Origin of the sequence: Weissella confusa (assembly GCA_041871065.1) — a bacterium.
In the GTDB taxonomy this organism is placed as follows: domain Bacteria; phylum Bacillota; class Bacilli; order Lactobacillales; family Lactobacillaceae; genus Weissella; species Weissella confusa_A.
In genome coordinates this window covers 1445514-1556050 of record CP168942.1, presented here as the reverse complement: position 1 = coordinate 1556050, position 110537 = coordinate 1445514, and the positions used below count along the sequence as shown (strand labels likewise).

Annotated in this window: 151 protein-coding genes, 1 tRNA gene and 1 pseudogene (2 of these 153 cut by a window edge); 136 read left to right on the top strand and 17 right to left on the bottom strand. The window is 43.4% G+C overall.

Features of this window, described 5'->3' with window-relative positions:
- From ACAW68_07600 to rpsP, 14 genes are all read left to right on the top strand, one after another.
- Nucleotides 1-358: the final stretch of a family 43 glycosylhydrolase gene (locus tag ACAW68_07600; GenBank protein ID XGA15341.1), read on the top strand. Its footprint begins 1301 nt before the window's first position; the window shows 358 of its 1659 coding nt (coding positions 1302-1659); the start codon falls outside the window, past its left edge; its stop codon occupies nucleotides 356-358.
- Nucleotides 359-400: 42 nt separating this feature from the next.
- Entirely contained in the window at nucleotides 401-1645 is a 1245-nt protein-coding gene (locus ACAW68_07595; GenBank protein ID XGA15340.1) for an MFS transporter, read from the top strand.
- Nucleotides 1646-1773: 128 nt separating this feature from the next.
- The gene (recG, locus tag ACAW68_07590) at nucleotides 1774-3810 is read left to right on the top strand and encodes an ATP-dependent DNA helicase RecG (GenBank protein XGA15339.1); all 2037 of its coding nucleotides are present in this window, start codon (nucleotides 1774-1776) and stop codon (nucleotides 3808-3810) included.
- A gap of 104 nt (nucleotides 3811-3914) precedes the next feature.
- Nucleotides 3915-4973: a phosphate acyltransferase PlsX gene (plsX, locus tag ACAW68_07585; protein ID XGA17014.1), complete on the top strand. Its 1059-nt coding sequence runs from the start codon at nucleotides 3915-3917 to the stop codon at nucleotides 4971-4973.
- A gap of 44 nt (nucleotides 4974-5017) precedes the next feature.
- A complete protein-coding gene (acpP, locus tag ACAW68_07580) occupies nucleotides 5018-5257 on the top strand; it encodes an acyl carrier protein (protein ID XGA15338.1) in 240 nt (79 codons plus the stop codon).
- Nucleotides 5258-5389: 132 nt separating this feature from the next.
- Nucleotides 5390-6088 carry a ribonuclease III gene (rnc, locus tag ACAW68_07575; GenBank protein XGA15337.1) on the top strand — a complete coding sequence of 233 codons (699 nt, stop codon included), beginning with the start codon at nucleotides 5390-5392 and terminating at the stop codon, nucleotides 6086-6088.
- Between the two features lie 9 nt (nucleotides 6089-6097).
- Nucleotides 6098-9655, top strand: coding sequence for a chromosome segregation protein SMC (gene smc / locus ACAW68_07570; protein ID XGA15336.1), 3558 nt, complete (start codon nucleotides 6098-6100; stop codon nucleotides 9653-9655).
- A gap of 14 nt (nucleotides 9656-9669) precedes the next feature.
- A complete protein-coding gene (ftsY, locus tag ACAW68_07565; GenBank protein XGA15335.1) occupies nucleotides 9670-10899 on the top strand; it encodes a signal recognition particle-docking protein FtsY in 1230 nt (409 codons plus the stop codon).
- Nucleotides 10899-11240, top strand: coding sequence for a putative DNA-binding protein (locus ACAW68_07560; GenBank protein ID XGA15334.1), 342 nt, complete (start codon nucleotides 10899-10901; stop codon nucleotides 11238-11240). Before ftsY ends, ACAW68_07560 begins: the two co-directional genes overlap by 1 nt.
- A 3-nt stretch (nucleotides 11241-11243) precedes the next feature.
- Nucleotides 11244-12707 (top strand): signal recognition particle protein, encoded by a 1464-nt coding sequence (ffh, locus tag ACAW68_07555; GenBank protein XGA15333.1) that lies wholly within the window; start codon nucleotides 11244-11246, stop codon nucleotides 12705-12707.
- 2 nt (nucleotides 12708-12709) lie between these two features.
- A complete protein-coding gene (locus ACAW68_07550) occupies nucleotides 12710-12847 on the top strand; it encodes a hypothetical protein (protein XGA15332.1) in 138 nt (45 codons plus the stop codon).
- 416 nt (nucleotides 12848-13263) lie between these two features.
- Nucleotides 13264-13473 carry a hypothetical protein gene (locus ACAW68_07545; protein ID XGA15331.1) on the top strand — a complete coding sequence of 70 codons (210 nt, stop codon included), beginning with the start codon at nucleotides 13264-13266 and terminating at the stop codon, nucleotides 13471-13473.
- A gap of 53 nt (nucleotides 13474-13526) precedes the next feature.
- A complete protein-coding gene (locus tag ACAW68_07540) occupies nucleotides 13527-14042 on the top strand; it encodes a hypothetical protein (protein ID XGA15330.1) in 516 nt (171 codons plus the stop codon).
- A 198-nt stretch (nucleotides 14043-14240) separates the two neighbouring features.
- On the top strand, nucleotides 14241-14513 hold the full coding sequence (gene rpsP / locus ACAW68_07535) for a 30S ribosomal protein S16 (GenBank protein ID XGA15329.1): 273 nt from the start codon (nucleotides 14241-14243) through the stop codon (nucleotides 14511-14513).
- A gap of 60 nt (nucleotides 14514-14573) precedes the next feature.
- Here rpsP and ACAW68_07530 read toward each other — a convergent pair whose 3' ends face one another.
- Nucleotides 14574-15641 carry a tyrosine-type recombinase/integrase gene (locus tag ACAW68_07530; protein XGA15328.1) on the bottom strand — a complete coding sequence of 356 codons (1068 nt, stop codon included), beginning with the start codon at nucleotides 15639-15641 and terminating at the stop codon, nucleotides 14574-14576.
- A 269-nt stretch (nucleotides 15642-15910) separates the two neighbouring features.
- Between ACAW68_07530 and ACAW68_07525 the strand changes: the two genes are divergently transcribed.
- Nucleotides 15911-16531: a hypothetical protein gene (locus ACAW68_07525; GenBank protein XGA15327.1), complete on the top strand. Its 621-nt coding sequence runs from the start codon at nucleotides 15911-15913 to the stop codon at nucleotides 16529-16531.
- Here the strand turns inward: ACAW68_07525 and ACAW68_07520 are convergent.
- The 4 genes from ACAW68_07520 to ACAW68_07505 form a co-directional block, all read right to left on the bottom strand.
- Nucleotides 16528-16677 (bottom strand): hypothetical protein, encoded by a 150-nt coding sequence (locus tag ACAW68_07520; GenBank protein XGA15326.1) that lies wholly within the window; start codon nucleotides 16675-16677, stop codon nucleotides 16528-16530. The two genes, ACAW68_07525 and ACAW68_07520, sit on opposite strands and share 4 nt — an antisense overlap.
- Before the next feature lie 71 nt (nucleotides 16678-16748).
- Entirely contained in the window at nucleotides 16749-17135 is a 387-nt protein-coding gene (locus ACAW68_07515) for a DUF4429 domain-containing protein (protein XGA15325.1), read from the bottom strand.
- A gap of 199 nt (nucleotides 17136-17334) precedes the next feature.
- Nucleotides 17335-18576, bottom strand: coding sequence for an ImmA/IrrE family metallo-endopeptidase (locus ACAW68_07510; GenBank protein XGA15324.1), 1242 nt, complete (start codon nucleotides 18574-18576; stop codon nucleotides 17335-17337).
- Nucleotides 18577-18581: 5 nt separating this feature from the next.
- Nucleotides 18582-18920 carry a helix-turn-helix domain-containing protein gene (locus ACAW68_07505; GenBank protein ID XGA15323.1) on the bottom strand — a complete coding sequence of 113 codons (339 nt, stop codon included), beginning with the start codon at nucleotides 18918-18920 and terminating at the stop codon, nucleotides 18582-18584.
- 247 nt (nucleotides 18921-19167) lie between these two features.
- Between ACAW68_07505 and ACAW68_07500 the strand changes: the two genes are divergently transcribed.
- The 46 genes from ACAW68_07500 (at nucleotide 19168) to ACAW68_07275 (ending at nucleotide 49515) form a co-directional block, all read left to right on the top strand.
- Nucleotides 19168-19377, top strand: coding sequence for a helix-turn-helix domain-containing protein (locus ACAW68_07500; protein XGA15322.1), 210 nt, complete (start codon nucleotides 19168-19170; stop codon nucleotides 19375-19377).
- A gap of 2 nt (nucleotides 19378-19379) precedes the next feature.
- The gene (locus tag ACAW68_07495) at nucleotides 19380-19934 is read left to right on the top strand and encodes a Rha family transcriptional regulator (GenBank protein ID XGA15321.1); all 555 of its coding nucleotides are present in this window, start codon (nucleotides 19380-19382) and stop codon (nucleotides 19932-19934) included.
- 103 nt (nucleotides 19935-20037) lie between these two features.
- A complete protein-coding gene (locus ACAW68_07490) occupies nucleotides 20038-20784 on the top strand; it encodes a phage antirepressor KilAC domain-containing protein (GenBank protein ID XGA15320.1) in 747 nt (248 codons plus the stop codon).
- 2 nt (nucleotides 20785-20786) lie between these two features.
- Nucleotides 20787-21080, top strand: a complete 294-nt coding sequence (locus tag ACAW68_07485; GenBank protein XGA15319.1) for a hypothetical protein — start codon at nucleotides 20787-20789, stop codon at nucleotides 21078-21080.
- Nucleotides 21073-21246, top strand: a complete 174-nt coding sequence (locus ACAW68_07480; protein ID XGA15318.1) for a hypothetical protein — start codon at nucleotides 21073-21075, stop codon at nucleotides 21244-21246. The genes ACAW68_07485 and ACAW68_07480 overlap by 8 nt, the downstream gene beginning before the upstream one ends.
- A gap of 2 nt (nucleotides 21247-21248) precedes the next feature.
- Nucleotides 21249-21407: a hypothetical protein gene (locus ACAW68_07475; GenBank protein XGA15317.1), complete on the top strand. Its 159-nt coding sequence runs from the start codon at nucleotides 21249-21251 to the stop codon at nucleotides 21405-21407.
- A gap of 131 nt (nucleotides 21408-21538) precedes the next feature.
- Nucleotides 21539-21805 carry a hypothetical protein gene (locus ACAW68_07470; protein ID XGA15316.1) on the top strand — a complete coding sequence of 89 codons (267 nt, stop codon included), beginning with the start codon at nucleotides 21539-21541 and terminating at the stop codon, nucleotides 21803-21805.
- Nucleotides 21792-22106: a hypothetical protein gene (locus ACAW68_07465; GenBank protein ID XGA15315.1), complete on the top strand. Its 315-nt coding sequence runs from the start codon at nucleotides 21792-21794 to the stop codon at nucleotides 22104-22106. The genes ACAW68_07470 and ACAW68_07465 overlap by 14 nt, the downstream gene beginning before the upstream one ends.
- Nucleotides 22107-22183: 77 nt before the next feature.
- Nucleotides 22184-22375: a hypothetical protein gene (locus ACAW68_07460; GenBank protein ID XGA15314.1), complete on the top strand. Its 192-nt coding sequence runs from the start codon at nucleotides 22184-22186 to the stop codon at nucleotides 22373-22375.
- On the top strand, nucleotides 22375-22542 hold the full coding sequence (locus ACAW68_07455) for a hypothetical protein (protein ID XGA15313.1): 168 nt from the start codon (nucleotides 22375-22377) through the stop codon (nucleotides 22540-22542). The genes ACAW68_07460 and ACAW68_07455 overlap by 1 nt, the downstream gene beginning before the upstream one ends.
- A complete protein-coding gene (locus ACAW68_07450; protein XGA15312.1) occupies nucleotides 22539-23237 on the top strand; it encodes an AAA family ATPase in 699 nt (232 codons plus the stop codon). Before ACAW68_07455 ends, ACAW68_07450 begins: the two co-directional genes overlap by 4 nt.
- Before the next feature lie 2 nt (nucleotides 23238-23239).
- Nucleotides 23240-23812 carry a DUF669 domain-containing protein gene (locus ACAW68_07445; protein XGA15311.1) on the top strand — a complete coding sequence of 191 codons (573 nt, stop codon included), beginning with the start codon at nucleotides 23240-23242 and terminating at the stop codon, nucleotides 23810-23812.
- On the top strand, nucleotides 23812-24693 hold the full coding sequence (locus ACAW68_07440; protein XGA15310.1) for a hypothetical protein: 882 nt from the start codon (nucleotides 23812-23814) through the stop codon (nucleotides 24691-24693). The genes ACAW68_07445 and ACAW68_07440 overlap by 1 nt, the downstream gene beginning before the upstream one ends.
- A 3-nt stretch (nucleotides 24694-24696) precedes the next feature.
- Complete coding sequence (locus tag ACAW68_07435; GenBank protein ID XGA15309.1) at nucleotides 24697-26106, top strand: DUF5906 domain-containing protein; 1410 nt, start codon at nucleotides 24697-24699, stop codon at nucleotides 26104-26106.
- Between the two features lie 246 nt (nucleotides 26107-26352).
- A complete protein-coding gene (locus ACAW68_07430) occupies nucleotides 26353-26856 on the top strand; it encodes a RusA family crossover junction endodeoxyribonuclease (GenBank protein XGA15308.1) in 504 nt (167 codons plus the stop codon).
- Nucleotides 26857-26905: 49 nt separating this feature from the next.
- Nucleotides 26906-27073, top strand: coding sequence for a hypothetical protein (locus ACAW68_07425; GenBank protein ID XGA15307.1), 168 nt, complete (start codon nucleotides 26906-26908; stop codon nucleotides 27071-27073).
- Nucleotides 27073-27207, top strand: a complete 135-nt coding sequence (locus ACAW68_07420) for a hypothetical protein (protein ID XGA15306.1) — start codon at nucleotides 27073-27075, stop codon at nucleotides 27205-27207. The genes ACAW68_07425 and ACAW68_07420 overlap by 1 nt, the downstream gene beginning before the upstream one ends.
- A complete protein-coding gene (locus ACAW68_07415) occupies nucleotides 27207-27785 on the top strand; it encodes a hypothetical protein (GenBank protein ID XGA15305.1) in 579 nt (192 codons plus the stop codon). Before ACAW68_07420 ends, ACAW68_07415 begins: the two co-directional genes overlap by 1 nt.
- A complete protein-coding gene (locus ACAW68_07410; GenBank protein ID XGA15304.1) occupies nucleotides 27785-27979 on the top strand; it encodes a hypothetical protein in 195 nt (64 codons plus the stop codon). Before ACAW68_07415 ends, ACAW68_07410 begins: the two co-directional genes overlap by 1 nt.
- A complete protein-coding gene (locus tag ACAW68_07405; protein XGA15303.1) occupies nucleotides 27972-28160 on the top strand; it encodes a hypothetical protein in 189 nt (62 codons plus the stop codon). Before ACAW68_07410 ends, ACAW68_07405 begins: the two co-directional genes overlap by 8 nt.
- A 74-nt stretch (nucleotides 28161-28234) precedes the next feature.
- Entirely contained in the window at nucleotides 28235-28627 is a 393-nt protein-coding gene (locus ACAW68_07400) for a DUF722 domain-containing protein (protein ID XGA15302.1), read from the top strand.
- A 421-nt stretch (nucleotides 28628-29048) separates the two neighbouring features.
- Entirely contained in the window at nucleotides 29049-29792 is a 744-nt protein-coding gene (locus tag ACAW68_07395) for a hypothetical protein (GenBank protein ID XGA15301.1), read from the top strand.
- A 36-nt stretch (nucleotides 29793-29828) separates the two neighbouring features.
- Complete coding sequence (locus ACAW68_07390) at nucleotides 29829-29960, top strand: hypothetical protein (protein ID XGA15300.1); 132 nt, start codon at nucleotides 29829-29831, stop codon at nucleotides 29958-29960.
- 19 nt (nucleotides 29961-29979) lie between these two features.
- Nucleotides 29980-30303, top strand: coding sequence for a hypothetical protein (locus tag ACAW68_07385; GenBank protein XGA15299.1), 324 nt, complete (start codon nucleotides 29980-29982; stop codon nucleotides 30301-30303).
- Between the two features lie 118 nt (nucleotides 30304-30421).
- Nucleotides 30422-30976, top strand: a complete 555-nt coding sequence (locus ACAW68_07380; protein XGA15298.1) for an HNH endonuclease — start codon at nucleotides 30422-30424, stop codon at nucleotides 30974-30976.
- A gap of 97 nt (nucleotides 30977-31073) precedes the next feature.
- A complete protein-coding gene (locus ACAW68_07375; GenBank protein ID XGA15297.1) occupies nucleotides 31074-31445 on the top strand; it encodes a hypothetical protein in 372 nt (123 codons plus the stop codon).
- On the top strand, nucleotides 31445-33208 hold the full coding sequence (locus ACAW68_07370; GenBank protein ID XGA15296.1) for a terminase large subunit: 1764 nt from the start codon (nucleotides 31445-31447) through the stop codon (nucleotides 33206-33208). Before ACAW68_07375 ends, ACAW68_07370 begins: the two co-directional genes overlap by 1 nt.
- A 154-nt stretch (nucleotides 33209-33362) precedes the next feature.
- Entirely contained in the window at nucleotides 33363-34538 is a 1176-nt protein-coding gene (locus ACAW68_07365) for a phage portal protein (GenBank protein ID XGA15295.1), read from the top strand.
- Entirely contained in the window at nucleotides 34510-35097 is a 588-nt protein-coding gene (locus ACAW68_07360) for an HK97 family phage prohead protease (GenBank protein ID XGA15294.1), read from the top strand. Before ACAW68_07365 ends, ACAW68_07360 begins: the two co-directional genes overlap by 29 nt.
- Nucleotides 35097-36380 carry a phage major capsid protein gene (locus ACAW68_07355; protein XGA15293.1) on the top strand — a complete coding sequence of 428 codons (1284 nt, stop codon included), beginning with the start codon at nucleotides 35097-35099 and terminating at the stop codon, nucleotides 36378-36380. The genes ACAW68_07360 and ACAW68_07355 overlap by 1 nt, the downstream gene beginning before the upstream one ends.
- 17 nt (nucleotides 36381-36397) lie before the next feature.
- The gene (locus tag ACAW68_07350; GenBank protein XGA15292.1) at nucleotides 36398-36721 is read left to right on the top strand and encodes a hypothetical protein; all 324 of its coding nucleotides are present in this window, start codon (nucleotides 36398-36400) and stop codon (nucleotides 36719-36721) included.
- Nucleotides 36722-36732: 11 nt separating this feature from the next.
- Nucleotides 36733-37041, top strand: a complete 309-nt coding sequence (locus ACAW68_07345) for a hypothetical protein (GenBank protein XGA15291.1) — start codon at nucleotides 36733-36735, stop codon at nucleotides 37039-37041.
- Nucleotides 37031-37339, top strand: coding sequence for a phage head closure protein (locus ACAW68_07340; GenBank protein XGA15290.1), 309 nt, complete (start codon nucleotides 37031-37033; stop codon nucleotides 37337-37339). The genes ACAW68_07345 and ACAW68_07340 overlap by 11 nt, the downstream gene beginning before the upstream one ends.
- Nucleotides 37326-37688, top strand: a complete 363-nt coding sequence (locus tag ACAW68_07335) for an HK97 gp10 family phage protein (protein ID XGA15289.1) — start codon at nucleotides 37326-37328, stop codon at nucleotides 37686-37688. Before ACAW68_07340 ends, ACAW68_07335 begins: the two co-directional genes overlap by 14 nt.
- Entirely contained in the window at nucleotides 37689-38039 is a 351-nt protein-coding gene (locus ACAW68_07330) for a hypothetical protein (protein XGA15288.1), read from the top strand. It begins immediately after the preceding gene.
- Nucleotides 38023-38604, top strand: coding sequence for a major tail protein (locus ACAW68_07325; GenBank protein ID XGA15287.1), 582 nt, complete (start codon nucleotides 38023-38025; stop codon nucleotides 38602-38604). Before ACAW68_07330 ends, ACAW68_07325 begins: the two co-directional genes overlap by 17 nt.
- A gap of 54 nt (nucleotides 38605-38658) precedes the next feature.
- Nucleotides 38659-39012, top strand: a complete 354-nt coding sequence (locus tag ACAW68_07320) for a hypothetical protein (GenBank protein ID XGA15286.1) — start codon at nucleotides 38659-38661, stop codon at nucleotides 39010-39012.
- 89 nt (nucleotides 39013-39101) lie between these two features.
- Nucleotides 39102-39233, top strand: a complete 132-nt coding sequence (locus tag ACAW68_07315) for a hypothetical protein (GenBank protein ID XGA15285.1) — start codon at nucleotides 39102-39104, stop codon at nucleotides 39231-39233.
- A 13-nt stretch (nucleotides 39234-39246) separates the two neighbouring features.
- Entirely contained in the window at nucleotides 39247-41811 is a 2565-nt protein-coding gene (locus tag ACAW68_07310) for a phage tail tape measure protein (GenBank protein ID XGA15284.1), read from the top strand.
- Nucleotide 41812: 1 nt separating this feature from the next.
- Nucleotides 41813-42538: a hypothetical protein gene (locus ACAW68_07305; GenBank protein XGA15283.1), complete on the top strand. Its 726-nt coding sequence runs from the start codon at nucleotides 41813-41815 to the stop codon at nucleotides 42536-42538.
- On the top strand, nucleotides 42535-47253 hold the full coding sequence (locus ACAW68_07300; protein XGA15282.1) for a phage tail spike protein: 4719 nt from the start codon (nucleotides 42535-42537) through the stop codon (nucleotides 47251-47253). Before ACAW68_07305 ends, ACAW68_07300 begins: the two co-directional genes overlap by 4 nt.
- A gap of 18 nt (nucleotides 47254-47271) precedes the next feature.
- Nucleotides 47272-47436, top strand: a complete 165-nt coding sequence (locus ACAW68_07295) for a hypothetical protein (protein XGA15281.1) — start codon at nucleotides 47272-47274, stop codon at nucleotides 47434-47436.
- A complete protein-coding gene (locus tag ACAW68_07290) occupies nucleotides 47426-47704 on the top strand; it encodes a hypothetical protein (GenBank protein XGA15280.1) in 279 nt (92 codons plus the stop codon). The genes ACAW68_07295 and ACAW68_07290 overlap by 11 nt, the downstream gene beginning before the upstream one ends.
- Before the next feature lie 12 nt (nucleotides 47705-47716).
- Entirely contained in the window at nucleotides 47717-47956 is a 240-nt protein-coding gene (locus tag ACAW68_07285; GenBank protein XGA15279.1) for a hypothetical protein, read from the top strand.
- Entirely contained in the window at nucleotides 47949-48269 is a 321-nt protein-coding gene (locus ACAW68_07280; protein ID XGA15278.1) for a phage holin, LLH family, read from the top strand. Before ACAW68_07285 ends, ACAW68_07280 begins: the two co-directional genes overlap by 8 nt.
- A complete protein-coding gene (locus ACAW68_07275; protein ID XGA15277.1) occupies nucleotides 48262-49515 on the top strand; it encodes a GH25 family lysozyme in 1254 nt (417 codons plus the stop codon). The genes ACAW68_07280 and ACAW68_07275 overlap by 8 nt, the downstream gene beginning before the upstream one ends.
- A 65-nt stretch (nucleotides 49516-49580) precedes the next feature.
- Here the strand turns inward: ACAW68_07275 and ACAW68_07270 are convergent, their stop codons facing one another.
- Nucleotides 49581-49928 (bottom strand): hypothetical protein, encoded by a 348-nt coding sequence (locus ACAW68_07270; protein ID XGA15276.1) that lies wholly within the window; start codon nucleotides 49926-49928, stop codon nucleotides 49581-49583.
- A 714-nt stretch (nucleotides 49929-50642) separates the two neighbouring features.
- Here ACAW68_07270 and ACAW68_07265 point away from each other — a divergent pair.
- Nucleotides 50643-51436 (top strand): annotated as a pseudogene (locus ACAW68_07265) (SPFH domain-containing protein).
- Between the two features lie 2 nt (nucleotides 51437-51438).
- Nucleotides 51439-51573 (top strand): hypothetical protein, encoded by a 135-nt coding sequence (locus ACAW68_07260; GenBank protein ID XGA15275.1) that lies wholly within the window; start codon nucleotides 51439-51441, stop codon nucleotides 51571-51573.
- 39 nt (nucleotides 51574-51612) lie between these two features.
- Here the strand turns inward: ACAW68_07260 and ACAW68_07255 are convergent, their stop codons facing one another.
- The gene (locus tag ACAW68_07255) at nucleotides 51613-52281 is read right to left on the bottom strand and encodes a histidine phosphatase family protein (protein XGA15274.1); all 669 of its coding nucleotides are present in this window, start codon (nucleotides 52279-52281) and stop codon (nucleotides 51613-51615) included.
- Nucleotides 52282-52445: 164 nt separating this feature from the next.
- Here ACAW68_07255 and rimM point away from each other — a divergent pair, with 164 nt between their 5' ends.
- The 8 genes from rimM (at nucleotide 52446) to ACAW68_07215 (ending at nucleotide 60306) form a co-directional block, all read left to right on the top strand.
- On the top strand, nucleotides 52446-52949 hold the full coding sequence (gene rimM, locus ACAW68_07250) for a ribosome maturation factor RimM (protein XGA15273.1): 504 nt from the start codon (nucleotides 52446-52448) through the stop codon (nucleotides 52947-52949).
- A gap of 2 nt (nucleotides 52950-52951) precedes the next feature.
- Nucleotides 52952-53689: a tRNA (guanosine(37)-N1)-methyltransferase TrmD gene (gene trmD, locus ACAW68_07245; protein ID XGA15272.1), complete on the top strand. Its 738-nt coding sequence runs from the start codon at nucleotides 52952-52954 to the stop codon at nucleotides 53687-53689.
- 124 nt (nucleotides 53690-53813) lie between these two features.
- Nucleotides 53814-54170 (top strand): 50S ribosomal protein L19, encoded by a 357-nt coding sequence (gene rplS / locus ACAW68_07240; protein ID XGA15271.1) that lies wholly within the window; start codon nucleotides 53814-53816, stop codon nucleotides 54168-54170.
- A gap of 206 nt (nucleotides 54171-54376) precedes the next feature.
- Nucleotides 54377-55663, top strand: coding sequence for a dicarboxylate/amino acid:cation symporter (locus ACAW68_07235; protein ID XGA15270.1), 1287 nt, complete (start codon nucleotides 54377-54379; stop codon nucleotides 55661-55663).
- Nucleotides 55664-55818: 155 nt separating this feature from the next.
- On the top strand, nucleotides 55819-56775 hold the full coding sequence (locus ACAW68_07230; protein XGA15269.1) for a YitT family protein: 957 nt from the start codon (nucleotides 55819-55821) through the stop codon (nucleotides 56773-56775).
- Between the two features lie 20 nt (nucleotides 56776-56795).
- Nucleotides 56796-56981 (top strand): 2-hydroxymuconate tautomerase, encoded by a 186-nt coding sequence (locus tag ACAW68_07225; GenBank protein XGA15268.1) that lies wholly within the window; start codon nucleotides 56796-56798, stop codon nucleotides 56979-56981.
- A gap of 93 nt (nucleotides 56982-57074) precedes the next feature.
- Nucleotides 57075-58580 carry a glycerol kinase GlpK gene (gene glpK / locus ACAW68_07220; protein ID XGA15267.1) on the top strand — a complete coding sequence of 502 codons (1506 nt, stop codon included), beginning with the start codon at nucleotides 57075-57077 and terminating at the stop codon, nucleotides 58578-58580.
- 379 nt (nucleotides 58581-58959) lie between these two features.
- A complete protein-coding gene (locus tag ACAW68_07215; protein ID XGA15266.1) occupies nucleotides 58960-60306 on the top strand; it encodes an NlpC/P60 family protein in 1347 nt (448 codons plus the stop codon).
- 88 nt (nucleotides 60307-60394) lie between these two features.
- Here the strand turns inward: ACAW68_07215 and ACAW68_07210 are convergent, their stop codons facing one another.
- The gene (locus ACAW68_07210; protein ID XGA15265.1) at nucleotides 60395-61039 is read right to left on the bottom strand and encodes a deoxynucleoside kinase; all 645 of its coding nucleotides are present in this window, start codon (nucleotides 61037-61039) and stop codon (nucleotides 60395-60397) included.
- A gap of 217 nt (nucleotides 61040-61256) precedes the next feature.
- On the bottom strand, nucleotides 61257-61652 hold the full coding sequence (gene mscL, locus ACAW68_07205) for a large conductance mechanosensitive channel protein MscL (GenBank protein XGA15264.1): 396 nt from the start codon (nucleotides 61650-61652) through the stop codon (nucleotides 61257-61259).
- Nucleotides 61653-61826: 174 nt separating this feature from the next.
- Here mscL and ACAW68_07200 point away from each other — a divergent pair, with 174 nt between their 5' ends.
- The 7 genes from ACAW68_07200 (at nucleotide 61827) to ACAW68_07170 (ending at nucleotide 65403) form a co-directional block, all read left to right on the top strand.
- On the top strand, nucleotides 61827-62654 hold the full coding sequence (locus ACAW68_07200) for a Cof-type HAD-IIB family hydrolase (protein XGA15263.1): 828 nt from the start codon (nucleotides 61827-61829) through the stop codon (nucleotides 62652-62654).
- Between the two features lie 91 nt (nucleotides 62655-62745).
- Nucleotides 62746-62880, top strand: coding sequence for a hypothetical protein (locus ACAW68_07195; protein XGA15262.1), 135 nt, complete (start codon nucleotides 62746-62748; stop codon nucleotides 62878-62880).
- A complete protein-coding gene (locus tag ACAW68_07190) occupies nucleotides 62873-63601 on the top strand; it encodes a lysostaphin resistance A-like protein (GenBank protein ID XGA15261.1) in 729 nt (242 codons plus the stop codon). Before ACAW68_07195 ends, ACAW68_07190 begins: the two co-directional genes overlap by 8 nt.
- Nucleotides 63602-63749: 148 nt before the next feature.
- Nucleotides 63750-64169 (top strand): hypothetical protein, encoded by a 420-nt coding sequence (locus ACAW68_07185; protein XGA15260.1) that lies wholly within the window; start codon nucleotides 63750-63752, stop codon nucleotides 64167-64169.
- An 85-nt stretch (nucleotides 64170-64254) separates the two neighbouring features.
- Nucleotides 64255-64668: an iron-sulfur cluster biosynthesis family protein gene (locus ACAW68_07180; protein ID XGA15259.1), complete on the top strand. Its 414-nt coding sequence runs from the start codon at nucleotides 64255-64257 to the stop codon at nucleotides 64666-64668.
- 85 nt (nucleotides 64669-64753) lie between these two features.
- Nucleotides 64754-65266 (top strand): antibiotic biosynthesis monooxygenase, encoded by a 513-nt coding sequence (locus tag ACAW68_07175; GenBank protein ID XGA15258.1) that lies wholly within the window; start codon nucleotides 64754-64756, stop codon nucleotides 65264-65266.
- Nucleotides 65267-65319: 53 nt separating this feature from the next.
- A tRNA-Leu gene (locus ACAW68_07170) sits at nucleotides 65320-65403 on the top strand.
- A gap of 77 nt (nucleotides 65404-65480) precedes the next feature.
- Here ACAW68_07170 and ACAW68_07165 read toward each other — a convergent pair.
- The 7 genes from ACAW68_07165 to ACAW68_07135 all read right to left on the bottom strand — a co-directional run bounded on the left by ACAW68_07165 (nucleotide 65481) and on the right by ACAW68_07135 (nucleotide 71910).
- Nucleotides 65481-66572, bottom strand: coding sequence for a tyrosine-type recombinase/integrase (locus ACAW68_07165; GenBank protein XGA15257.1), 1092 nt, complete (start codon nucleotides 66570-66572; stop codon nucleotides 65481-65483).
- A 169-nt stretch (nucleotides 66573-66741) separates the two neighbouring features.
- On the bottom strand, nucleotides 66742-67653 hold the full coding sequence (locus tag ACAW68_07160; GenBank protein ID XGA15256.1) for a DNA adenine methylase: 912 nt from the start codon (nucleotides 67651-67653) through the stop codon (nucleotides 66742-66744).
- Between the two features lie 52 nt (nucleotides 67654-67705).
- Nucleotides 67706-69403 (bottom strand): hypothetical protein, encoded by a 1698-nt coding sequence (locus tag ACAW68_07155; protein ID XGA15255.1) that lies wholly within the window; start codon nucleotides 69401-69403, stop codon nucleotides 67706-67708.
- Between the two features lie 86 nt (nucleotides 69404-69489).
- Nucleotides 69490-70017 carry a hypothetical protein gene (locus ACAW68_07150; GenBank protein ID XGA15254.1) on the bottom strand — a complete coding sequence of 176 codons (528 nt, stop codon included), beginning with the start codon at nucleotides 70015-70017 and terminating at the stop codon, nucleotides 69490-69492.
- A gap of 75 nt (nucleotides 70018-70092) precedes the next feature.
- Nucleotides 70093-71085: an SHOCT domain-containing protein gene (locus ACAW68_07145; protein ID XGA15253.1), complete on the bottom strand. Its 993-nt coding sequence runs from the start codon at nucleotides 71083-71085 to the stop codon at nucleotides 70093-70095.
- 46 nt (nucleotides 71086-71131) lie between these two features.
- Complete coding sequence (locus ACAW68_07140; GenBank protein ID XGA15252.1) at nucleotides 71132-71548, bottom strand: hypothetical protein; 417 nt, start codon at nucleotides 71546-71548, stop codon at nucleotides 71132-71134.
- A 5-nt stretch (nucleotides 71549-71553) separates the two neighbouring features.
- Nucleotides 71554-71910, bottom strand: coding sequence for a helix-turn-helix domain-containing protein (locus ACAW68_07135; protein XGA15251.1), 357 nt, complete (start codon nucleotides 71908-71910; stop codon nucleotides 71554-71556).
- Nucleotides 71911-72039: 129 nt separating this feature from the next.
- Here ACAW68_07135 and ACAW68_07130 point away from each other — a divergent pair, with 129 nt between their 5' ends.
- From ACAW68_07130 to ACAW68_06855, 56 genes are all read left to right on the top strand, one after another.
- Nucleotides 72040-72225, top strand: coding sequence for a helix-turn-helix transcriptional regulator (locus ACAW68_07130; protein XGA15250.1), 186 nt, complete (start codon nucleotides 72040-72042; stop codon nucleotides 72223-72225).
- Between the two features lie 117 nt (nucleotides 72226-72342).
- Nucleotides 72343-73110, top strand: coding sequence for an ORF6C domain-containing protein (locus ACAW68_07125; protein XGA15249.1), 768 nt, complete (start codon nucleotides 72343-72345; stop codon nucleotides 73108-73110).
- Between the two features lie 2 nt (nucleotides 73111-73112).
- Entirely contained in the window at nucleotides 73113-73538 is a 426-nt protein-coding gene (locus ACAW68_07120; GenBank protein ID XGA15248.1) for a hypothetical protein, read from the top strand.
- Between the two features lie 3 nt (nucleotides 73539-73541).
- Entirely contained in the window at nucleotides 73542-73775 is a 234-nt protein-coding gene (locus ACAW68_07115; protein ID XGA15247.1) for a hypothetical protein, read from the top strand.
- Nucleotides 73772-74104: a hypothetical protein gene (locus tag ACAW68_07110; GenBank protein XGA15246.1), complete on the top strand. Its 333-nt coding sequence runs from the start codon at nucleotides 73772-73774 to the stop codon at nucleotides 74102-74104. Before ACAW68_07115 ends, ACAW68_07110 begins: the two co-directional genes overlap by 4 nt.
- Entirely contained in the window at nucleotides 74101-74259 is a 159-nt protein-coding gene (locus ACAW68_07105) for a hypothetical protein (GenBank protein ID XGA15245.1), read from the top strand. The genes ACAW68_07110 and ACAW68_07105 overlap by 4 nt, the downstream gene beginning before the upstream one ends.
- The gene (locus tag ACAW68_07100) at nucleotides 74234-74413 is read left to right on the top strand and encodes a hypothetical protein (protein ID XGA15244.1); all 180 of its coding nucleotides are present in this window, start codon (nucleotides 74234-74236) and stop codon (nucleotides 74411-74413) included. Before ACAW68_07105 ends, ACAW68_07100 begins: the two co-directional genes overlap by 26 nt.
- A gap of 346 nt (nucleotides 74414-74759) precedes the next feature.
- A complete protein-coding gene (locus ACAW68_07095; GenBank protein ID XGA15243.1) occupies nucleotides 74760-74900 on the top strand; it encodes a hypothetical protein in 141 nt (46 codons plus the stop codon).
- Nucleotides 74901-74903: 3 nt separating this feature from the next.
- Nucleotides 74904-76076: a recombinase RecT gene (locus ACAW68_07090; GenBank protein XGA15242.1), complete on the top strand. Its 1173-nt coding sequence runs from the start codon at nucleotides 74904-74906 to the stop codon at nucleotides 76074-76076.
- Nucleotides 76076-76894: a PD-(D/E)XK nuclease-like domain-containing protein gene (locus ACAW68_07085; GenBank protein ID XGA15241.1), complete on the top strand. Its 819-nt coding sequence runs from the start codon at nucleotides 76076-76078 to the stop codon at nucleotides 76892-76894. Before ACAW68_07090 ends, ACAW68_07085 begins: the two co-directional genes overlap by 1 nt.
- 75 nt (nucleotides 76895-76969) lie before the next feature.
- Nucleotides 76970-77728 (top strand): ATP-binding protein, encoded by a 759-nt coding sequence (locus tag ACAW68_07080; protein XGA15240.1) that lies wholly within the window; start codon nucleotides 76970-76972, stop codon nucleotides 77726-77728.
- Nucleotides 77729-77730: 2 nt separating this feature from the next.
- Complete coding sequence (locus tag ACAW68_07075; GenBank protein ID XGA15239.1) at nucleotides 77731-78594, top strand: phage replisome organizer N-terminal domain-containing protein; 864 nt, start codon at nucleotides 77731-77733, stop codon at nucleotides 78592-78594.
- Nucleotides 78594-78749, top strand: a complete 156-nt coding sequence (locus ACAW68_07070) for a hypothetical protein (protein XGA15238.1) — start codon at nucleotides 78594-78596, stop codon at nucleotides 78747-78749. Before ACAW68_07075 ends, ACAW68_07070 begins: the two co-directional genes overlap by 1 nt.
- A gap of 54 nt (nucleotides 78750-78803) precedes the next feature.
- Nucleotides 78804-79316: a hypothetical protein gene (locus ACAW68_07065; protein XGA15237.1), complete on the top strand. Its 513-nt coding sequence runs from the start codon at nucleotides 78804-78806 to the stop codon at nucleotides 79314-79316.
- A 44-nt stretch (nucleotides 79317-79360) separates the two neighbouring features.
- Complete coding sequence (locus ACAW68_07060; protein XGA15236.1) at nucleotides 79361-79705, top strand: hypothetical protein; 345 nt, start codon at nucleotides 79361-79363, stop codon at nucleotides 79703-79705.
- 50 nt (nucleotides 79706-79755) lie between these two features.
- Nucleotides 79756-79983 carry a hypothetical protein gene (locus tag ACAW68_07055; GenBank protein ID XGA15235.1) on the top strand — a complete coding sequence of 76 codons (228 nt, stop codon included), beginning with the start codon at nucleotides 79756-79758 and terminating at the stop codon, nucleotides 79981-79983.
- Nucleotides 79984-80226, top strand: coding sequence for a hypothetical protein (locus ACAW68_07050; GenBank protein ID XGA15234.1), 243 nt, complete (start codon nucleotides 79984-79986; stop codon nucleotides 80224-80226).
- A 15-nt stretch (nucleotides 80227-80241) separates the two neighbouring features.
- Nucleotides 80242-80409 (top strand): hypothetical protein, encoded by a 168-nt coding sequence (locus ACAW68_07045; protein XGA15233.1) that lies wholly within the window; start codon nucleotides 80242-80244, stop codon nucleotides 80407-80409.
- Nucleotides 80409-80654, top strand: coding sequence for a hypothetical protein (locus ACAW68_07040; protein ID XGA15232.1), 246 nt, complete (start codon nucleotides 80409-80411; stop codon nucleotides 80652-80654). Before ACAW68_07045 ends, ACAW68_07040 begins: the two co-directional genes overlap by 1 nt.
- Nucleotides 80651-81106, top strand: coding sequence for a hypothetical protein (locus ACAW68_07035; protein XGA15231.1), 456 nt, complete (start codon nucleotides 80651-80653; stop codon nucleotides 81104-81106). Before ACAW68_07040 ends, ACAW68_07035 begins: the two co-directional genes overlap by 4 nt.
- A 161-nt stretch (nucleotides 81107-81267) precedes the next feature.
- The gene (locus ACAW68_07030; protein XGA15230.1) at nucleotides 81268-81606 is read left to right on the top strand and encodes a hypothetical protein; all 339 of its coding nucleotides are present in this window, start codon (nucleotides 81268-81270) and stop codon (nucleotides 81604-81606) included.
- Complete coding sequence (locus ACAW68_07025) at nucleotides 81606-81728, top strand: hypothetical protein (GenBank protein XGA15229.1); 123 nt, start codon at nucleotides 81606-81608, stop codon at nucleotides 81726-81728. Before ACAW68_07030 ends, ACAW68_07025 begins: the two co-directional genes overlap by 1 nt.
- Nucleotides 81728-81985, top strand: a complete 258-nt coding sequence (locus tag ACAW68_07020; GenBank protein ID XGA15228.1) for a hypothetical protein — start codon at nucleotides 81728-81730, stop codon at nucleotides 81983-81985. The genes ACAW68_07025 and ACAW68_07020 overlap by 1 nt, the downstream gene beginning before the upstream one ends.
- Nucleotides 81986-81993: 8 nt before the next feature.
- Entirely contained in the window at nucleotides 81994-82224 is a 231-nt protein-coding gene (locus ACAW68_07015; GenBank protein XGA15227.1) for a hypothetical protein, read from the top strand.
- 2 nt (nucleotides 82225-82226) lie between these two features.
- Nucleotides 82227-82493, top strand: a complete 267-nt coding sequence (locus ACAW68_07010) for a hypothetical protein (GenBank protein XGA15226.1) — start codon at nucleotides 82227-82229, stop codon at nucleotides 82491-82493.
- A 75-nt stretch (nucleotides 82494-82568) separates the two neighbouring features.
- Nucleotides 82569-82997, top strand: coding sequence for an ArpU family phage packaging/lysis transcriptional regulator (locus ACAW68_07005; GenBank protein XGA15225.1), 429 nt, complete (start codon nucleotides 82569-82571; stop codon nucleotides 82995-82997).
- Between the two features lie 748 nt (nucleotides 82998-83745).
- Nucleotides 83746-84651: a terminase small subunit gene (locus ACAW68_07000; GenBank protein ID XGA15224.1), complete on the top strand. Its 906-nt coding sequence runs from the start codon at nucleotides 83746-83748 to the stop codon at nucleotides 84649-84651.
- Nucleotides 84644-85918: a PBSX family phage terminase large subunit gene (locus ACAW68_06995; protein ID XGA15223.1), complete on the top strand. Its 1275-nt coding sequence runs from the start codon at nucleotides 84644-84646 to the stop codon at nucleotides 85916-85918. The genes ACAW68_07000 and ACAW68_06995 overlap by 8 nt, the downstream gene beginning before the upstream one ends.
- The gene (locus ACAW68_06990; GenBank protein ID XGA15222.1) at nucleotides 85918-87348 is read left to right on the top strand and encodes a phage portal protein; all 1431 of its coding nucleotides are present in this window, start codon (nucleotides 85918-85920) and stop codon (nucleotides 87346-87348) included. The genes ACAW68_06995 and ACAW68_06990 overlap by 1 nt, the downstream gene beginning before the upstream one ends.
- Complete coding sequence (locus tag ACAW68_06985) at nucleotides 87348-87962, top strand: hypothetical protein (protein ID XGA15221.1); 615 nt, start codon at nucleotides 87348-87350, stop codon at nucleotides 87960-87962. Before ACAW68_06990 ends, ACAW68_06985 begins: the two co-directional genes overlap by 1 nt.
- A gap of 1 nt (nucleotide 87963) precedes the next feature.
- Nucleotides 87964-88818, top strand: coding sequence for a hypothetical protein (locus ACAW68_06980; protein ID XGA15220.1), 855 nt, complete (start codon nucleotides 87964-87966; stop codon nucleotides 88816-88818).
- The gene (locus ACAW68_06975) at nucleotides 88799-89095 is read left to right on the top strand and encodes a hypothetical protein (protein XGA15219.1); all 297 of its coding nucleotides are present in this window, start codon (nucleotides 88799-88801) and stop codon (nucleotides 89093-89095) included. The genes ACAW68_06980 and ACAW68_06975 overlap by 20 nt, the downstream gene beginning before the upstream one ends.
- Before the next feature lie 120 nt (nucleotides 89096-89215).
- A complete protein-coding gene (locus ACAW68_06970) occupies nucleotides 89216-89848 on the top strand; it encodes a DUF4355 domain-containing protein (protein XGA15218.1) in 633 nt (210 codons plus the stop codon).
- A gap of 16 nt (nucleotides 89849-89864) precedes the next feature.
- Nucleotides 89865-90197, top strand: a complete 333-nt coding sequence (locus tag ACAW68_06965) for a hypothetical protein (GenBank protein ID XGA15217.1) — start codon at nucleotides 89865-89867, stop codon at nucleotides 90195-90197.
- A gap of 16 nt (nucleotides 90198-90213) precedes the next feature.
- Nucleotides 90214-91227 (top strand): major capsid protein, encoded by a 1014-nt coding sequence (locus ACAW68_06960; GenBank protein XGA15216.1) that lies wholly within the window; start codon nucleotides 90214-90216, stop codon nucleotides 91225-91227.
- 14 nt (nucleotides 91228-91241) lie between these two features.
- On the top strand, nucleotides 91242-91841 hold the full coding sequence (locus ACAW68_06955; GenBank protein ID XGA15215.1) for a LysM peptidoglycan-binding domain-containing protein: 600 nt from the start codon (nucleotides 91242-91244) through the stop codon (nucleotides 91839-91841).
- Between the two features lie 8 nt (nucleotides 91842-91849).
- Nucleotides 91850-92185, top strand: a complete 336-nt coding sequence (locus ACAW68_06950; GenBank protein ID XGA15214.1) for a DUF4054 domain-containing protein — start codon at nucleotides 91850-91852, stop codon at nucleotides 92183-92185.
- Nucleotides 92186-92194: 9 nt separating this feature from the next.
- Nucleotides 92195-92632, top strand: coding sequence for a hypothetical protein (locus ACAW68_06945; GenBank protein ID XGA15213.1), 438 nt, complete (start codon nucleotides 92195-92197; stop codon nucleotides 92630-92632).
- A gap of 4 nt (nucleotides 92633-92636) precedes the next feature.
- Complete coding sequence (locus ACAW68_06940; GenBank protein ID XGA15212.1) at nucleotides 92637-93017, top strand: hypothetical protein; 381 nt, start codon at nucleotides 92637-92639, stop codon at nucleotides 93015-93017.
- On the top strand, nucleotides 92998-93471 hold the full coding sequence (locus ACAW68_06935; protein XGA15211.1) for a hypothetical protein: 474 nt from the start codon (nucleotides 92998-93000) through the stop codon (nucleotides 93469-93471). The genes ACAW68_06940 and ACAW68_06935 overlap by 20 nt, the downstream gene beginning before the upstream one ends.
- Before the next feature lie 12 nt (nucleotides 93472-93483).
- On the top strand, nucleotides 93484-94548 hold the full coding sequence (locus ACAW68_06930; protein XGA15210.1) for a DUF3383 family protein: 1065 nt from the start codon (nucleotides 93484-93486) through the stop codon (nucleotides 94546-94548).
- 12 nt (nucleotides 94549-94560) lie between these two features.
- Nucleotides 94561-94962 carry a hypothetical protein gene (locus ACAW68_06925; GenBank protein XGA15209.1) on the top strand — a complete coding sequence of 134 codons (402 nt, stop codon included), beginning with the start codon at nucleotides 94561-94563 and terminating at the stop codon, nucleotides 94960-94962.
- A gap of 118 nt (nucleotides 94963-95080) precedes the next feature.
- Nucleotides 95081-95404: a hypothetical protein gene (locus ACAW68_06920; protein ID XGA15208.1), complete on the top strand. Its 324-nt coding sequence runs from the start codon at nucleotides 95081-95083 to the stop codon at nucleotides 95402-95404.
- Entirely contained in the window at nucleotides 95388-95600 is a 213-nt protein-coding gene (locus ACAW68_06915) for a hypothetical protein (protein XGA17013.1), read from the top strand. The genes ACAW68_06920 and ACAW68_06915 overlap by 17 nt, the downstream gene beginning before the upstream one ends.
- A complete protein-coding gene (locus tag ACAW68_06910; GenBank protein XGA15207.1) occupies nucleotides 95600-99682 on the top strand; it encodes a hypothetical protein in 4083 nt (1360 codons plus the stop codon). The genes ACAW68_06915 and ACAW68_06910 overlap by 1 nt, the downstream gene beginning before the upstream one ends.
- A 12-nt stretch (nucleotides 99683-99694) precedes the next feature.
- Nucleotides 99695-100255, top strand: coding sequence for a phage baseplate protein (locus tag ACAW68_06905; GenBank protein XGA15206.1), 561 nt, complete (start codon nucleotides 99695-99697; stop codon nucleotides 100253-100255).
- On the top strand, nucleotides 100255-100596 hold the full coding sequence (locus tag ACAW68_06900; protein ID XGA15205.1) for a hypothetical protein: 342 nt from the start codon (nucleotides 100255-100257) through the stop codon (nucleotides 100594-100596). Before ACAW68_06905 ends, ACAW68_06900 begins: the two co-directional genes overlap by 1 nt.
- On the top strand, nucleotides 100596-101459 hold the full coding sequence (locus ACAW68_06895) for a hypothetical protein (GenBank protein XGA15204.1): 864 nt from the start codon (nucleotides 100596-100598) through the stop codon (nucleotides 101457-101459). Before ACAW68_06900 ends, ACAW68_06895 begins: the two co-directional genes overlap by 1 nt.
- Nucleotides 101459-101818: an ABC transporter substrate-binding protein gene (locus ACAW68_06890; GenBank protein XGA15203.1), complete on the top strand. Its 360-nt coding sequence runs from the start codon at nucleotides 101459-101461 to the stop codon at nucleotides 101816-101818. The genes ACAW68_06895 and ACAW68_06890 overlap by 1 nt, the downstream gene beginning before the upstream one ends.
- Nucleotides 101818-102165, top strand: coding sequence for a hypothetical protein (locus ACAW68_06885; protein ID XGA15202.1), 348 nt, complete (start codon nucleotides 101818-101820; stop codon nucleotides 102163-102165). The genes ACAW68_06890 and ACAW68_06885 overlap by 1 nt, the downstream gene beginning before the upstream one ends.
- Entirely contained in the window at nucleotides 102155-103312 is a 1158-nt protein-coding gene (locus ACAW68_06880) for a baseplate J/gp47 family protein (GenBank protein XGA15201.1), read from the top strand. Before ACAW68_06885 ends, ACAW68_06880 begins: the two co-directional genes overlap by 11 nt.
- Nucleotides 103302-103904 carry a hypothetical protein gene (locus tag ACAW68_06875; protein XGA15200.1) on the top strand — a complete coding sequence of 201 codons (603 nt, stop codon included), beginning with the start codon at nucleotides 103302-103304 and terminating at the stop codon, nucleotides 103902-103904. Before ACAW68_06880 ends, ACAW68_06875 begins: the two co-directional genes overlap by 11 nt.
- A complete protein-coding gene (locus ACAW68_06870) occupies nucleotides 103904-106774 on the top strand; it encodes a hypothetical protein (GenBank protein ID XGA15199.1) in 2871 nt (956 codons plus the stop codon). Before ACAW68_06875 ends, ACAW68_06870 begins: the two co-directional genes overlap by 1 nt.
- A 27-nt stretch (nucleotides 106775-106801) precedes the next feature.
- The gene (locus tag ACAW68_06865) at nucleotides 106802-107056 is read left to right on the top strand and encodes a hypothetical protein (GenBank protein XGA15198.1); all 255 of its coding nucleotides are present in this window, start codon (nucleotides 106802-106804) and stop codon (nucleotides 107054-107056) included.
- Complete coding sequence (locus tag ACAW68_06860; protein XGA15197.1) at nucleotides 107053-107376, top strand: phage holin, LLH family; 324 nt, start codon at nucleotides 107053-107055, stop codon at nucleotides 107374-107376. The genes ACAW68_06865 and ACAW68_06860 overlap by 4 nt, the downstream gene beginning before the upstream one ends.
- Nucleotides 107369-108628, top strand: coding sequence for a GH25 family lysozyme (locus tag ACAW68_06855; protein ID XGA15196.1), 1260 nt, complete (start codon nucleotides 107369-107371; stop codon nucleotides 108626-108628). The genes ACAW68_06860 and ACAW68_06855 overlap by 8 nt, the downstream gene beginning before the upstream one ends.
- Before the next feature lie 113 nt (nucleotides 108629-108741).
- On the opposite strand, the gene ACAW68_06850 is transcribed toward ACAW68_06855, so the two are convergent.
- Nucleotides 108742-109089 carry a hypothetical protein gene (locus ACAW68_06850; GenBank protein XGA15195.1) on the bottom strand — a complete coding sequence of 116 codons (348 nt, stop codon included), beginning with the start codon at nucleotides 109087-109089 and terminating at the stop codon, nucleotides 108742-108744.
- A gap of 333 nt (nucleotides 109090-109422) precedes the next feature.
- Between ACAW68_06850 and ACAW68_06845 the strand changes: the two genes are divergently transcribed.
- Together ACAW68_06845 and ACAW68_06840 are read left to right on the top strand one after the other, a co-directional pair.
- On the top strand, nucleotides 109423-109881 hold the full coding sequence (locus ACAW68_06845) for a phosphate-starvation-inducible PsiE family protein (protein XGA15194.1): 459 nt from the start codon (nucleotides 109423-109425) through the stop codon (nucleotides 109879-109881).
- Nucleotides 109882-109969: 88 nt separating this feature from the next.
- Nucleotides 109970-110537: the 5' portion of a 5-bromo-4-chloroindolyl phosphate hydrolysis family protein gene (locus tag ACAW68_06840; protein XGA15193.1), read on the top strand. Its footprint extends 215 nt past the window's final position; 568 of the gene's 783 nt are visible here — the first part of the coding sequence; the start codon lies at nucleotides 109970-109972; its stop codon lies beyond the right edge, outside the window.

The following is a 110537-nucleotide window of genomic DNA, read 5'->3' as shown; positions in this document are numbered from 1 at the left end:
CGCACGTTTGTACAAGTCAGAGTCACTTGGTACGACGACGTTGAGCGTGTTGCAAGCTAAGTTGGGCGACCGTGTTGAATACGTCTTCAACAAGGTGCCAATGCCAGAGGGACACGTTGAATTGCGTATGCATTACGACTTCGGCCGTGCAACAATTTCATACCGTCGCAACGCTAATGAAGAGTGGACGGTATTGGTAGCTGACATCGACGTGGCTTACTTATCTGACGAAGGTGTTAACGGTGAGCCAGGTGAAATTGGTGGCTTTACAGGATTGTTCAACTTTATTGGATCAGTCGACGCCCACCAACACGACAGCTTTGCTGATTTCGACTACTACACAGTAACAAACAACTAATACAAACCAATTTTGGAGATTCATTACCACGGGGAAACTATTATGAACATTAAAGAAATTCCATTGCGCCGATTGGTGCCGGGACTAATTATCGGACCAGCGACTTGGCTTGGCCCATACATTGTAGCGTCAAGTTTGTTCTTGCCAGCGATGTTGCAACAACTTGATAGTGCGCACAAGGTGCAATTGGTTGCGATGTTTTCAACGCTTGCGATGATTGTCGCAGCGATTTCAAACATGGTTGCCGGTGCCTTGTCAGACAAGACGAAGTCACGCTTCGGGCGTCGTACACCATGGCTTGTCGGGGGTGCATTTGCTTTCATGCTAGCCATGATTGGGTCATCACTAGCACCAAACGTCTGGACGTTGTTGGCCGCTTGGATGTTCGGTCAAGTTGCATTGAACTTCATCGTTGCACCAATGGTGGCTTGGTTGGACATGGCGCCTGAGTCAGGTCGTGCCACAGCATCATCAGCTTACGGTGGTTTGGGAATGGCGTTGGGTAACAACGGATTCACAATCTTCGGAGCCATGATGTTGGGATCATTCCGTTTGGGATTTGTGGTATTTGGAATTATCACATTCATCGGAACGTTGATTGCTGCTGCAATCGTTCGCGAGCCATCTAACTTGGATGCGGACGATGAGGCTGCTACACCAGAAGTTGAAGAAAAGAAGTCATTGAAGGAAGCTTTGGCAATTTTCCCAGCTTGGCGTGTTGGTCGTGACTACTACTTGGCCTTGATGGGTAAGTTGTTCCAAGGTGTTGGAAACTTCGCCATCACAGGGTACTTGTTGTACATCATGACGGACTTCATGCACAAGGGCACTAGCGCAACGCAATCATCAATTCAATTGATTAACTTGATTATGTTGGTCTTCGGTATTGCAATGGGATTCTTGGCTGGACCATTTGCTGACAAGTTCAAGTTGTTGAAGTTGCCAGTTGGTTTCTCAACAATCTTCTTGGCAATTGGTGCATTGGCAATGTTCATCTTGCGCAACGATATGGGTATCATGATTTACGCCTTGATGGCTGGTTTGGGAATGGGACTTTGGAACTCATTGGATAACTTGCTAAACTTGGAAGTTGTGCCTGATCGCAACCGTGTTGCCTTCTTCTTGGGTGTTTACAACCTAGGAAACACGGTGACGCAAGCATTGGCACCAGTTTTGGCAGCCGTTGTAATTTCATTCTTCGGTTACTCAGCTATCTTCATCATGTCATTCGTATTTGCCATGATCGGTGGTATCTTGATTCTTTCGATCAAGTCAGTTAAGCGTTAATAACAATTAAGACAGCAACTCACATACTTGGGTTGCTGTCTTTTTGTGTTTGCGCACGAATCAAACCCGATATTCAGTAAAACCTAATTTTGCGGTATAATGGTACATCAGAAAGGAAGGTGTTAAGCATGGCTAGTTTATTAGATTTAGTTGATGAGCTTGATGGTGTTGGCCCAAAGCGTGTGCAAGCGCTGAATAAATTGGGCATCTTCACAATCGACGACTTACTCGGCTACTATCCAATGCGCTATAACGACTTAGCGATGAAAACGCCTGCCGAAACGCAAGATGGCGAAAAAGTAACGTTCAAAGGCGTTGTGACATCGCCACCCGTGGTTAATCGCTTCGGGTATAAGAAGACACGCACAAGCTTCCGTTTGACGGTCGAACATGACACAATCATGGTGTCGTTTTTCAATCAACCCTGGATTGGTAAGAATCTTGAAATCGGCCAAGAAGTTGCGGTGCATGGCACGTATGACAAAACACGTCAAAGCCTATCTGGTATCAAATTAATGTCACGTAATGGCGATGACGAAATGGAAGCCGTTTATCCGTCGTCAAAGGAAATCAAGGCGAAGACCATCAAGGATTTGATTATTCAAGCTTTAGGCAAGTATGGCGAATTACTGCGAACGGATATTGTGCCAAGCAATTTGCGCACCCGCTATAAGCTCATGAATCATCATGACACGGTATTTGGCATGCATGCGCCAACTGATGGTCAGGTGGCGACCGAGGCGCGTCGCAGTGCGTCATTTGAGGAGTTTTTTGTCTTTCAGATGCGCTTGCAAGTGATCAAGTCAATGGACCGCGATAACCGTGGCCGGGCGATTGCGTTTAATAACGATGAACTAAAGGCGTTTATTGCGACGCTACCATTTGAACTGACAGATGCTCAAAAGCGTGTGGTGAATGAAATTGTGCGTGATATGAAGCGCCCAATTCACATGAATCGTTTGCTACAAGGAGATGTTGGTTCTGGTAAAACAGTCGTGGCTGCGTTGGCAATGTACGCGGCGATTACCGCTGGTATGCAAGCGACTTTGATGGCGCCAACCGAAATTTTGGCGCAACAACACGCGAAAACAATTGGTAACTTTTTCGATCCAGAAAAGGTGCGCGTCGAACTGCTAACAGGGTCAACTAAGGCTGCCGCCCGACGTCAAATTTTGGGAGATTTGGAAAATGGCGATATCGATATTTTGATTGGAACCCACGCTTTGATTCAACCGGACATCGCATTTAGAAATCTTGGCTTGGCGGTTATCGATGAGCAACACCGTTTTGGTGTACAACAACGTGCAACGCTACGTGAAATCGGGATGAATCCAGATATTCTGGCAATGACGGCGACGCCAATTCCACGAACGCTGGCGATTACCGCGTATGGTGAAATGGATGTTTCTATCATTGACCAATTACCAGCCGGTCGAAAGCAAATTAAGACGTACTGGCTACGTAGTAACGAGATGGAGAAAACCATCGCGTTTATAAAGTCACAGCTGCAAGAAGGGGCCCAGGCTTATGTTGTCACACCGCTGATTGAGGAATCAGAAACGTTAGATGTGCAAAATGCCGAGGCTGTTTATGCCGAATTGTCTGAGTACTTTGCGCCAACGTATAAGGTTGGGTTGCTACATGGTCGTTTATCAAATCAAGAAAAAGAAGATGTGATGGCCGCCTTTAAAGCGAACGAATTCCAAGTGTTGGTTTCAACGACGGTTATCGAAGTTGGTGTTGACGTGCCAAATTCAACAGTCATGCTGATTCTGGACGCTGACCGATTCGGCCTGTCACAACTACACCAACTGCGCGGTCGTGTTGGACGAGGTAGCCGTCAGTCATACACGTTCCTAATTAGTGATCCCAAAACGCAGTACGGGATTGATCGCATGGAAGCGATGGTGGGAACGACTGATGGTTTCGTGCTCGCCCAAAAGGATTTGGAACTTCGCGGTGCCGGTGATATTCTTGGTAATCGTCAATCTGGTGTGCCTGAATTCCGTGTCGGTGATCCCGTTGCGGATTTGGCGATGATGACTGTTGCGCAAGAGGAAGCAATTGAGATTGTTTCTAAGCCTGATTGGGATAAAGATCCGGAACTGGCACCGTTAGCTGACATGTTGTCGGAAACAATGGCGCGATATCGTAATTTTGATTAAAAAAGATATGCCTTTTACTTTTACCCACTCCTAAAAGTGTGTTAGATTTGTTCTAGCATTTATTTATTTAGTTATTATTTTTTGAATTCGAGAGGGATTTAATGATGTTTAAGATTGCCATTGACGCAATGGGTGGTGACAACGCCCCTGAAGCAATCGTTGCTGGTGTTGAACTGGCACGTGACCAAATGCCTGACACAGAGTTTTTGTTGTTTGGTCAATTGGATAAGGTAAAGCCTTTCGTTAAGAACGAAGAGCGTTTGACGTTGGTCCAAGCTGATGAAGTGATTGCCATGGCTGATGAGCCAGTTAAGTCAATTCGTCGTAAGAAGCAAAGTTCATTGGTTTTGGCTGCGCAAGCCGTTAAGAATGGTGATGCTGATGCTGTCTTCTCAGCTGGTAACACTGGTGCTTTGTTGGCAGCCGGTATCTTTATCGTTGGTCGTATCAAGGGAATTGATCGTCCAGCTTTGATGACGGCTTTGCCAGCCTTTGATGGTCCTCACGATGCCTTCGTGATGATGGACATGGGTGCTAATGCTGAAAACCGTCCTGCTCACTTGTACCAATACGGTGTGTTGGGTTCATTCTACGCTCACGAAATCTTGGGCTACGACCAACCACGTGTTGGTTTGTTGAACAACGGAACTGAAGAAGACAAGGGTGACCAAGTCCACAAAGAAGCGCACCAATTGTTGCGTTACGGTTCAGACAAGAACTTGTTGAACTTCGTTGGAAACGTTGAAGCACGTGATGTTTTGCAAGGACCTGCTGATGTTGTGATTGCTGATGGATTCTCAGGAAACGCAACGTTGAAGTCAATCGAAGGTACGGCCTTGTCAATGTTGAAGTTGATCAAGGATACTATCATGAATGGTAGCTTGAAGACGAAGATGGCTGGTGCCATGTTGAAGCCAGCGTTGAAGGGTATTCAATCACGTTTGGACTACTCACAACATGGTGGTGCCGTTGTTATCGGTGTTAACGCACCGGTTGTTAAGACGCACGGTTCAGCTGGTCCTGATGCCGTTGCCAACACAATGAAGCAAATCCACACGATGTTGGAAGCTGATTTGGTAGGTAAGGTCCAACAATTCGTTGCTGACCATAAGGAAGATTTGTCTGCTCGTCCAGAGAATGAAGTAGACGGTTCGGCCGAATAGCGTTACACTAAATAACGTTAAATATTCGAATAGGAAACGGAATAATGGAACGACAAGAAATCATGGATAAGGTTATCGAATTGGTTGCGGACCACTTTGAGTTGGACCCAGCTAAGGTAACCGGTGAATTGAACTTTTTGACTGATATTGATGCTGATTCAATCGACTTTGTTGAATTGGTTTTGGAGATGGAAGACGAATTTGGTGCAGAAATCTCTGACGAAGACGCTGAAAAGTTGATTACGATCAACGACACTGTTGATTACATCGCAGCACGCGTTTAATATTTGTAAACTAAAGGCAAGGACACTTTGAGTGCTCCTTGCCTTTTTTCAATCTTGTGACACAACAAAAAACGTCGTTATACCAACGGTTTCTCTGGTATAATTGAGTAGTATATCTAGAAAGGACGGCTTATGTTTAAACAACTTCAAGCAGAATTAGCACTTGCCCATAATATCCATTTTAATGACGTGTCATTATTGGAGGAGGCATTAACACAAGCAAACTATATTAACGAACATCCAAATTACACTGGTCGCGATTACCAACGCCTAGAATTCCTTGGGGATGCGGTTATGCAACAATCAACGGCGGTGTACTTGTTTAAGCGTTATCCAGATTGGGATGAAGGTCGATTGACAGAGTTGCGAATTTCTATGGTCCAAACTCGCGCTTTTGCAGCTTTGTCACGTGAGTTGCATCTTGATCAATATGTCCAACTGGGACGTGGTGAAGAATTGTCCGGCGCACGAAACCGTGATTCATTGCTCGAAGATTTGTGGGAAGCCTTTATTGGCGCCTTGTACCTGGACCAGGGGCAAGAGGTTGTCATGAACTTCCTGGGTGAAATTATGTTCACGAAGATTGATGAAGGATTCTACGATCAATTCGTTGATTACAAGTCTAAGTTGCAAGAACACTTGCAACGTCATGGTAGCGTAAAGATTGCTTACACGAAGCTATCTGAACGCCCAGTTGAGAACAATGAACAAATCTTTACGGTTGAGGTATCGGTCAACGAGCAAGCGTTGGCGACTGGAGAGGGAAAGTCAACGAAGGAAGCTGAAAAGGCGGCCGCTCGTGCAGCTTATCAAACTTTGACGAAGAACTAGGGAATCGGTATGAAATTAAAAACATTGGAGATTGGTGGATTTAAATCATTCGCCGATCGTACCAAGATTGAATTTATGCCAGGAATCACAGGGGTTGTTGGACCGAATGGTTCTGGTAAATCAAACATCATCGAATCGATTCGCTGGGTTATGGGTGAACAATCTGCCAAAGGATTGCGTGGTGACAAAATGTCGGACGTCATCTTTGGTGGAACGGCACAACGCGCGCCACTTAACCGTGCGGAAGTGTCGATTACGTTCGACAACACAGACCATTATTTGAATTCAGAGTATTCTGAAATTCGAATTACCCGTACGCTGTACCGTAATGGTGATTCACGTTACCAAATTAACGGTACGACGGTACGCTTGAAGGATATCCATGAGTTGTTTATGGATTCTGGATTGGGACGCGAAAGTTTCTCAATCATTTCGCAGGGCCGTGTGGAAAGCATTTTTAGTGCTAAGCCTGAAGATCGACGAACGATTATCGAAGATGTCGCAGGTGTTTATAAGTACAAGCAAAACAAGGACAAAGCCGAGAAAGAATTGACGGGTGTCCAAGAAAACTTGAACCGTGTCCAAGATATTTTGTATGAATTGGAAGGACGTGTTGAGCCGTTGGCTGAGCAGTCAGCGAAGGCACAAGATTATCTTGAAACCAAGAAGCAATTTGACAAGCTTGACCAATCACGTTTGGTTTTGGAATTGACTGATTGGTACAATGAGCAAACTGAAATCGCCCGTGAGTTGGCTGGTGCTGAGCAAGCTAGTGATGAACAAGCAAAAGTTGTGAAGCAACAGACGGACTCTTTGACGGCGATGAAGGATGAGCGAACCCAAGCAGAAACAGCTCGTCAAGAAGCACAAGACAAGTTGTTGGCGTTGACGACTGCTGTTGAGCAATTGAGCGGTGAGCAAAAGTTGCAAGCAGAGCGTTCAGCAAATCGTTCAAATGCGACGCGTGAATTAAAGGCGCAAATTGCGCAGGTTGAATCACGTCTGGCTGATTTGAAGGTGACGGAAGCAACGCGTCAAAAGAAGGTGGCTAGTCAAAAAGAATCTGCAGACGAATTGCGTTTGCAGATTACTGAATTGACGGCCTCACATCCACGTCAACAAGAAGCGGCGGTTAGCGAGGAAATCGAACAAGTTCGTGCAAACTTAGTTGATGCGATGCAAGCATTGACGACGGCTAAGAATCAACAGTCATATTTGGCGCAAGAACATGAACGAAATGATGCTGAGTCTGCCCGTTTACAACAACGTAGCACGTTGTTGGACGAGCAAATTGCTACAGCAACGGCGAATGTGAAAACTGCGCAAGCTGAGGTTGATGAGGCGACGACCGTTTTGGCAGATGCCCAAGCTGAGTTTGTCCGTTTGCAAACCGCTGGTAAGGAGCTTGAAGCGAAAAGTCAGGCCCAACGCCAAGAATGGTTTAGCAAGATGGAAGAGGATCAACGATTGTCAACGCGTTTGCAATCGTTGAGTCGCTTGTCAGAAAACTATGATGGCTATTTCCAAGGTGTGCGTAACTTGATGAAGGCCAAGGATAATTTCCAAGGCATTCATGGGGTTTTGGCTGAATTGATTTCAGTTGAAGCACCTCACCAAACGGCGATTGAAACGGCTCTTGGTGGTGCGTTGCAAAACGTGGTCGTGACTGATGAACAAGTTGGTAAGCAAGCCATTCGCTACTTGACGGAACACCGTTTAGGACGTGTCACGTTCTTGCCACTGTCAACGATTCGTTCACGTGAATTGCAACAGGGACAAATTGAGACTGCCCAAAACCAACCTGGGTTTATCGGCATTGCGGCTGACTTGGTGAAGACGGATGTCACTTACAACACGGTTGTGAAAAACTTGTTGGGCACGACGGTGATTGCCAATTCGATGGATGAGGCGGTACCAATGGCCCGCGCATTGCAACAACGGGTTCGCATTGTAACCCTTGATGGTCAAGTAATGAATGCCGGTGGATCAATGACTGGTGGGGCAAATCGTAACCAAGGGAACGGGTTGCTTTCACAGCAGAACGAAGTGGAAACATTGACGGCGCAAGTTGCGACGTTACATGATGAAACGGCTGTTTTGGAACGCCAGGTTCGTGAAATTGATGCTGAGTTGCAAAACGTGACGGCGTCATTTAATGAACAACAAGCTAAGGTGCTAGCGGCTAACGAACGTGCACAACAAGCAACGGCCAAGTTGCAAGTTGCTGAAGAACGTTTGGCACAAGTGCAAAAAGAGAAGACGGCATTAAGTTATGAATTTAATGTCTCAAGCTCAGGCACAGCTGATCATGAAACAATGGTTGCAGAGAATGCTTCTGAAGTCACTAATTTGACGGCTAAGCAAGCTAAGTTGCAAGCACAATTAACTGAATTGACTGATGAGCGTACGGAATTGTTAGCTCGCATTTCAGATGCTGATACAGAGTTGACGGAATTGCGCGCTGAATTGGCAACGGCTCAAGCCAACGTGCAAGCTGCGCAAGTACGTCACGAAGATATCGTTGAACAAATTGAAGCTGAACAAGCTCGTTTGAACAACTATCAACAACAAATGACCGATTTGACGTCTGATCAAAGTGACGTACAACAACGTTTGTCATCTGAATTGGCGACGGCCAATGCTGATAAAGACGCAACCACTAATTTGTTGGCTGAGTTGACGGAGCGATTGGCTGACTTGAATGACCGCATTAACGTTGCGGAGGGGATGCTTGTCCAAGCGCAAGAAGCGCAGACGGATGCCATGTCAACGCTAAGCAAGTTGAGTGGCCGTCAAGGAGAGTTGCGTGCCGCAATTCAAAATGGTGAGCGCACGTTGGAAGAAACGTATGACACTTCATTTGAGTTTGCCAAGGCTGAGATGTCTGACATGCCAATTGACAGTATTCGTACACAATTGAAGCTGTTGAAGCAAGGCTTGGCTGAAATCGGAAACGTTAACTTAAACGCTATCGAAGAGTATGCTGAGGTTAAGGAGCGTTATGACTTCTTGACGCAACAACAAACTGATTTGATTGACGCACAAGACAATCTCCGTCAAACAATGTCAGAGATGGATGAAGAAGTTGAAACGCGCTTCAAGGAAACGTTTGATGCGATTGCAGCGCACTTCTCAGAAATCTTTGTGAAGATGTTTGGTGGCGGTCAAGCCAAGCTCGAACTCACTGACCCAGAACACCTGTTGACAACAGGGGTTGATATTAAGGCTCAGCCACCTGGTAAGAAATTCCAGCAAATGAGTCTTTTGTCTGGTGGTGAGAAGGCGCTAACAGCGATTAGTTTGCTGTTTGCAATTCTTGAAGTTCGTCCTGTGCCGTTTGCGGTTTTGGATGAAACAGAAGCAGCGCTTGATGAAGCCAACGTTGACCGTTTTGCACGTTATTTGCATGAAGTTAATGATCGTACCCAATTTATCGTGATTACTCACCGTAAGGGTACGATGACGAACGCAGACGTACTTTACGGTGTTACTATGCAAGAGCCAGGTGTCTCAACGATGGTATCGGTTAACTTGCAAGAGCTAGACAATACGCTAGCAGAAAATTAATGGGGAAATGAACAATGGGATTGTTTGATTTTTTTAAGAAAAAGCCTGAAACCCCAACTGTCAAAGTTGAAGTGTTGTACCCAAACACATGGGAAAATGGGGAAGCACCAGCTGAACCAACATCACTAGCGGCGGAAGTGTTGCAACCAACTGCTGGTCAAGCAGTTGAGATTGTGATGCCGACGCATGAGGAGGTCGCACCCGTTGTGGCTGAACCAGAAGCTGAAACGGAAACAGTTGAACCGGTTGTAGAACCGGAAGCAGAAGTTGTCGCTGAATCTGAAGCACCAGTTGCCGAGGTAACTTCTGAAACGAACTTGGACGAAGGATTGACGAAGACGCGTAAGACTTGGTCAGAGCGTTGGAATGCCTTTATGGCCAACTTCCGTTCAGTCGACGAGGATTTCTTCGAAGATTTGGAAGAAACGTTGATTGGCGCTGACGTCGGTGCCGCGACGGCATTGCAATTGACCGATGAGTTGCGCGATGAAGTTAAGTTGAAGAACGCTAAGAGCAAGGCTGATATCTCACGTGTTATCGTGGATAAGTTGGTCGAGCATTATCGTTCACAAGGTGTTAATGAAGATGCATCAATGCACTTTGCACCTGAAGGTCCAACGGTTATTTTGTTCGTTGGTGTTAACGGTGTTGGTAAGACGACGACGATTGGTAAGATGTCAGCTCGCTACAAGGCTGAAGGCAAGAAGGTGTTGTTGGCAGCAGCGGATACGTTCCGTGCGGGAGCAACACAACAATTGCAAGCCTGGGGTGAGCGTAACGACATTCCGGTTGTCGCTGGTGAGCCGAATGCTGATCCGGCTTCAGTTGTGTACGATGGTGTGAAGACGGCCATTGAAACGAATGCCGATGTGCTATTTGTCGACACGGCTGGTCGTTTGCAAAATAACGTGAACTTGATGCAAGAGTTGGCAAAGATGAAGCGTATTATCACGCGTGAGTTGCCAAACGAGCCACAAGAAGTCTTGTTGGCTTTGGATGCCACGACGGGTCAAAACGCTTTGCAACAAGCACGCTTGTTCAAGGATTCAACTGACGTGACGGGAATTGTTTTGACTAAGTTGGATGGTACTGCCAAGGGTGGTATTATCTTGCCAATTCGAAACGAATTGCACTTGCCAGTTAAGTGGGTTGGACTTGGTGAACAAGTTGGTGACTTGCAACCATTCGACGCCGATGACTTTGCAAAGAGTTTGTTTGGTAGTTTGTTGGAGGATGAGAAGTAATGGAGCTAGAAAAAAACACGCGCTTGAATGCCTTGTTTGATTTCTATCAACCATTGCTGACGTCTAAGCAAAACGACTATTTGCAGTTGTACTACGCTGACGATTATTCGCTGGGTGAGATTGCTGAAGAATTTGAGGTCTCACGCCAAGCCGTGTATGATAATCTAAAGCGCAGCACACAATTGCTGGAAGATTATGAAGCCAAGTTACACTTGTTTGCCGATTATCTTCAGCGCCAAGCTGCGGCCGAGCAATTAAACGACTATATTCAAGAAAAGTATCCCAATGATGCTGAGCTAACTCATTTAGCTGAGCGTTTGGTGACATTAGAAGAGGAGTAAACCATGGCCTTTGAAGGTTTGACGGAGCGATTGCAAAACGCCTTGAGCGGATTGCGTCGCAAGGGAAAGGTGACAGATGCGGACTTGCGCGAGACAATGCGCGAGATTCGTCTAGCATTGTTGGAAGCCGACGTTAACTTCACGGTTGTTAAGGACTTTATTCGTAACGTCCGTGAAAAGGCGGCTGGTGCTAAGGTGTTGGAAGGGTTGAACCCTGCCCAACAAATTGTTTCAATTGTTAATGATGAATTGACTGCCATGATGGGTGAGTCAGATGTGCCATTGAACGTATCTGACAAGATTCCAACGGTTATCATGATGGTTGGTTTGCAAGGAGCTGGTAAGACGACTACGGCCGGAAAGCTAGCTTTGAAGTTGAAGAACGAGAAGAACGCACGTCCATTGATGATTGCAGCCGACGTTTACCGTCCCGCTGCCATTGATCAATTGAAGACGTTGGGTGAGCAAATTGATGTGCCTGTTTTTGAAATGGGAACAGATGCTGATCCACGTGACATCGTGCGCCAAGGTTTGGCTAAGGCGGCTGAATTGAAGTCAGATTACGTCTTCATTGACGCGGCTGGTCGTTTGCAAATCGACGAAGCGTTGATGCAAGAGTTGGCTGACGTTAAGGAAATCGCTAACCCAGATGAAATCTTGTTGGTTGTCGATGCCATGACTGGACAAAACGCAGTGGAAACGGCTGAAGGCTTTAACGAGCGTTTGGACGTTACTGGTGTTGTTTTGACTAAGTTGGATGGTGATACACGTGGCGGAGCGGCTTTGTCAATTCGTGCCGTTACGGGTAAGCCAATCAAGTTCGTCGGTCAAGGTGAGAAGATGGCTGATTTGGATGTCTTCTATCCAGATCGTATGGCGAGCCGTATCCTTGGTATGGGTGACTTGTTGACGTTGATTGAAAAGGCCCAAAAGGACTTTGACGAAAAGCAAGCAGCCGAGACAATGGAAAAGATGAAGTCAAACACGTTTGACTTTAACGACTTCATTGCCCAAATGGATCAAGTGCAAAACATGGGACCAATCGAAGACTTGTTGAAGATGATCCCAGGTATGGCTAACAATCCAGCTTTGGCCAACGTGAAGGTTGACCCTAAGGATATGGCGCACATTAAGGCCATTGTCATGTCAATGACGCCTGCTGAGCGTGAGAACCCAGATTTGTTGAACCCATCACGTCGTCGTCGTTTGGCGGCTGGTGCTGGACGTCCGGTTGTTGAAGTTAACCGTTTGATCAAGCAATTCAATGAAATGAAGAAGATGATGAGCGGTATGATGAACGGTAACATGGCCGGCATGGAACAAATGATGGGTGCCATGGGTGGCGGCATGCCAGGAATGCCAGGTGGAATGCCTGGTATGGGCGGTGGCCTAAAGGGCAAGATGGCAAACATGGCGATGAAGCAAATGGCTCGTCGTATTCAAAAGAACAAGAAGAAGCGTCGTTAATTATGGGTCGTTATTTACTAGATGATAAGACGAAAGCCATGAACGTAAAGTACCAATCTGAAAAGAAGGGTGCCGTTTCAAAGGCTGATAAGGTAGCAATGTTGCGTGAGCAAATGCTAGCTAAGAAGAATAAGAAGTAATCAATTAGGTCAGAGATTCCGTCTCTGACCTTTTTTGTCGGCGTTTTGTTCAGAGATTCGTTACAGTTTCATCCTGAAAATATCGCACCTATCAGCGATACTATAAACATCGATCACCCGCTAGCGACGAAATAAAGTCATGCGCATGGGTTTGTTTCACTTATTGTGATCACAATTTGCAAAAGGCTCAATTGTCGCGACGGTGATAATCGGGTCTTTTGTTTTAAAGAGATTTATCAGCAATCAACGATACTTTTGGTACGGATTGCTGGTAAGTCTTTTATTTTTTGAAAACGTTTTCAAAAATTCATAAATTAAGTGATTTACATTAACGCTTTAGAAAAGCAATCGTCGTTATCTAGTTGTAAACTAACTGTAATAAATAAAGTTAGGACATATCTAGGGGGAATACGATTATGGAAACACGTGTCACACATGCGCGGCGTACGCGAACGATTGCTACAGCGCTAGTCTTGTTGTTTGGTTTGTTGCTATTTGCTGGTGTTGTAACAGCGTTGGAAACAACTGCGATCGCTGCACAACAAAGTAGTGATTTGGTTACATCTGAAGTATTAACGACTGTGTCGACCTCAGAAGTAACAGCTGAACCAGTTGTTGCAAAATAAAAGCTAGATGAGCTCAGGCGACTGAGCTTATTTTTTTGAAATGGTACGTGCGTATGAAACAAAAGATGCAATTGAAAGAAGCGAGTAAGTGGTTTAGTATGGGGCTGCTTTTGGGGATGGTAGGCGTTGGACTGACGATTGGCGGGATTGAAATCAAAGAACGTCGCGCAGACGCGCAACGAGTAACTGTCGTCCATGACGAAAAAAAGACCTTGCCGATTAAGGTTGGTTCAGCGCAACCGCTAAAGTTGGCAGATACGGCTGTTAAAGTTGATCCAAACGTCCAGCATTTGACGATGGAACAACGTATTGCGCTAATGATGCTATCTGCGGGCGCAACCGTGGCCGACGATACCAAGCTATATGCATCACCGCAGGGAAATGGTGAAACGTGGCTGCTTGATAGTGACGGTAATAAACTCATTGTCTTAAAGTTTGTTGATGGTACGAAACGAACAGTAACCTTTATGGATGGTCGTACGGTGGATGTCGACTTGAATCAAGCGTATGCGTCGTTACATGCGACACAGGCGTATCGTGATTTAACTGATAATATTATCGTTGAATAGCCAAAAGTGGTTGTTTTCTATTTAAATTTTTCACAGAGTGCGCTAAAATATTAACTTATTGCAAGTGAAGTAGCGCCTCGAGCCCGCTAAAACGTTGATTTTTGAAGAAATTTCAACGTGTAAAGGAAAAACACTTTACAGGCACTCGAGAAACTGTTATTATAATTCTTGTAGAAAAACAACTGGAGGAAAATAAACATGGCTGTTAAGATTCGTTTGAAGCGCATGGGTTCAAAGAAGCGCCCATTCTACCGTGTGGTAGTTGCTGACTCACGTTCACCACGTGATGGTCGATTCATCGAAACTGTTGGTACGTACAACCCATTGGTTGAGCCTGCCGAAGTTAAGTTGAACGAAGAATTGGTATTGTCATGGTTGAACAACGGTGCTCAACCATCAGATACTGTTAAGAACTTGTTGTCTAACGCAGGCATCATGAAGAAGTTCCACGAAGCTAAGTTCTCAAAGTAATTTGAGGCTTGCTACATAGGCATTTATAAGGGTTTTGGTCACTTTTGGTCACTCAAACAATTATTCATTGTCTAGGACATGAAGAGTTAGCTCATCTTGAGCTAGCTCTTTTTCTTTTAGCATGTGGGCGTATATCTGAAGTGTGACACTAACATTTGCGTGACCAACGCGCTTGCTGACATAGTCAATATCAACACCGTTGTGGAGTAGGTATGATACGTGTGAGTGGCGCAAGCCGTGAAAGTGTATTGGTTGAATATCTGCTTCACGTACCAAGTCCTGCATTTCTAGGCTGACACGAGCTGTATTCATTTTATTTTCAATTAGGTTGTCTTGACCGGTCATCTTAAAAAAGTCGCTCAAAACAGCTGACAATCGCTTAGAGATAGCAATCGTACGAACTGATGACTTAGTCTTTGGTTCAGTGACTTTGCGTGTAGATGATGAGTAGGCCTTGTTGATCGTCAAATGGTTCTCTGAGATGTCTGCCTTGGTTAGGGCTTGTACTTCACCAAGACGTGCACCAGTTTCTAGTGCGACAAGTGCCATGATGTAGAATGGGCGAGTTTGCATCTCATCTGTCTTTGAATACAAAAAGTCTTGCAACTTGGTGAAGTCTGCAGCGTTCAAAAAGTTGTCTCCTTTATCCACGACTTGACCAGCTGGTTGCAGACGAGTGAAGATGTCACGCTTGATAATACCGTCAAGGTAAGCATCACGCAACGACGTCTTAATCAAAGTTAGGATGTCACGAGCGTACTTCTTAGAATGAGTTTCACCAAATGTGTTTAGCTCCTTCTGTAGACTCAAGGTCGTCAATTTCTCCATAATCATGCCAGCGAATACCTTATCAATTAGGTTAGCAGCAGTTTTGTATCGAGTGTAGGTAGACGCACGGACAGTGCCTTGCTTGGTCGTTTCAATCCAATTTCTGAAATAAGCTGGAAAGGTGAGTTTCCCTGCGTTGACGTCAGCGCCATCAATGATTTGTGTTTCGAGCTTGGTAGCCCATTCAGTAGCTTCACGCTTTGTGTCGAACGTCTTACTTGGTTGTTGACGTTCACCTTTGGCATCAACATAAGATGCACGAGCGCGCCACTTGTTGCCACGTTTAGTTATACTTGCCATAATTAGATTAAACCTAACCTTTACATAAAAAATTTAGGCAGTTTAAAGACATACCCGGGTCTGGTACAATTAAATACGTAAACAGGGCAGTAATGTTCTGTTTTGTTCGATACACGCACACTACTTGTTTGGCGACGGGAGTGTGCGTGTTTTTGAGTTCAAATTTAATATTGTAATAGCGATTAAATCAGCATGATACAATGTGCTTTGAATCACCAGTCGGAATGTTATAATTAAGTTATTCCGAAACAGAATATAAAGGTGAAAATATGAAAGAAATAATTACATTTTTAATCGTCTCTGGTGGATTGGGGTTTTTTAATCTGTACATCGCACAAGAAAGCGATTTATTATATTTTGGAAAATATAATAAAGAAGAGCGCTTGGCCTGGCTATCCATCTATTCAGTTTTGAATTTTTTGTTCATTAAGCTATGTTTTCTAATTTATGAAAATATCAATTCTCTAACGTACGGAAAAATACTAAGTGTGTTAATCGCTTTGGTGATAATTATTCTGGATGTCATTATGACTTTTGTTTTACCGATTGTGCTCAATAAAATGATTGAATGTGTGCGACGTTTAATGAACAAAGAGTCTCGTTCATACCTTCCACCAACGAATTCGTTTTTTGAAGATATTGATCAATGGCGTTTATACGCTTTCGATTTCGACGGAAATTTAATTAACGCAGGGTCAATACTTCAAGCTACGGAAGAGCGTCAAACAAACTTTTTACTAATGCTACGACCATCTTTGCCCACAGATAGAGAAAATTACCAAACCTTCTTGTCCACATCATTAGAGTTGGCGCAACATGGTATGATTCAAATTTGTGAGCTGACGGATTACACCAATAAAATCCATTTCGTTAAAATCAAAGAAATCTAGTTTTCCTTTGATTTTAAATTTTCCTTCAAGCGTGAGAATGTGTCTAGGTAATCTTCAGGTGTTTCTCCACGACTGCTTTTGGGCATACTGCGCGTCTCAGTTGTTGGCATTGACTTTTTAAATTCTTGCCATGTATCGTTACTCATATCAATTCCTTTCACGCCTCACTCAATCGAGTGGGGCTTTTATGTATCCCGCTAAATAGGCGGAGAGACAGTTAGTTGTTACTGATAATTGCTGATTCGATAGCTTGCTTGATTAGAAGAATATTTGCCTTATCTTCTTTGGCAAACGTAATAGTGTTTTCATCCTTCACAGCGTCAAATACGCCTCCCTTAACGTCCTGAGAACCGGGGTAATTAACTTGCAAATATCCGACCGTTGCCCCAGGGGCTTTCAATTGATAACCAGTAATTGAACTAAGCAGTATTGACTTTTCACCATCTAGCCCCTGTAACAGTGCATTAGCAGCACCGCCACGCGCGATACGCAAAAAATTATTATCCAAACGTACTGTTTGCTTATTTTTCTTAATATAAAAAGTCTTTTCACCACTAACTTCAGGGAAAAGATCAACTTGTTCTTTGTTTCCAAACATACCCATAATACATGCTCCTCAGCTTTTAACGTCAATCCGTTCTGGACGTATATACTCCGCCTTAACGGGTGGCTTTTTTATGTATCCCCGCTTGCCGGCGGGGGTGTGCGTGTTTTTTGTTATAATAGCTGTTGAAACAAAACAATAATTTGTTTCAAGAATCATAACTACTGGCGCATCTATCTTAATTGATAGGTGCGCTTTTTTACTTAACTTGTGGCAAGTTACCAGAACGACTTTTTAAATCTTTGTAGAGTGGTTCATTAACAAATGATGGAAACAGATGCTGCAATGCATATGAAGTTACGCTTCCGCATGCTCCACAAAATCTAGCTTTTCCTGATTGTGGGTAATCACAACCAACTAAATTATTGGACCCAACATACTTGCTACTTACTTCCACGGTGTCAAAACCATCATCAAAAGGATTATACATTTCAATTTCAGGATAACCGCTGTCTGTCGACCAGTTAATAGATGAATGAGATACACCTGAACATCTATTGATTAGATACGTCCCACACACTTCACAAAAATCACCAGTATTATCATCGATTTTGTTATGACATCTAATACATTCATTAACTAATTTTGAAGGTGTACCTGATACCTTATATTTTGGATATTCAATCACTTCTTGTGCCTCTGTTTCGTGAAATTCAAAAGTGTAGTACGTGATGTGTACGTTTTTACTACCACATACAGAACAGTAATTAACATCATCCTGTCGTCTGGTTGAATTTAATGCATGACAGTCATAGCAAAAAACGAAACTAGGACTCATCAGACTTAAAAATCCAGGGGCAAGGTAATATGTCGGACGATAATCCGAATAATTTTTTCGATATATAAAATGTATTGGCTCATCATAAACGAGACTTTGTTTCCAATAAGAAACTACATAAGGGTATTTTTTGTATCTTTGAGCGGCATTATTAGCTGCGGAATAAGAAACATCGAACTTCCTAGCAATCTCATCTGCCGTTTCTGTACCCATTAAAAAAATCGGATTAATTAGAAATGCGGATGCAAAACTATTAGACTCTGCTTCAAATTGTTTATATTTTTCTTTTTCAATTCCACCTCGTGATAACACGGTGTCAGAATCTTCAAAATGCTTCATGAAATAATGACCCAGTTCATGAGCAATTGAAAATCGAATTCTTGCCATAAATGAAATATTAGGGTTATACACAAGGTAATAAAATTGTTCTCCCGATTGCTTAAGCCTATACAAGAAAGCATCTTGAGAATCAGTCGAAAATTTACGCTTCATTTTTTCAATATCACCATTTGCAAACAAGTCGGCCATTTGCTGGTATGTCATGACCGTGACGTTGTCTAGCTTATCAAGCATTTCAAAGAGGTTGAACGGAACCGTATGCGGATTGAATTTCTCATAAGCTTCTGCAACAGCTTTATTGATTCTGCGCCAGTCTAAAGCCAATTGAATCACCCCTTATTGCGCTTCAACATTCTTGCGAGATTGATTAGTTGCTGCATTTCCTCCTGATCTAGTCCATCAGTAGCATTCAGCAATTCATCAGAATTTTTTCGTGAAAGGCCGCTGGCTTCAATCTTAGGTATCATTTCATCTGAATCACCCAATAGGTAGTCGACTGAAACATTAAAATAATTGGCAATTTTTTGTGCCGTTTTTGCTGATGGTGTGGCCTTATCCCATTTTCCAATGGTACCGTTTGATATTCCCAATGTTTGTTCAAGTTTAGCGATGCTTAAGTCAGGCCGTTTTGTTTCCAGTAGTTTCTTAACCTTATCTTTTGGTGTCATAGATTTAAATCGAATAAAAGTGTTGACAATTTAGATTTCAGTCTATATAGTTATAAATGTTCACAGGAACAATGACAAATATAGCTGAGTTGAAAACACACAGTTTAAATGAGTTAACCGTTGAAACAGGAGCGTTTACCGCCCGCCAAGTTGGTAATTTAATCGCGTTTCGTTAGTTTATTTAACTGTGCCTTTATCATAGATTATTATCTATTATTTGTCAAATTAAATCTAAGGAGTGATTGAAATGTCTTTGTATGACGTAGTTTCAAAATATGCATCCGGACTTGATATGCCGATTGCAAAATTGGAAAGGCGAGCAGGAATATCGAATGGAACAGTGAGTAGATGGAATACATCAAGCCCTAGTGTTGCTAACTTGCAAAAGGTGGCGGAAGTTTTGGGGGTTGAAGTATGGCGATTGATTAAGGAATCAAAAGAAGAACAGGAGAAATAATTATGGACAAAGAATTGGTCGTTTTGAACGACGGAAAAGCAACAACAACGTCACGCCACGTTGCTGAAGTATTTGGTAAGCGTCACGACGTTGTTCTTCGCGACATCAAAATACAACTTGAAAAAATTCGTTCCACAAATTTGTGGAGTGAGAGTGGCGGTCAAGATTTGGACCACGAGTTTTTCCATGAAGAAACGTATGAAGTACGTGGACGCAAATATCCAATGTACCGAATGAACAAGAATGGTTTTGTCCTATTGGTGATGAGTTACACGGATGAGAAGTCAATGACTTTCAAAATCCGATACATTCATGCCTTCGATGAGATGGAACACACTATCCAAACTCAAGCACAGCTAAATGGCTTGTTAATGATTGAGAGCGAAGCGGATATGCGCCGTGAGCGCGAGTCTAAGAACAAGCGCAACGAGGCAATTTGGATGAATGCAATCACAAAGCAAACTCGCATGTATCTTGATACAGCTGAACGAGTGAGCGACCTAGAGCTGCGACAAGCACTTATCAACAAGGCTGGTCGTCAATTGCTGTCTGAATAAGAGAGGTGTAGTAATGGCAAAGCCTGTTCCGTCGTTCGATATGAACGACAAGCTACTCGTAAATGCACATGAAGTTGAAGCAACAGGAAGTAGAGGTTTAATAATGACAAACGAACTAATTAAGGTTCAAACGAATCAAGAAGGTGAGCAACAGGTTAGCGCTCGTGAATTGCATAAGGCAATGAATGTCAAGACACGATTTAACGAATGGTTTAAGTCAAGTTCAAAGATGTTCGTTGATGGAACTGATTACACAGGTGAAGTTACAACTGCACCTGTCGGTAATGGAGGTGTTCAACAACTAAATGATTACAACATGACATTGGACATGGCGAAGCACATCGCAATGATGTCAGGTACAGAGAAGGGAGCTGAAGTTCGAAACTACTTCATCGCAGTTGAAAAAGAACACAAGGCGTTGATGGCAGACCCACGTATTCAAATGGCGATGGGCTTGAAGTCAGCTCAACTGATGTTAGACCACAAGGACAAGATCATCGCAGAGATGACGCCCAAGGCTTTGTTTGCTGACGCAGTGTCAGCTAGTCAGTCATCAATTCTGATTGGTGAGTTGGCAAAGTTGCTTAAGCAAAACGGCGTAGATATGGGACAGAACCGTTTGTTCGGTTATCTCCGTGAAAACGGTTATCTGGTTAAGCGACAAGGTTCAGACCGGAACATGCCAACACAGAAGAGCATGGAGCTTGGCTTGTTTGAGATTAAGGAACACAACCACATCAACTCTAATGGTGTGAACGTGACTACTAAGACGCCAAAGGTGACCGGCAAGGGACAACAATATTTCATTAACAAGTTTCTTGGTAAGACTGAGGCTTTACTGGAGGTGTAAAAATGGCAACTAAGTTTCAAATGACTGAAGACCAGCAAGCACGCAAGACTGAGTATGACCGCAATGGTTGGCCACAGATTATGACGCGTGAAGATATTGAACTGTATATGCAACGTCAGTGGTTGACGATTCAGAAGTTCTACGGAAGCCGACCAGATTGGCCAGTACGTAAGGTTGGTGAAGTGTGGTCAGTACCACTAGATGATTGGCGAGGTTTCTTATCGGCTTTCTACACTGGACGTGTGTACGAAGGGTTAGCAGACGTGCAATACGGAGGCAAATATACAGATGACTAACTTATTGATGGGAATCGGCTTGGTGTTGAGCTGGATTGCGATTGCAGGTGTTGCGTTGTACTTCGTCAGCAAGCTAGGAGCACATGCACCGGTCAAGCCACGATACAAGAAGCAGATTGAGGCTTACACCAACACACAAGCTAAGAACAAGTATATGGAGGATTGACGATGTTATACATTGCACTTTGGGCGGCGTTCGGCGGGTTTGCGTTGATGATTGTTGCCTACAACCTATTTGAGTTGATTAAGTTTGTGTGGTTCAAGCGAATTGGACCAACAATCTATTACTTGATCACTGGCGACGCCGACGCATTACCACGTCACTAACAGTTGAATATGGGTCGCGCATCGCCAGATGCACATCAACCACTTACATGTAATATTTTTTCTCTTACTGTTTGTCTCTTAACAACATGTTGGTGTGTGTCTTGGGGTGTGCGACCCAGAAAGGAATGGAAATGAACGAGTTTACTCCGGAAATGATTTCACCGAAACAATTGTTTTCAATCTTCATCGTTCAAGGCGTCGAAAACTTGTACGACGAAGATTTGGCTGACCAATTAGGAACTAGTGTGACTGCGGTGCACATGATGCGTGAAGCAAAGTTTACTGGCATCTCAATGCCGCCTTGGTTGGCATTGAATGTACATCGTCTTTTGTCAGAAAAGCACCATCTTATTGAATTCACAAAACAAGTATTGGAGGACGATCATGGCGGATTATGATATTGGATCAACAGGTGTTGCGCATTTGCATCACAGCTTTGCACCAGATAAGGAGTTTGACATCGAAGCAGAGCGTAAGCGCATTTTGCAAAATAACGGTCGTTTGGAACGCCGTACTACTTGGGTAACGCCTGGTGAAAATCAAGTGAAGAAAGATGAGTACGAAAGTCGGTACCAAGTGTTCAAGAAGATGCAAGACGCAGGTAAATCAGCAAGTGAAATTGCATCAGCTATTGGAGTGTCTAAGGTGACGTTGTCATCGATTCGTTATCGTGGACGTTACCAAAAAGAAAACGCCTAACGGCTGCAACCGTTAAGCGTCTGGGTATTTCAATTTCAGCGTTGAATACCCGTTCAGATTAACACAAGGAGAATGGTATGGCAATTTTTACTAACCGCGATTACGAACCAGATGATGATCCAGCGCCTTGGGGTGTTGATTGGCAAGGTGACGAAATCGAAGTTGGAGAAGAAGATGTTGTACTCATCAACAGTGAATACGTTCGTCTTGATGATGCAGCGGACTGGCTAGTTGCCAATTCAACTCCTGTAAATACGGAGGATATGTAATGGCACAAGCCAACATCGACCGATACAAGGACAATGTGCGACGAACACTAGGCGACTTGTATTGGCAACAATTCACAGGTGAAGACAAGACAGTTATCAAACTTGCACTCCAAGATTTGCAAGTTGAAATCAAAGAAGCAGTTGAGCGATTGGAGGAGGAAGCGTGAAGTTTTACAAAGAAGGTGAAATTCCTAATGTGGGAAACATGTACTTTGTATACGGTGGGAAGTCTACTGGAAAAACGTACATGGCCACACAGTTTAAAGGCAAGAAGCTGATGTTTAATTTTGATGGCTCAACGAACGCCGTTGCGAGTACAAAAGACATTCGAGTTATTGCATTTGAACATTCAGACGCACCAAACATTCAGCGTGATCTCATGTACTGGTTAGATAACCAGCTATACCAGGTCAATGAGAATGGGAAACGAGTACTTACTGATGAGTTCAGTGCAATCATCTTGGACAACGTAACAGCTTTACAAAATTGGGTTATCAATAATGTTGAAAATGCCAGCAAAGACGGACGTCAAAACTGGAATTTGGTACAAATGTGGTTCCGAGATTTAGCAATGTGGTTGCGGGGCACTAACTTACCTGTCTTGGCCACTGCTCACGAATTAAACACGGGGCTGGTTAATCCTATTGGATCGCCATTATTCAAACCTGATATGAATGACAAAACATTCAATGCATTTGCAGCACCATTTGATATGGTGGGCCATATCTCAATTAAGAACGGCGAACGCATTGTTGACCTTGACCCTGAAAAGGGAAATCAAGGTGCTAACCGACTAGACGATCGCAAAGAAGCGTTGGCTTCAGAACTAATTAATAACACAGAAAATAACGAGGAAAACTAATCATGGCATTTACTTTCAACTCAAACGACATTCAAGCACCCACTAAGCAATTGGGATTTGGGGGGGATTATCTAGTTAAGGTTCAATCTGCCGAGTATCAAGGCACAGAAGATAACCAACAACGTAAGACATACGGAGCCGACAAGTTCCACGTTGTATTCGAGGTTATGGACGGTACAGAAAAGGGTGCGACAATTCACCACTTCTTCATGGACGATTCATCAATCACTGCATACAACCCGTTCCGCTATCGAGAGATTAACGCCATGTTTGCTGGAATCGGTGGCATGAATGATGGTGTGGCCATTGAATTGAGTAACGTCACACAATTCCTACCAGAAAAGATTTTGTCAATTCGAGTGAATGAATTTGAGAAGCGAGTTACTAACCAAGGTAAGACCGTATTCAATCCAGTAATTGCCGACTTCGGTGCGCCTATTCAAGCGTCACTGCCTGATATGGCAATTGCACGACCAAATCCAAATGGTGCTGAACAATCAATTGGAGCGTTTGTCGGCGCACAACCAACGTCTGCACCCATGCCATTTGACGGTAAAGCCGATCCATTCGCCTAATGAGTTACGCAATCAAGAAGTCAGGAATATATGGCGATTATGATTTAACCGATGATTTTGACCTAATCATATACGCTGAATCATTACCACAATTCCATGACGAAATTCAGGACTTAGATGATTTTAAGAGCAGACAGGCGCAATACTTCACGCCATCTAATCTCAAAGAAGGGCTAAGACGTAGTCGAGACAACATCGCAGATGTTCAAGGTATTTTGTTCGACTTAGACCAAGTGCAAGACCGAGATGAGTTGAAAAATAATTTCTACACTCTCATGACTAAAACGAAGCTAGAGATGTATATGTGGTTAACACCATCTGCCATAGCTTCAGGGGGTCACGAGAATGGGCACAGGCTGTTTATTCCGCTTAATACACCTATTGACCCACAGCTACTGCCAAACGCCGTAGACGAGCTTACAATCGCTTTTGCAAAGGCAGGGTTTAACCTGCTCAACTACGGGGTGGACTTGGCAGCGTCAAAGACAGTTTCACGACTCATGGGGCTACCACTGCAGAAGAGCGGAACAATTGTGCCGTGGGACTTGCCAGAGCGGTTCAGGTACACGGTCAAAGCAGAATTGAAGGAATCTGGCTTTGTGCCGATATTCGGAGATGACGGATTCAGTGGGTTGAATGAACCAACGGTTGAAAACCTGACGAGTTTCATTTCCGGTTACATGGAAAAGCACACTATCACGTTTAATCAAGGCGAACGAGACAACAACTTAACTCGTTTGATTGGAGCTGTTGCCAAAGCATTCACAGGAATATCTGATGACGATTTACTCGAAGCGTTGGGTAACGTTGGGGTGTCACAACAGCTTGATAACCCAGAAAAGGATGTGACCACAAAGACAAGACGATTATTGAAAGGATAAGGTATGGACAGCAATTTGAAGCTCAGGTCTGTAAGGGCATTTGAGATTACAAAGATTCCCCACTCGTTAGATGACGTTCATGCAGGCAAAGGAACGACTGATTTCGTAGATAAGCTAGATTGGTTATCTTCGGATGTCAAAAATCTGACAAAAGATGGTGAACACGGCGACATCAAGTACACGATCAACTCTGTAACAGGATTTTCTAGGTGGTTGGTTAGTTTTGACGACTATGCCATCAAAGATGACTGGGGTTATCACTGGAATGGCAATTACTGGGAACGCATGAAGGTGAAACAAGTCTACAACATGATTGATGTAGCCATTATCACAATTGCTGACCTGTTGCATATTTCAAGCAACAAAAAGCGTGAGTTACAAAAAGACATTAAACCTTATCTGCTGGAGTTATCACGAGATTTTGATGATTCCGTAAAGCCAAACTATATTGCCTTTAAGAATTGGACATTGAACGTTAAGGTGAACAACTTCTTTCCACCTGACAAAACCATGAACATTATCGGTGGATTCGATTTTGAACCTAAGCCCGATGATTACCCTGATACATGGGTAGCTTACGCTGAATATATGTTCGGTGAAAATGCACGCTTCTTTTGGGCTTGGATGGGTTACGCCTTCCAAAACGATATGAATTGGCGGCAGGGGGCGTTGTTCTTACTTGATCCAATCGGTGGGACAGGTAAAACGTACTTTGTAACTAAGGTGACTTCTGCTTTGTTTGGGGCTAATCGCATTGGAGCGTTCAAACTCAAGAATTTACAGAATGGAAAAGAACGTTTTGAAACATCTCGTTTCGTTGATAAGTCATTGATGATTGATGACGATGCGAGTGGTGTGCAGTTTAAAGATGATGATGTGTTCAAGGCGATTTCTGGTGGTGGATTATCACCTGTTGAGCGTAAGGGTGTTGACGGTAGCGAATATCGTGTGACGGCTAAGATGATTATTAACTTGAATCAAATGCCAGTATTCAACAATTCAGGTGCAATCACTCGGCGCTTGCACATTATCAAAACTGTTGCACCTTTTGCCTCAGCAGAAGAAATCAAAATGCGTGACAACCTATTCCCAGAAGATGAGTTGATGAAAGAAATACCATCACTCGCAACGTTCGCTATTGAGATGTATCAAAAAGCAGTTGAAGAAGATTGGGAGATTATCGGCAATATTGCAGATGACATCGTTGCAACCGATCCATTTGTAGATTGGTTCAAAACAATGGAACGTGGTGAGTACAAAGCAGTTGAGCTTTATGAAAGATATGTTGAGCATTATCACGGCATGGAGTTTGACGATAAATATGATCCAATCAGCAAAAATGCGTTTGGTCGGAAAATGGCGAACTATGCCACGAAGATTAATCGGCGAGATGGAAAATACTACAAAATATAACGTTACCGATTTGTGACCGAATGTGACTGATTTTGTTACCGATTAAACCGCGCCATATAAGTCTTGTTACTGATGTTACTGATTATTTTTACTTTTATCTTAAATGTTAAAAAAAAGAATATATATATAAATATATATAGGAAACCCCCTAAATCGGTAACACGGTAACAAAACCAGTTGTATCAAGTGATTGAGCAGACACAAAAACGGTCACAAATCAGTAACAGAATCGGTAACGAGGAATTTATGAGTTTATTAATGGATAGTTTGGCGAATGCAACACCAGTTTTGAAATTGCGAATCGAAACACCTGTTAAGTTCTCATCTGGGAATCAAATGGAGATGGGAAAAGGGCGGCTGTTTAGATCGCAGAGTTATCACGAATATCACAACTATTTGAAAGCGCAGTTAGATGACATTTACGATGACTTGGAGTTCAAGCCAAAGGACGGTTGCGCATACTTCTTACGGACGATGTTCACATATCCGATACCGAAGTCATACGTAACGAGCAAGAAGGCGAAGTTGGAGTTTGACTCAACAAAGATACTGCCAATTACACGTAGCACGATTGATTTAGATAATTCCGAAAAGGGAACTAACGATGTACTGCAAGAAGTGTTTGGGTTCGATGATAGTCAGATCGTCAGCAAAGAATCGCATAAACGGTACTGGCTGGGCGATACTTACGTACTAGGTATCGAACTATATGAAATGCCATCGGGCGTTGAGATTGAATTTTACGAATGATAAGCAGCCAAGGGTGAAAAGACTGTGAGCCCGTATGGAGGAAATGAACATGGGTAAGAAAATGCCAATGTATGTCGTGTTCAACATGAGCATGGGAAACAATCACCACACACCAGTTGCAACAGGTGATGATTTAGATGAGTTGCTGGTGCAATATCATGGCAAGGCGTATCAAGTCATGGCAGTTAAGCCAGTATTTGAACGGGAGGAATGGTAATGCGCATTACAGGCAAGAAGATGAACGAGTACGCACAGGGTCGCGGTTACACGAACTGGTACGAGTTCCGTGAAGATGTTGGCTATCAGGCAGCGCAAGAGGCGTTGGAACAGATTGAGTTGGAGGGGAAGTAATGACTAAGTATGTAATTGATTTACCTGCTGCAGCGACAGTTATTGTGGCTAAAAAGCAGTTTTTGCTAAATGAAACCGATGTAATGCGAGTTCCGGTTAGTCAACTTGAAATGTATGTTGAACCAACTGTTGCAGAAAACGCAACTATTGAAAAGCGTGTGATTGAGTTGCCGGCTGATTCAATTGCTTGGTTAGAGCGGATGAAATCAAATCTCGAAACGATTGATGTGTATGACTTACTTAATAACGTACTAGACGATAATTCTGGGAGTTACCACGCTTATCAATTTAATTTTAATAGCGAAACAGCGGCGTTAAACGCGGTTGCTGAATGGTTGTTGGGAAACGTTGAGTTTGTGCCAAAGAATGAATCGAAATTTCGTATCATGTTTGTTGATGTTTTTGACGCCGGCGGTAACGATCTTTACTTAGCTTCAATGGGTAATAACGAGTTCAGAATGACGATATACACTGACAGTGCGGGAATGTTTACGGAAGAGAAAGCAGACAAGATCATTGCTGATGTTTCGAATTTGGACGTATCTCTAACGGCACGAAAGGTGAAGGTGGAAGAATAATGGCATATTGGGTTGGTGTGGCATTGTTGTGGGTTGTGGCTGGTATCTATGGATATGAGTCATATAAAGCTGATAAAGCGCGTCGTGAATACGAACGTAAGGCACAACGTGCAGTAGAGGCAGTAGAAGGATGGCGTGATGCATTTCTGAAGGTATATCAAATGAACGACTCGAAAGAAGAGGATCATGCGTAAGTATTACTATTTCCGAGATAAGCAAGGCTACTTCAAACTCGCTTATACGCCAGAAGGCAAGCATGTGATTGCGCGGACGTGGAACAAGCGCCAGGCATATCGAACAAGTAGCAAGTGGCTCATCAAGCATATGGTCAGCAAGTGGTTAGTTGGCTATTACTATTGGGTAGAAGAAGGATAAACAAAAAGCGCCAGACCGAAGTCCAGCGCGTACTTGATATGTGGTATATCTAGTTTAGCACGGGGGACATCGGTTTGGCAGACAAGGTTGATAAGTTACTACGAAATTATTTTGATGGGACGTTGGACAAACAAATCAAGGCCCGTGAGATGTACTTGCAATTTCACACCGAGATTGACGAGAATGTCGGTGGTGGCCGTGCACAGTATAAATACAGTAATGCGGTTGAAAGTCAGATGATCACCTTGGAACGAGACTATGAGCTATCACAGCTTAATCACCAGAAAATGATTGTTGAATTCTGGCTTGTGGACATCGATGAGGACTTATTAGATATGCTGAAGTGTCATTACGGAGAGCGTATTCCTTGGTCAGCGATATCAATGAAGCTCCATTATAGCGAAACTACGCTGCACCTTTGGAAGAATGAGTTCAAGAGGTCAGTCGCACATTACGTTGATTTGTAATTTGATTTAGTTATGCTAAATTATTAATTTAGCAATGGCTTGTGTTTTACCTGAATTTTCATGTAAAAATGATAGAGTAGAAAAATTGAAATAAAGCATGTGTGGCGGAATAGGTAGACGCTTAGTTACGCTAGAGAGAAACAAGATAAGGCAACAATGGGACGTGGCCACATCTCAAGACGCCCGTTGCTAATCATGTCAGGTGCAAATCCTGACCACATGCATACATACACAACAAACTAATTAAAGGAAAACTTTATTAGTTATTACCGTGCCAGTGCCTTGTATGTGGCGAATGGTGTACATATCAAATTAAGCATAGGATATGCTTTCTCTAATCTAATAATCGTGCCGTGGTCTTCGATATGTGGGTGCACGGTTTTTATTTTTGGTGTAAGCTATCTTTTCGGAGGTAGGTTACATGAAAAATGAAAAAAAGAAGAATGGAGATGCTTCTTTCCTGACTAAAAATGCGTTTTTGTTAACGTTATTATTTCTGGGCATTCCGCTTTTTTTTCAATTGGGCTCGTTTGTTTTCAATGGATTACGGAATGGGGATTTTGTGGTTTCGGGAGATTGGCTGGGGTTTTGGGGCAGTTATCTGGGTGTGTTGCCATCCGGTGTCATTGCAGCAGCAGTGGCTGGATATCAGGTCAAAGAATCTAATAAGCAAAGCAATCAATCTAGGCAGCAAGAATTAAGCATGATGAGAAATTCAAAGTTGATTGACTACTGCTATGAAATGAAAGGTGATGTTTCTAAATCAATTGTAGTATTAGATAGTAAAATACGATTAGAAACTCTAATGAGTCTAGCAGAACAAGACCTTGCAAAATCTAGGTATGAATATTTTGTGTCTGAAAATACTGCTAACATTTTTGAGGGTACTAATTATAAATGCTTAAAAAAATCACATAATGACATGTACCTTATCACTAACATGCTAGATAATTTAATGAAAAAGGAATTGCTTGATAAACAGGATGAGTATACAAATAATTTGGTATTACTAGACCGTTTTTTAAATACGTACAAGCAATGTATTTCTGATAATTCGTTAAGGTATAACATAGTTGAAAAATGTCCGGATATCAAAACAATGAAGAAACAACTTGAAGATATATCTAAATGTATTGACCAAACTATTGAAGAATTGAGCGCCTAGGGCGCTTTTTATTTTGCACTGAGAAGGAGTGTCGACATGAAAGAATATAACTTGGAAAACGGAGCTAATGTTGAAGTGACCAGTCATCGACTACGGATTGAAGCGAATCAGATCATAGTCAATGGGGAAAATATTGCGTCGAGTGATTTAAAGCAAAAAGACAATTAGTAATTAGCGAGGTACCGACATGCACAAGAACTTAATGGGTAAGTTGATTAAGAGTAACAATATCAATCGTCGCAAGTACGCGCACGTTTACGGGGCTGATGAAGTGCGCACGACAGAGCAACCACATATACGTATTGAGTTTGATGACATTCGTGATGTACCAAAGGTGTGGGTAGATGGCGAGTTGATTGCTGGAGTTGATGACAAGCCATTGATTAGCCTTATGGTTGATTGGAATACTGATACAGAGACTCAAAATCCTAAGGAATTTGACATCAATTACTTTGATATGACTGACAAGCGTGGTCAATCTAAGGGATTGCGTCAGGCGACAGTGATATGAGAATGTATAGGTGTGCAGAGATTGGTTGCCGTGAGTTGATTGAAATAAGTATTGGTTGGGGATTGGCAATGACAACAGTCTTCCTCGGAATTATATTAGCTTTCGTGATATTTTATAAATGGATTTCAAAAAAGTAGTCAATCGGAAAAGGTTGGCTTTTTATTTTGCAGTTGAAAGGGTGAATGCTATGGGACAACGACTACATCGATGTGCTGAACCTGGTTGTCACGTTATGGTTCCGGTAGGTCAAAGATACTGTGGTGTTCACCAGAGAGACGTAACTCGTGATCATATGGCTGATAGGCAATATGACCGCAAGCGCAAGGCAGACACAGAACGTGCAGAACGTAATGCATTCTACCGTAAGCCAGCATGGAGACATACAAGACAAGCAGTAATTAAACGTGACAATGGTCTCTGCCAATACTGTGAAATAGTTGGTACTACATCGCCAGCCGACATGGTTGACCACATTGTACCCAGGGAGATTGCACCAGAGCTTAGTTTGGATATGAATAACCTAGTAGCTGCTTGCAACGTGCACCACAACATGAAGACTAAATGGGAACAATCTTATTACGGCACTGGACAACACAACAAAATCAACTCTGACGCCGTTCGAGTGAGAGATTACCATTTACTCGATTTTGTGTTTAAAACGGCTGAGAATTGAAATGTGGGCGTATGATAGGGGGCCTATGGTTAGGTCAAGGAGAACCGATGCAGTAGTCTCGTTTTCCATAGCGAGCTAATTTTTCATATGAGGGGGGGTGTCAGAAATTAGCCCGAAAGAATTCAAAGCGCATGTCGCTAAATCAAAAACATTTTTCAACAAGGCGTTTGCTGACGTTCCCGAAGAAAAAGAGGACGTTAAGAAAGCTATTGTTGACCAACTAGCATTCGCCACCGTTAATCTTCAAACTCTGCAAGAAGACATTATTGAGAATGGACCAATCGTTTTATTTGTTAACGGTAGTCAAGAAATGATGCGAGAAAACCCAGCGCAAAAATCTTATGTATCGGTTATCAATCGCTGGACTGCGCTGGTAAAAGAGTTGAATGGACTATTGCCAAAGGATGCTGCACCAGTTGAAATTGATGCCTCCGAAGACATTATCAAAATGTTTAAGGGGGAAAAGTAATGGACGCTGTGACGCAATATGCCAAAGATGTTGTAACAGGCAAGATTAAAGCCGGAAAGTTGCTTATTTTGGCAGCTAATCGGCATTTGCGAGACCTGAAACGACAAAATACAGACAATTTTCCTTATCACTTCGACGCAAATATTCTTGAAGGCTTTCTGATGTTCGCATCAAGAGTACCTGATCCAGATACTGGTGAGCCAATGCCGTTAATGCCTTGGCAAATATTTATCTTAGGGTCAGTTATCGCTTGGCGAAACAACAAAACAGGCGGTAAGCGGTTCAGACGTGCGATTGTTTCGATTGCGCGTGGTCAAGGTAAGACATATTTGGCGGCTATCTTGGCAGCTTATGACTTCTTTGTTCAATCAAGTGATAAGAACAATCAAGATATCATTGCTGCTGCTAATACATCCGACCAAACCAAGAAATTATTCAACTACATATCCGGTACGATTGAACGAATGCTTGCAACGATTTTCAAAGGCATGCAGGATGACGTTACGTTGCGCTTCATGGATATTTTCAACTTAAAACAACGCAATCAAATCGTTCGCATTTCGGCAGAAGGTGGAAAGTTTGATTCGTATCACGCGACTACTGCCATCTTTGACGAAGCTGGCGACCAAAGAGACCGTGATGCGTTTGGAAAGATTACATCCGGCCAAATTAAGCAAGAAGAAGCTTTGTTTTTCCAAATCTCAACTGCCTATCAAAACCCTAACGCACCATTGCGTGAGGATATTAAGACGGTTACAGAGGCAATTGAGAAGAACGAAGGTGAATTGGACGATTACTTCATGGCAGTGTTCTCACAAGACAGTCCAGATGAAGTATTCGAGCCTGACGAGTGGATTAAGTCAAACCCACTGCTGGGCCTTGCTGGACAGCATGACAAGTTGCTGAACGGATTGATTTCGGAACGCAACGCGAAGATGGCAGAAGGTAAGCTGAACGATTTCTTGGTTAAGAATATGAATGTGTGGTTGAACGCAGAGCAAAATGCAGCATTCAAATTGGATGAAGTTGAAAACGCGGTTATAGCTGGATTTGATATGAATTTTAGAGATGTGTATATCGGGTTCGACAATTCTATGACTTCCGATGATGCAGCTCTTGCGTTTGTGTTCCCGTATGAGATTGCCGGCAAAAAGAAATGGCATATTTACCAACACTCATTTATTCCGTGGCACAAGGCCGGGTCAATTGAGACTAAAGAGAAGCAAGACGGCATTAATTATCGTCAAATGGAAGAACTTGGTTTTGCTCACGTCACGCAACACGAAAAGGGCTTGATAGACAATGAGTTCATCTTCACTTGGTTAATGGATTTTGTTGATAAGTTCAACCTAAACGTACTAGAGTTCGCTTATGATGCGGCTCACACTTATGCGCTGATTAAAGCGATTGATGAAGCGACAACTTGGAACATGGTTGGTGTACGACAAGGAACAATTTCGTTGAATGAGCCGACAAAATGGCTTCAAGACAGCTTTGTTGAAGAACGTGTTACACGATTAGACGACCCAATGATGGAGAAGTCATTGATGAACGCGGTTGTTGTTTCGGATAACAACGGAATCAAGATTGATAAGAACAAGGCAACTTACAAAATTGACCTTGTCGACGCAATAGTTGACGCGCTGTACGACGCAATTTATCACTTCGAGTCATTCAGCACTAATGCTAGTGCGAGTGATTACTCACGAATGAATGATGAGCAAATTGCAGATTACATCAAGTCGGAAAGTTTTGGGTTCTAACATGCAAATTAGAGGTTTACTATCAGACGTTTTATCAGTTCTTGGCGCTTTGTCGATTTCGGCAGGCGCCTTTTTAATTGCCCCGTGGTTGGGCCTGATTGTCATTGGCCTAGCTTTGTTGGCAATCAGTTATTTCATGAGATAGGAGAAGCACATGTTTTTTGAGAAACGATCCGTACCCATTCGTGGTTCAGGTAATCCGCGCGCGTTATCAATCGTAAATGGTGGTCTGTTCTTCACAGATGGTTATTTATCAGCAGAACAAGCGATACGCAATAGTGACGTGTGGACGGCGGTGAACATCATTGCAACAGACATTGCGCGTGTGTATTTTCATGCGAAAGATGAACAAGTTGATTGGTTATTGACGCATCCGTCACGACTGACCAACCGCTTCAACTTCTTTCAAGCAATGGTCGTTCAAATGTTGTTGGACGGTAATGCATACGCACTGCGCCGGACAGACAAGAAGTATAACAATGGACGCGAGTATTTCGAATTCGTGCCACCGTCACACGTTACGCCTTGGTTGTCAGATGACGGTCAGACGATGACGTATGATCTACGCTTCGATAACCGAAATGAAGACGAGTTGAAAAACGTTGATTCTAACGACATTATTCATCTTCGTTGGCTATCAATGAACGGCGGGTTGATGGGGCAAAGTCCGCTATTGGCTTTGCGCAATGAGTTGGACTTGCAAGCAAACTCACGTCGCTTGAGTTTGGCTTCACTGAAACAGGCAGTTAACCCTTCTTCAATCTTGAAGGCTAAGGGTACCAAGTTAGGTGAAGAAGAACGAGCGGCAGTGCGAACAGCATTCGAAGATGCGCAGTCAGGTGACAATGCTGGGCGTTTGCTGGTACTGGACGATTTGTTCGACTACCAACAATTGGAGGTTAAAACAGACATTGCGAAGTTATTGGCTTCAACTGACTTTACCCGAACGCAAATTGCCAAGGCGTTCTTGTTGCCAGTCAATATGTTGGGCGGTGAGAGTGAACACTCAAATGCCGATCAGGTACGTGCTGACTACAACCAAACTTTCGCCCGATACCTAGCACCAGTTGTTGAAGAATTGGAGCAAAAGTTAGGTGTGAATGTTGTTCCAGACGTTCGCCGGGCGACTGACTTGGACGGTAGTCAGATTGAACAACGTGTTGGCTTCTTGGTAGATAAAGCCATTTTGTCGCCAGAGATGGCACAACAAGCTTTGTTGAAGAGTCAATCGGACTTAATCACGGATGACATTGTTGCTAAGTCTGAGCTTGAAAAGACGCTGAAGGAAGGGGAGACAACCGATGAACAATCAGGAAGTACGCAGCATTAGCGTTGAAGTACGAGCCGACGAGCAAGAAGGTAGTCGCAAGGTGTTTGGTTATCCAATCGTCTTTGGCAAACCGTCTAAAGACATTGGTTTTATCGAGTATATCGATAAAGGCGCGTTGAAAGACGTTGATTTGAGCGGTGTGTACCTAGTTTATGCGCACGACCCGAACCAACCGTTAGCACGCGTTGATTCTGGCACATTGAAGTTGAAAGTTGATGATACCGGGTTGTATTTCGAAGCAACTTTGCCAAATACAACGCTTGCGAACGACGTCTTGGAAAATATCAGAGTTGGCAATATCAAGGGCATGAGTTTCATGTTCACTGCTGCCGAAGATACGTGGGAGTTCAGTAATGACCCTGGTCAGCCTGATATCCGACACGTAACGAGGATTGACCAAGTTTTCGAAATTACAATCACACCCTTGCCGGCGTATGATGATACCTCAATCGCAATCGCCAGTCGTGATGCACAACGTGCTAAAGGATATTCACTTCGCCAACGCTTGCAGGACACTGTAACGCTGGCACAAATTCAGAAAAGGAACGGTAGATTCTAATGGCAACACTAGACGAGAGTGTTCAAGCAAAGAACACGGCGTTGCAAGATGCAATCGATGCAGCCCAAAAGCTAATCGACGACCCGAATGCAACGGCAGATGATGCGCAAGCTGCAATGGATGCAGTAAAGCAAATCGAAAATGATATTAAGGACTTGCAATCATTGCAAGATGCACAACCAGAAGAAGCTAAGGAACCCGCACCGGACGACAGCGCAAGCTCAACTCCTGATGCGGGTTCTTCTGTATCCGAGGACAACGCGGAAGATGATGCGCCGGCTGATGACAATTCAGAAAAAGACAACACAGATGAAAACGAAGCACCGGCCAACGGTGCCACTGATGATGAAAAGAAAGACGAGGAACGATCAATGCCAATTGAAGTAACTAAGACTTCACAAGACAAGCAAGCTGAGCAACGTTCAGCATTTAACGCATTCATGCGCTCAAAGGGTGAGAAGCGTGACGGTTTGACGTCAACTGACGCCGGTTCACTTATCCCAGAAGAAATCATTTACGACCCAACTTTGAAGTTGGAAACGGTTGTTGATTTGGCTTCTTTGGTTCAAAAGACAAAGGTTTCAACTGCGTCTGGTAAGTACCCAATCTTGAAGCGTGCTTCAACTACCATTCCATCAGTTGCCGAATTGGAAGCCAACCCTGATTTGGCTAAGCCACAATTCTTGCAAGTTGCATGGGAAATTGTTACCCACCGTGGTGCTTTGCCAATCTCACAAGAATCTTTGGACGATGCACAAGTTGATTTGGGTCAATTGGTCGCTGAACATATTCAAACTATCAAGACGAACACGACGAACGCTGCAATTGCTACGAAGTTGGCTTCATTTACAGCTAAGTCAGTTCCTGCTAAGGCCATTGTTGATGGGTTGAAGGATATCGTTAACGTTTCATTGGACCCCGCTTACAACAAGACGTTTGTTATGACGCAATCAATGTACAACGAGTTGGACAAGACGAAGGACAACGAAGGCCGTTACTTGTTGCAAGACCAAATTTCTTCACCAGCCGGTAAGTCATTGTTTGGGTTGCCAGTTAACGTGATTGCTGACAACCAATTCGTATCAACTGACACCGTTGGTACTAAGAAGCTATGGGTTGGTGATTTGCGCCGAGCAATTTTGTTTGCTGACCGTTTGGACGTCGCTATCGAATGGGTAGACAACGATGTATACGGACGCATTCCACGCGTTGTTATCCGATTTGACGTTGAAGCTGCCGATACCGACGCTGGTTACATGGTATCAATCGCTGCAGAAGCATAAGAAAGGACTGATGCAACATGGACAAGTTTATTGTAAAGTCTGATTTTATCGACAAGCAAACGAAGATTTCATATGTTGCTGGTGATGAATATCCAAAGTTTCCGACTGACGAGCGTGTCGCTGAGTTGAAATCTGGTGATTTCATCGGAGTAGTTGATGAAAATCCGGCCGGAGACGAATCAGTTGAAGAGGGTCAATCAGACGTTAACGAAACTGTGGGAGAAACCGTTGAAAAGCCAACTGAAAAGAATACGGTAGCGGAAATTAAGGCTCACTTGGACGAAAACAAGATTGAATATGCCGATGACGCTAAGAAGTCAGATTTGCTTGCATTGATTTAAAGGTGGCACTTATGGAACGAGATGAATTATTCGATACCATCATGGTTGCGTTGCGCTCAACCACAACTGACGAGGGTTTGCAAAACGAAGTGAACGATCTTATCTTAGCAGCGCGTGCCGACCTCAATATTGATGGTTTGGTGTCGGACGAGTTCGCTAGTTCTAAGGCGGTCATTATTCGGCAAGCTATCACGCTTTATGTTAAGGCGCATTGGGGCTATGACAATCCTGATTCAGAGAAGTTTCTAGACCGATACGAGAAGTTGAAAACTAGTTTGTCGTTTCATTCTCAATATGGGGGTGGAACTGATGAAGTATGACCAAGTTTTAACGCTGTTAAGCGCAGCGTATACGCAAGATGAGTTATTGCAACCAGTTGAAACTTTTACGGCGCGCAAGGTATATGCTAATGCCTTCACTGTTGGTCGTGATGAGTTTAGTTTGGCTGGGCAAGCTGGCCTGAGAGCCGACTTGGCATTTCAAATCAACTCAATTGACTATTCAGGAGAAGAATCGGTGGAGTTCAACGGACAACGGTATAAGGTTTACCGAACTGCCGTGTCTGGTGATCGCACTACTTTGTATTTGCAAAAGGATTTGACTGATGGCAAGCATTGATGACTTAGGCGCTGAAATCGCGCGTGCATTGGCACAATATACAGATGAAGTCGAGAACAAATTGGAAGACGCGCAAAAGGAAGTCGCTAAAGAAGCGGCGACCAAGATGCGGTCGGCTGGGGGGTTCAAAGACCAAACTGGAAAGTATCGTAAAGGCTGGAAATCGAAGAAGAACGGTAAGGGTTACGTTGTCTTCAACGCAACTGACGGTCAACTAACTCACTTGCTGGAGAAGGGTCACGCCAAGCGTAATGGTGGGCGTACAAAAGCGTTTCCACACATTGCTGACGTTGATGAGTGGGTAGCAAGCGAGTATGAAGACCGTGTTCGTTCTGCATTGGGGGATTAGATGCAATTCAATGAGTTTGGGGCAGCACTTAAAACTGCGCTAGGCATTCCGGTTGCCTATTATCAATTTCCGGAAGGTGACGCACCCGGTACACCGTTCGCTGTGTATTACGCAGAAGACAACGAGGATGCGTTTGCAGATGATGAAAACTATCAAGAAGTCATTAACGTGACTATTGAGCTATACACAGACAAAAAGGACTTACAACTTGAACGAGCTGTTAAGTCCTTTTTGCGTTCACAAGAAATCGTTTATGCAAAGTCTGACCAACCAATCGAGTCAGAAGACATGCACGAGACGATTTTCTTAATTCAATTGATTGGAGAAGATTTAGATGACAACATCGAATGATACCAACAAGGTGAAGTACGGTTTGCGCAATGTGCATTTGTTTGAAATTACAGACAGTGGCACTAAATTGACGTACGGAACACCTGTTCCTTGGCGTGGAGCAACTGAATTGACATTGGATCCAAACGGAGACGCTTTGGAAGTCCATGCTGACGATATTATTTACGACAAGGAAGAAAACAACCAAGGGTACACGGGAAAGCTAACGATGCTTTACTTGCAACCCGAAATTGAAGCGTTGCTGTTTGGTAACGTTGAGAACGCCGATGGTGTAGTGGTTGAAAATGCTGATAACCATGGTTCAAAGGTCGCAATGGCCTTTGAGTTTTCAGGAGATAAGAAGCACGTTCGACACGTCTTGTATAACGTGGCATTCTCACGCGCTGGTGATGGTTCAGCAACCAAGAGTGACAAGATTGACGCACAAACTGCTGAGTTCGAATTTTCAGCAATGGCAGACCCTTATGACTACAAGATTAAGGGTAAGGCTGCACAAGGCTCTGCTAAGTACGACGACTGGTTTACTGCTGTTTACGTACCTGGCGCAAGCGCACCAACGGTTTAATGACTGGCCGGGGAAACCCGGCATACATATCGAAAATAGAAATGGAGCAATGACATGCAAAAGGCAATCACTATTGGAAATAAGGAAATAACGTTAGTTTCATCCGGTGCTACACCAATCTTTTATCGCAATGAATTTGGACGTGATTTCTTTGATGATTTTGGAAAGTTCTTGGAGCTGGCTCAACAGGCGGCTAGTGCTGAAACGGACGCAGAAAAGGCTGGCGTTTTGTTCAACAAGGACATCACATTAGTACAAGATATGGCCTACATTTACGCCAAGAATGCAGATGTTAACATTGCGCCATATGACAAGTGGTTTGAAGGATTTGAAGTCTTCCCAATTTTCGACATTTTGGAAGATATTGTCGAGATTGCTATGACCTCAATTTCGACAAAAAAAGCCTAAAGGACGAGTACGAAACCGACGATGTATTTGATGATGAAAGCTACTTATACATTGCTAAAAAATCGGGCTTGTCCTGGGAAGAGTTACGCATGATGGACTTAGGTCAGGTAATGGACTACATCGTTGAATACGCAAACTCTGAAACAAAAGCTAATGAACGCGCTAAGTCTAATGAATCACCTGTCAAAAAGGCGAACCAAGCTGATTTCGATACGTTCTAGAAAGGAGATATAGATGGCGGGAAGTCGAATTAAAGGTATCACGATTGACATTGACGGTAATACTACCGGATTGCAGTCGAGTTTAAAGGACGTCAACTCACAAACCAGTAAGACAAGCGCAGAATTGCGTGACGTAAATAAGTTGTTGAAGCTAGACCCTGGTAATGTTGAATTAGTTGCACAAAAACAAAAGCTATTGAGCAATGCAGTTCAAACTACGTCTCAAAAGCTTGATCAATTGAAGTCGGCACAATCACAAGTGGAGGCACAATTCAAAGCTGGTGATATTGGTGAAGAACAATATCGTGGTTTTCAACGTGAAGTACAAGCTACTGAAGCACAATTGGGTCGCTTGAAGAATGGTTTGCAAGACACTACGAACTATCTTGAAGGTAGCGGTGATGCTGCCGCACAAGCAGAAGCTGGTTTCAAGCAAGCTAAATCAGGTATGGATGAGCTTAATGATACTGCTGAAAACATCAAAAATATGGGCTTAGCAGATGCCTTGGGCCAAGTTGGTGATAAGGCGGCTGAAATTGGTGGCGACATCCTTAATACTGGTATGGATTTTGCCAACGCACAAAGCTTGATGCAGAATTCAATGGGATTGACCAAGTCGCAAGCTGACCAGGCAACTCAATCAGTTCACGGCGTGTTTAACAGCGGATTAGTTGAAGATGTAAACGAAGCTAGTGAAGCTGTCATGACGGTCAAGAACTCATTTCAAGACTTAAACGGTCAAGACTTGACGAATCTAACTAACCAGTTAGTAGCTATTGCAAAGCACGGTGGTGTTGACATTAAGGACGCCACCAACGCTGCTTCACAAGCAATGAAGGGATTTGAAATTAGTGGTCAAGAGGCCACTGATGTTGTGGCTAAAGGTCTGCAAGACGGACTGAACAAGAATGATGACTTCTTGGACACGGTCAATGAGTATGCACCAACATTCCAAGACGCTGGGATGAGCGCTGGAAACATGCTTAATGTGTTGAACGCAGGTATGCAAAACGGAGCCTTTAACACTGACAAGGTCGCTGATGCGGTTAAGGAATTCCAACTTCGTTTGACGTCAGGACAGCTTGACGAACCAATGAAACAGTTTGGGCAAGCTACGCAGGACGTTTTCCAAAAGTTTAAGGACGGACAAGCGACATCAGCTGAAGTCATGGCTGCCGTTGGTAAAGACTTGAAGGGAATGCCGGCCGACCAAGCTAAAGCAGCTGTTCAAGGTTTGGGAACACAATTCGAAGATTTGGGTCAAGGTGCTTCGGCCGCATTGCTTGAAGCCGCAACCGGAACCGAAAAGGTGAACGGTGCTGCTGATAAAATGGCCAAAAAAACACCTGGTGAAAAAATGCAAGCGTCAATCAATCAATTGAAAGATGCACTTGCGAACTTGGTTTCTCAGTTAGCACCAGTAATTGATTTTATTTCACAACTAGTAACGTCAATTGCTAATGCGCCAGGGCCTATTCAAGCGATTATTGGTGTTATCGGGGCTGTGTTAGCGGTGCTAGCTATTTTGATGCCAGTAATTACTACAATCGCAACAGTTGTCGGTGCGTTTGGTGCCGGTGTATTGCTGCCAATTGTCGGTATTATCGCTGGTGTTATTGCAGCTATTTCGGCGATTGTGATTGCCATCCAGAATTGGGGCGCGATTGTTGAGTGGCTGGATACAGTTTGGGCAAAAATCAAGGTTGCCATTAATTATGCAATTTTTGAAATTCAAAATACGATTACGACTGTGTTTACAGCGATTGGGTCGTTCTTTTCTGGGTTGTGGGCAGGCATTCAAAATGTATTTTCTACTGTCTGGAACGCAATTAGTTCAACTGTGTCCGGCGTCGCTAATGCAATTAGTTCAACGATATCGAACGTATTTAACGCCATCTCATCAACGATTAGAAATATCATTAATGGTATTCGTTCAAATATTTCTAGTGTATGGAACGGTATTTCATCAACGACTAGTTCAGTTTGGAATGGCATTCGTTCTGCGATCAGCCATATTGTTAATGGCATTAGAAGCACTATATCAAACGTTCTGAATAGTCTTGGCGGTATTGCGTCGGGGGCTTTTAATGGCGTTCGTAATGCAGCTTCTAACGTTCTGAATGGTGCGTTGAATGTGGTTAGGGACATTATTAGTAGGATCAAGGGGCTGTTTAACTTCAGTTTGAAGTTCCCTTCAATCTCATTCCCACACATTCCACTACCACACTTTAGTTTGTCCGGATCATTTAACCCATTGAAAGGACAAATTCCAAAAATTGGCGTTAACTGGTATGCCAAGGGTGGTATTTTTACTAAGCCAACTTTGTTCGCTGCCAATGGTGGCTATAACGGTGTTGGTGAAGCTGGCCCTGAAGCAGCATTGCCTTTGAACGACAAAACACTTGGTGGTATTGGTAAAGGTATTGTTGATGCGCTTGGTGGTGAGATGGGTGGTACTCAAATTGTCATCCAAGTTAACGCAGACACAACACCAGCAACAATTAATAAGATTAGGGATGCAGTAATGGACGGTATTACACGTTCACAAGCTGCAAAGGCCCGTGTAACAGGAGCATAAGATGAACAAGGGAAGTTTTACAATTGGACAGTTGAATAGTGAGGACATCCAAGCGGTTATTACCAGCTTCCCAGAAATCACTATTCCTGAACGCAAACACACATTGAACACTAGTCCGGTCGGTATTGATCGGGCTATTTTGTTTGACGATAACGCTTATGAAAACCGCACAATTAAGTTCACGGTGGGATTTAAGCCGAGTCCAAGTGTCGGACAACATATCGTAAAATTCTTGGCAGCGCTAGATACTGGCAAGTATGTTGATTTGCGATTGTATTCAGATGAGAACTACACGTATCAGGTCGTTCGCACTGGTGAAGCTGAGGTGACACGTAAAGGTATCAACTCAACATATCGTGAAGTAGCTGTGACGTTGAGTGCGGCGCCATATAAGTACGTCTATCCTGCACCAACTGGCACGATTGGAACAACGCAGACAACATTGACCAACCCGACGCTTTCACCCGCTAAGCCATACATCAAGATTACCGGTAGCGGTGCTATCAATCTGACGATTAACGGCACAGTTTATAAGTTCACTGGTGTAAGTGGCTCAATCGAGCTAGACAGCGCTATGCAGAACGTGTGGCGTGTAGACAGTGGTGTAATGGTCAACGAAAACGCGAAAATGGCAATTGGGCCATTCCCAATGTTGAAACCAGGGCCTAATACGGTGAAGTTGAGTGCAGGTACAGCAACTATTGAGATGAGATGGAGGACGCTATGACACCGATTCTATATTCAAGTGATGAAATTGATTTTTTGAATAACGGCTTGGGTCAACTGGGGGACTTGTACGACGTCGATATTCATGAACAGCGAAACGGATTGCTTAACTTAACGGCATATTATCCAGTGAACGGTCAACATTACGCCGATATCAGTGAAGGTAATATTATCCTTGCTAAGCCGTCACCATTGGACGATAATCACGCGTTTCGCATTGTTTCGGTAGCGTTGGATATCACTGGCTATGCGGTGATGATTGAAGCTGATTCAATCACATATGATTTAACGAATAATCTATCGAAGACAATTCACATGTTAGGCGATGGTCAGGCAGCAATGACAGCCATTCAAAAATCAACGTTGCATCCGCACATTTTCACTTTCTACTCAGACATCACACACACAAGCGAGTCTCAACTTCGATACGTTAACCCGATGGAGGCAATAGCTGGAACTCAAGGTTCATTCTTGCAAATTTGGGGCGGTGAATTAAAGCGTGAAAATCGTCGTGTTGCGATGTTCAATCGACGCGGACGTGACAATGTTGCGACGTTCCGTTTGGGTAAAAATATTGCCGGATTGAAGTACACGGTTGATGTGTCCAACTTGACGACTGAAATCGTTCCGACGGTAACCGTTAACTCAACTGATGTTTCACGAACAATCGAGGGCGCAACAGTTCAAAGTTCACGAATGGGTAACTATCCACTCGTTTATTCGAAGATGGTTGATGTATCACAAGACGTTAAAGTTGACGAAGGCGACACTGACGACCAAATCAAGGCGAGGATTAATGCGTTTGCTGCGGACTGGTTTGTTAAGTCGGCTAATACTGGAAAAGATTTGCCAGAAGTCACGGTTGAGGTTGAAGTAGAAAGCCTACAAGATAGTGCAGATTATGCCGACAAGTTCGCAAAGTTAGAAACAATCGGCCTTACTGATACCGTGACAGTTTATGTGCCTGAATTTGGTGTTAACGTAACAGCAATTGTTAACGAACTGCACTATGATCCGGTGGCAGAACGTGTTACCAAGCTATCAATTGGAACAGCTAAGGTAAGCTGGGCAGATAGTAACAAGAACGCGTTGAACGACTTGCAAGATAAAGTGACGGAGGTCAAGGAGCAAGCCAATCAAGCTATTGTCAGTGCAAACGGAAAAAGCAAAAATCATTATGGGCGTGATGCGCCGGAACATCCACAAGAAGGTGATACGTGGTTCTGGAATGATGGTGAAAATTCGGGCGTTAAAGTATGGGTCAATGGCAAGTGGGTGGACAGCGTAGATACCCAAACAAACGAGAGGATTGACCATGCTGTCGATAGTGCAGTAAACGAAGCAACATCACATGCCGATTCATTGAATTTGATGCAAGCTTCAATTGCTAATTCAATATCTGCAAGCGCTGCAGCTGCATTGGCTAGCGCTTCAACTGCACGCTCAATCTTGGCGTCTAACGCGTCAAGCATGGCGAACAGTGCAGCGGCTAAGGGTTCATCTGCGGCTAATAGTGCGTACACAGCCGCTATGTCCGGTGCCGCTGCTGCAGTGAATGCATTGAGCTCGAACGTTGGCGTCAAGATTACGTCAACTTCTGACTCGTTGAACGGCAAGCTTGCTACTGCAATTACATCAGCTGACGTGACTGCAAGTAGTTATGCGACGGTAGCCCGAAATGAAGCCGTTGCAACGGCCTCGCAAAACGCAACGGCTATTACTAGCCTTGCAATTTCTAATTTTGGCTCACAGGTTGCATCCGCGTACGTGAAGAACACGACGTTCAACCAGACGGCGAGTGCTATTCAACTGGCAGCTACGCAATTGCAGACACAAGTTAATGCAATGGGGCAGGTCAATCAGTTGTTTAATACTGAGTTTAGCCCTGATTTACAAGGCTGGTTTGATGGTGGGTCAATTGAAAGTACAACTTCATTCACTGATGGTAATGAACCAAGCACCAGCTGGATGATTGCAGGAGGTAAGTATAACGGAAGCTCAGTTTTGCGAAAGCAAGTTAATTCGACATCAACTAATGCTATCCATACTAGTTTAATTCCGGTTGGTCCTCAAACGCCCATTACAGCATCTATCTGGCAATACAGTTCGAGCGACTTTAATGGTATGGTAACTGGTGCTATCTATCTGAAGTATTACGATTCGAACAAACACTATATCGGACGTTCAAACTTTGATTCCGGAAGGTGGCTTACTTGGCAACGATTGGTAGCGAATGTGACGACACCAGCCAATACAGCGTACATCTCGTTCAACATTTATATGAATGGAAATTCAGGCACTAACTACTATGCTCAACCAATGCTAGTATTTGCAAATAAAGTGGGCGATTATGTCCCTGGAAATTATAATAACAACGCACGAGTATCGTCACTGGAGTTAGACGTTGACGGCATCACAGGAGTTGTTAACGATCCTAGTAAGGGACTGAGCGCGACGTGGAACTTGGCTAATAACGGACAGACAATAGCTATTCAGGCAAGTAATGCGGCAACAACCGCGTTGACCACCGCCCAGGGCGTTCAAACTACCGTTGCAAACTTCCAGCTTGGGACGCAAAATTATATCGTTGATGGTGGCTTCGAGACGGGTAACGGACACGGCCTTACACCAATTACGCAGACCGCAACTTATCCGCAGCCGTTCGGTGATTACATGGGACGTGTTTATGATGGTACATCCGCTTCAGGTGCAGACATAATCAGCTACTTTACGCTTCCAAAGCCGGTAACCATTAAAGCCGGCGAAAAATGGACGATGAGTTATTACTACGCCACGGCTACTGCTGCGATGGGACAAGCTTCTGATTACGCGTATGGAGATGATGGACAACCCGTGTATGGTGTGATGATGGAGCACGCCAACCACGTTACAACTGGAGGCCAACAAGTTTGGCAACGGTACACAAAAACGTTCACTTTGACAGTCGACAAAACGATTACAAAGCTACGATTTGGTTTCATAAAAAATTCGGCTGCAGGTGGCTGGAAAGTTATTGATAATATCCAGCTTGAACGAGGAAATGTGGTATCTGATTGGCACACAGCGCCTGAAGACACTGATAATGCCATTCAATCAGTTCGAACACAATTAGCAGATCAAATTAATGATGAGATTGATAACAGAAAAACCGGTGACAATTCTGTTAGACAGCAAATGACGGATTTGATTAGTCAGCGAATAACATCAGTCACAGACGGATACCAATCATCGTTGCTTCAAATAAGTAATGCGCTGTTAGCTCAGATTTCATCATTAAATTTGTTGAATAATTCACAGTTCGAGGTCGTTAACGGAACATTACCGGGCTGGCACGTAGATACCCCTTGGGGCGCTACGGTTAAGGTTGGGGCTGGAAAATCAAACAATGTCAGTGTTAATGGGCCAAACCCAGATGGAACTATGAGTTTAATTCACGATTATGGTGGGAATTCATCATCTTGGTTATACTCTGATCCAATACCTACGATGCCTAACTCAACGTATAGTGGTTCATTTGAACTGGTAGAAGGTGACGGTTGGGCAACTTCATCGCAAGTATCGTTTGCAAGATATATTCGTTATTACACCAGCGACCATGTATTGATCAGTTCGGATGCAACTAATTACTTTGGTGGCTCGATAGGCGGAGCTTGGCCACAATATTCATTCACGGTTAAGACACCCGCGAATGCAGCGTACGTTTCATTTGGTATGGGTTGGAATGGTGGTAAGGTTTCATTCCGCCATCTGTCTATGTACAGTGGTTCAAAAGATTATGGATACATGCCCGGTTCGAAGTCTAGTAATCAAACAGTTTTGCAATTGTTCCAAGATAATTGGGCAATCGGTATAAAAGATAATGCTGGTAATTTAATTAACGGAATTAACGGCGACCCTTCAGGAATGACAATTGCCGCCAAGAAATTAACGGTATCAGCGGACACGACGTTCTTAGGAAACAACTGGCTGAATGGCGCTGTCATCAAGGACGCGTCAATCGGCGGCGCACAGATAGCCAAGGCTTCGATTACGGATGCTAACATTCTTAACCTTGACGTTAATAAACTTTCAGGTAACGTTGCGAACTTTATACGAACCTATTGGGATGGACGTTATGGATCGACTTCAATTGACTCTGAAGGCATGACCGTTAGCGCAGGTTTGGCAACCACTGTTTTTGACAAAGACGGAATGAAGTTTGATAAGTCAAACCGTTCGATTGGTCGAATTGGTGTTAATGACCTATATCAGGATAATTCTAAGAAAGGACTTTATTTCGGACTTGAATCAACTGGTGATTTCATGGCTTGGGGGGCGCAGAATTACGCAGGAAACCCATATGATACCAAGTTAAGTTGGTACAGAGTTGGTTCGGTTCCGTCTAATCTACCCGGAACGATTGAAGGGTTTAATTTCCAAGATAACGTGTTGTTCAACCAGCCATTAGAAATGAGAGGGGGTATTAAAATTCAAGGGACAGACGACAGATTGCTTGTAAGGGCATCGAATTTAAACGGAGGAAGTTATCCAACTTTCGGTGGTCCTTCTGCTTATTTTGTTTATGCAGGTTCCGACATTTATTTGTCGTCAAACGGAACAGCTATCAACCTTACAAAGATTGCTAAAGCTTTTGGTGGTATCAGAACAGCAGCTATACCAACCGGATTCAATAGCAACGGAACGGCTACTGGTTGGTATAACGTTGATATGGGTTAGAATTTAGGAGGAAAAGAAATGGATCAAAATCAACAAATTATTCAAACATTGGGTTTGGAAGTCGCGACACGCGCGATTGAGAATGCCGAATTGAAAGCACAGGTAGCCCTGTTGCAAGTTGAAGTGCAAAATTTACATGAACAATTAGCGGAACACACGGAGGATCAACAAGATGAAGATTAACGTACGAACTACATTCGATGCAGAGCTTTTTGCTGAAAAGGTTGACAATGATGGGAACAAGCAAAACGTGGTATATGCAACATTTAACGGCAATATCAATTCTGATGGAATGCCACAAGTGAGTTACTATATCCCTGATAATTATGTTGCTGTATATAAGGAAAACATCGCAGAATTTCGTAAGCAATGGACGGAGTTCCAAGATTTCGTATTTAAAAAGGCTGATGAGGCAACGCCTTCATTGAATGCAGCTGCAACGGAAGCATAACGGGGTTGAACTATGCAATTACCACATGACCTAGTCAGCTGGCTGTCCGTCATTGGTTCGTTTCTAACGGGATTAGGATTTATCATCAAGTTCACGTTCGTACGCTCATTTGACAAACTTTCTAATGACATTAGGGATTTAACGGCTAAACTAGGACATCAAGATGATCGTCTTGATAAGCATGAGCTTCATCTCGTAAAGCACGACGAGCAAATTAAAACCTTATTTGAAAAGGAGCGATACCATGAATAACTTAATCGAGTTGCTAAAAGCGCTGTGGGAAATTGGAATCCTGCCAGCGCTTTTAATTTTGGCCATTGGTTGGCTATCAGCACGATTTGCCCGCAATAAGCGGTTAACAAATTTGCTTGGTATTGCAGAAGCTGTGGTTAAGTGGGCTGAGGTGACCTTTGACGGTGGCCAAACCCAAAAAGCACAAGCAATCAAGTCGATTACAGATTATCTGATGAAGGCTGACAAGGCTCATTTGTTCACTGCTAAGCAGATTGATGAAGCAATTGAATGGGCTGTTAAAAAGATGAATGAGGTGGAAACACATGAATAAATTGCTACAAGGCGCTTTGGTTTCGACTGGAGCGCTTTTAATTATGGGCTCAGTACCATCAGTACATGCTGCCAAAGGCGACCAGGGTGTTGATTGGTCAATCTACCAAGGTTCACAAGGTAAGTTTGGATATGGCCATGATAAGTTTGCCATCGCTCAAATTGGTGGTTATCACGGGTATATCTATGATCAATCTACTTATGCCACGCAAGTGCAATATGCAGTCGCCCAGGGCAAGCGTGCACACACGTATGTGTGGTGGCAGGACATTACAGACTATGCCACAGCTGATGCGGTGCTTGATTACTTCTTACCAAAGGTACAAACGCCAAAGGGGTCAATCGTTGCGCTTGATGTTGAGAGTGGAGGACAGAATACCGACGTAATCATGCATGCCTTGCAACGCATCAAGGACGCTGGTTACACACCAATGGTTTACGGATATAAGAACTACTTGCAAGATTCAACTGATTTGCAACGTATCGCTAATTCGTACGCATTGTGGTTGGCCGAGTATCCTGATTACAACGTTACGCCAACGCCAAACTACAATTACTTTCCTTCGTTTGACAACGTGCAATTGTTCCAATTCACGGCATCATACATTGATGGTGGATTGGATGGTGATATTGACCTGACTGGTATCACTGATAATGGATACAAGAACGGTAATCCTAGCAAGCCAAACACGGACACGCCAGCTGTGGTTGCCGGTAAGGAAGCTGATAACACTCCAAAGTCAGATATTGCAGCGGGAATGACCGTAAAGGTTAACTTCAGCGCAACACACTATGCGACTGGTGAAACTATCCCAGACTTCATTAAGGGTGTACCACACAAGGTGTTAGAAGTTGATGGTGACCGCGTGTTGCTTGATGACATCTATTCATGGGTAAACAAGAAAAATGTCGAAATCTTGGACGCAAACACGCAAGATGACTCGGCAGAGTTTAACGGTGTATTCGTACTAGATAGTTGGCAATACGAGTTGGGTGGTGTGTACGTTCGAAACAATGATATGGCTATTCCAGTAGCAGATTATCACAACGATATGCCGGCTGTATCAGTAACGTTGACCGACCGTCATGGCAACCCATTGGCGGATCAAAACGGTCTTGGTAACAACGGTGTTCCCGAATACTTCACTTTGAATGGACGATACAAGGTATTGCAACGTGTTGTATCATCAATTGAAGTAGAGATGAATGGTGAGTCGGTCTGGTTGAAGGCTGCATACGCTGAATAAGTAAATAGATAAAGCCCGTCTGGACTATGTACAAAAGGTACTTAATCCGGACGGGCTTTTTTATGTTATTTACTTGGAACGTCCCATTTCCAGTCATGTTCAACTGCATGCCAGTTACCTGTAGCTGCAGAAGGTCCAATCTTGCCAGCAAGCTCAATCCAGACCTTTACATCATATAAGGTTGGACGCGTCATAGCTTTAGCGGTTGCTTCGGTATATTCTTCCCATGTTAGGTCAGCATCAACAAGCAATGGCTCTACAATCTCACGGTGCAGATTGATATATGCCTGTCGTTCAGAGAAACCATTGTCGATTAGCTCGTTGAACTTTCCTACATATAAAATACGGTCATCTTCAGTTTCTGATGCCAAAAATTGGAGGACTCTTTCTGTCCAATGTGTTAATTTAGTCATGTAAGTTTCTCCTTATAACATTAAGTTAAAATTAATTATACAGTACACAACAAAAATTGAAAATGTAGCACAATTTGTAGCACTCACCAAAAACACATAAACAGATAAATGAAAATACAACGTCTGATTTTATTAGCTACAAAACCAATAATCACCCAATCTTTGTCTTGTTTTACGCTGTTTGTCTGTCGGCTACAAGCTGCATTTTCTAATTAATTTAAAATGGACCAACTTGCGACACTGAAACAGATGCGCAAGTTGGCCCACATATAAAATAAGCCCGTCTGGACTAGGTACGATGTACTTAATCTGGACGGGCTTTTTTGTATTGAAATTGATATTCAATATGGTGCCGTATATAATAAAGACATATCAAGTCCCCGGGCAATTTTGTTCGGGCTTTTTTTATGGTCACTTTGGTCACTCTTTGGTCACTCGCCAATAATTCGCGGGCATATATCGCACAGATATAGCCAAAACAAGGCGTTTTATGCACGATATTTGAGTGATATTTGTCAGTTTCCTTCCTATATAAGTTCTCAAAGTAATTTGAGAGTTCAGTTTTGGACTTCTTAAAAGAGCTGATCCATTTGGGTCAGCTCTTTTTTCATATCTTAAAAATGTTTGGCAACCTCTGTTCAGAGTCTGCTATTTCCGGTAAACTGTTTATTGGAACTAAAAAAATATCTTTTTTAAGATAATATCGGGGGATATATGGGTAAGCAGATTAAGGTTATTGCATGGGCAGTTGTGGTGGTATTGCTAGTTGTTGTTGGTGGGTTCAAGTTTTTTGAACGTGTTGATAACGGTAACGTCGGTATTCGTTATGCCATTTCAGGGGGTGTGCGTTGTCACAAGGAATTCGCTTTGTTGGGTTGGATTATGTGACACAATATCCAATTAAGACACAATCTATCAAGCAAAAGGTTGCGGTTGCCACTTCTGATGGAAAGAAGACGGATGTGAAGATTAGCTATTCATACCACGTAGATCCATCTAAGGCGGTTTCAATCTATAAGAAGTTTGGTTCAGCTAACATTCACACAATTGAAACTGGCTGGTTGGCACAAAAGTTGCAAAAGGCAGCTCGTGAGTCAATGGCACAATTCACGTTGTTGGAAGTCGTCGGAACGGATTCAACTAAGGCACAAGCAGGTATCTTGAAAGGCTTCCAAAAGTCTGCGGAACCTTATGGCTTTGTGATTGAAGATTTGTCATTCGGAACGCCATCAATTGATGAGCAAACGCAAAAGTCAATTGATGACATTATCAAGGCTGGCCAAGACAACAAGAAGGCTGAACTGGAAGCCAAGACGAAGGAAACGCAAGCTAAGGCGGAAGCGGATGCTAAGATTACAGCTGCGAACGCTGAAGCTGAAGCAAACAATAAGATTAACGCGTCAATCAACGACCAAACGATTGCTTACATGGAGGCACAAACCCGCTTGAAGCACGGCTGGGTCACGGTTCAAACGAACGATGCAATGGTTGATGCCACAGGTAACTAACGATGGGATTCTTTATTTTCCGAATTATTTTAGCGATTGCGATTATTGCGGCAGTCTATATGGGTTACAGGGCCTATGAAGCATACAAGCATGATCAAAACCAACAAGATAAGCACCATCACGAAGATGACATATAGTAAAAGCCCCGATGCAATTTTTGCCATCGGGGCTTTTGGTTACCATTCAGTTGTCGTGTCATTAAACGTATCAATGTGAAGTCCGTCTTCGTCAAGTTGCCAAGTGGTGACGGAACCATTTTCAGGTTCGACGCCCTTGTATTCAGGACCGGCGAAACGGTTGGTTAGGTTAATCAACAAAATACCATGAACTACTAGCAAAACGTTATCGCCATCTTTGTGAGTTTGGAGAAGCGTATCAAGACCATTGTTAATACGTGTCCAAAACATATTAGCATCCTCAGCATCACCAGCTGGGTCAGCCTCACGGAAAGCGTTCATTAGTTCGTTGCTATCCATGCTTTGAATCAAATCGCCGTACGTTGTATCCGCAGGCAAACCAAGTACGTTAGCTAACTCATGACCAGCTTCAACACCAGATAAGCCGTCGAAAGAACCGAAGAATTGTTCACGGAAATCAGGTAATTCAATCAAATCTTGGCTGTCACCAGTTAGATTGGCATCCATCACATAACGAGCAGTTTGTGCCGCACGGGCTAGGTCTGAAGAGTAGACACCGTCAAAGTGAACGTGACGCAGACGTTCCCCGGCTGCCTGACCATCCGCAATCCCTTTTTCCGTTAGCGGTGCGTTGGTCCAGCCTTGCATACGACGATACTTGTTTAGATAAGTTTGGCCGTGACGAACCATATAGACGTTAATACTCATAAATAATTATCCCCCGTTTGTATGCCTCTAGTTTAGCAAAGATGGCGGGATAATTCTTGTTTAGTTGGGACAAAAATTAAGGTATACTAGAAGTTAGCAAATTAACCGAAAACTTTACTGTAATGAGTAAAGATGAAACTAACAATAAGAGGAAGACTGATATTATGGCTTTGTATAAAGTAGGAACGATTGTTAATACACACGGTATCCGTGGTGAGGTCCGTGTGATTGCAACGACTGACTTTCCTGAAGAACGTTTCCAAAAGGGCAGCAAGCTAATCATTGATGGCAAGACACCAGTTGAAGTTGAGATTGCAACGGTTCGTAACCACAAGCAATTTGTCTTGTTGTCATTCAAGGATTTGCAAAACATTAACTTGGTCGAGCAATACAAGACGCACGACTTGATGGTGCCTGAAGAAGCGCTACAAGATTTGGCGGATGATGAATATTACTACCACGAAATCGTTGGGTTGGATGTCGTGGATAACGCAACCGGTAAGACACTTGGTAAGGTAGCTGAAATCATGGAACTACCAGCTAACGATGTTTGGGTTGTGAAGGCCAAGGGTCAAGATGATATTTTCTTGCCATACATTGAAAACGTTGTGACTGAGATTGATCTTGATGCAGGTGTTGCCAAGGTCAACATGCTTGAGGAAATTTAATCATGCGCATTGATGTTTTGAGTTTATTCCCAAATATGTTTACGCCAATGCGTGAATCAATTATCGGTAAGACGATTGAGCGCGGTTTGGTGGATTTTAAGGTGACGGACTTCCGTGACTATACTGACAACAAGCACAACAAGGTTGATGATGAAATTTATGGTGGTGGCCAAGGCATGTTGTTGATGCCACAACCGATTTTCGACGCGATGGATGCCATTGAATCAGAAGCTGGTTCACGTGGCCGTGTGATTTTGATGGACCCAGCTGGTAAGACATTCAACCAAGAGATGGCTGAAGAACTTGCTAAGGAAGACCATTTGACGTTTATTGCGGGGCACTACGAAGGGTACGATGAACGTATTCGTGATTTGGTGACTGATGAAATTTCACTTGGTGACTTTGTGTTGACTGGTGGTGAACTTGGTGCGATGGTGGTCATCGATGCCACGGTTCGTTTGCTGGATGAAGCCTTGGGTGATCAAATGTCAGCCGTTGATGATTCATTCTCAACTGGCTTGCTTGAGTATCCGCAATACACGCGTCCTGCTGATTTCCGTGGTATGAAAGTACCTGATGTGTTGATGTCAGGGCACCACGCTAATATTGCAAAGTGGAAGAAGAAGGAGGCCTTGCGCCGCACGTACCTTCGTCGCCCAGATTTGCTTGAAAACTACGACTTTACGAAGGAAGAGCGCCAATTGCTCAACGAAGTAAAGGACGAAGAAGCGAATAAGTAGGATTAAGACTTGTTAAAGGACACCAGAGATGATATTATTATTTCTGGTGTTTTATTCACCAAAAAATAAACCCGATAATCCGCTGGCCAGGTGGTGAAATGATTGTCGACTAGGAGATTTGATTATGCGTCAAAACGCTTTGCTAGAAAAGTTGGTTGCTGATCAATTGCGTACGGACATTCCTGAGTTCCGTGCCGGTGATTCAGTTCGTGTCCACGCTCGAATCGTTGAAGGTTCACGTGAGCGTGTGCAAATGTTCGAAGGTGTTGTTATCAAGCGTAAGGGTACTGGCATCCAAGCTACGTACACTGTTCGTAAGATTTCTAACGGTGTTGGCGTGGAGCGTACGTTCCCATTGCACTCACCACGTGTTGACAAGATCGAAGTGACTCGTCACGGTCGTGTACGTCGCGCTAAGTTGTACTACTTGCGTGCATTGCACGGTAAGGCTGCTCGTATCCGCGAAGCACGCCGTGCCTAATGACATTACGTCATTAAGCGATAAGAAAGCTGATTCCGTTTGGAATCAGCTTTTTTTGTTGTACTTACGGATATTTAATTAGTAAAACGTTTAATGATAAAAATATAATTTTATTAGGGTTAATTTCATAATTTGTTATGAAAAAGGCGTGAAATAGTGTAAACTATAACGAGTGATATTTTCTATAAGGATTGGGTTTTCATATAATGAGCGAGCAAAAAACAAAGAAGCAAAAGCGAAGCATTGGGCTTGGCTGGCGCATTTTGTTAGGGCTAGTTGTCGGAATTATTTTGGGAGTTATTTTCTACCAAAATAAGACGGCGATTACGGCCATGCAAAACATCGGATCAATGTTTATTGGATTGATTCAAATGATTGTGTTGCCAATTGTGTTGTCTAGTTTGACAGCTGGTATTGCCAAGATGGGTGATATGCACAAGCTAGGTCGTATCGGTGGTAAGACAATTATCTACTTCGAAGTGTTGTCAACGTTGGCGATTGTCATTGGTTTGTTGGCTGGAAATATTTTCCAACCAGGTGCCCATGTTGATATCCACAACTTGCAAGCATCAAACATCAGTTCATACTTGAGTTCCGCTAAGGAAGCGGGTGAACATGGTATTTGGGCAACGTTAATGGATATTATTCCAACGAACTTCTTCGGCTCATTGGCTGAAGACAAGATGTTGCAAGTTATCTTCTTCGCTGTATTCTTTGGTTTGGGTACAGCGGCCATCGGTCCTAAGGGTCAAATTATTATTGATTTCTTGGACGCTGTTGCCGAGGTTATGTTTAAGGTGACGAACTGGGTCATGCAAGTTGCACCAATTGGTGTGGGTGCCTTGATTGGGGCGACAGTTGCCCAAATGGGTGTTAGCTCATTGGGCTCACTTGGTTTCTTTATCTTCATCGCCTACGTCACAATGATTTTCTTCATCTTGGTTGTTTTGGGTGGTGTCTTGCACTTCTTTGGCGTCAACATTTGGACGTTGATCAAGGTGTTGAAGGAAGAAATCATTTTGGCCTTCACGACTGCATCATCAGAAGCGACTTTGCCACGTATCGTGTCAAAGATGGAGAAGTTTGGTGTTAGCCAAGGTGTTGTCTCATTCGTTGTGCCAACTGGCTATACGTTTAACTTGGATGGGTCAGCCATCTACCAAGCGTTGGGTGCATTGTTTATGGCCCAAGCATATGGTATTCACTTGTCTATTCAACACCAATTGACGTTGTTGGTCGTGTTGATGATTACCTCAAAGGGAATGGCTGGTGTGCCAGGAGCATCATTCGTGGTGTTGTTGGCAACCGTTTCAACTATTGGTGTGCCAGTACAAGGTTTGGCCTTTATTGCTGGTATTGATCGTTTGGTCGACATGGGTCGTACAGTGGTTAACGTTGTTGGTAACTCAGCTGCATCAATCGTTATTTCAAAGTCAGAAAAGGACTTTGATGAAGAAAAGAGCTTGCGTTATGTCGCAGCGATGAACGACTAAAAGTAATGACGGAATCTTGCTAATGCAAGGTTCCGTTTTTTGATAATTTGAAGTGTTTCAATATGTTGTCAAACCTGACATCTGGTGTGGTCTAACCGTGAAAACTGTGTGATAATATAGGGACGATTAAAAAATGACGTAAGGAGGCGGCACTTGTGAACATTGCACGTGTACGTGAGTATGGACTAAAGGCAATTGTCTTTGTAGCAGCATCAGTTTTGGTTGCTGTCGCGATGAATAATTTCTTTATCCCAAATAATATCTTCTCCGGCGGATTTAACGGAGTTGCGCAGCTGCTTAGTTTGTTCTTCAAAGCAGTGTTTGGTATCAACGTTGAAGTTGGAGCCATTATCATGGCCGTTAACATCCCGCTAGCAATTGCTGGTTGGATTTACGCTGGGCGAGAATTTACGATTCTATCATTTTTGAATAACTTCTTTGCGTCGTTCATGCAAATTATGTTGCCAAAGCAAACGCTGGTTGCACATGAGCCAATTTTGGCTGGTTTGTTTGGGGGGCTGCTACTAGGGGTGGCAATCGGTATCACATTTAAGTTGGGATTCTCAACCGGTGGTATGGATATTGTGGCGATGATTGTCCAAAAGACGACTGGAAAGTCAATTGGGTTCATCAACCTGTTTATTAATGGGTTTGTTGTTGTCATTGCTGGTTCATTTATTGGTTGGCAAAACGCGATGTACACGATTATTGGTATCTATGCGACGTCGGTTGCGGTTGATTCAATTCACACGCGTCACCAAAAGCTGACAGCATTCATTGTCACGAAGCGTTCTGATGAAGTGGTCAAAGCACTTCAAGAAGATTTGATTCGTGGTATTACGATTTTGCCGTCAGTTGGTGCTTACACACGTGAACCAAACACGACATTGATGATGGTTTTGTCACGTTATGAATTGACTGAGATGGAGCGTTTGACGAAGTCGGTTGATCCAGATGCATTTATCAATATTGTTAATACAGTTAACGTTTCAAACAACTTCTGGAATGAAGATTTGCAGAGCCAAATTCGCCGTGAGCGACTAGCGGCACAAGCGCAAATTACCGAGGCATTGAATTTAGATGCTGAGGCTGATAAGCTAATGAATAAGTAGAAAAGAAAGAGGAAATAATAATGCCATTTGTACACGTAGAATTGGTTGAAGGTCGTTCAGACGAACAATTGAAGGGAATGATGGCTGACATCACTGCAGCTGTTGAAAAGAACACTGGGGCACCACGTGAGGCAATCAAGGTGATTGTTAACGAAATGCGCACTGACCGTTTCATGGACGGCGGTACTTTGCGTTCTGAAAAGTAATTGCGTACAATAAGAGAGGTGGTTTTAAAAACCATCTCTCTTTTTTTACGCAACGGGGATGCGTAAACAATAAACGAACTATTAGGAGCTTTTATGGCTGATCAATTTATCATGGCCCTTGATCAAGGGACCACAAGTACGCGTGCTATTCTGTTTGACGAAACCGGTACGGCCATTGCAACGGCACAAAAAGAGTTGCCACAAATCTTTAAGCAACCAGGTTGGGTTGAACATGATGCAATGACTATCTGGGATGATGCCCGTCAAGTGATGGCCGAAGTTGTCATTAAGGCTAACGTGCCACCTTATAAGGTCGCAGGAATTGGTGTAACTAATCAACGTGAAACAACGGTGATTTGGGATCGGTTGACCGGTGAGCCAATTGCACCAGCTGTTGTTTGGCAATCAAAGCAAAGTGACGCGATTGCTGAGCAACTTAAGGCGGACGGTTTGACGGACTGGGTATACGAGAAGACTGGTCTTTGGATTGATGCGTACTTCTCTGCAACGAAGATTATGTGGTTGCTTGATAATGTACCAGGTGCTCGTGAGCGTGCTGAACGTGGCGAATTATTGTTTGGTACGATTGATAGCTGGCTATTGTATAAGTTGACGAATGGTGCGGTCCACGCGACGGATTACTCAAACGCCTCACGTACAATGCTATTTAACATTCACACGTTGTCGTGGGATCAAGAGTTGTTGGACAAGTTCAATATTCCAGCAAGTGTGTTGCCTGACGTTAAGGATTCATCTGGTGTGTTCGGTTACACAGCTGACTATGCGTTCTTTGGTATTCAAGTGCCAATCGCTGGAATTGCTGGTGACCAACAAGCGGCTTTGTTCGGTCATAAGGCGTTTGAAGCCGGGGATGTTAAGAACACTTTTGGAACCGGTTCATTTATCGTGATGAATACCGGGGATGATATCGCGACATCAAAGAATGGTTTGTTGACGACGATTGGGTATGGCTTGGATGGCAAGGTGACGTACGCCTTGGAAGGATCAGTCTTTATTGCTGGTGCGGCTATTCAATGGCTTCGTGATGGTTTGGAGCTTATCAAGAGCGCCAAGGAGACCGCTGATTTGGCCGAGGTAGCCCGCGAACAACATCCTGAACCAATTTATCTAGTGCCAGCATTCAGTGGCCTAGGTGCGCCATATTGGGACCAAAACGTCCGTGGTGCGATGTTTGGCTTGACGCGTGCCACGACAAAGGGTGACGTTGTTCGTGCAACGTTGGAGTCATTGGCCTACCAAACACGTGATGTATTGGATGCCATGCAGACTGATACTGGTTTGACAGTTGGTAGCTTGGTTATTGACGGTGGTGCAGCTGCGAATAACTACTTGCAACAATTCCAAGCAGATTTAATTAACGTACCGGTTCGTCGTCCAAAGCAACTTGAAACGACGGCTCTTGGGGCTGCATATCTAGCAGGTTTGGGTGTTGGTTACTGGGAGTCGATGGATGCACTGCCCGAACAAGCGGCAACTGAGATGAAAGAACCACTTGCAGAACGCCAAGATGAAATGGCTAAGGCTTATACTGGGTGGCAACGAGCAGTCAAAGCCGCACGTATGTTCCCCTTGGATTAAGCGATATGCAACGTAAACTTGATAAGTTTGTAAATAAATAATTGCAAAGTATATGTGCGTTGCAATACAAATGAAATAACGCGAATGACGATTAAGACAATCTGCCTGTGACACAGGTGATGTTTCAATCGTCATTTTTGTTTGTATTCGTGCGGGTTTGCCTGTGACACATTTTGGGTCACGATGATTATCTTAATTTTTACTAAAACATAGATTTTGTATTTGACATGCTAAAGTGTGAATTTTTGTATCCGAACATAAGTTCCCCACATTTCAGCGAAAAAATAGGGTATTATAGAGTAGTCGAGATATTATTTAAAACTTTCTTAACACTTTTTCTGTAGACGAGAGTATATAAACCTTGAGAGGAGTAGTTCATATGGGACAAGTATCAACTAAAGCAATCGTTGCTGGTGTTGCTGGCGCTCTGGGCGTTGTTGCAACAACGCAAGTGCCAATGGTACAAGCAGCGGTTGATCAATTAGCGAACATCGCAACTGATTCAGAGCACGTTGCGACGACGCATGAATCATCATCAGTGGTGGACAATGATGATAAGCAAGTGACAACCAAGTCAGATGTTGTTCGCGATAAGGTATTGGCAACCGCACCAAAGATTTCTTTGCGTGCCGTTGCCAACGTTGCGCCAGTGGCGCCAGCAACTGACAACGTGGGGGATGTCGAGCTGCTAGCTAACTCGGAGACTGAAGCAGCATCATCAGCGACGGCAGTTTACACGCCAGCAGCGTCTTCAGCTGCGACAAGTGCTGCGGTGACACCGGCTGAGCAAGCAGTCGTATCAGAAGCTGAGGCAACGACAGAGAAGCCTGCTGATACAAGCACGTACACAATTAAGGATGGCGACACGCTTGGCCAATTGGCAGCCCAATATGGTGTTTCAGTGGCCGCTATTCAAGCCCTGAATCCTGGCGTTGACGTGACAATGTTGCAAATTGGGCAAATTGTCTACATTCCAGCTACAGGATCAGCGACGGCCACACCCGCATCGGTTGCCGCCTCAGAAGCGCCAGCTATTGCTAGTGTGGCACCGTCAGAAGCGCCAGTGGTAGCTGAGTCATCAGTTGTGTCACAAACGTCAGAAGTGGCCTCGGAAGCACCGGTTGCGTCAGAGGCATCTGTCGTTTCAGAAGCACCAGTCGCACCAGCTGAATCATCCATTGTCAGTGAAACGCCAGTTATGGCCTCAGAAGTACCAGCCACATCGGTTGCGACTTCAGAGACAGCGGTTGCACCATCAGAAGCAGCGTCGGTTGCATCAGAGGCACCAGCTTCTGATTATGTTAATGCACGGGCAAGTGTTCAAGGTGGCTTGACGGCATCACAACGTACGGCGATTGTTAACGCTGCGTTGAAGTATGCTGGTCAAGACATTCCATACGTATGGGGTGGAAAGACACCAGCTGGTTTCGATTGCTCAGGCTTGGCAGCTTGGGTATTCAATGATGCAGGACTAAGCTTGCCATCATACACGGTATCAGAGGAAGCATACGTTTCAACAACTGATGTTAAGACACCGGCTGATGTTATCGCCACTGCACAACCAGGAGATTTGTTGTTCTGGGGTGATCATGGTTCTTCATGGCACGTGGCTATTTATATCGGTAATGGTCAATATGTTGCCGCACCAGCACCAGGTTACAATGTCCGCGTCGAAAACGTGACGACTGGCTTTATGCCTGCCTTTGTCGGTTCATATAACGCATAATTTCAAAAACACGGATGATGTTTAATCGTCTGTGTGTTTTTGTGCACCAAAAAAGCCGTTAGCGCAGTGCTAACGGCTTTTTCAATCGTTACTTAACAGTTGCATCAAGTTCGGCCAAACGGGCGTCAATCGTCTCTAGGACTGCTTGACGGTTGGCTTCATCCTCAAGGTCAAATTGTTGCAAGTCGATCTTAATCTTTGGTGAAGCATCGTATTCTTCGTACCACTTTTGGTAAGCGCTCCACATCTTGAAGTAGTAGCTACGCAATTCGTCGTTGTCTTCGAATTGTTCGTAGTCACGACCACGCTTCTTAATACGGTACAAGATCGTGTCAAAGTCAGCATCGGCGAAGACCATCAAGTCAGGACGTCCCTTTTGCATCGTTTGAATTTCCGCCATCATGTTGTTCAACAACGTCATGTAAACATCAAGTTCGGCGTCTGAAATGTTACCTTCGCGGTGGTTCTCTTGTGTGAAGAGGGCATCTTCATAAATTGAACGATCAAGGACATTGTTGTCGTCGGTCAAGGCCTTCTTAATCATCGCAAATCGCTTGTTCAAGAAGTAAATTTGCAATAGGAAACCGTATTGCTTTGGATCAGCGTAGTATAGGGGCAAAACCGGGTTTTCGCCAACTGGCTCGAAGAATGCTTGCGTCCCCAAATGCTTTGCAATCAAATCAGTCAATGTCGTCTTACCAACACCAATCATACCTGCCGTGATAATCACCATGGTAGTCCTTCTTCCTTCAGAATTTTGTTTCAAGAATCGTCAACTACAGCATAAGCTGCGTTGAATAACTGATAACTATCTTAGCCAAAATATGAATTTAATTCAACGTCTTGACAAATAAAAAAAGAATGCCAAGTGGGGATAAACCCCACCGCTTAGGCATTCTTCGGAAAGTGAATAAAATATGTCTATTTTATGTCGAAAATATCGTTCGGCTTTAGTCCTTCTTAGCGGCCAAAGCATCACGGATTTCTTGCAAAACGCCAAGCTCCGTTTCGATTGTTGCTTCTTCCTCTTCTTCAACTTCCTTAGAAGTCAAAGCTTGTGCCTTGCGGATTGCCTTCAAAATCAAGAAGACCGCAAAACTAGTCAACAGGAAGGTAATTACTGCTGAAATGAAAGCACCAACCTTAATGTCGGCAGATCCCACATGCCAAACGATGGCTGAGAATGAGATTGACCCCGTTGCGATTCCAACTAGTGGCATAATCAAATCGTCAACAACTGATTTAACAACAGTTTGGAAAGCAGCACCCATGATGAAGGCGATAGCTAGGTCCAAAACATTTCCACGCATAATAAAGTCGCGGAACTCATTAATAAAATTACGCATCTGAATACTCTCCTATATTCCTTTCGTTACCTTGATTATAACTGTTTCAGAAATGTGACAGCAAGCAAAAGCATTTGAAAAACAAAGTAAAAATCAAATAATTATTCATGAATTGGTAATAAGCGGTTGCCTTTATTTGTTACAATAAAGGTAAACACACGGGGGATAATACAAATGGTATATAAAATGCTAGTTTCAGACTTAGATGAGACGTTGTTGAATGATGATGGTACCGTTCACGAAGCCAATTTGGCAGCGATTAAGCAAGCTGTGGCGGCGGGATTTAAGTTTGTGCCCAACACTGGTCGTTCATTTAAGTCAGTCCAAGAATTGCTTAAGACGTTAGGCCTTTACGACCAAGCCGGACAATATGTTATCTCTTACAATGGGGCAGCAATTGTTGAAAACAAAGACAATCAAGTCTTGTTGACGCGTGGCATGGATCTTGCGATTGCGGAAAAGATTTTTAAGGCTGGCTTGGTGAACGAGACGGTTGATGTGCACGTATATACGGTAGACACACTGTTCATTTACAACATCTCACCAACTGATAAGCAATACATGGCCGAGCGTGGTGTGCCGTATGAATTGATGGCAACGGATGACTTGTCATTCTTGGCTAACGAACAGCCGGTGATGAAGGTGATTTTTGAGCACCCTGATGAAGCTGTCCGTGAGCAAATTCGTGATGCGGTGATTGCTGCTGTTGGTGGCGATCAAGTTGAAGCCACATTCTCATCTTCACGTTATGTTGAATTCAACAAGAAGGGTGTTGATAAGGGATCAGCATCATTGTTGTTGGGTGAGAAGTTAGGCATTGCACGTGATGAAATTATTGCCGCTGGTGATAATAATAATGATTTGAAGATGCTGACTGCTGTTGGATTAGGGGTCAGTGTGGCGAATGGTATTCCAGCAATCAAGGAAGCTGCTGATGTTGTGACGTCAAAGACGAACAACGAGGGTGCGATTGCGGAAATTCTTGAAAAATACGTACTGTAAGGATAGGTAAATAATGGGATTAGCGTTGCAGATTGGCACGAGTATAATAACGGTGCTACTTTTTGTCGGGCTGGCAGCAGTCGCGAAAATAATGGCGTGGCCACTCTGGGTGTCAATCCCAGTATTCTTGCTCCTATTCGTCTTGATGACAGTTGTGATGTCATGGTTGACGGTAACGTTGCGATTAAAGGCGGAAAAGAAGGAGGAAGAGGCTAATCATGACTAAGGAACATAATTGGATTGGTGACATTATCACCGGACTGATTTGGATTATCATCGGTGTACTACTGGATTTTGCAATTCAGGTTGCTGGCATGTACAGTGCACGCAGTATGGCGAGCTTGTTGCATGTGTCAGCAAATAGTGCTGGACCAATCATCACGATGGTGCTGTTCTTGGCAGTGTTTACCACAATTGCCGTCCTGGTGGTCGGTTATGGCGTTCGTCAACGTTCACCAAAGCTTGGTCTGCACAAGTTCAATGGACATAAGGCAAACTGGATTTGGCGCGGCTACTTGATGATTATCGGTGCCGGTATTGTCACCGTCCTGTTGCAATATATTTTTGCCGGCGGGGTTCAGACGGCAACGAATCAACAGGCGCTCGAAAAAATGGCCAGCACAGGCGGGACAAATCTAGTCTTTGTTATTTTGTTGGCGGTGGTTGTGGCACCATTAGTGGAAGAGTTGATCTTCCGTGGTATTGTGCTGAACTACTTCTTTAAGGATGGGCCTTGGTGGCTAAATGTGGTCATTTCAGGGGTGCTGTTCGGTTATTTCCACGTCTTCCAAGATTTCCAAATCTTCGCGCTTATTCAGTATTCATTGATGGGAATTGCGTTGGCGGTTGTTTATAAGAAGACGAAACAGATTCAATATTCAATGATGACGCACATGTTGAATAACGCGATTGCGTCGTTATCATTAATCTCGATGGCGTTGCATTAATCGTTACACCGTGTGTTTCGAAAATGCAACATAAAAGGTGTCGTGGGAGCTCCCTTAATCAGTGCATATTAGCTTGTTTTTCGATAAACTAATACTTGTAATTAGTAAGTATGCGAATATAAATAAGCACGGAAAGAGGATTTGGCACATGGCATTCATGGTTAACTTGAAGGAAGTTTACATCGACCCAGCAGAAGTTGAGGCTTACTTGACGGAAATCGCTAACCTTTGGCAAGGTGAAGAAGACAACTACGAGAACGAAGCTGTAACGTCACAAATCATGGACTTTGTTTACAACAAGGACACGGATGACGCGCACTTTGCGTTTGATAAGGCTGACAACGAGTTGGTTATGCGTAAGGGTAAGGACTTTTACCAATTGATTCGCCAAATTCGTACGAAGGTTGACTCAGAAGTACCTGCCGATGTTACACCATTGGTAGCACAAACGATCAACCAAAACGTTCAACAAAACTTGCGTATGCGTATGCAAATGCAATCAGGACCTTTTGCTCAAACGACGTCACGCGGTTACATCGCCCGTCAAGAAGCTGAAGGCAACAACTAATAGAAGAGGGACCGACAAATTTGTCGGTCCTTTTTTTGACCAATAAAGCCGAAATTATTCTAAGATTAGAACAAAAGATGAGGTGATGAAGATGTATATTGAACTTGATGATTACGCAACGAACCGTGTAATGAATAACTTTGATCCTGAGACCCAAGTCATTTTGTTTGCGGTTGAAGATGGAATCAGCCCATACAATGATCCGCTAGATGTCACGATGGAAACAAGCTTTACGATTAACATTGTTAACAAGGATGTCCCATACCAACGCTGGTTTGATATGCCTTTGGAAACGAGCTTGGGGACTTGGTACATCAAGAGTACGTCAAAGTCTTTGCTAGCTGAAAACATGCAACTTCGTAAGAAGAACAATTTTGGTGGCTTGGCACTTGATTCCAACGAACAAGGTCGTTTGGTTGAGAGTGTCGCTGTAAAGGATGCCACTGGGGTTGATATTGCAGCATACGATGCTAATCAAAACGGACCAGAATATAAGTAAAGCGGATAGTTTTGACGGGTATTTTTGATATAAATTGGTTATAATGTTTTTAATCTAATTGGGGAATAATGTGGAGGAAAACATAATGACTGAATACTTACATGTCGCCTTTGGTTCAAAGGCAGTGTTGCAAAATGTGCGTAACGAACACTTGGATCACAAGTTGTTGATGATGGTTGATGACGAAGATAAGTCTCGCTACCAGTTGCTTGAAAAGACAACGGATAAGAAGTCAATTTTTGCAATGCCAACGACGTATGAAATCCTTGCTAGTCGTGGGGAAACAAGTGATATTCGTGGCTGGATGAATTTTACGTTCATCACATTGAATGATGCAGAGCGTGATAACTTCATTCGTCGTTATAATGCCTATGAAGAGGGGATGGATGAGCATGGTTTCATTAGCTCATTCTTGTTGCAACGTAACGATAACCAACATCAACTTGTGATGCTATCAACGTGGAACATGAAGTCTGATTGGGAGCTATGGCATGCCAAGAATGACTTCCCACTCCGTCAATATGAGAGTTCAAACAGCTTATATGGTTTGATGCGTAAGCAATACAGCTTCGCAGCGTTCTCAAAGCAGAATATGTAAATAATCTATTCAATAACAGGATAATTTGATATAGTTAATACTGTTATTGATATGCCGCCGTGGCGGAACTGGCAGACGCGCACCGTTCAGGTCGGTGTGAGAGCAATCTCGTGCAGGTTCGATTCCTGTCGGCGGCATCAAACCAACCCATGAAACCCCTTAAATAAAGGTGTTCATGGGTTTTTATTTTGTATTTGTAGCACTTTTGTAGCACTCATAGGTTATTTAGTAGGTTTACTGACCTCTGAGCTTCGTCTTTTCGTTCATGATCAAGTAGGTGCGTGTACGTTGATAAGGTGATTTCGATACCTGAGTGACCAAGTCTTTCGGACACATATTTCACATCGACTCCTTGAGACAACAACCAACTTGCATGAGTGTGTCGCAAACCGTGAAACGTAATAATCTTTTCGGCTTCAATTTGCTTCAAATTATGCTCTAATTGCTTGTTTGCCGCATTGTTTGTCGGAGGGTAGGCATGTTTACCTTGAAATACAAAAACTGTTTCAGGGTGTACTTTACGCCACTCTAACAGTTGCTCAACTAATACAGTCGGCACATCAATGGTGCGATTGGAACCTTTCGTCTTTGTACCCTTGAATTCCTTGTTAACCATGTCCCAAGTCTTGTTTATTGATATTTGGCTGTTATCAAAGTCAATGTCGGTCCATGTTAACCCTGCTATTTCTGAATACCGCGCACCAGTGTGTAGAGCCGTTAGAATCATCATGTCGGTAACTGGTCGTGTTACAACTAGTCGCTCATTAATATGATCAACAAGTTTTTTCATATCGTCGGCCTCTAAGAACTTCATATCAGAAGACTTGCCATCTGAACCAGTAACTTTCGTGCTAGCAGTAAAGTCTTTTGATAATTTTTCATCAATGATTGCTGCTTCAGCCATTTGATGAACGTGCATTTTTATTTTGCGAGCTGTTTCAATTGCGTGTGTCTTTCCAAAATCATTTAAGAAACTCTGAAAACGTTGACGGTCCATTGATGATAGACGTACGTTATTAAAACGTTCATGTAATACGCCACTTGTGAACTTATACCAGCGCTTAGTAGCTGCCGAAAGTGTAGGCTCTTTGTATGTCTGGTACCAGTTATCAAAAGCGTCTGGAAACGAAATCTTATTAGGTAGTACCAGCGTTTGATTGACTTTATCGGCCTCTGTCTGCATTGCCCAGCCGTTTGCTTCAGCTTTTGTTCGGAAACCAGACTTTGTTTTGCGCCGTCGCTGGCCATCTTTCATGACGAAAACATTTGCAGTCCAAGTTGATCCGCGCTTGTAAATACTTGCCATTAGTTTAAACCTAACCTTTCTGTTAAATAATAGGACAGTTTAGAGACGTGTCCGGGTCTATCTGATATAATATTTATCGAAAACAAACTAAAAACGTTTCAAGACTGTTAGCTTGTTGAATAACTGATTAGCGTATCCCTGAGTTTAGCGATAAAGGGGATGCGCTTTTTTATTGTGCAATAACCGACATTTTTTCTATGAACGCTAGTTTTGTTTTAGCACTAGCGAATAGGTACTCACTGAATTTTCCACGTTTGTTTGCTGTGTAGTTTAGGGAATAAGTATATTTTTGTGAAGCACTATGATAGATATCTGCAATTTGCGGAGCACTGTCATAAGTGGTGATCCAGAAGTAGTCGTCCATGGCCAAAATGTTTTTAGCTAAAATTGCATGCTGCGAATTGTTGATGAAGGAAAGATATAGATTTTTCCCTTGAACATAATAAGGCGGGTCGAAGAATATGAACGTGTTGTCAGGTTCATATTTCGGTTCATTACTAATGACCGTAATCAATTCATTTGCATCTAGCTTGTACAGGTCGATATCGGCAGACCTTGCAGCTATGGCCATAATTTTTTTGATGAGAGTATCTTTATTAAAACGGGAATCAAGCTTGTACTTTCCTTGTTGGGTTCTACCACCGATTGGGCCACCGCTTATGATACCGCTAACGTTCATTCGGTTCAGCATTAATGTGGTAAATGCATTCTGAATTGAATTAGGATCGTGGTCAAACTGATCATGTACCTCCTTAATATAGTTCCAATAATTAGCTAGGTCAGCTGGAGATGTATCACCACGAGTAGCATAGTCGAACGGCACTGAACTAAGTAGCTCAACTAATGCCTCCGCATGATTAATGATTGCGTACCACACAGAGTAAATGCTTGGATCGAAATCGTTAATGACAATCTTAGAAACTTTGTTTTTTAGAAGTAGTTCTATAGCAATGCCGGCGCCACCAGCGAATGGCTCAATGTATGTACCAGTTATTGAGTTTTTACTTAAGGTTCCTTCTACGAATTTGTACAATTGTGACTTGCCGCCAGGATATCTTAGCGGGGAAAATGTTGATACCATATTTGTTCACCTCCAGGAATTTTAGCAAATTTCGCAGTTCATGGACATCCTTTTAGAAAGGGTTATTGATGCCGAAATTCTGGTATAAATCTGAAATATGGTTATTCAGTTTTTGATTAAAATTAGTTACCATTTCCGAGTTTTCCGATTTGTAGCGTGTCAGTAACTTATTAAACAAAGCAAGGTTATGTTCTCGCCAATTTTTATAACGTTTAGTTGGTTGTTCCCTAAAGTCAGCCGCTCCTGGATTGGCATCGCTAAGAGCAAGCGTCTGAATAATTGATTCTCTTGATTGCTTTAACGACTGTCGAAACAATGGATCTGAAGCACCTTTTTCATACACCCAATAGGCTATTTCTTTTTCGAACGGAAGTCCGGGTTCTTGTAATGAAGGGAGTTTTAAAACATATCGATAATTATCTGTGAGAACTTCTTCCAAGTCGACATCTGCATCGAAGACAACAATTGACCGTGTATCCGTTAACAATGCAGGATAATTCTTAATAACTTTCCTTAAGGTGCTTGCAGATGAACCAGAGTCATTATCGTTAGAAACTGACGATGAAATATCCAGCAGCTTCTGAATTTTTTTGGGTACAAGTTTCTTAAAATAACTTTCAGCAGCTTTATCTTCCAAACGAACTCTTAGTTTAAACGAAGGAGATTCTGATTGATTTTTCCGAAGAGAAATTTCTTCCATTGCTGTTTCGTAGGGAGGATTTTCTTGAATGGATAGCGTTTTACTGTCTTCATACAAAGTTGTGACAAAATTTATAGCAATATCCTCATATTTTAAATCTTGCTGAAGATTGTTATAAATGTAATCAATCAAACTAAGTTCGTGTGAGGTAAGGAACACTTGTACCCGACGCGTTTTAGCCCACTCCAAGATATATTTGAATAAATTTATAACCGTTGTTTCATGAAGTGTTGCGTCAAACTCATCAATTGCTAAAATGCCAGTTAATTTATTGCTTTTTTTATTTGCCTGAAAAATCCGTTCTAATGAAAGTATTTGAGAAAAAATAGCTCCCAAATTGTCCTCTCCGGCACTGATTGTTTGTCCGTCATACATGGCGTTGTCTCCAGCAGGGCCGAATGAGTGCTTTTCGATAGATGTTTTCTCCAATTTCGCACCAAAGGGAGTGGCAATATCGAAGTCATTACGGAATAAAGTTTTGAAAAAGAAATTGCTCCGCATTTTTTGTTCTTCCGGTGAAAAAGTTAATTCTTCGTCGGAAGATTGTGAATATTTCATGTGAACAGGTGGAAATAGACGGCGCAAATTTAAATACGCAACTGGTAAGTTAAAACGATCATCACCCTTTACATTCGCTTTACTTAGTGTGAAACGGAACCTAGTTGGTTTTTGCAGATTGTCCGGATAGACTCGAACGGGTTGAGAAATTTTTTGTCCATTGATGTCAGTTAGCATTAGGTTATAAAAATAACGTTTTGCATCCTTCTTTAAGGACAAGTTGAAAACGTCATTCATCTTTGATTGAAGTTGATTACCATAAATATCAAGACTTTCAGATTCAAAGGCGTGTATACCAAGCCCAAGCAAGGTGGACTTCATCGTTCCGTTTTTTCCTGCAAGCAGAGTGACGTAGTTTCCGAAGTTTAAGTGTTGTTTGTTAAACTTCCTAAATTGCTCAATATCTAGCCCATCTACAGATTTAATTTCAACACCACTGTTCGTGTCTATTCCATAATCGTTTCGTTCTTTGTAAGTCTTTACGTCAAACATTTTCTACTCCTCAATGTACATAAGATTGCCAAGAATTATCTTTAAGCAGTGTTTCTTGCTATTCAGCAAAGCAAGCGGGAAGAGTTTTACTCAAAAAATTTAAATTTGCCAGGGTCTGAGACCTTGCTTGTTGCAATAAACACACCAGTATTGTCTTGTACAGTTACGCGTGGGCGATCATATGAATCAGCCCACTTTTTATAATTATCTCCTAGAACCGTAAATGCTTCACTTTGCGCATAACGAAGGGCTTGTGTCTTATCTGACTTACTTAAATTATTGAACTGGTTGTTAACCCGAATGAGAAGTTCTCCATCTTTGCGGTAAGTAACAGTATCGATTGTTAGTGCCCAAGCATAATCTGGATTTGGTGTTCCATTGTCGACGGAATTACCATCTTCGTCTACTAATCCGTTAGCGATTCCCTGATCCTGCTTAATTACAGCATCAATTAACTTATTAACACGCTTTCGCTTAGCCGTAGCTTTTTTTGATTTCTTTGATGCAGCACTAACGAATGTATCATTTGAAAATGAAGACGTTGTTTCAAGTGCAACGCCCCCCAACATAATGCTTGTTAGCAAAATGGCCGATAACTTCATAAATTTACTCATGGATCCCACTCCAAAAGACCTTTTAACGTGGATACTGTCTGCACGTATTATGTATCCCGCAGAGCGGGTAGGGTATTAACCCAGAATGTCAGCCTTTTTCTTGTCAAAATCTTCTTGTGTGATGATTCCGTCATCAAGAAGTGACTTTAGCTCACGCAAATCTGCAAATCGAGCGGATACTTGATTTGCTTGGTTATCTGGTGCTGCGTTCTCTTCGACATCGGGAAGAAGCTTCTCCATTAAGTTAGCTAGTTCATACAATTTGGCAACCTTTTTGTCATAGTTTTCAGTTTCTTTGGATACAAACCAAAGACGGCTTAATTCACCGTTGATAACTAGGTCAGCATATGCGCTGTCGATATACGCGTTGCCTTCGATAATTTCATCAGATTTACGACGAGCTAAACCTCCAGCAACCGCACCAACAACTCCAAATGTTAAACCGCCAACAATAGCGCCTCCGGCACCTGAACGCCCCTTTTTAGTAGTGTAATGGTGTTGTTCTGCACCAACGTTCCATGAAAATGAGTCAACCGATTCCATAGTGTATATTTCGTCAGTAGTTCCAAACGAGAAATATCCTTCACGATAATTAAGGTCGAACGTGCCGTTTTCGTACTCAATGGTATGAGACCATGTTATTTGCTTTACGTTTGAACCTGAAAAATCAATTAAATCTTGAACTGATGTGTATGAATCTAAGTTTTGTTGACCGGCAAAAGCCGCTACTTTTATGTGAGCTTTATCTAACAAAACGGTTGGGTTAGTAGAATCAACTTCAAACAACTCGATTAGTCCGTGGTTGTACTGGATGAAATGAGAAATGCCTTGGAGTGAATACTCTTTAAGTTCAAACTTTTCATCCAATACGTATAAAGTAGGGACGCCCTTTTTAACGTATATAGCACTATTCTTACCGTAATAAGAATACTTAACTTCAGATCCGTCGTTGCGTAAATCAAATAGCGTGTTTTCGTGTAACTTATCAAACTTAGAATGTTTTTCTTTTGAGTTACTTACTAATACGATAATTGTTACCACAACGATTATTAGCAATAGCAAAAACATAATTAGCCCCTTAAGCTTTTAACGTCAATCCTGTCTGGACGTTGTGTCACGCGTGACGTACGGACTCTTCGACAATTGCTTCAAAACCGCTAGGCAAGTTAAACCACTTCATAAAGTCGTAGTAATTACGATTTTCTAAGGGGATGTCTTCATAAATAATTTTAGCTAAGCGCCAAACCATGCCTCGGTTAGCGATACGCTCAGCGTTGTTTTTAAAACCGATACTGAAGGTGTAGCTTCTGGCTGAACCATCTCCATCTAATACGTGAGACAACTCGTGAGCTTTGCGGGCAACAACAGGGACGTCACTATCCGAAACAGTGTTAATCACTATTAGGGGGCGTTTACCTTCTCTAATGAAAACAACGTCGGGATCATACGTTTCGAACTCGTCATACATTACGTTGATGCCAGCTGCTCTAATTTGAGCGTCAATTCTCTCTTCTAAGTCTTTAAAATCCATATGGTCTAATCCTCGTCATCATCTACAATCTTAAGGATGTCGAGGATTTTTCTTTTGGCTTTGTCTGACAGTTCTTTTCCTTGGTACTCCATGACAACGCCTTGTTTGCGGAGTGCTTCGTCTAAGTTGATGTATTCAGGACTATTGGTTTCTGTGGCATCACCAATCAACTCGCTTACAGAAATTGAGTAAATGTTTGCGAGTTCCTTGGCAACATCCATTCTTGGTTTGGCAGCACCTCGTTCCCAAGTTGAAACAGTTGTCTTTGCCGTGTGAAGAATATCAGCAAGTTGCTGTTGGGTGTATCCGTGTTGCTTGCGCAACCTTTTTAAATTTTCTGCAACGGTTATATCGTTAGCCATTTGTATGTCCTCATAACTACTTTTGTTTATTATTATAAAACTAAAGTACTACTAATTCGAACAAAAGTATTGACTGTACGGTTTATCCGTACTAGAATGTAAACATACCTTAAGAAAGGAGGCGGACGTATGGGATATACGTTAGCTCAACTTCGTGTTGGTAAGCGTTGGACTCAAAAAGAAGCGGCCGATGCTATAGGCGTTAGCTTAGCTTCATGGGCTAAGTGGGAGAATCACAAGTCGTCGCCGACCCAACGAAATATCGATAAGATACTCACATCATTTAATGTCGCTTATGACGACATTATTTTTTAAATCAAAGTACGGTCTACTTGTACAAAACGAAAGAAGTACGGAAGGAGAACGTAACGATGAAGGAAACCATGAAATTAAAGACGGTTGAACAATAACAAATTTAAAGGAGACCAAATTATGGCAAATGAAGTACAAATCTTCAACGACTTGAAGGTTAAGGAAGAAAACGGACAAGTAATGTTCGACGCAGAAACTGCAGCAATTGGGTTGGGCATCACTCAAGAGAAGAATGGCGTCACTTATGTTCAATGGAAGCGTGTAAATAACTATCTAAATAACGTTTCCGCACATGTGCGGAAAGATGAAAATTTCATTTCTAAGGAAGTTGGGAAAGGTGATTTCATTACTGAGCCGCAATTCTACAAGTTAGCAATCAAGGCCAACAACGAGACGGCTGAGCGGTTCCAAGATTGGGTAACAGCTAAAGTTTTGCCAAGCATTCGCAAGACTGGCGGTTATCAAACGCAAACAATGACCGAGATGGAAATTGTGGCCGCAAGTGCGAACAAACTTGTTCAACAAGAAAAGCAAATTGCACAAATCGAAGAACGGCAAACGTCAACTGAAAGTGATCTAGCTGAACTGAAGAACCAAATGGGCTTGCCTAGTTCAATGCGACGTCGATTTACGAAGGCTCGAAATAAGCGTGTGGCAGAGGTTATGGGCGGATATTACGGAGCGGCTTATCAAGCTAAGACGGTTCGAAGTGCGGTGTATAAGCAACTTGAACGAGTCATTAAAGACCGTTATGACATTGAATCATATGGTGACTTGCCAATTGCAAAATTTGATGAAGCTATGCGTATCGCTCAGAACTGGCAACCTGATGAAGTGTTGATGTTTGCGATTAACGGAGCAAATGAGCAAACACTTTTGGAGGCGTAAATATGACAACGGCGGTAGTAATTGTTATTGCAATCGTGGCGATCGTGATTGACCACAGGCTTAGCAGCCGTGTGATTAATGAGTTAAATGCTATAAATCATTCGCTTGTTGACAAACACAACTCACTTGTTGATGTGTACAACGAAGAGCTTGCGTTAGCAAAAGAGTCGAATGAGTTAAATCACGAACTCATGCTGCAGTTATATGCATATCTCGAAATGTTCGGTGTAACGGCTGAACCTGATGATCTATCAGCTTTTACAGAGCAAGTGAGATTAGCAGCGGTTGCGAATGGTTATAACTCAGACGGAATTGGACCTAAATTCTTTGAATGGATGTCATACAAGCATGACCACGGAACTATTAACGAAGCAACGTGGCAATCAGTATTGGCAATGCCAAGAAACTTTGAGAATGCTGAGGTTTAGGTCATGAATAACAAGTGGATTATCAAAAACCATCCGCTAGGTAAGTTGTTAATCAGCCGAATTCCAAAAGGCGACAAGCAATATACAAAAGTGGAACGCAGGTACATCAACCAGTGGGTTGCTAAGAATAATCGTGAGTTTTTCAAAAATATTGAGCGAACAACTAGTTCTCGTTCGATTATCACGAAATCACGTTGGCGGTTGATTCGAAAGTTATCGCGTAAGGAGGGCTTATGACAGAGCAAGTATCACTTCAGCTGCCAACTGACATGTTGATGCAGCTAGGAGTTCAAGTGTTTGAGCAGGCTGTTAAAACGGCTGAGCAAAATATTATCTATAGTCATCAATTCGTTCAGATGTATCGAACGAAGAGCACACCAGATGATCAACTAACTTTGAAAGATTACCTGGGCGCAATTAGTTTGAAAGATTTCAATACGTACTGGCGTACTCGAGTGGAGGCTGAACCTGGCTTGACGATTAAGAAAGGTCAAAACCAACGCCTGTATCACGGTTTCAAGATTGCCAAGTACATTGAAGAACATGTTGATGAGGTGATGGTTTGAGCGACATCGTAATTGGCTATGCAATAGCCGCGGTTATTGGCTTAGTTGTATTCGCTGCTTGGTTAATAGACTTCTTCGAAGCCAACGATATGCGACTACGACCATATTTGGAAAAGGAGGTAATGAAAAATGAAGATCATCAAGATGATGTTTAAGTTGCTTGGCAAAGCTTTCGATAGCGTGGCTTTGATTGGTGTTGACAAGAAGTTTCTATCTGAAATTCGTGATGAAGCAATTGCTAATGGCGAAGATGGCGATAAGGCTGTTGATGACTACATCATTTGGCATAACGCTAACATCAACAGCTAGTTAATTAACTATCAGGCGCTCTGACAGGCGGTTTAGATATCAAATGTAATCGGTATATATCCCTAAATGTACGGCTGTTATGAATCCCAGTATTTCCTAAACCGCCGGTGAGAGCGCCTGATATAAGTCGAGCGTCACAAAATGCATATCACTCCCTGAAAAATCTCCGAGAAAAGTATCTATAAGTCCCGGTGTGGTGTGCAGATTGTGGCGTTCGACTGAAAGGAATGACACATGAAAATCGAAATAAAAGAGCCCTCAGTGACAGCAATCACCAAGGGCTCGGGTAATGAATTTAGTAGGTTCAATTACCCTTCGATTGTATCACATGATAGGAGGCCAATAAATGGCTACCAAGTTTGAAACGTGGGCGGTGCTTGATACAGGTCGAGAAGTTCACTACTTCGAACCTAAGTATCACAAAGACTGGCAAAAGGCGCCGAACACAACGTATATCAAGTTTCAAGAACCAGTGACGGAGGAATAAGAAATGGCAGAACAAAACTTTAATGTAACAACGACACAGACACAACAGTTGATTGCTTCGTCTGTTGCAAAGGATTTCAAGGGATTGGTTGAAACGCAAGGTTTCAAGGTTCCAGAAAACTACCACGTTGCAAATGCATTGCAAGAAGCTGTGGCATTGTTACCAACAATCAAGGGAATTGAGAATGTGACACCCGATTCAATTAAGAAGTCACTATTCGACATGGTGGTTCAAGGATTGAGCCCAGCAAAGACGCAAGTTTACTTCATTGTTTATGGGCGTCAACTTCAGATGCAACGATCATACTTTGGAACTCAACAAGTGCTTAAGCGGTTGCCTGAAATTGAGAATATTGCAGCGTTCATTGTTCACGAAGGTGAAGACTTCCAAGTTGATTACAACGAAGATGGTGAGCTGATTGTTACTGAACACCACACGGACTTCATGAAGCTAGATAACCCCATTGTTGGTGCTTACGCCGTCATCACAAAGACAGACGGTACCAAGCAGTATGAGGTTATGACGAAGAAGCAAATCGACGCATCTTGGGGTCAATCACGTCAATTGAACGTACACAAGAAGTTTCCAGAAGAGATGGCTAAGCGAACAGTAATCAACCGTGCAGCGAAGAACATTATCAACACAACTGATGATGAGAGCGCGTTGGTATCTGCGATTAATGGCACTACCGCGAATGAATATGCTGAGGATCCACGTGATGTCACAGCAGAAGTTGTGGAGAAGCCAAAGGGTGCGTTTGCACGAATGGCTAAAAAAGAGGCTGTGAAGCCAATTGAGCAACATCACGAACAAGAACAAGTTGATGAGCTTGAAACGCGTACAACGGAGCCTGATGAGGCTGTGGTAGAGCCTGAACGCGAAACTGAAGTTGTTATTCCTCAAGGACGATTGAGTGCAGCAAATACTGTTTCTGAAATCAAAGCTTGGTTGTCGTTCAATGGTGTTTCTTACCTTGCAACTGATACTAAGCCAGTGTTGCTTGCGAAAGTTCGAGATTATGAGTTGGAACAAGAGCGTGGTAATAGCGTTGATGAAGAATTGGATATGCCAGATGAAGAACCAGATTGGGCAGGAGACCGACAGTCAGATGCACCGGTAGAGCCTGAACAAACGGGGTTTAGTCCTGAAGCTATGTATGGTGGAGGTGTTCGGTAATGGCTGAAGAATACGACTACTATGACCCACGCGATGCATTTGTTCATATGCACGCTTCAAACTTCAAAAACTTCTTGTTTGCTGGTGAAGCTGAAGCGCTTGCGCAAATGCGTGGCGAGTATGAAATCATTCCAAACAAGACAGCATTGTTAGTTGGAAACTACTTGCACTCATACTTTGAGTCACCAGAAGCGCACCAACAATTTAAGGATGAACATCCTGAAATCATTTCGACTCGTGGTGCTTCGAAAGGTCAACTTAAGACCGAATACAAGCTTGCACAAGCAATGATTGACCGTATTGAAGCTGACGACAGCATTATGGCATTGATCAATGAAGCTCCTGATAAAGAATCTGTTATCGAAGGTTCGATTGATGGTGTTGAATGGCGTGGAAAGTTGGACGCAGTCAATTTTGAAGAAGGTTACTTCGTGGACTTTAAGACAGTTAAGTCATTGAAGGAATATCACGGGTTAGTCGGTGGTGAGTGGTCTGAACATTACGGCGACTATGAGAATTTCTTTATTGGCCGTGGTTACCACATGCAAATGGCAGCATATCAAGAGATGTTGCGCCAAATGACTGGTAAGAACTTCGAAGTATATATCGTTGCGGTAAGCAAGGAAGACGAACCTATGGCTGACGTGTACCAGATTTCGCAAGATACGTTAGATGCGGGACTTGCTGAAATCAAGGTTCACCAGCCACGAATTGTACAGCTTATCAACGGTGAAGTTGAGCCGGACAATGCCAACACGTACAGTCGCTTGTACCGTACAAACTATCGAGTTGATCCAGAACACGTAGTGACGTTGTAACGGAAAACGGACGTTGACCTAATCGACCGAACGGGGTGAGAAGCCCAGAAAGGAGCAGTCATGGGAAGTTTTGACATGACCGAAGATACAGCGGTTCGATTCGCTGAACTCATTGCAGCTAAATCCAATACGAAGTTTGATAAGCAAACGTTTTTAGAGAACTTCCGTAAGGGTGCTGCATCAAAAGCTGAAGATATTCCGGAAGTAAGTGGTGTGTTAGCTGAGAAGATTGCCAAGTTCAAGCGTGGTGAAACTCGTAAGTATTACCCAATGTCATTGTTCACGTCAGAAGACATCAAGCATTTTACCTTTGAGAACTGGAATGCTAATACACCTGCTCGAAAGGCAGTTGGCGTATCGGCATTTATGGCTAGCAAGCAGTTGGTTCAACAAAATAGCAACTACGTATTCGTTGGACCAGCTGGTACGGGTAAGACAGCACTAGCGGTGGCTGTGATGAACAAACTGGCTGATGTTAAGTCGATTATGTTCGTCAATCTGGTGGCATTGAGATCAACTATGTTGGCTTCAATTGATGATGAGCGGGCTAAGCAAGATTACAACTTGATTATCCGGGGCATGAAAGAAGTGGAACTACTGGTTATGGATGACTTTGGTAAGGAGTCCGGTGCCGGTGGCGCTACTGACAAGATGACTGAAATTCTGTATTCGATTGTGAATGCACGAATTGGCAAGTCGACGATTGTAACGACGAATGACAATCTAAGCCAACTTAGGAGCAAGTACGACGAGAGTTTGACAAGTCGGCTTATTCCAAAGGACGAGCAAAAGATTGTCTTGTTCAAAGATATTGATGATTATCGGGAGGCTTAACAATGCCTGAGAAAAGATATTACTGGTTTAAGTTGCAAGAAGATTTTTTTAACCGTAAGGAAGTGAAGTTGTTGCGCAAGGTTGCGGGTGGCGATACGTACACGGTGATTTATCTTGAAATGCTATTAAAGTCACTTAAGACCAACGGAAAGCTGTATTTCGAAGGCATTGGTGATAGTTTCATCGAAGAACTAGCGCTTGATATTGATGAAGATATTGAGAACGTACAAGTGACCGTTGAATATCTACGTCGTAAGGGCTTACTGCTATCAAGTGATGAGTATGAGTTTGAATTGACCAGCATAAAATCATTGGTCGGATCAGAAAGTTCAGGCGCTGAACGTAAGCGCCGTCAACGTGAACGTGAGAAGCAACAGCTTATTGAGCGTGACAATGTCACAGGTCAGTCACGGTTGGGTCACGTAGAGATAGAGATAGAGAAAGATATAGATAAAGAACAACTACGGACTGATGAGCGTATCGATAACTTTAGTAATAGAGAACTAGATTATCTAGCAAATCAAAACATGTCGTCGTTGTCTGTCCCAAATGCGAGCGCTATTCAAACAATTGAAAAGGCAATCTCTGATAATGGGTTTGATTATTCAACGGGTCCGTACCAGCTCAAACAAAAGCAAGACCTTTTGTATTACATCACTAATGACGGAATGCAACCAGAGTTAGTGGCTAAAGCCATTGAGATTACAAGGTCATCCGGTAAATCGGCAGCCTATTACACAAATGGAATTTTGGAAAATTGGCTTGCTCAACATATTTTGACGCTAAAACAGTTAGAAACGTTCGAGGCACAGAAGCAAGGCGTTTCCAATAAGTACGGTGATAAACAGAAAAAGGAGATTTGGTAATGGGTGACAAGAAGTTCCGAGTCGTTGCCAACGTGTTTGGTGATCAACGATATTGGGGAAACTATTCGTTGAAGGCTGCCGGTAGCAAGTTAACCGAGTTAGCCAAGGCGTTTGAGTTGAGTGACAACGATATTTGGCTAGAACAAGCCATCTAAATTGAATGAGTGTGCCGGTAACGGCGGGTATGGGTGGGCAACAAATGAGTAAACATGGGAATTAAGCGTATTGAGCTGTATGAGTTCAGTGAGCATGCAGCAGAGCAATTGAAGAACCGCTTTAAAACGGAGCGAAATAATCGGAAGAACTGGCTGACGTCATTCAACATGGATGCAGAAATGGTCAAGATGCAAAATAACGGCACACAAGTATGGCATAGCGGTGAAGTTGGTATGGTCATCAATCCTCACAGCAAGGTCATTGTGACCGTTTATCACATCTTATCGAATGATTTCCCAGATGAACTAAAAACCGACCTTGCAAAGGCGGCACAACGTCTAAAAATGGATCACATCAGTGCGTTTTCGCATGACATCTACCGCGATAGTGCAAAATTTTCATACCTATCTTATGACACTAGCGAAGAAGATGCAGACAACTTCTACAAAATGACGGTTGAACGCATTCGAGACTTGGAGCATAAGGCAGATGAGTCAATTAAATATATCGAGGGATTGAATCAACTGATTATTCTCAAGAACGACGTAGCAGAAGAAGTCGATTAAACATAAACAGCCAAGGGTGGAAAAGACTGCGAGCCCGTTACGACATGAAGAACCTTGAAAAAGAAAAATCTGAATTGCGTGGCACTTTTTATCACGACTTTGTTAAAGGCGTTTTCAAGAACAGCATTTATAAATCTATCCAGCTGCATCACGTAGAAAACAACACTGCATATTACGAGTGCGAACCTTATGATGAAGCATACAAAACAAGCGAAAGTAACTTTTACGAGACTTGTGAAAAGTTAGAGCGAGCTTTCAAAAAGTATTCAAAAAGAGTTTTCGAAAAATATGGCGTTGAAAATATTTCAGTTGAAATATACAACGAATATTCGTGTGTAGCCGGCTTGTCGGTTGATGAAACTGGAACGGTTATCAGAAGCAACTTTTAAATATAGAAAACAAACAGCCAAGGGTGAAAAGACTGTGAGCCCGTATGAAGATGAAACATGAAATTGATGACATCATTGCTGTCACTAGAAATTTACAACTCATCCAAAGCGAGTTTGAACTCATGGAAGCTGTGACATATCAAAAAGACTCTTTTAAAGAGCAACGGCAAACAGTATTTGATGAAATTTGGGACTTTTTAGGAGTAGAAGCGCAAGAGTGGGCTAATTCGCATCAGGTAGTTGTTGAAATTGACGAAGCTGAAAACGAGGTGGAGTAGATGGCTAATAATGAAAGTATCTTCGTATCTATTGGGGGAACAGATGTTGAAACTGAAAACCGTGTTAAAAATGATCGGTTGCTGCTGAATGCAATTGAGATTGAACGCGATGAACGTGTGGAAGCTACAAGAGAAATTTACGACAAGTTACGCAAGCATGAAATTGTTTTGAGCGTGGTTATCGGTGTGGAAATAGGTTTACTAATTGCAATGATGCTAATCGTTTGGCAGACGTTGAGTTAAAGGAGGTGTGACGAAGTGGGTAAGAAGACGCCGAAGTACATTGTGTTCAACAAGAACATGGGTGGCAGGTTCCACAAGCCAGTTTCTGGTGGTGATGATTTGGGACTACTGCGAACTTATTACAGCGGAGACGCGTATGAAATTGTTCGCACAGCGGATTTAGTAGAACGTGAGGAATGGTAATGGGATTATACGATTTTTACTTCTTCGTATTTGGATTTTTCGCAGCAACGGCATTTTGGCGTTGGGTAACTGTTCGCCGACAAAACAAGCCTTACAAGTCGATTGATACTGAAACTTTGATGACATCTGCGGTTGCTAATGCAATTTATTGGGGACGCAGCCACTTAGGAAGTGACGCCATGAAGTTGCTGCCAGCCGAAAAGATTGCAGAGCAGTGGTGGGAAAGCGGTGAGGTGCGTAAATGAATGATCGATTAGTTATTCCAATGTCTGCCTTTCAGATTGCATGGCGTGAGAAGAAGCAAGCGCCGGTTAGATTATCACCTCTGACGTTGAACAAGTACGTCGATATCAGTGGTATGAACAGGGGTCGCATGATTCTTAACCGTCATAAGGCAATCATTCAAGCGAAGATTCGGCCAATCGTGTTGGAAGCCATCACTAATGGTGCCGCAATCGAATACCCTGCCGAATTTAAGTTCGAATGGTTCTTAAAGGATAGGCGGACAGACTTGGACAACATAGCATTCATGCACAAGTTCATTTTTGACGCATTTCAGGGCGTTTCAGTACAAGGCAATAAATTTATGCCTGGCGACGGTTTGAAACACGTGGTGGGGCTGACAGACGTTTTTGCGGGTATTGATAAAGAGAATGAGCGATTGGAAATCACTTGGCAGCATGTAGATAAGAAATGAGGGGTTAAGTATGAATGACCCACGAGACACGCCTTGGTCGTCATAAGATATCCGCAGGCTTCTTATTCTTAATGACCAGGGGCTTAGAAAGCGCGACATGGTGTTTTACCTTCTAAGAACAGAAAACGCCATACGCGCCAAACTGTGGCGAATTAGACGTGATGAAAAACGCAAACGTGAATTATTTGAAATGGACGGTGATGATCATGATGCGAATGACGCAAGCAGAGGCGGAGCGGTACAAGGAACTTGAAGGCGCTGATATGACGAATGTAAAGGTAGTTGGCCAACGCAAGCATGTTACTAAGCCTCGCAAGAAGTATGACGTATTGGATGCTGAATCGCAGTACATCCTTAAGGGACTTGATACTGAAAAAATCGCACAGATTGTTGGCAAGAGTGAAGCGGCAGTTCGAAGTGCGTTACGAGTAATTAATAATGGCACTGCTGAGACGGTGTTCATGGGTCAATACGTTGTTCAACGTCCGAGGGAAAAGTAATGTGGAATGTTTACTGGCTTAGTCCATACGGAACTAGAGAACATATCGATACTGGCATTGATTATGATGCGTTGCTTCGTAAGTATGCTGGTGAAATGTTTGATATTACGGAGGTTTGGTGATGGATATACCAGAACGGCTGCTTCGTAAATGGTTCATTATTTTGAGCAGTAAGCCGTTGTTCACTCTTGAAGAGCGAGACGGATACAAAATCAAAATGATTGCGAAAAACATGATGACCGTCTACGGACATGATTCGAACGGCACTGAAATTGGTGAATGGTTCTTTAAAAGTGAAGTGATTGAAGACGATCCTCACCAAAATACCGAAATTATTCAAGATGAAAGGGACGAGCAAGTTCAGTTGGACTTGTTTTAGGCTGACAAATGAAAAAGTTGTACTGGAAAGATGACGTGTACCGTATGCCACCAACGACAAAGCTTGCCAAAGCACGTATCAAGGCAAAGGTAGCGCAAAATACGGCTTGGTATAAGTTGGGGTTATCTGGGTTAGCAGACCTCAAGCGCCTTGAACATGGCTTAGATAAGCCGAATAAGGAAATGTTGATGAAGATGGCAGAGCTGTACGGTGAACGATACGAGAATTTGGTGGAGTGATTATGAGTGGTTTGAATTATAACTTTGCAAAAGAAGTACAGTCTGCGGTAATTAGCAATCACAAGGTAACACTTGTTGATAAGACGCACGACATTATTTGGCAGCGAACAGTTCAGAAGCGTGAAGCGCATCCTGACTGGTCAGCGCGAAAGTTAGCTTATGTTGTTCACACCAGCGTAGAGACGGTGCTAGAGATTGCACGGTATTACGGTTGGACGTTCAAAAAGGTTCGTGAGCCGTATGTTGTGGGATCTAAGAAAGCAAAATAAAAGCGCCAGACCGTTAAGCCCAGCGCAATGTTTTCGTAGCAGATTTCATTGTATCAGAAGAACGGGGGCGACGGAATGGCACTTTTAAGGGCAGTTAACGAACGCGCAACAGAAGATAATGTTCGAGATTTTTTTGAACGAGAATTTAAACATATCAAAGCACAAGCTCGGATGAGTTACGTTGATTTGAAGTCTCCGGTTATTACAGATATGCCGGGATCACCAAAACATGGAAATTCTGTTGATGATAAGCTTAGCAACCACACACGGGCACAGGTTTACATTGAATTGGTTAGACAAGCAATTAATGCAATGCCAGAACCAGAGAAGTTTTTCTTTAAATATCGCTATATTGACGATATGGAATGGATCGATATTTCTGAATTAATGAATATGACCCCAAGGATGGGACAAAAGTATATACAACGTGCGTTTCGCTATTTTGCGGATGCGTTCGTTGATACATACGATTTCCACGTATACCGCAGTATTGATGAGGATTGATTTAGTTCGCATATCGTTCGTATGAGCTTCGTTTTGAAGTCGCACATGGTTCGTGCTTTCCGTTGTATTATGTTAGGGTCGAAAGATTTGGAGATGTGGTCCTTCAATCAAGTAGACACCAAGGCTAAAGTCATATGGATTAACTCCTTAATTCAAAATTGGCAGCGACAACAGTATCCAAGCTGTTCGTTATGGCACTCGTTGGGTGTCGGTCGGGTCGGTTCCGGCAGTCGCTATTGCCGTTAGTTCGGCTAGTAAATGTGTGTTATATAGCATGTGTGGCGGAATAGGTAGACGCTTAGACAATAAGATGTGTTACGCCTAGGTTTGAGAATGGCTGGAATAATAAGCGAAGTCATGATGCCCCAGTGAGTGTGGCAACCCGTTTGGAAGAGAATACACATTATGTCAGGTGCAAATCCTGACCACATGCATACATATCAATAAGCATAAGGATATGCTTTCTCGAATCTAATAATCGTGCCGTGGCTGTGGATGTGTCAGCGCGCGGTTGAAGCCAGTTATCAAGGAATACTTGATAGCTGGCTTTTGTTTTGGAGTAAATATCATGGGTAATCCAAGTTATAGAAGTGTCGAGGCTCAAATTATCGGGGCAATCGACAAAGCTGATAAGTGTAAGCAGCAACCAAAGAAAGTAGTAAAGAAGGATAAGTCACCAAAACCAATTCGCACTCAGGTAGTTCACTATTAGTGCCGCTCGGTAGCGGTGTGAGAGGTGGTGAAGAGAGTGGCCGACAAATGGGTAGAGGCGGAGCAAGACTACCTGGCTGGTATGAAGTACAAGGATATTGCAGCCAAGTATGATGTTGCGCTAAGCACAGTTAAGAGCTGGAAACAGCGTTACGGTTGGTCGCGAAATAAGGATGCGCCACCTAAAAAAAGTACGCGTACAAAATCAAAAAGTACGCGTACAAAAAATATTGTTGAAGAAGCGATTGATGAAGTTGATGGCAGTGGATTAACCGATAAGCAGAAGGCTTTTGTCATTGAATATGTGAGAACGTTTAACGCAACTCAGTCGTATATGAATGTTTATGAAGTTGATTACAAGACAGCAAGCGCTGCAGGACCTAGATTGTTAGGAAATGTTAGGGTGAAACACGAAATCGAACGAGTGCGCAAAGCAAGACTTCAAGAGATTGGTGCCGACAAAAACGACGTACTTGCCGACTTAATGAAACAAGCATTCTCAGATATTGGTAGCTACCTTGATTTTGGTGGATATGATGAGTTTGCTATTGATTATCAAGGTGAGCCTTTGGTTGATGTAGATGGTAATCCAGTCATTAATCACCGTTCATGGGTGCAGTTGAAAGACAAATCACTGGTTGACACAAGCTTGATCAAGAAAGTTTCAATTGGTCGAGATGGTGTTGTACTCGATTTGTACGACAAGCAGAAAGCCCAAGAACGTCTGTTAGCTGAGATAAACAAATCACAGCAAGTTGAGCTAGAAAGCGCCCGTGTACGCCGTGTAATCGCTGACGCAATCATTGCAGAAGCTAAGGCGGCAGCAATTCAAACAACTGGTGCTGAACAAGAGCGTCAAGATGAACAAATTGATCGCTTGCTTGCTGGTATCAACATAATCGCACAAGAAGAACTGAGAAAGGTGGATGAAGGCAATGGCTGATACGGTTAAGAACCCAATGTTTCTGACTAAGAAGCAAATTCAAACAATCGGATTTCTTGCCAGGGACGATTGGAACATGATGATTAATCATGGCGGTGTCCGTGCTGGTAAGACCTTCATTGATAATCTTATGTTCTTGTATGAGATTGAGCGTGTTCGCAAGCTGGCTAATGCGCAAGGTATTGGCACGCCTATGTACATCATGTCTGGTGCCACTGCTAAGACGATTGAAAACAACATTATCCAGCCATTGAGTGAAGTGTTTGGTATCTATCCAACGTATGACCGCTTCAACAACCTCTATATCCGGGGAGTGAAGATTGTTCTTGCCTATCACGGGTCAATAAGTGGTTTGCAGTCTATTCGTGGTATGACGGCCTATGGCGCTTATATCAACGAGGCTTCATTGGCTAATCCGGAAGTGTTTTCCGAAATTCTTAAGCGTATTTCTGCTATTGATACGGCGCGTGTTCTAGTCGATACCAACCCGGACATTCCGTCACATTGGTTGAAGACTGATTATATTGATAAGGCTATTAATTCTGATAGCCTGCGATATACGCCAGCTGAAAAGAAGCGCAGCCACATCATTCAGAATCAGTTCATTTTGGACGATAACACGTCACTAAGTAAGAAGTCCCGCGAAAACATCAAGGCACTGACACCTAGTGGTATGCTATACGATCGTGCAATCTATGGGCGCTGGGTTTCTGGTGAAGGTGCCGTGTATGCCGACTTTGACGAAGAGAAGCACTTTATCAATAAAGAAGACCTACCAGAAATGGACCGCTATATTGCTGGTGTCGACTGGGGATATGAACACACTGGTGTTATTCAAGTGTGGGGTGTTAAGGGTGAAGATTATTACCTCATCGAAGAGCGGGCAAAGCGACACGCTGAAATTGATTACTGGGTTGAAGTTGCCAAGGATGTCGTTGACCGATACGGTGACATTCCATTTTGGGCTGATTCCGCACGACCTGAACACGTTGCGCGTTTTGCTAACGAAGATATTGATGTTCGCAATGCTGATAAGCGCATCCTTAAGGGTATTGAAGACGTAGCAAAGCTAATCAAGGCAGATAAGCTTCATGTTGTACGTGAGGATGCGCCTGAGTTCGAAACGGAAATTTTCGCCTACGTGTGGGATGAGAAGAAAGGCGTGCCAGTTAAGGATAACGACCACGCAATGGATACAATGCGATACGTCATTCACAATGACAAGTCGACAGATAACCAAATCGTCGTAATGGAGGGTATTTTCTAATGGCGTTTAGATTCAATAGCGACAGATTATCGTCTGATGATAATAATGTCTTCTACTTCGACCAGGGCGTCGGGGATGAAATGCTGGCTCCTGATGAATTGAGCCAACTATTAAGCAAGCACAACCGTGCAATGCATAACTGGTTCAACAAGCTTATGAAGTATTACTTGGGTAAGCATTCAATCTTAGAGAAGATGTCTAAAGCACCCGGTAAGCCTGATAATCGCTTGATTGTTAATTTCGCCAAGGAATTGGTTGATACAGAAGTCGGATACTTTGCTGGTACACCGGTTAAGTTCGATTACAACGACAACGGCAAGCCCAATGATGAGCTTGATCAAGCAATCAACAAGTTTGTTGATATTAATGATTTGACTGACATTGTTGCTGAATTGGCAAAGCAAGTTGATATCTTCGGCCGTTCGTACGTTCTTGTTTACCAAAACGAGGAGAAAGAGACGCGTGTCGCACCAGTTGACCCGCGTAACGGCTTTATTGTGTATGACAGCTCAATTGAGAAGCGTCCAGTGTTTGGTATCTACTACACACAAAAGCAACGTAACGGTGAGTTATCAGGCACGTTGTACACCAAGACGGATGCGTATTCATTCACTGGTACGCCCGGTGCTGAAATGACCATTTCGGAAGAAGTAATGGATAACCAATTTATGAATGTGCCAATGGTTGAGTTCTACGCGTCAACGGAGCGTCAGGGACTGTTTGAGCAAGTTATGAGCTTGATTGATGCGGTTGAAGTTGCCTTGAGCAATAAGGGGAATGACATTGATTATTTCTCAAACACCATCATGAAGGTGATTAACGCTAAGCTTAAACCTGACATCATCAAAGATATGATTGATAAGCGCGTCATTAACGTTGCGTCAGTAGATACTGAACGTGATGTGACGATTGACTTTATGAACAAGCCAGACGCTGATGGTATCCAAGAGAACTTCTTGGACCGGGTTATCGACATGATTTACAACAAGTCAAACGTCGCCAACTTCAATGATGATGTGTTTGGTAATGCGTCAGGTACTTCGCTTGAATTTAAGCTGCAGTCAATGAGTACGGCAGCAAACATGAAGGAGCGCAAGTTCAAAATGTCGTTGCGCCAAATGTGGCGCTTGGCATTCACCATTGGAGCAACGCTACCGCTTGATACCGGTGATAAGAATTATGCAAACAACGTCAAAATGACGTTCAAACGAACTGTGCCACACAACGTGCAAGACGAAGCCAACACAGCCAAGGTAATGCTTGACGCTGGTGTTGACCGTAAGACCGCGTTGTCAGAGATTTCAACGATTGAAGACCCTGATGCAGTTATCAAGGCCAAGGAACGAGAGCAAAAGGACGCTGCTAAGAGCATGATGGGCTCACTCAGTGATGAGACGGATGCCGATTTTGATAAGCAAGAGGCTAAGTAATGCAACTATCACAGGAAAAGCAACACATGCTTGCCACAATGAAGCATGACTACGACATCAATGTGAAGCTTGATAAGAAAGCTGATCAACATACTGATAAGATGAGCGCGGAATTGAGCGCTTTTTTTGTTACTCACAGTGCTGATGACCACATTGATAGCGGAATACTAACCAAGGCGCCAAATGCTGCTGATATTAACCGTTTGAAGAAGCTGGCCGAACAATTACCCAGAACGTCTGAAATCAACGCTAAGAAGCGCAAAATGGCGTTTCTTACTATGGGGGTTTCAGACATGGAAATGTATGTTCAGTCATTGCTGGGTTTACTGATGTTGCCGTTCGCAATTGATTCATACAAGTTATTTGACTCAACGCTTAACGATGAGTTCAAAGACGAGTATCAGCGACAAGCAAAGTACACGGGCATTAAGTCCACGTTACCTGATAGTAAAGTTCAGGAATTGTCCCACGCTTCTTTCGACAAGAAAACGCCCTCACAAGCCTACTGGACGTCGTTTGATAATACCCTTGCTAGTTTATCGATTGAGATTAGCAAAGCTATCCAGCAAGGAGTGAGCGCTAAGCAATGGGCGATTATTACTGGAGGAATGTAGTATGGCTGACAATGATTACGAAAACTACAGTGATGATGATTATCTGGCCGAATTGAAAGACTATGTTGACGCGGCTAAGAAAGAGAAAGAGCAAGACGAAGCAGAGCGACGTAAGCAACTAGCTGAAATGGTTGGTGGTTATATGGGCTTGTGGTGGTATTTACGCTCATTCAGTGCTTCTGCTGCCCGTAATATCCGAACGTATGCAGCAATTGCTGACCGTGAAGCTAAGGTAGCTGCTTGGAAGTCTGCAGATGACCGCGAAAGAGAGTTATCGCAATATCGTGATTTGCCGGGTAGCAAGGACCAGCAAGTGATGATTATCAACGAATTTGGCGCGTGCCAATATTGCTTGCCGTATGTTGGCAAGACGTATTCGCTTGGGGATGCACAGACGTTGGTTCCATTCCATCCAAACTGCCGTTGCACATTGGTTCGTGTGGAAGATGATTCTAAACCAGACCTTTCTTTTTTTGGTGGCATACTGGCTGGAACTCAAATCGGCAATGATGATAATTCTGATGATGATTATGAAAACATTGATCAAGAGCCAGAAGAACCAATAGAAATTAAATCGTTGAAAGATATCCCAGAAGAGTGGTTTGCGCTTCGAGGAATTAAGGCAGTTGACGGTACAGTCATTAAGCAAGTTAATTTTCATGCTATTCAACGGGCGTATGAGCGTGATATTACAGTAGAAGATTTCAAAAAGACACTAGTGTCAGACAACACCTTAATCACGGAAGCGCCCGGTGATGATGTGTTTTGGTATAATGGTGACAACGACGTGCTTCTGGTTGTAAATAAAAAAGAAGGGAAAATTATTACGGTGTATCATGTTGACGAAGTCGAATAAAATAGTTCAGTTTGAACTGCCTAACAATGATGTAGATTTCATTAAAAATAGTGCCTCTGAGTATTTGCTAAAAGCCACTAAAATTGAACGCGGTAATGATTTTACCCGGTTTGAATTTAGGGCTAATGATTATTTAGAACTAAAGAAGTTTTTGTCTATTGCTGGGTACAAGCAAGCTGACGGTAGTTGGGATTACGATAACCCTGATTGGGATATTGTTAATCGATATGAAGATTTGATTGATGATTTGTACAATCAAGTCATGAAGAATAAATAATTGTTAATAAGCGCTTAGCTAGAAATGGCTGGGCGCTTTTATTGTGCCCAAAACGTGCTGATTGGCCCTAAAAGCTGCAAGGAAATGATAGTCGACGGACTGTAAACGGAGGTATGTAACATGGCTGATGAACCTACTGGCGCACAAGGCGCTAACGGAAACGAAAACAGCAACGGTGGTCAAGAGGTCGGTGTGCAATTCACACCAGAACAACAAGCGCACATTAATGCATTGCTAACTGAAAGAGTATCGCGCGCTAACAAGACCAATGAAGCAAAGTTCGCTAAGGACCTTGCTGATGCTCGTGCTAAGTGGGAAGCAGACCAAGAGGAAGCCGCAAAGGTAGCCAAAATGTCTGACGACCAACGCAAGGAGCATGAAGCTCAAAAGGCAAGTGAAGAATTGTTAGCAGCTCAAAAGCGCGCTGATGATTTGCAAGCCCAACTTAATCACACAAACATGGTGTCTGAAGCAAGTAAGATGCTTGCTGATAAGGGCATGGTTGCTGATGAGGATACTTTGGCGTTCGTTGTACGTGATACGGCTGATGAAACGACTGCGGCAGTGGCAGCATTCGCTAAGTTGGTTGATGAAAAAGTTGAAGCAAAGCGTCAAGAGTCATTGCGTGGTACTACGCCACGTAATCCAGGCGTTTCTACTTCAATTGGTAAGTCTCGTGGACAATTGGCAGCTGAGCGCGCTAATAGCACATCATCAAACCATGTTGCTGACAGCTTCTTTGGCATTAAATAATTAGGAGGATGTACGAATGAAGTACAAGACGACAAAGGTTGATCAACTAAATTGGTTGGCCTCATCACGTTTCCAAGCATTCACTGAAGCGGCTGACGCTGAATATGAGTCAGGAGCCGTATTCATGAAGAATGGAGCAGTTGCCGGGTTGGTAGTTAATCATGTTGTTGGTTCGACTGATGACCCAATGCCCGCATCCGTAATGGTTGAGGGATATGTTTTGCCTGACCGTCTACCAGTAGCGTTGACTGACGCTCAAAAGACGGCGTTGAAGGCAATCGGTATTAAGTTCCGCGGTGAAGCTCCAGCACCATCTACTGCGGGTGGTTCAGGAACCACTACTAACTAAGAAGGAGAAATAAAAAATGGCAACAGATATTTTGGATTTGTTCCCACACCAAGACGTGTTGGACTACACCAAGACGGTTCAAACACCAAACCTATTGGGTGCTGAATTGTTCCCAGCACGTAAGGTGCAATCAAACGACATCAAGGTATTGACGTCAGGTACTACTGTGCCAGTTATCGCTCATGTTCACGCTTTCGATACGGAAGCAGAAATTGGCGACCGTACTGCACAAGTATCAGAGACTGAACCATTCTTCATCAAGAAGAAGATGATTCTTAAGGAAGATGATTTGGTTAAGTTGCGTACGCCACGTACGCCGGAAGAGCAAAGCTACATCATGAACACTGTTTATGATGATTTGGGTAACACTGTTCGTTCAATTGATGCCGCAACTGAATTGATGCGTATGCAAGCGTTGTTCGCTGGTGTAATTACAGTTAAGGACCAAAACGGCGGTTCTTATAAGGTGGATTACGGTATCGACAAGTCTCAGAAGGGAACGGCAGATTTCGCAGACGATAGTAAGGATCCAATCGAGCAAATTTTGGAATGGTCTCAATCAGTTTCAGTTACCCCAACACGCGCAATCATGTCTCAAAAGGCATTGTACGCGTTGCGAAAGAACAAGAACGTTGTTGCCAACATCTTTGGTTCTAACAATGGTCGCACGGTCATGCAATCAGACTTGGACGCCTTTATGCAAAATAATGGGTTGCCAATTTTGCGCGCTTACACTGGCAAGTATGCTGATGTAGACACCAAGGGTAAGAAGACGGTAAAGAACTACGTTGACGACAATCAATTTGCAATGTTTGCGGATGGTATTGTTGGTGAGACTGTTTACGGTTTGACACCTGAAGAAGCTCGTGCAGTTGCAGCGGGTGATGTTGAATCATCACAAATCGGTAACATGTTTGCTGACCGCTACGAAGAGACGCACGACCCTATCCGTTCTGTTATCAAGGTTTCAACAATGGTTGTTCCTACGTTGGCACAAGCAGACAATATCTTCCAAGCAACTGTTTTGTAAGGGGGGTGACTTAAATGGATATTGTCACTGATAAGAATACTGTTACCGAAATTAAGTCCTGGCTTGATTCACATGGTATTGAGTATCCATCAAACGCACAAAAGGCTGACTTGTTGAAGTTGGTTCCTGGTGAGCCACAAGAAGATATTGATCAAGCTGAAAGCGAGGCGACGATTGTCGGACAAAGTGAGGCTACATCTTCTGTAGCTGATTCAGCTTCATCCGCTTCAGATTCGTCATCAATGGCTTCATCAAGTGCAGCTGTTGACGTACAACCTGCTCAACCAGACTCATCATCATCAGCTGTTCAACCAGAAGCGCCGGTAGAGAGTGCGCCAGTTGACCCGCAACCGGTCACGCCAGAAGTACCAGTTACGCCGACTGAACCGGAGGCACCAGCTCAATCACATGATTGGGCAAGTATTTTCATGCCAAAGCCAGTAGAGACTGCGCCGGTTCCTGAAACACGCCCAGAGAACACATACACGGTACAAGACGGCGACACGCTGGCATCTATTGCTAATAGCTTTCACATGAGCGTTGGCAACTTGAAGCGACTCAACGGTCTTATGTCTAACGTGTTGTTTATTGGACGAGTATTGAAGATTAAGTAGGTGCTGATATGGCAGACGTAGCAAAAGTAGTTACAAGAATTAAGATGTTAGCGCCACAATTAGCGTCTGTTCCACCTAACACGCTAGAGGTATTGGCAGAGGATGCGATTACGGTCGCAACGCAGGACGGATTCAAGGACCCAAAGCTAGAAATGGCTGCCGGTTACTTGGGTGCTCACTATGCAAGCGTTGTGAACAATCAGAACAGCAACGTTAAGAAGCAAACTTTGTCTGTAATGTCTATCGAATACAAGGATACTGGCGGAATGAGCGATTATTTGCGCCAATATCAAGACTTGTTAGACAGCTTGCAAGGTGGAGCTAATGTTGCTGTATTCATCTAGGTGATCATCATGGAAATAACATGTGACACGTCTGTCGAATCTAATTTCGATTTAGATGAAATGATTGCACGATTAGAAGCCGTTGACGGGCGAGAAGCTGAAGCGGGTATATTTGGTGGCTTCGCTGCTAAAAAAGCAATGTGGAATGAATACGGGACAAGTCGGGGTATTCCAGCCCGCCCATTCCTACGTAATACTCAATATGAGAATGAACGTAAGTGGGCGAATGATGTCGGTGGTGATGTTCTGAAGGTATTTACTGGAAATCTCTCAACAACCGCCTTGATGTCACAACTCGGCAGCAAAATGGCTGATGATATTCAAAAGACTATTCGTGCCGGTAATTTCGCACCACTTGCACCGGCTACGGTGTCACATAAGGGTTCTAGTCAGCCGTTGATTGATACCGGAGATATGATTGGCGCAGTCACACACAAGGAGAGTTAGTAATATGGCTTTTTATCTTGATATGAGCTCGCTTATTCAAATGTTTGGAACTAATCTGATGGTGCATCCGAAAGCTACTGGTGATTGGGTAGACGGTCAGTGGGTTGAAACTGAAAGCGAGCCTGTTAGCTTGTATGAGCCGTTTCTAACGTTCTCGATTACAAGTTCTATTCTTGCTGGTCAGCTAATTAGTACCGAACAGGGTGATGATACTGAAGAAACGGTGGCATGGTTTTCGGAGCATGACTTTCCTGAAGGAACGTTAGTAGAACACAATGATGTGAGGTATCGAGTGACAGGTAAGCAGTCATACAAGGACTACTCAAATGTCATCCAATACGAATTGAAGACTGAGGAGGCATTGAATGGCAATACAGACGTATGATTATTCGGTGCTGTACAAGGTATTCAGCACAATCATTAAGGACACGCAGGGACTGACCATGATTGAACTAGGCGGTGCTGGAGAAATTCCGGCAGCGCCTTTTGTTGTATTCGACATTATTAGTCCTCGTATCGACATCTATGAACACTACGACGTTACTGAACGTGTTCCCTTTGAAGCGGTGGTTAGTTTTACTCACTACGCTTTGAAAAAATTAGAAGCTCTCAATTTGTCGGAAAACTTACGTAATCAGTTCGTGACTGATGCATCATTAACTCAGTTACGACAAGCTGATATCGTGATTGCGGAAGTTATGCCGACAAATATTCGTTCAATTCAAAATTCGACGGCTGACAAGTTCATGGTCGGATTTGATATGCGCTTGCGGTTACGGGATCCATTCGTTGACGAACAGATGCCGCAAATCGACAGCGTTGATGTACAAGAAAAATAGGAGAAATAAGTAATGGCGAATGATTTGCTAGACGTACACGTCATTTTGGACGTGGCGTCACCAGCACAACCAGTAAATCTTGGTAACTTGGCCATCTTTATCGTACAAAACGGTACGAATGAAGTGATTGCTGATACGAATGTATCAACGTTGCAAGAAATTACTGATCGTGGTTTAAATTTGGGAGCCGAAGCAACACAAATTGCTAAGGGGTTCTTTGCACAAGAAGCACACGGACAAACATTGTTTATCTATGGTGTGCCTAATTCAACTGATGGTTCAGCAACTACCACGAAGCTTGAAACGGCTCTGGGTGATGGCTGGGAGTTCGGTGCTATTGTGCCTTCAACGCAAAATGACATTGTTGCAATGTCTAACGCGATTGAGGCATATGGTCGTAAGTTCTTGGTTGTATCAGGAACTGGCTTTGACGGTGCACCAGCTGGTGCAATTACCGCATTGGAAGCTGTCAAGAATGCACCGTTCTACGGTAATGCCCGCACGTTTATGATTGGCGGTGTTGACGCTGAACAAAGCTACAATATCGGAGCCTTCGTCGGGGCGGTCGGTAACAAGACGCCAGGTTCTACAACTTGGAAGTTTAAGTCATTGACTGGTTCAACGGCGATTAAGGCTAATGGTTCTGTAGTTTCTATTGCCACTAAGAACAACGTCAACTTGTATGTTGTTAAGGCAGGCAAGGACCAAACATCAGAAGGTTTGACGCTGGGCGGAGATTATATCGACGCATTGCTTGGTGATGATTGGGTACGAGCAACTTTGGAAACGAATATCCAAAACTTGTTGCAATCAGTGGATAAGTTGTCATACGACATGACTGGTATCGCTCAACTTGAAGCTGCTGTTACGACGGTACTTCGTCAAGCAACTGATAACGGTATTATCTTGGTTAACCCTGAGACTGGTGCCGGTCAATTCACAGTCACTGCTCAAACGCGTGATCAACAAGCTGCAGCGGATATCTCGTCACGTAAGTACAATGGATTGTCATTCACTTACACGCGTGCTGGTGCTATCCATGACGTTACAATTCACGGAACTATTGGCGATATTTAAGGGGTGATATAGATGGCTGAAGATATGAAGGCTTATGACGCCAAGTCGGTCACGTTGACCGTCGACGGCAAGGTCATTATTGGATTCCAAGACGGTGATATGATTTCATACACCAACAAGGAAGATATGATTACAACTGAAGTTGATGCGCAAGGGTTCGCCTCATTCGCGGTTAACAACTCACGATTGGGACAAATCACGATTAACTTGTCAGGCAATTCCGCTTCTCACAAGTATTTGAACACCTTGGCAAATGCTCACAAGCAATTCCCGGTTGTTATCTTGTCAGATACTGAGAAGATTTCTGCTACGCGTGCGTTTATCGCGAAGCCGGCTGACGGTGCTTATGGTAAGCAAACGCCTAAGCGAACTTACACAATCGAAACATTGGATATGGCTATTGAAGTTCGATAAGTAATCGAATTTTGATAGCTTTTTTGATGGCACAGGTTCGACTCCTGTGTCATTACTAGTGGCAATTGGCCACAAATTACTAAGGGCCGGTGCCCGTCTATATTTGGAGGATATTAACATGTTAGAAGAAGTAAAGAACCAACAAGTTGAAGCAAAGCCAGAGAATAAGTTTGGTAAGCAAAAGACGGTGGTAATCACGGACAAGAACGGTAAGGACTGGACGTACAAGTTGCAATACCCAGGAATGCGTGCAGCGATGGAAATCTTGGACAACTCACGCATGCCTAATGGTTTGATTGCACGTTCTGTATTTGCTGACCAATTGTTGGAGCAAGTCGTTGTTGAACCAGCTGGTTTGGATGTTGATTCATTCGACGAGCGCCCAGGACTATCACAATTGATTGACGAGGCAGACTTGTTTCTTGGTGAGTTTGACGACTAGTCACTATCCAAGTGAATACTTCACTAACAAGGATGTTGAAGATAATTGGATATATGAATGGCCGGTAATTGCGGGAGTTGCATCACGAGAAGAAATTGATCATGCGACTTTAAAAGAGCTGCAATACCTAAATGCGCTGGCTGATAAGAAACAAGCTTATGTGAGCGGTCCTTTTGGTTTGGGTGGTGAAGAGTAATGGGTGAATATTCAACAACAATCAAGACGGAGATGAACGTCTCTGGTATTGATGACTTGAAGAAAGCCAGTGCTGCCATACGAGAGCTGAAAGAAGCTGCTCAAGGTTTGTCTGGCTTTTCTGGCAAGGTGTCTGGTAACTCATTCAACGGTTATTCAGATGGTGCTAAGCGTGCAACTGATTCATTAGAGAAGTTGCGCGCTATGAGTGAAAAAACAGAAGCGGCAATGAAGACGTCGACTTCTGGTGGTAACCAATTCAAGGGGCAGATTGATGACATTAATCGGGCAACCGAGTCATACAAGAAACTTGAATCGGCTGCTAAAAGCGCAGCCAATGCGCAAAAACAGTCTGCTTCGAGTGGCGCACAAGCTGCACAGAAACAGGCTGCCGAAATGAGTAAAACCGGTCAAAAGCTGAAAGACTCATTCAAAGAAGCAACTGCCATGTTCTCAGTTGGTATGTTGGGCGCAACTGCCGTTATGGGGCTTGCTGATGGTGTTAAGGGCATGGTCAACACTGGTTGGGAAACGTTGAAAGAACGTCAATCAGGCCAAGCTATGTGGGCGACTTCTATCCAAGACGCACACAAGAATGTGAAAGGTTCTGAACTGACCGTGCAGGCTAAGCGTGCAAGTGATGCCACAATGCGAACAGCAATTCTCGCTGGTAATGACTACACAGAGGCTAATGGTTTCGCAAAGCAAATCTATTCTTCAGATGCCGGTGAGTATTCTGGAAGTGTTGGCAAGACGCAAAAGTTGTTGAAAGGTGTGTTCAACATCCAAGACGCCAATGCGCTTAACCAACGTGAAATGGAAATGCTTAAGACGGCTATCGGTAATACCGGTGATATGGGTAAGATGAACGGGGCAATTGCCAAGTCATTGAACCTGGTCGACGGTAAAATTACCCGTGCTATTCGTAAAGAGTACAAGCGTGAAACTGGTCATGAGCTTGGTTTGAACAAAACTGGTACGGGCTATGATTGGGGCGCTGTATCTGCGCAAACCGCATACCGTGGAATTGATCGATATGGTAATTCTGGTGGTATCTCTAAGGCGTCAGAACGCTTCAATTCAACGCTACCTGGTGTCTTGCGTTCTGGTAAGGCTGCTGGTGGCTACATGCTGTCTGAAATCATGCAAGGTTTCTCTGACGGTATTGCTAAGGGTGGCGCATTCAAGAATATCCTAGGAAAACTTTCAGGTAGTTTCACGGATATTGATAAGCTGAAGTCTAATTCAAAGCGCATAACGGATTCGCTGGTTGGCGTAGCTAATGGAATTGGTGAAGGTGCCAGAATTATTGCGCCTTACGTCAAAACGTTTAGCGGCGGTGCTTGGGGCGGTGTCAAAGATACCTTTGCGGTAATCAAAAAGGGTATTGATGGCATTAAGAGCGTTGGGTCAAGCATTGGCAAAATGCTTCCTGAAGGTTCGCAGAAAAAACTTTCTGATGTGATCAGCACAGTTGGTCGCTTTGTAGGTGTTGCGCTAACAGCGGGTGCTGCGTTTAAGGTGCTCAAAGGTGGGGCGGGGCTGATTGGTGATAGTATCAAGGGCCTTTCTAGCATAATTCCTGGATTATCAAAGGCACGCAGTTCTAGCGATAGCGTATTTAGCAAGGCTACGAGCGTGTTTAGCAGTGCTGTTGGTCGGTTTACTGGTACCAGTGGAATGAATGGTGCTGGTGGCGTAGGCGGTGCCTCAGCAAACGGTGCTGGACAATTTAATACACGTTCAGAACGCTTGGCAGCTCAAGCTGAAGCAAAAGCGGCTGGCGGGCTGTTTTCTCGCTTGAGCGCAAAGGGCGCATCACTACAAGGATTGACCGCAGCTGGTGAGGCCGGACGATTAGCTCGTAATACAGGTTTCTTTAAGTCAACAGCTGGAAAGTTGCTATCTGGTATCGGTTCAGCAGGAACCGCAGTACAGGCTACGAAGTTTGGCGGGGCACTAGCAACAGCAGCCAAAGGGCTTTCATCAGTTGGTAAGTTCTTAGGCAAGGGTATGCCTTTGATGAACGGTTTGTTTGCTGGCGTTGATGTTATGACAACAATGGCAAGCACAAAGGCCGGATCGTTAGCCCGTCACAAGGGTGTTGGTCAAGGTGTTGGAACTGGTGTCGGTGCAACTGTTGGTGGAGCATTGGGTTCATTCTTAGGCCCTCTTGGTACGATTGGTGGTTCAATGGCTGGTGGCTGGCTTGGTGGTAAGGCTGGATCATGGATTGGTTCTATGTTCGGTGGAACTAAGGAGCCGGAGTCAAAGGCAACCAAAGCCCAAAAGAAGGCTAGTGCGATTGCTAAAGCTCAAGCAGCTGCCCAAGCTACGAAGGAGAAGCAAGATTTTGCTTCAAATATGCAGCAATACGGCTATGACAAGATGAATGCCAATGAGTTGTACTCACAAATCTCTAAGGGCAGCAAGTCGAAGTCCAAGTCAAAGCAACTTTCAGCAATGCGAATGCAAGAAGCAATCGAAAACGGTGACGCCGACGGTATTCGCAAGTATCAAGCTCAACTTAATAAGCAAAATGGCATTAAGAAGGGTGACGAAGACGCAACTGGCCGTGAAACTAAGAAGTTAAACGACAAGCGTTGGAAGGATGCACGCAAGAAAAACGTCAAGCTGGACAAGGATAATTGGCGAAATCAAAACGTTTCGAAGACTAAGAAGTCAAGCGGTAAGAGCAAGGCTCAAAAGGACATGGACGCCAATTACAAGGCAGCCCAAAAGCACCAGCGCCAAATGGCTAAGGTTGCTGCACAGACTGAAAAGGCTTCAAAGAAGTCAAACAGTGCTAAAAAGAAGTCTTCCAACGGTTCAAAGGCTTCAAGCAGGGCTGCTAAGAAGTCTACAAATGACTTGAAGAAACAATCAAAGGCATTCAATAAGGCATTGGACGGTGTTGGTAAGAATTCTAAGGCGGACAAGAATGCCAAGAAGTCACTTGATAAAGTGAATTCGACGGCGAAGTCGGGCATGAATAAGGCCAACAAGACAGTTAAGTCCGGCTCAAAGAAGATTCAGAACTCGGGTAAGAATGCTTTCAAGTTCAAGACGAGTAAGTCAGGTTTCAACAAATTGAATTCTGATGCCAAGTCTGGAACTAACAAGGTCAACAAGACCATCAAGTCCGGTTCTAAGAAAATCCAGAACTCTGGCAAGAATATGTTCAAGTTTAAGAGTTCTGCGTCAGGCTTTAATAAGCTTAACTCACAAGCAAAGTCTGGCATGAACAAGGTAAATTCAACCGTGAAGTCTGGATCTAGGAAGATTCAAAATTCAGGAAAGAATGCCTTTAAGTTCAAGGGTGCTGAGTCAGGATTTAATTCTCTGAATTCACAAGCCAAGTCTGGAATGAACCGTGTAAACAGCACGATTAAGTCAGGTGCAAGCAAGTGGAGTTCAACGATTAAGTCAGGTATCTCAAAGGCCGCTTCTTCATTCTCTAGTCAAATGAGCAGGATGGTATCAACGGCGTCTTCAAAGGCGTCAGCTATTTCATCATCATTGGCTAAGATTGGTACGGCTGCTGCTTCTGCTGCTTCAAAGGTCAAAACGCTTCAATCGGCAATTAATTCTTTGAAGTCTAAGACTGTTACCATTACAGCTAACGTCAAGGGTAAGGGTGCTAACAAGCTGGCAACTGGTACTCCAGGGGCTAAGCGTGCGTTCTCACAAGCCTTTGTCCCACATTATGCAAATGGAACTACTGCCGGCGGACACCGTGGTGGTATGGCGCTTGTCAATGACGCTGGCGGTTCAAACTGGCGTGAAGCGTTCATGTTGCCAAACGGTTTGATGGGCTTATTCCCAAACCAGCGCAATTTGAACACGGTTTTGCCAGCTGGTACGCAAGTCCTAGATGGTAATTCGACTAAGAAGCTGTTCCCACGATATGCCAATGGTACTGATGGTGCTAAGAATGCGTTTGCGCCACAAAAGAGCAGTAGCAACCCGACTATTCAAATTAACGTTACCATTCAAGGAAACGCGAGTGCTGCTGACGCTAATGCGATTGCCAATACAATTGGTGAAAAGTTTATTGCAATCATGCCACAGGCGAATATTTAAGGAGGTGCTTAGATGGCCAAATTCAATGACAGTAATGGTCATTCTGTTGACGTGTTTTCATTAACAGAGCACGAAGACGTGAATATTGATGTCGCAACACATCCGGTCGAAGATGGTTCGCCGATCACTGACCATTCACAGATGCAGAGCAAGAACTTCAGGTTCAGTGGGTGGATAACTGGTAATAATCAGTCAGACATTGATGCGAATTATCAACAGTTGCTTGATTGGTCGCAGAACGGTACGTTGCTCAGCTATTCTGGTGCTATTCGGCATAACAGTATGCTGATGAGTAATCTGACCAAAGACTACGAAGATGGTGGATATCAGAACGCTATCAAGTTTTCTGTAGACTTGACTTGGGTCAGAACGGTTAAGGTTACCTGGAATAAGAATGTTAATGCCGGTAAGAAGCAAGCAACGCCACCGCCTGGTGTGTACGTTACGGTTGTTGCTGGTAATACTTATTGGGGCTGGTGGGTTCAATATGGTACGTCTATTGATCAGCTAAGAGCTTGGAATGGTTGGCCCGACCGTTTCATCCCAATTGGAGCAAGGGCAAGGGTGAAGTAATGGCATTACGAGCATATATTGACGTAAACGTTGCACAGCTGCCTGAGATTTTTGAAATCGAATTAGGTGGTGTCAACGTCTATCTACAATTTAATTACAATGATTATGGTGAATTCTACACAGTCGATTTGTATGACAATTCAATGGTGCCAATTGTTTTGGGCGAGAAGTTAGTTTATGGGCGTCGCTTGTGGGCTGACTATACTAACCCAGCAATACCGGCAGTCGATATCATGCCGTTTGATGAATCACAGAAAGAAACAACGGTCTCTCCGGATAATTTCGGAAAGACCGTTTTTCTGTATCTGATGACTTTAGAAGATGATGGGGAGCTGATGTAATGGCAGATGCAGTGCAATACAATTTTGAAATTCAATTGAGTATCTGGACTGACTCCGGACAACTCATATACCATCACCGAAAATCAAACGACAGCATGGACATTGAATTTAATATTCCATTTGATAACACCAACGACCAGAGCGTCGGTGAAATCGTCATTTGGAATATGTCACAAATTAGCTTTAATCGTGTTCACGAAGGTGACCGAGTACAAGTGATTGCCGGTTATAGCGGTGATACCGGTATTTTGTTTGATGGATTTATCTATAAAACGACAGTGCCAACGCTAGAAGGCGGTGACCATAAGTACACATTACGAGTCGTAGAAGGAACTGATTATCGCAAGCTACCGGACGTATCATTGACGTTTGGTGAAGGAACGGCAGCTTCAACAATAATTGACAAGATTGTCAGTGTTTCTGGTATTAATCTGAACAAAGTTTCAATGCGTGAGGATCATGTCTATTCAGAAGGATATACCGTCGACGGCTCACCGTTAGATGCACTAGCAGAGATTGCTGGCGACACGCATTCAGCTTTGTTCTATCGACGTGGACAATTGACATTGCGTTACATGTACGACGACAACAACACCGGTACTGCTGAGTTAAACAATGGTTCTGGTTTGATTTCGTCACCAACAATGGAGCGACGAGATGAAGACTGGGTTAAGGATGAAGATGATGACGGAATGGGTCGCTACCAATATTCAGCAGAGAGTCTGTTAAATTATCGAATTACTACTGGTGAGTATGTCCACATTCAAAGTATGTTCGTTAACATTACGGGAACTGTGATAAGTGGTGAACATGCATTTGACGGAACCAGTCCGACTACATCAATTGAAATTGGGGTGAAGTAATGGCTAAAAAAGCTAAGAAAAACAACAATGACGTGGAGTTCTTCACGCATATTTTGCCTGACAATATTTCTGCTAATATCAATGTCGCCCAGTTGGGTCGTGTGGACCGTATCTATGCTGACGGCAAAAAGGCTCAAGTCCAGCCATTAGCTATGAAGAGTGACGGAAATAGCCGCGCACCACTTGTTGGTGTGCATATTGGGCGAATGTTGCGTGATGAAGTCCATGTTGGTGACGTGGTCGTGATACTGTTCATTGACAGATCGATTGCCGCTTTCAACGGCAGCAATGATGAGTTTCCGTTGTCAAATACTAGAATGCACAGTCTTAATGATGCATTCATTATCGAGGTGTACTAATGCGAGATATTTTGTTAGCAGAAGATGGCGATATCAACTTCGCACACGCAATTGATGCTGATCAAGAAGTTATGCAATCAATCAGGATTATTTTGGAAACAAGCTTAGGCTCATTCATTGGCGACGCTGAAATGGGGCTTGATACCAGTGACTTGATTGGTAAGCAATACAATGAACGCTATGCTGTCACGGCTATTCGTGATGCTTTGACACAAGAGCCACGAATTGATGCAGTGAACGATGTAGTAATTACAGCTGATTTATCAGCGCGAGTTGCAAACATCAAACTTGATTTAGTTATTGATGGTGAACAAAAAACTACGGAGGTGATTTTGGATGTTGGATAGTAATGGCTTCACACGGCCACAATACGAAACAATCGTTGTTGATTTGACTGCCAAGTGGCAAGAGCTGTTTGGTTCTGATTCCGACACATCTGCGCACTCTGTCGCTGGTGTCTTAATCCGTCTGATGGCGTTCTTTTTGGACTTGATTTATAAGCTTGCTGAAAAGGTCTATAACAGTCAGTATTTGAGCACAGCAACCGGTGTTTCGTTGGATAAGATTGCTTCTAACTTTGGCTTGTATCGCAATCCAGCCGAGCAAGCAATTGTTGACTTGTCGTTTACTGGTACGCCTGGTTTTGTCATTCTGGCTGGGAAAATGTTCAAAACGACTGACGGAAAAATCTACCAGTTAGGTTCTGATGTACTGTTATCTGCGTCAGGAACAGGGGCTGGAACGGCGTATGCAATGGAAACCGGGGCGCAATACAACGTACCGGCCAATGCAATCACTTCTCAGGTTGAACCAACGTCTGATATTTTCACTGTTACTAACCCACAAGCCGTGGAAAATGGTGCAAATATCGAAACGGATGCTGAACTGGCGCATCGTGTTCGATTGGCCAATGATACCAAGCCATCTAGCCCAGTCAATGGTGTAATTTCCGCCGTTATGGAAGTTCCAGGGGTTAAGAGTGTTCAAGTTGTTACGAACAATACAATGGCAGTCGATTCATACGGCAACCCAGCTAAGACAATTCACGTCTATGTTGATGGTGGTGAAGAAATGAAGATTGCAGATGCGCTGTTCAATTCCGTTTCGGCGGGTATATTAATGGTCGGCAGCCATACAGAGACAATGACTGACGCTGCTGGCTTTTCCGGTAATGTAGTCGCGTTCGATTATGCTACTAAGGAAACGATTTTCGTGACTGTTGACGTTACGACTAATAACGACTTCGAAATTGACGGTGTTGATCAAGTTAAGAAGGCTGTGAACGACTATCTTGGCAGCGTTCCAATGGGTGGAACTGTTCGCTTCTCATACTTGTACAAGTACATTTATGACAATGTGAACGGAATTGTTGTAGCCAGTGTCAAGATTGGCACGAAAGCAGCTTCCCAATCAATGACCGATATTCCATTGACGCAGTTCAGTATTGCGACGACGACAGCTGATAGTTTGGTGGTGACCAAGAATGGCAAATAGTTTTAAAGAGCAGTTTCTAGCTATGCTACCGGCGCCAATTAGCCGCTATGGTCGTCAAACAATGTTGTTCGCTGAATGGTTGCAATGGCAATTTAAACAGCTACAAGACTTGTTTACGACGATTGAAGATTTTCGAGAGTTGGATAATGCCAACGGTGAAGTGCTGGATGCAATCGGTGCTCAATACAATCAATTGCGCGGTGAGGCTGACGATAGTTTCTATCGCATTATGATTCGTTCAAAAATGGCAATCAATTCCGGTATCTCAACGGTGAATGGCCTGTTGGACATCATTGCAAGGTCATTGAATATTCCTAAGAAGGGCATTGAGATTGAGCCGTTGCGGAAGTGGAATGGAACAACTGTTGATGACGGTGAGCCATTAGCAATTGCAATCCGCAATATTCCGCTGCAATGGGCCAATACCGAATGGGAACAGAACTACATCATTGATCGAATTCGAAGTGGTGTTGCAGCTGGCGTGCGTGTTGATGAAGTAACATTCGTTGATAATTCAAATGCCGTGTTAGCTGTGCGTGGTATCAGCAGTAATACGTTGACGTATCAAATCTATGAAAGCGAGGATAAGTGATGGCTAATAAATTTTCTAGCCTAATCTTTACTGAAGAAGGTAAGGATGTCATGACAAAGGCGCTGGCTGATAAAGGACAAATGTCTATTATCAATGCCTACACCTTTACGGTATCTCTTACCAAGGACTTAACCTACTCACAAATCAGTGGTCTGAACCCTAAGCAAACAAAGCCAATGGGTACGGTTACGACGGATTTAACGACTAATACTGTTGAATCTCGTCTGATTATTGATAATCGTGATGTTACAGCTGACTATAATTTGAAGGGTATTGCCATTACCGGTGTCTACGGTACTGACAATTATGTCCTTGGAATTATCAATACGAATGAGACCACGTTGGTTCCTGCGTATAATGGACAATCAGCGCAGACAATTAATTTGGACGTTTCATTTGCAATCAGCGATACGTCAATCGTAACTGTCAACACTCAGTATGCTGGAATGCTGACGGTTGCTGATTACATTGCTTTGCAGAAGTATATCGACCAACGCGACGCAAAGAAGGCTGATGATACTGCCGCCGTCCACAAGACAGGCAATGAGACGATTAACGACATCAAGACTTTCATGAAGATAATTGTTGGTTCGGTTAGTGGAAATTCAGGAACAAGTGATCGTGTGAATACACTGGCTATCAATGCTGACGTTGCACTGTCAAGTTTGAATAACGGCGTTTACCTTTCAACAAATGCTTCAAAGACAACGTCTGACAAGCCGACTGGCGCAGCTGAGACGTATGTGTTCGTTAAAGAAAGCAACGTTGAGCGATTTACTGACATTTCTAATGGTCAATCATATTTCCGTGTACAGAACGGTTCTACGTATACAGCGTGGAACCGTTTTTCTACTGCAGCGGAACTTTCAAACGTGGATGCTTCTGCCGTCCACAAGACAGGCAATGAGACGATTGGTGGGTCTAAGACATTTAGTTCGGCTATTATTGCTAACTTGCAAGGAAATGCTGACACCGCAACAAAGCTAAAGACAGCGCGCACAATTTCGTTTAGTGGCGCTGCAACTGGTACTGGTACGTTTGATGGCTCAGGTAATGTTGACATTGCACTAACAGAATCTGCAACTACACGTACGAACACTTCATCATCACAATCGCTTGCTGTTGGCGGAACTGTGACAATCATTGATAGCATTACGACTAATACCTCCGGTGAAATCACTGGTGTTAATGTCAAGACGGCTACAATGCCATCAGTTTACCCACCAAATAATGACAGTAACTTAGTTCATAAGTCAGGAGCTGAAACGATTGGCGGGTCAAAGACGTTCACTGATGGTCTTAGCGGTGCATTGGCCGGTAACGCCACAAGTGCAACAAAACTAGCCAATGCACGCAAGATTAATGGTGAAAACTTTGATGGTACGGCTGATATTAACGTTGACCCAGTTGTGCAAGTGATTAGCACGAATAAGGATGTTTTCACTCTGGATAACGGCTTCTACTACTACGCAAACATTGGGGCAACTAATAAGCCTAGCGGATCATCAAATTATTTCGTTGTTGAAGTTATTCAATCAACTAACAATGGTTTCATGCAGCTGGTTGACTCTAACAACAATGCTTGGTGGACAACTAAGAGTGGTGGTGCGTGGTCAGCATGGAAAACGGTCGCAAATGATGCCCTGGTTGCGCACTTGGATACGGTCGAGACGTTTACGGGTAAGAAGACGTTTTCGGCAGGACTTGCTGGTGAATTGACCGGTAACGCAGCTACGGCAACTACGCTAAAGACCGCACGTAAAGTTGGTGGCGTCAGCTTTGATGGCTCAGCCGATATTAACTTGCCTGGTGTAAATACGGCGGGTAACCAAAATACGTCTGGAAATGCGGCAACAGCTACCAAATGGGCTACTACAAGAACGCTAGCGCTAACTGGTGATGTATCCGGCTCAGTGAATATTGATGGTTCGGGTGACGTGTCTATGGCAACGTCTGGAACGAACCTGGTTCACAAGACTGGTGCCGAGACTATCGCTGGCGATAAGACGTTCACGGGAACACTTGTCGCTAATAATCCTATAAAAGCTAAACTTTCAATTGATAGGCTACCTCAAAAAGACTTAAATAGTGCAACAGCTACTGGACAATATAAAATTGATGTTACCTATTCAAATGCTCCTAGCCAAATGCCAAATGGTGCATTTATAGACGTATTAAATTTTGATGACAATTTAATTTATCAAGTCATTGTTGCTAGAGACATATCAGACGCAGTGCACAAATCTACAATGTGGGTAAGAATAAGACTAGGGGGCAATTGGGGCAATTGGCAGTCTATTTCAAAAGACGATAATGTTGTACACAATACAGGTAATGAAACTGTTGCGGGTGACAAGACGTTTACAAGTACCATTAACGGTAATCTATCTGGTAATGCAGCGACTGCAACTAAATGGCAAACAGCACGTACTCTATCACTGACCGGAACAGTGACGGGATCAGCTTCAATTGATGGTTCTGGCAACGTCTCAATTTCCGTGGCAACCCCAGTTGTATCTCGTGAAGTAAGTGGTACCAACGGTATGTCGTTTAAATTCAGAAGGACGGGTAACTTTGTGCACGTTGAGATTTCAGGTAACTACACAGGCACAAACTGGACAGGTTCTTCAACCCCAAGTTATGCATCTGAATTATTCAATGTCACTGTTCCTTCGGGATTTTCGCCAGATGATTGGAGTCAATCAGTATTCATTGAGTACAGCAGTGCGGTCGGATTCGGTCGTTACAATTTCGACTCGTCTTCAAAGAAAATGTCATTCACGTACCGCGGAATGACCGGCTTAGTTACTAGTTCAAACTATATTGTTTCATCTGTGTCATATTCGACCAGCGATAGTTGGCCAGGATAGCATTAAGAGAGTGAAAGGGAATTTCGAATGAATTTAGATACCGGAACAGTCGTAACGATTGTTCTTTTTTTGATTACGGCGATAACTACCGCCGTAAATTGGGCAATTAAGGTTGGTTTTTCAAAACCAATTGCTACATTAACTGATGCAATTGACGACTTGAAAGAAATATTGGGGCATATTAAGGATGACACCCAAATTCAATTTAAGGAGCATGAAGTCCATCTTGCTAAGCATGATGAACAAATCAAGACATTGTTCGAAAGGAATGAACGATTATGAATAAAGTAATTGATGTGTTAATTGGAATTGCACAAACTGGTGTTCTTGGTGTTGTTGCAGCTGCCGTAATTGGTTGGCTTAAGAGTCACACCAAGAATGAAAACTTGGCCATGTTCTACGATTGGATCAACCAAGGTATCGCAATTGCCGAAAAGACTTGGGGGCCGGGACAAGGAAGTGCAAAACAACAAGACGCAGTGAAATTCGTTAAGCAACGAATTGATGCTAATGGTTTGACGGGGCATTTCTCGGATTCACAGATTGAAGGAGCTATTGAGCAAGAGTTGAAAGCCAACAAAGGAGTTGACAATAATGGGTAAGATTAAGACAATGCTGGTCGCCGGAATGGCGGCCTTTTTATTTGCCGGAGCAACACCAACTGCGTTTGCCGCAAAGGGTGACCAAGGAGTTGACTGGTCAATCTATCAAGGGGCACAAGGTAAGTTTGGATATGGTCACGATAAGTTTGCCATCGCTCAAATTGGTGGGTACTACGCTGGACATGGCTACGTTGATCAACACACGTATCCAACGCAAGTTCAGTATGCAATCGCCCAAGGAAAACGCGCGCATGACTATATTTTCGTAGACGGTGTTACTGACCGTGCAACCATGAAAACCGTAATTGATCACTATCTAGCAAAAAGCCAAACGCCACAGGGAGCTATCTTTGCTTTGGATATTGAGCAAGGTGCAACGAATACAGACGTAGTTATGTACGGACTTGATTATATTCAATCAAAGGGAAAGACAGCTGTGCTATACGGGTACAAGAATTTCTTGATGTCAAACCTTGACCTGCAAGCGATTGCTAATAAGTACCCGCTTTGGTTGGCTCAGTATCCTAATTACGAGGTTACGCCAGAGCCAAACTATAACTACTTTCCGTCATTCGATAATGTACAATTATTCCAATTCACTGCATCATATGTTGCCGGTGGACTAGACGGTAACGTTGATTTGACCGGTATCACGGATAACGGATACAAGAACGGTAACCCTAACAAGCCAAACACGGATACACCTGCCGTTGATGCTGGTAAGGAAGCTGACAACACGCCAAAGGCAGGCATTGCGTCGGGTATGACGGTTAAGGTCAACTTCAGCGCTACTTATTACGCAACTGGTGAAGCTATTCCTGACTTTGTTAAGGGTGAGCCACACAAAGTGCTAGAAGTCGATGGCGACCGTGTGTTACTTGATGATATTTACTCATGGGTAAACAAGAAGAATGTCGAAATCTTGGACGCTAACACTCAAGATGACTCGGCAGAGTTTAACGGTGTATTCTATCTAGATAGCTGGCAATATGAGCTGGGTAGTGTGTACGTTCGAAACAATGATATGGCTATTCCAGTAGCTGACTACCACAACGATATGCCGGCTGCATCAATTACGTTGACAGACCGTTACGGTAACCCATTGGCGGACCAAAACGGCCTTGGTAACAACGGAGTTCCGGAATACTTCACTTTGAATGGTAAGTACAAGGTATTGCAACGCGTTGGATCATCGATTGAAGTAGAGATGAATGGTGAGTCGGTCTGGCTGAAGGCTGCATTCGCTAACTAGTTTTAAATTGGGCCAACTTGCGACATTGAAACAGATACGCAAGTTGGCACACATATAAATTAAGCCCGTCTGGACTAGGTACAAAGGTACTTAATCCAGACGGGCTTTTTGTGTTATTTGCTTGGAACGTCCCATTCCCAGTCATGTTCAACCGCGTGCCAGTTACCTGTAGCCGCAGAAGCTCCAATCTTACCAGCAAGTTCGATCCATACTTTTACATCATATAAGGTTGGACGCGTCATAGCCTTAGCAGTTGCTTCGGTATATTCTTCCCATGTTAGGTCGGCATCATCAAGCAATGGCTCTACAATCTCACGGTGCAGATTGATATATGCCTGCCGTTCGGTGAAACCATTGCCGATTAGCTCATTGAACTTTCCTACATATAAAATACGGTCGTCTTCAGTTTCTGAGGCTAAAAATTGGAGGACTCTTTCTGTCCAATGAGTTAATTTAGTCATGTAAGTTTCTCCTTATGAAGTTAAGTTAAAATTAATTATATAATACACAACAAAAATTGAAAATGTAGCACAATTTGTAGCACTCACCAAAAACACATAAACAGATAAATGAAAATACAACGTGTGATTTTATTAGCTATAAAACAAATAATCACCCCATATTTGTATTGTTTTTACGCTGTTTGTCTGTCGGCGGCATACAGGAAAGGATGATTTCTCACACACGGGAAGTCATCCTTTTTTTGAACCTGAGATTGAATTTACTGGTGGCTCGAAGTTTGTTTCGGGTCATTTGGTTTGATATGATGGAGAAAAGAAGCGTGAGGGCGGGATATGAATCGTAAAATAATTGAAAAAGGTTACGCCATCATTCTCGATTTGGCGATGTTGGTGTTGGGAATTGTGATGATTGGGTTCTTTGTGAAAGAACTCTGGGAATTGGTCACAATGCTGATACATGTGGATTTGGCAACGGATTTCTTCGGGGTGGCGGAACGCATTTTGGAAACGTTCTTGTTCTTCGAGTTTGTGGTGCTAACACGTGAATACTTTATCCAAGATCGTATTTCTTTGCAGAACTTTATGTATATTGGGATTACGGCGTTGCTTCGAAATCTATTGGTTTATCACGCCGATACGATTGGCATTTTGATTCAAGCAGCAGCCATTGCAATTTTGATTTTAGTGCTAGTTGTCTACCGCTGGTCACGCCGTTATCTGGCAGATTTAGCGCATCGCGAGGAGCGTGAAGAACTAGTGTTTGCTGAAGAGCATCCTGAGGCAACGAAGTAGGTCGATGACCTGCTTTTTTTATATACCATGACAAGAGTTATCGATTGCACGTATAATAAGAATAGTTGCTTTCGAGAGGATAAGAAAAATGCTGGATTTAGATAAAATTCCAAAAAAGACGTTAAGGCGAAGTAAGTGGATAACGGTTCTAATAGTGTTCTTGGCAATTGGGTTTACACCAGCCTATCTAGACAGTATTTCGAATGTGTTAGTCTTCGCGTTCTTGGTAAGCATGGTCACAAAGCCGACCTTTGTGTTCCGTTGGCTACTACCACTAATGTTAATCGGTGTTGCCTGGGCCATTCCGGGAATTGGTTGGCCAGTGCAACTTGTGCTATCAGGCGTTGTTTTGGGCGCCCGTCAAGTCGTATTTACGCCGATGAAGCAAACTAAGCAACGGATTACGACAGCAAAGCAAAAACTAACCATTAATACTGATAACTTATCGAAGCGTGATGTCACTGTGTTTAAAGCAACATTCAATCGGACGCTAGCCAGTGTTGATCACGTGGAAGAATTGTTGCAGTTGACGACGGGATTGCGTAAAATTGCGGTTGAAACCGATGTGATGCGGTTTGCACGCGGTATTCTAAAAGAATTAGCTGATGATCCAACCCAATTAACGGAAGCAGATGAGTTTGTTTATACGCATTTGC

Coding starts and splice junctions, on each gene's coding strand:
- ACAW68_07595 (XGA15340.1), top strand. CDS start 401: ATGAACATTAAAGAAATTCCATTGCGCCGATTGGTGCCGGGACTAATT.
- recG (XGA15339.1), top strand. CDS start 1,774: ATGGCTAGTTTATTAGATTTAGTTGATGAGCTTGATGGTGTTGGCCCA.
- plsX (XGA17014.1), top strand. CDS start 3,915: ATGTTTAAGATTGCCATTGACGCAATGGGTGGTGACAACGCCCCTGAA.
- acpP (XGA15338.1), top strand. CDS start 5,018: ATGGAACGACAAGAAATCATGGATAAGGTTATCGAATTGGTTGCGGAC.
- rnc (XGA15337.1), top strand. CDS start 5,390: ATGTTTAAACAACTTCAAGCAGAATTAGCACTTGCCCATAATATCCAT.
- smc (XGA15336.1), top strand. CDS start 6,098: ATGAAATTAAAAACATTGGAGATTGGTGGATTTAAATCATTCGCCGAT.
- ftsY (XGA15335.1), top strand. CDS start 9,670: ATGGGATTGTTTGATTTTTTTAAGAAAAAGCCTGAAACCCCAACTGTC.
- ACAW68_07560 (XGA15334.1), top strand. CDS start 10,899: ATGGAGCTAGAAAAAAACACGCGCTTGAATGCCTTGTTTGATTTCTAT.
- ffh (XGA15333.1), top strand. CDS start 11,244: ATGGCCTTTGAAGGTTTGACGGAGCGATTGCAAAACGCCTTGAGCGGA.
- ACAW68_07550 (XGA15332.1), top strand. CDS start 12,710: ATGGGTCGTTATTTACTAGATGATAAGACGAAAGCCATGAACGTAAAG.
- ACAW68_07545 (XGA15331.1), top strand. CDS start 13,264: ATGGAAACACGTGTCACACATGCGCGGCGTACGCGAACGATTGCTACA.
- ACAW68_07540 (XGA15330.1), top strand. CDS start 13,527: ATGAAACAAAAGATGCAATTGAAAGAAGCGAGTAAGTGGTTTAGTATG.
- rpsP (XGA15329.1), top strand. CDS start 14,241: ATGGCTGTTAAGATTCGTTTGAAGCGCATGGGTTCAAAGAAGCGCCCA.
- ACAW68_07530 (XGA15328.1), bottom strand. CDS start 15,641: ATGGCAAGTATAACTAAACGTGGCAACAAGTGGCGCGCTCGTGCATCT.
- ACAW68_07525 (XGA15327.1), top strand. CDS start 15,911: ATGAAAGAAATAATTACATTTTTAATCGTCTCTGGTGGATTGGGGTTT.
- ACAW68_07520 (XGA15326.1), bottom strand. CDS start 16,677: ATGAGTAACGATACATGGCAAGAATTTAAAAAGTCAATGCCAACAACT.
- ACAW68_07515 (XGA15325.1), bottom strand. CDS start 17,135: ATGGGTATGTTTGGAAACAAAGAACAAGTTGATCTTTTCCCTGAAGTT.
- ACAW68_07505 (XGA15323.1), bottom strand. CDS start 18,920: ATGACACCAAAAGATAAGGTTAAGAAACTACTGGAAACAAAACGGCCT.
- ACAW68_07500 (XGA15322.1), top strand. CDS start 19,168: ATGTCTTTGTATGACGTAGTTTCAAAATATGCATCCGGACTTGATATG.
- ACAW68_07495 (XGA15321.1), top strand. CDS start 19,380: ATGGACAAAGAATTGGTCGTTTTGAACGACGGAAAAGCAACAACAACG.
- ACAW68_07490 (XGA15320.1), top strand. CDS start 20,038: ATGACAAACGAACTAATTAAGGTTCAAACGAATCAAGAAGGTGAGCAA.
- ACAW68_07485 (XGA15319.1), top strand. CDS start 20,787: ATGGCAACTAAGTTTCAAATGACTGAAGACCAGCAAGCACGCAAGACT.
- ACAW68_07480 (XGA15318.1), top strand. CDS start 21,073: ATGACTAACTTATTGATGGGAATCGGCTTGGTGTTGAGCTGGATTGCG.
- ACAW68_07475 (XGA15317.1), top strand. CDS start 21,249: ATGTTATACATTGCACTTTGGGCGGCGTTCGGCGGGTTTGCGTTGATG.
- ACAW68_07470 (XGA15316.1), top strand. CDS start 21,539: ATGAACGAGTTTACTCCGGAAATGATTTCACCGAAACAATTGTTTTCA.
- ACAW68_07465 (XGA15315.1), top strand. CDS start 21,792: ATGGCGGATTATGATATTGGATCAACAGGTGTTGCGCATTTGCATCAC.
- ACAW68_07460 (XGA15314.1), top strand. CDS start 22,184: ATGGCAATTTTTACTAACCGCGATTACGAACCAGATGATGATCCAGCG.
- ACAW68_07455 (XGA15313.1), top strand. CDS start 22,375: ATGGCACAAGCCAACATCGACCGATACAAGGACAATGTGCGACGAACA.
- ACAW68_07445 (XGA15311.1), top strand. CDS start 23,240: ATGGCATTTACTTTCAACTCAAACGACATTCAAGCACCCACTAAGCAA.
- ACAW68_07440 (XGA15310.1), top strand. CDS start 23,812: ATGAGTTACGCAATCAAGAAGTCAGGAATATATGGCGATTATGATTTA.
- ACAW68_07435 (XGA15309.1), top strand. CDS start 24,697: ATGGACAGCAATTTGAAGCTCAGGTCTGTAAGGGCATTTGAGATTACA.
- ACAW68_07430 (XGA15308.1), top strand. CDS start 26,353: ATGAGTTTATTAATGGATAGTTTGGCGAATGCAACACCAGTTTTGAAA.
- ACAW68_07425 (XGA15307.1), top strand. CDS start 26,906: ATGGGTAAGAAAATGCCAATGTATGTCGTGTTCAACATGAGCATGGGA.
- ACAW68_07420 (XGA15306.1), top strand. CDS start 27,073: ATGCGCATTACAGGCAAGAAGATGAACGAGTACGCACAGGGTCGCGGT.
- ACAW68_07415 (XGA15305.1), top strand. CDS start 27,207: ATGACTAAGTATGTAATTGATTTACCTGCTGCAGCGACAGTTATTGTG.
- ACAW68_07410 (XGA15304.1), top strand. CDS start 27,785: ATGGCATATTGGGTTGGTGTGGCATTGTTGTGGGTTGTGGCTGGTATC.
- ACAW68_07405 (XGA15303.1), top strand. CDS start 27,972: ATGCGTAAGTATTACTATTTCCGAGATAAGCAAGGCTACTTCAAACTC.
- ACAW68_07395 (XGA15301.1), top strand. CDS start 29,049: ATGAAAAATGAAAAAAAGAAGAATGGAGATGCTTCTTTCCTGACTAAA.
- ACAW68_07390 (XGA15300.1), top strand. CDS start 29,829: ATGAAAGAATATAACTTGGAAAACGGAGCTAATGTTGAAGTGACCAGT.
- ACAW68_07385 (XGA15299.1), top strand. CDS start 29,980: ATGCACAAGAACTTAATGGGTAAGTTGATTAAGAGTAACAATATCAAT.
- ACAW68_07380 (XGA15298.1), top strand. CDS start 30,422: ATGGATTTCAAAAAAGTAGTCAATCGGAAAAGGTTGGCTTTTTATTTT.
- ACAW68_07370 (XGA15296.1), top strand. CDS start 31,445: ATGGACGCTGTGACGCAATATGCCAAAGATGTTGTAACAGGCAAGATT.
- ACAW68_07365 (XGA15295.1), top strand. CDS start 33,363: ATGTTTTTTGAGAAACGATCCGTACCCATTCGTGGTTCAGGTAATCCG.
- ACAW68_07360 (XGA15294.1), top strand. CDS start 34,510: ATGAACAATCAGGAAGTACGCAGCATTAGCGTTGAAGTACGAGCCGAC.
- ACAW68_07355 (XGA15293.1), top strand. CDS start 35,097: ATGGCAACACTAGACGAGAGTGTTCAAGCAAAGAACACGGCGTTGCAA.
- ACAW68_07350 (XGA15292.1), top strand. CDS start 36,398: ATGGACAAGTTTATTGTAAAGTCTGATTTTATCGACAAGCAAACGAAG.
- ACAW68_07345 (XGA15291.1), top strand. CDS start 36,733: ATGGAACGAGATGAATTATTCGATACCATCATGGTTGCGTTGCGCTCA.
- ACAW68_07340 (XGA15290.1), top strand. CDS start 37,031: ATGAAGTATGACCAAGTTTTAACGCTGTTAAGCGCAGCGTATACGCAA.
- ACAW68_07335 (XGA15289.1), top strand. CDS start 37,326: ATGGCAAGCATTGATGACTTAGGCGCTGAAATCGCGCGTGCATTGGCA.
- ACAW68_07330 (XGA15288.1), top strand. CDS start 37,689: ATGCAATTCAATGAGTTTGGGGCAGCACTTAAAACTGCGCTAGGCATT.
- ACAW68_07325 (XGA15287.1), top strand. CDS start 38,023: ATGACAACATCGAATGATACCAACAAGGTGAAGTACGGTTTGCGCAAT.
- ACAW68_07320 (XGA15286.1), top strand. CDS start 38,659: ATGCAAAAGGCAATCACTATTGGAAATAAGGAAATAACGTTAGTTTCA.
- ACAW68_07315 (XGA15285.1), top strand. CDS start 39,102: ATGATGGACTTAGGTCAGGTAATGGACTACATCGTTGAATACGCAAAC.
- ACAW68_07310 (XGA15284.1), top strand. CDS start 39,247: ATGGCGGGAAGTCGAATTAAAGGTATCACGATTGACATTGACGGTAAT.
- ACAW68_07305 (XGA15283.1), top strand. CDS start 41,813: ATGAACAAGGGAAGTTTTACAATTGGACAGTTGAATAGTGAGGACATC.
- ACAW68_07300 (XGA15282.1), top strand. CDS start 42,535: ATGACACCGATTCTATATTCAAGTGATGAAATTGATTTTTTGAATAAC.
- ACAW68_07295 (XGA15281.1), top strand. CDS start 47,272: ATGGATCAAAATCAACAAATTATTCAAACATTGGGTTTGGAAGTCGCG.
- ACAW68_07290 (XGA15280.1), top strand. CDS start 47,426: ATGAAGATTAACGTACGAACTACATTCGATGCAGAGCTTTTTGCTGAA.
- ACAW68_07285 (XGA15279.1), top strand. CDS start 47,717: ATGCAATTACCACATGACCTAGTCAGCTGGCTGTCCGTCATTGGTTCG.
- ACAW68_07280 (XGA15278.1), top strand. CDS start 47,949: ATGAATAACTTAATCGAGTTGCTAAAAGCGCTGTGGGAAATTGGAATC.
- ACAW68_07275 (XGA15277.1), top strand. CDS start 48,262: ATGAATAAATTGCTACAAGGCGCTTTGGTTTCGACTGGAGCGCTTTTA.
- ACAW68_07270 (XGA15276.1), bottom strand. CDS start 49,928: ATGACTAAATTAACACATTGGACAGAAAGAGTCCTCCAATTTTTGGCA.
- ACAW68_07260 (XGA15275.1), top strand. CDS start 51,439: ATGGGATTCTTTATTTTCCGAATTATTTTAGCGATTGCGATTATTGCG.
- ACAW68_07255 (XGA15274.1), bottom strand. CDS start 52,281: ATGAGTATTAACGTCTATATGGTTCGTCACGGCCAAACTTATCTAAAC.
- rimM (XGA15273.1), top strand. CDS start 52,446: ATGGCTTTGTATAAAGTAGGAACGATTGTTAATACACACGGTATCCGT.
- trmD (XGA15272.1), top strand. CDS start 52,952: ATGCGCATTGATGTTTTGAGTTTATTCCCAAATATGTTTACGCCAATG.
- rplS (XGA15271.1), top strand. CDS start 53,814: ATGCGTCAAAACGCTTTGCTAGAAAAGTTGGTTGCTGATCAATTGCGT.
- ACAW68_07235 (XGA15270.1), top strand. CDS start 54,377: ATGAGCGAGCAAAAAACAAAGAAGCAAAAGCGAAGCATTGGGCTTGGC.
- ACAW68_07225 (XGA15268.1), top strand. CDS start 56,796: ATGCCATTTGTACACGTAGAATTGGTTGAAGGTCGTTCAGACGAACAA.
- glpK (XGA15267.1), top strand. CDS start 57,075: ATGGCTGATCAATTTATCATGGCCCTTGATCAAGGGACCACAAGTACG.
- ACAW68_07215 (XGA15266.1), top strand. CDS start 58,960: ATGGGACAAGTATCAACTAAAGCAATCGTTGCTGGTGTTGCTGGCGCT.
- ACAW68_07210 (XGA15265.1), bottom strand. CDS start 61,039: ATGGTGATTATCACGGCAGGTATGATTGGTGTTGGTAAGACGACATTG.
- mscL (XGA15264.1), bottom strand. CDS start 61,652: ATGCGTAATTTTATTAATGAGTTCCGCGACTTTATTATGCGTGGAAAT.
- ACAW68_07200 (XGA15263.1), top strand. CDS start 61,827: ATGGTATATAAAATGCTAGTTTCAGACTTAGATGAGACGTTGTTGAAT.
- ACAW68_07195 (XGA15262.1), top strand. CDS start 62,746: ATGGCGTGGCCACTCTGGGTGTCAATCCCAGTATTCTTGCTCCTATTC.
- ACAW68_07190 (XGA15261.1), top strand. CDS start 62,873: ATGACTAAGGAACATAATTGGATTGGTGACATTATCACCGGACTGATT.
- ACAW68_07185 (XGA15260.1), top strand. CDS start 63,750: ATGGCATTCATGGTTAACTTGAAGGAAGTTTACATCGACCCAGCAGAA.
- ACAW68_07180 (XGA15259.1), top strand. CDS start 64,255: ATGAAGATGTATATTGAACTTGATGATTACGCAACGAACCGTGTAATG.
- ACAW68_07175 (XGA15258.1), top strand. CDS start 64,754: ATGACTGAATACTTACATGTCGCCTTTGGTTCAAAGGCAGTGTTGCAA.
- ACAW68_07165 (XGA15257.1), bottom strand. CDS start 66,572: ATGGCAAGTATTTACAAGCGCGGATCAACTTGGACTGCAAATGTTTTC.
- ACAW68_07160 (XGA15256.1), bottom strand. CDS start 67,653: ATGGTATCAACATTTTCCCCGCTAAGATATCCTGGCGGCAAGTCACAA.
- ACAW68_07155 (XGA15255.1), bottom strand. CDS start 69,403: ATGTTTGACGTAAAGACTTACAAAGAACGAAACGATTATGGAATAGAC.
- ACAW68_07150 (XGA15254.1), bottom strand. CDS start 70,017: ATGAGTAAATTTATGAAGTTATCGGCCATTTTGCTAACAAGCATTATG.
- ACAW68_07145 (XGA15253.1), bottom strand. CDS start 71,085: ATGTTTTTGCTATTGCTAATAATCGTTGTGGTAACAATTATCGTATTA.
- ACAW68_07140 (XGA15252.1), bottom strand. CDS start 71,548: ATGGATTTTAAAGACTTAGAAGAGAGAATTGACGCTCAAATTAGAGCA.
- ACAW68_07135 (XGA15251.1), bottom strand. CDS start 71,910: ATGGCTAACGATATAACCGTTGCAGAAAATTTAAAAAGGTTGCGCAAG.
- ACAW68_07130 (XGA15250.1), top strand. CDS start 72,040: ATGGGATATACGTTAGCTCAACTTCGTGTTGGTAAGCGTTGGACTCAA.
- ACAW68_07125 (XGA15249.1), top strand. CDS start 72,343: ATGGCAAATGAAGTACAAATCTTCAACGACTTGAAGGTTAAGGAAGAA.
- ACAW68_07120 (XGA15248.1), top strand. CDS start 73,113: ATGACAACGGCGGTAGTAATTGTTATTGCAATCGTGGCGATCGTGATT.
- ACAW68_07115 (XGA15247.1), top strand. CDS start 73,542: ATGAATAACAAGTGGATTATCAAAAACCATCCGCTAGGTAAGTTGTTA.
- ACAW68_07110 (XGA15246.1), top strand. CDS start 73,772: ATGACAGAGCAAGTATCACTTCAGCTGCCAACTGACATGTTGATGCAG.
- ACAW68_07100 (XGA15244.1), top strand. CDS start 74,234: ATGAAGATCATCAAGATGATGTTTAAGTTGCTTGGCAAAGCTTTCGAT.
- ACAW68_07095 (XGA15243.1), top strand. CDS start 74,760: ATGGCTACCAAGTTTGAAACGTGGGCGGTGCTTGATACAGGTCGAGAA.
- ACAW68_07090 (XGA15242.1), top strand. CDS start 74,904: ATGGCAGAACAAAACTTTAATGTAACAACGACACAGACACAACAGTTG.
- ACAW68_07085 (XGA15241.1), top strand. CDS start 76,076: ATGGCTGAAGAATACGACTACTATGACCCACGCGATGCATTTGTTCAT.
- ACAW68_07080 (XGA15240.1), top strand. CDS start 76,970: ATGACCGAAGATACAGCGGTTCGATTCGCTGAACTCATTGCAGCTAAA.
- ACAW68_07075 (XGA15239.1), top strand. CDS start 77,731: ATGCCTGAGAAAAGATATTACTGGTTTAAGTTGCAAGAAGATTTTTTT.
- ACAW68_07070 (XGA15238.1), top strand. CDS start 78,594: ATGGGTGACAAGAAGTTCCGAGTCGTTGCCAACGTGTTTGGTGATCAA.
- ACAW68_07065 (XGA15237.1), top strand. CDS start 78,804: ATGGGAATTAAGCGTATTGAGCTGTATGAGTTCAGTGAGCATGCAGCA.
- ACAW68_07060 (XGA15236.1), top strand. CDS start 79,361: ATGAAGAACCTTGAAAAAGAAAAATCTGAATTGCGTGGCACTTTTTAT.
- ACAW68_07055 (XGA15235.1), top strand. CDS start 79,756: ATGAAACATGAAATTGATGACATCATTGCTGTCACTAGAAATTTACAA.
- ACAW68_07050 (XGA15234.1), top strand. CDS start 79,984: ATGGCTAATAATGAAAGTATCTTCGTATCTATTGGGGGAACAGATGTT.
- ACAW68_07040 (XGA15232.1), top strand. CDS start 80,409: ATGGGATTATACGATTTTTACTTCTTCGTATTTGGATTTTTCGCAGCA.
- ACAW68_07035 (XGA15231.1), top strand. CDS start 80,651: ATGAATGATCGATTAGTTATTCCAATGTCTGCCTTTCAGATTGCATGG.
- ACAW68_07030 (XGA15230.1), top strand. CDS start 81,268: ATGAAAAACGCAAACGTGAATTATTTGAAATGGACGGTGATGATCATG.
- ACAW68_07025 (XGA15229.1), top strand. CDS start 81,606: ATGTGGAATGTTTACTGGCTTAGTCCATACGGAACTAGAGAACATATC.
- ACAW68_07020 (XGA15228.1), top strand. CDS start 81,728: ATGGATATACCAGAACGGCTGCTTCGTAAATGGTTCATTATTTTGAGC.
- ACAW68_07015 (XGA15227.1), top strand. CDS start 81,994: ATGAAAAAGTTGTACTGGAAAGATGACGTGTACCGTATGCCACCAACG.
- ACAW68_07010 (XGA15226.1), top strand. CDS start 82,227: ATGAGTGGTTTGAATTATAACTTTGCAAAAGAAGTACAGTCTGCGGTA.
- ACAW68_07005 (XGA15225.1), top strand. CDS start 82,569: ATGGCACTTTTAAGGGCAGTTAACGAACGCGCAACAGAAGATAATGTT.
- ACAW68_06995 (XGA15223.1), top strand. CDS start 84,644: ATGGCTGATACGGTTAAGAACCCAATGTTTCTGACTAAGAAGCAAATT.
- ACAW68_06990 (XGA15222.1), top strand. CDS start 85,918: ATGGCGTTTAGATTCAATAGCGACAGATTATCGTCTGATGATAATAAT.
- ACAW68_06985 (XGA15221.1), top strand. CDS start 87,348: ATGCAACTATCACAGGAAAAGCAACACATGCTTGCCACAATGAAGCAT.
- ACAW68_06980 (XGA15220.1), top strand. CDS start 87,964: ATGGCTGACAATGATTACGAAAACTACAGTGATGATGATTATCTGGCC.
- ACAW68_06975 (XGA15219.1), top strand. CDS start 88,799: ATGTTGACGAAGTCGAATAAAATAGTTCAGTTTGAACTGCCTAACAAT.
- ACAW68_06970 (XGA15218.1), top strand. CDS start 89,216: ATGGCTGATGAACCTACTGGCGCACAAGGCGCTAACGGAAACGAAAAC.
- ACAW68_06965 (XGA15217.1), top strand. CDS start 89,865: ATGAAGTACAAGACGACAAAGGTTGATCAACTAAATTGGTTGGCCTCA.
- ACAW68_06960 (XGA15216.1), top strand. CDS start 90,214: ATGGCAACAGATATTTTGGATTTGTTCCCACACCAAGACGTGTTGGAC.
- ACAW68_06955 (XGA15215.1), top strand. CDS start 91,242: ATGGATATTGTCACTGATAAGAATACTGTTACCGAAATTAAGTCCTGG.
- ACAW68_06950 (XGA15214.1), top strand. CDS start 91,850: ATGGCAGACGTAGCAAAAGTAGTTACAAGAATTAAGATGTTAGCGCCA.
- ACAW68_06945 (XGA15213.1), top strand. CDS start 92,195: ATGGAAATAACATGTGACACGTCTGTCGAATCTAATTTCGATTTAGAT.
- ACAW68_06940 (XGA15212.1), top strand. CDS start 92,637: ATGGCTTTTTATCTTGATATGAGCTCGCTTATTCAAATGTTTGGAACT.
- ACAW68_06935 (XGA15211.1), top strand. CDS start 92,998: ATGGCAATACAGACGTATGATTATTCGGTGCTGTACAAGGTATTCAGC.
- ACAW68_06930 (XGA15210.1), top strand. CDS start 93,484: ATGGCGAATGATTTGCTAGACGTACACGTCATTTTGGACGTGGCGTCA.
- ACAW68_06925 (XGA15209.1), top strand. CDS start 94,561: ATGGCTGAAGATATGAAGGCTTATGACGCCAAGTCGGTCACGTTGACC.
- ACAW68_06920 (XGA15208.1), top strand. CDS start 95,081: ATGTTAGAAGAAGTAAAGAACCAACAAGTTGAAGCAAAGCCAGAGAAT.
- ACAW68_06910 (XGA15207.1), top strand. CDS start 95,600: ATGGGTGAATATTCAACAACAATCAAGACGGAGATGAACGTCTCTGGT.
- ACAW68_06905 (XGA15206.1), top strand. CDS start 99,695: ATGGCCAAATTCAATGACAGTAATGGTCATTCTGTTGACGTGTTTTCA.
- ACAW68_06900 (XGA15205.1), top strand. CDS start 100,255: ATGGCATTACGAGCATATATTGACGTAAACGTTGCACAGCTGCCTGAG.
- ACAW68_06895 (XGA15204.1), top strand. CDS start 100,596: ATGGCAGATGCAGTGCAATACAATTTTGAAATTCAATTGAGTATCTGG.
- ACAW68_06890 (XGA15203.1), top strand. CDS start 101,459: ATGGCTAAAAAAGCTAAGAAAAACAACAATGACGTGGAGTTCTTCACG.
- ACAW68_06885 (XGA15202.1), top strand. CDS start 101,818: ATGCGAGATATTTTGTTAGCAGAAGATGGCGATATCAACTTCGCACAC.
- ACAW68_06880 (XGA15201.1), top strand. CDS start 102,155: ATGTTGGATAGTAATGGCTTCACACGGCCACAATACGAAACAATCGTT.
- ACAW68_06875 (XGA15200.1), top strand. CDS start 103,302: ATGGCAAATAGTTTTAAAGAGCAGTTTCTAGCTATGCTACCGGCGCCA.
- ACAW68_06870 (XGA15199.1), top strand. CDS start 103,904: ATGGCTAATAAATTTTCTAGCCTAATCTTTACTGAAGAAGGTAAGGAT.
- ACAW68_06865 (XGA15198.1), top strand. CDS start 106,802: ATGAATTTAGATACCGGAACAGTCGTAACGATTGTTCTTTTTTTGATT.
- ACAW68_06860 (XGA15197.1), top strand. CDS start 107,053: ATGAATAAAGTAATTGATGTGTTAATTGGAATTGCACAAACTGGTGTT.
- ACAW68_06855 (XGA15196.1), top strand. CDS start 107,369: ATGGGTAAGATTAAGACAATGCTGGTCGCCGGAATGGCGGCCTTTTTA.
- ACAW68_06850 (XGA15195.1), bottom strand. CDS start 109,089: ATGACTAAATTAACTCATTGGACAGAAAGAGTCCTCCAATTTTTAGCC.
- ACAW68_06845 (XGA15194.1), top strand. CDS start 109,423: ATGAATCGTAAAATAATTGAAAAAGGTTACGCCATCATTCTCGATTTG.